Annotated in this window: 95 protein-coding genes, 1 other RNA gene and 3 pseudogenes; 48 read left to right on the top strand and 51 right to left on the bottom strand. The window is 35.8% G+C overall.

Annotation, left to right across the window (positions count from 1 at the left end; genetic code table 11):
* Positions 1-403: 403 nt before the first annotated feature.
* Positions 404-2,257: an ABC transporter ATP-binding protein gene (locus tag K322_RS0109380; protein WP_026626663.1), complete on the top strand. Its 1,854-nt coding sequence runs from the start codon at positions 404-406 to the stop codon at positions 2,255-2,257.
* A gap of 41 nt (positions 2,258-2,298) precedes the next feature.
* Here the strand turns inward: K322_RS0109380 and K322_RS0109375 are convergent, their stop codons facing one another.
* Entirely contained in the window at positions 2,299-3,162 is an 864-nt protein-coding gene (locus tag K322_RS0109375; protein ID WP_026626662.1) for a hypothetical protein, read from the bottom strand.
* Positions 3,163-3,334: 172 nt separating this feature from the next.
* Here K322_RS0109375 and trhO point away from each other — a divergent pair, with 172 nt between their 5' ends.
* The 4 genes from trhO to xseA all read left to right on the top strand — a co-directional run bounded on the left by trhO (position 3,335) and on the right by xseA (position 8,595).
* Entirely contained in the window at positions 3,335-4,366 is a 1,032-nt protein-coding gene (gene trhO / locus K322_RS0109370) for an oxygen-dependent tRNA uridine(34) hydroxylase TrhO (protein WP_026626661.1), read from the top strand.
* A gap of 107 nt (positions 4,367-4,473) precedes the next feature.
* Positions 4,474-5,871: an MltF family protein gene (locus tag K322_RS0109365; protein WP_026626660.1), complete on the top strand. Its 1,398-nt coding sequence runs from the start codon at positions 4,474-4,476 to the stop codon at positions 5,869-5,871.
* A 112-nt stretch (positions 5,872-5,983) separates the two neighbouring features.
* A complete protein-coding gene (locus tag K322_RS0109360) occupies positions 5,984-7,357 on the top strand; it encodes a S8 family peptidase (RefSeq protein ID WP_026626659.1) in 1,374 nt (457 codons plus the stop codon).
* A 2-nt stretch (positions 7,358-7,359) separates the two neighbouring features.
* Positions 7,360-8,595, top strand: a complete 1,236-nt coding sequence (gene xseA, locus K322_RS0109355) for an exodeoxyribonuclease VII large subunit (protein ID WP_026626658.1) — start codon at positions 7,360-7,362, stop codon at positions 8,593-8,595.
* 87 nt (positions 8,596-8,682) lie between these two features.
* Here xseA and K322_RS0109350 read toward each other — a convergent pair whose 3' ends face one another.
* Positions 8,683-10,128 carry a lipopolysaccharide biosynthesis protein gene (locus K322_RS0109350; RefSeq protein WP_035331791.1) on the bottom strand — a complete coding sequence of 482 codons (1,446 nt, stop codon included), beginning with the start codon at positions 10,126-10,128 and terminating at the stop codon, positions 8,683-8,685.
* A gap of 733 nt (positions 10,129-10,861) precedes the next feature.
* Between K322_RS0109350 and K322_RS0109345 the strand changes: the two genes are divergently transcribed.
* Together K322_RS0109345 and K322_RS0109340 are read left to right on the top strand one after the other, a co-directional pair.
* Positions 10,862-11,743 carry an alpha-1,2-fucosyltransferase gene (locus K322_RS0109345; protein ID WP_026626656.1) on the top strand — a complete coding sequence of 294 codons (882 nt, stop codon included), beginning with the start codon at positions 10,862-10,864 and terminating at the stop codon, positions 11,741-11,743.
* 105 nt (positions 11,744-11,848) lie between these two features.
* The gene (locus K322_RS0109340) at positions 11,849-12,859 is read left to right on the top strand and encodes a glycosyltransferase family 2 protein (RefSeq protein WP_026626655.1); all 1,011 of its coding nucleotides are present in this window, start codon (positions 11,849-11,851) and stop codon (positions 12,857-12,859) included.
* Between the two features lie 16 nt (positions 12,860-12,875).
* Here K322_RS0109340 and K322_RS0109335 read toward each other — a convergent pair whose 3' ends face one another.
* The 8 genes from K322_RS0109335 to rnpB all read right to left on the bottom strand — a co-directional run bounded on the left by K322_RS0109335 (position 12,876) and on the right by rnpB (position 19,542).
* Positions 12,876-13,832, bottom strand: a complete 957-nt coding sequence (locus K322_RS0109335) for a glycosyltransferase family 2 protein (protein WP_026626654.1) — start codon at positions 13,830-13,832, stop codon at positions 12,876-12,878.
* Between the two features lie 98 nt (positions 13,833-13,930).
* Positions 13,931-14,536, bottom strand: coding sequence for an SIS domain-containing protein (locus K322_RS0109330; RefSeq protein WP_026626653.1), 606 nt, complete (start codon positions 14,534-14,536; stop codon positions 13,931-13,933).
* Between the two features lie 100 nt (positions 14,537-14,636).
* Positions 14,637-15,143, bottom strand: a complete 507-nt coding sequence (gene purE / locus K322_RS0109325) for a 5-(carboxyamino)imidazole ribonucleotide mutase (RefSeq protein ID WP_026626652.1) — start codon at positions 15,141-15,143, stop codon at positions 14,637-14,639.
* A gap of 278 nt (positions 15,144-15,421) precedes the next feature.
* A complete protein-coding gene (locus K322_RS19040; RefSeq protein WP_051290730.1) occupies positions 15,422-16,066 on the bottom strand; it encodes a hypothetical protein in 645 nt (214 codons plus the stop codon).
* A gap of 95 nt (positions 16,067-16,161) precedes the next feature.
* Positions 16,162-17,619, bottom strand: a complete 1,458-nt coding sequence (gene rpoN / locus K322_RS0109310) for an RNA polymerase factor sigma-54 (RefSeq protein WP_026626651.1) — start codon at positions 17,617-17,619, stop codon at positions 16,162-16,164.
* 582 nt (positions 17,620-18,201) lie between these two features.
* Positions 18,202-18,864: a 2-C-methyl-D-erythritol 4-phosphate cytidylyltransferase gene (locus tag K322_RS0109305; RefSeq protein WP_026626650.1), complete on the bottom strand. Its 663-nt coding sequence runs from the start codon at positions 18,862-18,864 to the stop codon at positions 18,202-18,204.
* Positions 18,865-18,952: 88 nt separating this feature from the next.
* The gene (gene xseB, locus K322_RS0109300) at positions 18,953-19,150 is read right to left on the bottom strand and encodes an exodeoxyribonuclease VII small subunit (protein WP_026626649.1); all 198 of its coding nucleotides are present in this window, start codon (positions 19,148-19,150) and stop codon (positions 18,953-18,955) included.
* A gap of 26 nt (positions 19,151-19,176) precedes the next feature.
* Positions 19,177-19,542, bottom strand: an RNA gene (gene rnpB / locus K322_RS20270) — RNase P RNA component class A.
* A gap of 181 nt (positions 19,543-19,723) precedes the next feature.
* On the opposite strand from rnpB, the gene K322_RS19035 reads away from it, so the two are divergent.
* The 5 genes from K322_RS19035 (at position 19,724) to K322_RS0109275 (ending at position 23,771) form a co-directional block, all read left to right on the top strand.
* Positions 19,724-20,062, top strand: a complete 339-nt coding sequence (locus K322_RS19035) for a hypothetical protein (RefSeq protein WP_051290729.1) — start codon at positions 19,724-19,726, stop codon at positions 20,060-20,062.
* A gap of 4 nt (positions 20,063-20,066) precedes the next feature.
* Positions 20,067-21,299, top strand: coding sequence for a nucleoside recognition domain-containing protein (locus tag K322_RS0109290; protein WP_026626648.1), 1,233 nt, complete (start codon positions 20,067-20,069; stop codon positions 21,297-21,299).
* A 345-nt stretch (positions 21,300-21,644) separates the two neighbouring features.
* The gene (gene ybeY, locus K322_RS0109285; protein WP_026626647.1) at positions 21,645-22,067 is read left to right on the top strand and encodes an rRNA maturation RNase YbeY; all 423 of its coding nucleotides are present in this window, start codon (positions 21,645-21,647) and stop codon (positions 22,065-22,067) included.
* A 2-nt stretch (positions 22,068-22,069) separates the two neighbouring features.
* A complete protein-coding gene (locus tag K322_RS0109280) occupies positions 22,070-22,912 on the top strand; it encodes an alpha/beta hydrolase (protein ID WP_026626646.1) in 843 nt (280 codons plus the stop codon).
* A gap of 4 nt (positions 22,913-22,916) precedes the next feature.
* Positions 22,917-23,771 carry an alpha/beta hydrolase gene (locus tag K322_RS0109275; RefSeq protein WP_026626645.1) on the top strand — a complete coding sequence of 285 codons (855 nt, stop codon included), beginning with the start codon at positions 22,917-22,919 and terminating at the stop codon, positions 23,769-23,771.
* Positions 23,772-23,776: 5 nt separating this feature from the next.
* Here K322_RS0109275 and K322_RS0109270 read toward each other — a convergent pair whose 3' ends face one another.
* The gene (locus K322_RS0109270) at positions 23,777-24,313 is read right to left on the bottom strand and encodes a methylated-DNA--[protein]-cysteine S-methyltransferase (protein WP_317614701.1); all 537 of its coding nucleotides are present in this window, start codon (positions 24,311-24,313) and stop codon (positions 23,777-23,779) included.
* 108 nt (positions 24,314-24,421) lie between these two features.
* On the opposite strand from K322_RS0109270, the gene K322_RS0109265 reads away from it, so the two are divergent.
* The 9 genes and pseudogenes from K322_RS0109265 to K322_RS0109225 all read left to right on the top strand — a co-directional run.
* On the top strand, positions 24,422-26,326 hold the full coding sequence (locus K322_RS0109265; protein ID WP_157279404.1) for a TlpA family protein disulfide reductase: 1,905 nt from the start codon (positions 24,422-24,424) through the stop codon (positions 26,324-26,326).
* A 230-nt stretch (positions 26,327-26,556) separates the two neighbouring features.
* Positions 26,557-27,321, top strand: a complete 765-nt coding sequence (locus K322_RS0109260; protein ID WP_026626642.1) for a ParA family protein — start codon at positions 26,557-26,559, stop codon at positions 27,319-27,321.
* 193 nt (positions 27,322-27,514) lie between these two features.
* Positions 27,515-28,423 (top strand): ParB/RepB/Spo0J family partition protein, encoded by a 909-nt coding sequence (locus K322_RS0109255; RefSeq protein ID WP_026626641.1) that lies wholly within the window; start codon positions 27,515-27,517, stop codon positions 28,421-28,423.
* A gap of 31 nt (positions 28,424-28,454) precedes the next feature.
* On the top strand, positions 28,455-29,171 hold the full coding sequence (locus tag K322_RS0109250) for a DUF5683 domain-containing protein (RefSeq protein ID WP_051290727.1): 717 nt from the start codon (positions 28,455-28,457) through the stop codon (positions 29,169-29,171).
* 39 nt (positions 29,172-29,210) lie between these two features.
* Positions 29,211-30,458, top strand: a pseudogene (locus K322_RS21355) (transglycosylase SLT domain-containing protein); the annotation flags it as partial.
* Between the two features lie 913 nt (positions 30,459-31,371).
* Complete coding sequence (locus K322_RS0109240; protein WP_026626639.1) at positions 31,372-33,615, top strand: RelA/SpoT family protein; 2,244 nt, start codon at positions 31,372-31,374, stop codon at positions 33,613-33,615.
* A gap of 35 nt (positions 33,616-33,650) precedes the next feature.
* Positions 33,651-34,673 carry a Holliday junction branch migration DNA helicase RuvB gene (gene ruvB, locus K322_RS0109235; RefSeq protein ID WP_035331801.1) on the top strand — a complete coding sequence of 341 codons (1,023 nt, stop codon included), beginning with the start codon at positions 33,651-33,653 and terminating at the stop codon, positions 34,671-34,673.
* 135 nt (positions 34,674-34,808) lie between these two features.
* The gene (locus tag K322_RS0109230; RefSeq protein WP_026626637.1) at positions 34,809-36,362 is read left to right on the top strand and encodes a glycosyltransferase family 39 protein; all 1,554 of its coding nucleotides are present in this window, start codon (positions 34,809-34,811) and stop codon (positions 36,360-36,362) included.
* A 398-nt stretch (positions 36,363-36,760) separates the two neighbouring features.
* A pseudogene (locus tag K322_RS0109225) lies at positions 36,761-37,783 on the top strand (dipeptide epimerase); the annotation flags it as partial.
* A 23-nt stretch (positions 37,784-37,806) separates the two neighbouring features.
* Here the strand turns inward: K322_RS0109225 and K322_RS0109220 are convergent.
* The gene (locus tag K322_RS0109220; protein ID WP_026626635.1) at positions 37,807-38,868 is read right to left on the bottom strand and encodes a DUF6340 family protein; all 1,062 of its coding nucleotides are present in this window, start codon (positions 38,866-38,868) and stop codon (positions 37,807-37,809) included.
* Positions 38,869-39,521: 653 nt separating this feature from the next.
* Between K322_RS0109220 and K322_RS0109215 the strand changes: the two genes are divergently transcribed.
* Positions 39,522-39,902: a GntR family transcriptional regulator gene (locus K322_RS0109215; protein ID WP_026626634.1), complete on the top strand. Its 381-nt coding sequence runs from the start codon at positions 39,522-39,524 to the stop codon at positions 39,900-39,902.
* Positions 39,903-39,968: 66 nt separating this feature from the next.
* Here the strand turns inward: K322_RS0109215 and recG are convergent, their stop codons facing one another.
* From recG to K322_RS0109200, 3 genes are all read right to left on the bottom strand, one after another.
* Positions 39,969-42,065 carry an ATP-dependent DNA helicase RecG gene (gene recG / locus K322_RS0109210; protein WP_026626633.1) on the bottom strand — a complete coding sequence of 699 codons (2,097 nt, stop codon included), beginning with the start codon at positions 42,063-42,065 and terminating at the stop codon, positions 39,969-39,971.
* Positions 42,066-42,422: 357 nt separating this feature from the next.
* Positions 42,423-43,277, bottom strand: a complete 855-nt coding sequence (locus K322_RS0109205; protein WP_026626632.1) for an alpha/beta hydrolase — start codon at positions 43,275-43,277, stop codon at positions 42,423-42,425.
* A gap of 72 nt (positions 43,278-43,349) precedes the next feature.
* Positions 43,350-44,408: a lysylphosphatidylglycerol synthase transmembrane domain-containing protein gene (locus K322_RS0109200; protein WP_026626631.1), complete on the bottom strand. Its 1,059-nt coding sequence runs from the start codon at positions 44,406-44,408 to the stop codon at positions 43,350-43,352.
* Positions 44,409-44,724: 316 nt separating this feature from the next.
* On the opposite strand from K322_RS0109200, the gene K322_RS0109195 reads away from it, so the two are divergent.
* Positions 44,725-46,044 (top strand): YihY/virulence factor BrkB family protein, encoded by a 1,320-nt coding sequence (locus K322_RS0109195; RefSeq protein ID WP_035331787.1) that lies wholly within the window; start codon positions 44,725-44,727, stop codon positions 46,042-46,044.
* Between the two features lie 30 nt (positions 46,045-46,074).
* Complete coding sequence (locus tag K322_RS0109190; RefSeq protein ID WP_035331785.1) at positions 46,075-46,788, top strand: type 1 glutamine amidotransferase; 714 nt, start codon at positions 46,075-46,077, stop codon at positions 46,786-46,788.
* 55 nt (positions 46,789-46,843) lie between these two features.
* Here the strand turns inward: K322_RS0109190 and K322_RS0109185 are convergent, their stop codons facing one another.
* The 18 genes and pseudogenes from K322_RS0109185 to K322_RS0109095 all read right to left on the bottom strand — a co-directional run bounded on the left by K322_RS0109185 (position 46,844) and on the right by K322_RS0109095 (position 66,921).
* Complete coding sequence (locus tag K322_RS0109185; protein ID WP_026626628.1) at positions 46,844-47,704, bottom strand: NAD(P)-dependent oxidoreductase; 861 nt, start codon at positions 47,702-47,704, stop codon at positions 46,844-46,846.
* Between the two features lie 8 nt (positions 47,705-47,712).
* Positions 47,713-48,735, bottom strand: a complete 1,023-nt coding sequence (locus tag K322_RS0109180) for an NAD-dependent epimerase (protein WP_026626627.1) — start codon at positions 48,733-48,735, stop codon at positions 47,713-47,715.
* A gap of 44 nt (positions 48,736-48,779) precedes the next feature.
* Positions 48,780-49,733, bottom strand: coding sequence for a DUF4886 domain-containing protein (locus K322_RS19025; RefSeq protein WP_051290726.1), 954 nt, complete (start codon positions 49,731-49,733; stop codon positions 48,780-48,782).
* Between the two features lie 660 nt (positions 49,734-50,393).
* Positions 50,394-51,117: pseudogene (locus K322_RS21345) on the bottom strand (acyltransferase family protein).
* Between the two features lie 6 nt (positions 51,118-51,123).
* Positions 51,124-51,951, bottom strand: a complete 828-nt coding sequence (locus K322_RS0109160; RefSeq protein ID WP_026626624.1) for a glycosyltransferase family 2 protein — start codon at positions 51,949-51,951, stop codon at positions 51,124-51,126.
* Between the two features lie 32 nt (positions 51,952-51,983).
* Complete coding sequence (locus K322_RS21290) at positions 51,984-52,589, bottom strand: DapH/DapD/GlmU-related protein (protein WP_026626623.1); 606 nt, start codon at positions 52,587-52,589, stop codon at positions 51,984-51,986.
* A gap of 4 nt (positions 52,590-52,593) precedes the next feature.
* A complete protein-coding gene (locus K322_RS0109150) occupies positions 52,594-53,712 on the bottom strand; it encodes a glycosyltransferase (RefSeq protein WP_026626622.1) in 1,119 nt (372 codons plus the stop codon).
* A gap of 11 nt (positions 53,713-53,723) precedes the next feature.
* Entirely contained in the window at positions 53,724-54,821 is a 1,098-nt protein-coding gene (locus tag K322_RS0109145; protein WP_035331782.1) for a glycosyltransferase, read from the bottom strand.
* A 1-nt stretch (position 54,822) separates the two neighbouring features.
* Positions 54,823-56,043, bottom strand: a complete 1,221-nt coding sequence (gene wzy, locus K322_RS0109140) for an oligosaccharide repeat unit polymerase (RefSeq protein ID WP_026626620.1) — start codon at positions 56,041-56,043, stop codon at positions 54,823-54,825.
* 108 nt (positions 56,044-56,151) lie between these two features.
* Positions 56,152-57,054, bottom strand: coding sequence for a glycosyltransferase family 2 protein (locus K322_RS19020; protein WP_051290725.1), 903 nt, complete (start codon positions 57,052-57,054; stop codon positions 56,152-56,154).
* A gap of 197 nt (positions 57,055-57,251) precedes the next feature.
* Positions 57,252-58,691: a flippase gene (locus K322_RS0109130; protein ID WP_026626619.1), complete on the bottom strand. Its 1,440-nt coding sequence runs from the start codon at positions 58,689-58,691 to the stop codon at positions 57,252-57,254.
* Between the two features lie 5 nt (positions 58,692-58,696).
* On the bottom strand, positions 58,697-59,755 hold the full coding sequence (rfbB, locus tag K322_RS0109125) for a dTDP-glucose 4,6-dehydratase (protein WP_026626618.1): 1,059 nt from the start codon (positions 59,753-59,755) through the stop codon (positions 58,697-58,699).
* Between the two features lie 3 nt (positions 59,756-59,758).
* Positions 59,759-60,622 carry a dTDP-4-dehydrorhamnose reductase gene (gene rfbD, locus K322_RS0109120; RefSeq protein ID WP_026626617.1) on the bottom strand — a complete coding sequence of 288 codons (864 nt, stop codon included), beginning with the start codon at positions 60,620-60,622 and terminating at the stop codon, positions 59,759-59,761.
* Positions 60,623-60,624: 2 nt separating this feature from the next.
* Positions 60,625-61,194 (bottom strand): dTDP-4-dehydrorhamnose 3,5-epimerase, encoded by a 570-nt coding sequence (rfbC, locus tag K322_RS0109115; protein ID WP_026626616.1) that lies wholly within the window; start codon positions 61,192-61,194, stop codon positions 60,625-60,627.
* Positions 61,191-62,081 (bottom strand): glucose-1-phosphate thymidylyltransferase RfbA, encoded by an 891-nt coding sequence (rfbA, locus tag K322_RS0109110; protein WP_026626615.1) that lies wholly within the window; start codon positions 62,079-62,081, stop codon positions 61,191-61,193. The genes rfbC and rfbA overlap by 4 nt, the downstream gene beginning before the upstream one ends.
* Before the next feature lies 1 nt (position 62,082).
* A complete protein-coding gene (locus K322_RS0109105) occupies positions 62,083-63,153 on the bottom strand; it encodes a Wzz/FepE/Etk N-terminal domain-containing protein (protein ID WP_026626614.1) in 1,071 nt (356 codons plus the stop codon).
* A 5-nt stretch (positions 63,154-63,158) separates the two neighbouring features.
* A complete protein-coding gene (locus tag K322_RS0109100; protein WP_026626613.1) occupies positions 63,159-65,567 on the bottom strand; it encodes an SLBB domain-containing protein in 2,409 nt (802 codons plus the stop codon).
* 34 nt (positions 65,568-65,601) lie between these two features.
* On the bottom strand, positions 65,602-66,921 hold the full coding sequence (locus tag K322_RS0109095) for a UDP-glucose dehydrogenase family protein (RefSeq protein ID WP_026626612.1): 1,320 nt from the start codon (positions 66,919-66,921) through the stop codon (positions 65,602-65,604).
* A gap of 194 nt (positions 66,922-67,115) precedes the next feature.
* Between K322_RS0109095 and porZ the strand changes: the two genes are divergently transcribed.
* Together porZ and K322_RS0109085 are read left to right on the top strand one after the other, a co-directional pair.
* Positions 67,116-69,491 carry a type IX secretion system anionic LPS delivery protein PorZ gene (gene porZ / locus K322_RS0109090; RefSeq protein ID WP_026626611.1) on the top strand — a complete coding sequence of 792 codons (2,376 nt, stop codon included), beginning with the start codon at positions 67,116-67,118 and terminating at the stop codon, positions 69,489-69,491.
* Positions 69,492-69,658: 167 nt separating this feature from the next.
* A complete protein-coding gene (locus K322_RS0109085) occupies positions 69,659-70,000 on the top strand; it encodes a hypothetical protein (protein ID WP_026626610.1) in 342 nt (113 codons plus the stop codon).
* 277 nt (positions 70,001-70,277) lie between these two features.
* Here K322_RS0109085 and cysS read toward each other — a convergent pair whose 3' ends face one another.
* Positions 70,278-71,750, bottom strand: coding sequence for a cysteine--tRNA ligase (gene cysS / locus K322_RS0109080; RefSeq protein ID WP_026626609.1), 1,473 nt, complete (start codon positions 71,748-71,750; stop codon positions 70,278-70,280).
* A 145-nt stretch (positions 71,751-71,895) separates the two neighbouring features.
* Positions 71,896-73,440, bottom strand: a complete 1,545-nt coding sequence (locus K322_RS0109075) for a glycosyltransferase family 39 protein (RefSeq protein WP_026626608.1) — start codon at positions 73,438-73,440, stop codon at positions 71,896-71,898.
* Positions 73,441-73,734: 294 nt separating this feature from the next.
* Between K322_RS0109075 and K322_RS0109070 the strand changes: the two genes are divergently transcribed.
* Complete coding sequence (locus K322_RS0109070; protein WP_026626607.1) at positions 73,735-74,244, top strand: RNA polymerase sigma factor; 510 nt, start codon at positions 73,735-73,737, stop codon at positions 74,242-74,244.
* 2 nt (positions 74,245-74,246) lie between these two features.
* Positions 74,247-74,855, top strand: coding sequence for an LTA synthase family protein (locus K322_RS0109065; RefSeq protein WP_246037523.1), 609 nt, complete (start codon positions 74,247-74,249; stop codon positions 74,853-74,855).
* A 10-nt stretch (positions 74,856-74,865) separates the two neighbouring features.
* On the opposite strand, the gene K322_RS0109060 is transcribed toward K322_RS0109065, so the two are convergent.
* The 3 genes from K322_RS0109060 to tamL form a co-directional block, all read right to left on the bottom strand.
* Positions 74,866-75,249: an SH3 domain-containing protein gene (locus tag K322_RS0109060; RefSeq protein WP_026626605.1), complete on the bottom strand. Its 384-nt coding sequence runs from the start codon at positions 75,247-75,249 to the stop codon at positions 74,866-74,868.
* Positions 75,250-75,339: 90 nt separating this feature from the next.
* Entirely contained in the window at positions 75,340-76,815 is a 1,476-nt protein-coding gene (gene guaB / locus K322_RS0109055; RefSeq protein ID WP_026626604.1) for an IMP dehydrogenase, read from the bottom strand.
* Positions 76,816-77,019: 204 nt separating this feature from the next.
* Entirely contained in the window at positions 77,020-79,308 is a 2,289-nt protein-coding gene (gene tamL / locus K322_RS0109050; RefSeq protein ID WP_026626603.1) for a translocation and assembly module lipoprotein TamL, read from the bottom strand.
* Between the two features lie 339 nt (positions 79,309-79,647).
* Here tamL and K322_RS19015 point away from each other — a divergent pair, with 339 nt between their 5' ends.
* The 5 genes from K322_RS19015 to K322_RS0109025 all read left to right on the top strand — a co-directional run bounded on the left by K322_RS19015 (position 79,648) and on the right by K322_RS0109025 (position 84,922).
* The gene (locus K322_RS19015) at positions 79,648-80,181 is read left to right on the top strand and encodes a terminase small subunit-like protein (protein ID WP_051290724.1); all 534 of its coding nucleotides are present in this window, start codon (positions 79,648-79,650) and stop codon (positions 80,179-80,181) included.
* 151 nt (positions 80,182-80,332) lie between these two features.
* Positions 80,333-81,040 carry a DNA alkylation repair protein gene (locus tag K322_RS0109040; protein ID WP_026626602.1) on the top strand — a complete coding sequence of 236 codons (708 nt, stop codon included), beginning with the start codon at positions 80,333-80,335 and terminating at the stop codon, positions 81,038-81,040.
* A gap of 188 nt (positions 81,041-81,228) precedes the next feature.
* Entirely contained in the window at positions 81,229-82,701 is a 1,473-nt protein-coding gene (locus K322_RS20255; protein ID WP_051290723.1) for a glycosyltransferase family 39 protein, read from the top strand.
* Between the two features lie 23 nt (positions 82,702-82,724).
* Positions 82,725-83,948, top strand: coding sequence for a M16 family metallopeptidase (locus K322_RS0109030; RefSeq protein WP_026626601.1), 1,224 nt, complete (start codon positions 82,725-82,727; stop codon positions 83,946-83,948).
* A 365-nt stretch (positions 83,949-84,313) separates the two neighbouring features.
* A complete protein-coding gene (locus K322_RS0109025; RefSeq protein ID WP_026626600.1) occupies positions 84,314-84,922 on the top strand; it encodes an outer membrane beta-barrel protein in 609 nt (202 codons plus the stop codon).
* A gap of 67 nt (positions 84,923-84,989) precedes the next feature.
* Here K322_RS0109025 and K322_RS0109020 read toward each other — a convergent pair whose 3' ends face one another.
* The 5 genes from K322_RS0109020 to K322_RS0109000 all read right to left on the bottom strand — a co-directional run bounded on the left by K322_RS0109020 (position 84,990) and on the right by K322_RS0109000 (position 90,872).
* On the bottom strand, positions 84,990-85,634 hold the full coding sequence (locus K322_RS0109020) for a WbqC family protein (RefSeq protein ID WP_026626599.1): 645 nt from the start codon (positions 85,632-85,634) through the stop codon (positions 84,990-84,992).
* A 5-nt stretch (positions 85,635-85,639) separates the two neighbouring features.
* On the bottom strand, positions 85,640-86,608 hold the full coding sequence (lepB, locus tag K322_RS0109015) for a signal peptidase I (RefSeq protein ID WP_026626598.1): 969 nt from the start codon (positions 86,606-86,608) through the stop codon (positions 85,640-85,642).
* Between the two features lie 148 nt (positions 86,609-86,756).
* Complete coding sequence (locus K322_RS0109010) at positions 86,757-88,295, bottom strand: S26 family signal peptidase (protein WP_026626597.1); 1,539 nt, start codon at positions 88,293-88,295, stop codon at positions 86,757-86,759.
* Between the two features lie 62 nt (positions 88,296-88,357).
* Complete coding sequence (gene dapB / locus K322_RS0109005) at positions 88,358-89,071, bottom strand: 4-hydroxy-tetrahydrodipicolinate reductase (protein WP_026626596.1); 714 nt, start codon at positions 89,069-89,071, stop codon at positions 88,358-88,360.
* Positions 89,072-90,137: 1,066 nt separating this feature from the next.
* Positions 90,138-90,872, bottom strand: coding sequence for a copper homeostasis protein CutC (locus tag K322_RS0109000; RefSeq protein ID WP_035331780.1), 735 nt, complete (start codon positions 90,870-90,872; stop codon positions 90,138-90,140).
* A gap of 430 nt (positions 90,873-91,302) precedes the next feature.
* Between K322_RS0109000 and mnmG the strand changes: the two genes are divergently transcribed.
* The 7 genes from mnmG to deoC all read left to right on the top strand — a co-directional run bounded on the left by mnmG (position 91,303) and on the right by deoC (position 98,596).
* Positions 91,303-93,177, top strand: coding sequence for a tRNA uridine-5-carboxymethylaminomethyl(34) synthesis enzyme MnmG (gene mnmG / locus K322_RS0108995; protein ID WP_026626594.1), 1,875 nt, complete (start codon positions 91,303-91,305; stop codon positions 93,175-93,177).
* A gap of 95 nt (positions 93,178-93,272) precedes the next feature.
* Positions 93,273-93,812, top strand: coding sequence for an adenine phosphoribosyltransferase (locus tag K322_RS0108990; RefSeq protein ID WP_026626593.1), 540 nt, complete (start codon positions 93,273-93,275; stop codon positions 93,810-93,812).
* 52 nt (positions 93,813-93,864) lie between these two features.
* Positions 93,865-95,685, top strand: a complete 1,821-nt coding sequence (gene uvrC, locus K322_RS0108985) for an excinuclease ABC subunit UvrC (protein ID WP_026626592.1) — start codon at positions 93,865-93,867, stop codon at positions 95,683-95,685.
* A gap of 96 nt (positions 95,686-95,781) precedes the next feature.
* Complete coding sequence (locus tag K322_RS0108980) at positions 95,782-96,363, top strand: HdeD family acid-resistance protein (RefSeq protein ID WP_026626591.1); 582 nt, start codon at positions 95,782-95,784, stop codon at positions 96,361-96,363.
* Positions 96,364-96,926: 563 nt separating this feature from the next.
* The gene (gene dtd, locus K322_RS0108975; protein WP_026626590.1) at positions 96,927-97,379 is read left to right on the top strand and encodes a D-aminoacyl-tRNA deacylase; all 453 of its coding nucleotides are present in this window, start codon (positions 96,927-96,929) and stop codon (positions 97,377-97,379) included.
* A 15-nt stretch (positions 97,380-97,394) separates the two neighbouring features.
* Positions 97,395-97,721: a nucleotide pyrophosphohydrolase gene (locus tag K322_RS0108970; RefSeq protein WP_026626589.1), complete on the top strand. Its 327-nt coding sequence runs from the start codon at positions 97,395-97,397 to the stop codon at positions 97,719-97,721.
* A 5-nt stretch (positions 97,722-97,726) separates the two neighbouring features.
* Positions 97,727-98,596 (top strand): deoxyribose-phosphate aldolase, encoded by an 870-nt coding sequence (gene deoC, locus K322_RS0108965; RefSeq protein WP_026626588.1) that lies wholly within the window; start codon positions 97,727-97,729, stop codon positions 98,594-98,596.
* A gap of 42 nt (positions 98,597-98,638) precedes the next feature.
* On the opposite strand, the gene K322_RS0108960 is transcribed toward deoC, so the two are convergent.
* Together K322_RS0108960 and K322_RS0108955 are read right to left on the bottom strand one after the other, a co-directional pair.
* The gene (locus tag K322_RS0108960) at positions 98,639-99,097 is read right to left on the bottom strand and encodes a hypothetical protein (protein ID WP_026626587.1); all 459 of its coding nucleotides are present in this window, start codon (positions 99,095-99,097) and stop codon (positions 98,639-98,641) included.
* A 72-nt stretch (positions 99,098-99,169) separates the two neighbouring features.
* Entirely contained in the window at positions 99,170-100,141 is a 972-nt protein-coding gene (locus tag K322_RS0108955) for a polyprenyl synthetase family protein (RefSeq protein ID WP_026626586.1), read from the bottom strand.
* Positions 100,142-100,334: 193 nt separating this feature from the next.
* Here K322_RS0108955 and polA point away from each other — a divergent pair, with 193 nt between their 5' ends.
* From polA to K322_RS0108915, 8 genes are all read left to right on the top strand, one after another.
* Complete coding sequence (gene polA / locus K322_RS0108950; protein WP_026626585.1) at positions 100,335-103,103, top strand: DNA polymerase I; 2,769 nt, start codon at positions 100,335-100,337, stop codon at positions 103,101-103,103.
* Between the two features lie 28 nt (positions 103,104-103,131).
* Positions 103,132-104,835 carry a glycosyltransferase family protein gene (locus tag K322_RS0108945; RefSeq protein WP_026626584.1) on the top strand — a complete coding sequence of 568 codons (1,704 nt, stop codon included), beginning with the start codon at positions 103,132-103,134 and terminating at the stop codon, positions 104,833-104,835.
* A gap of 81 nt (positions 104,836-104,916) precedes the next feature.
* On the top strand, positions 104,917-106,500 hold the full coding sequence (locus tag K322_RS0108940) for a hypothetical protein (RefSeq protein ID WP_221407005.1): 1,584 nt from the start codon (positions 104,917-104,919) through the stop codon (positions 106,498-106,500).
* Positions 106,494-106,937: a YqaA family protein gene (locus K322_RS0108935; RefSeq protein WP_026626582.1), complete on the top strand. Its 444-nt coding sequence runs from the start codon at positions 106,494-106,496 to the stop codon at positions 106,935-106,937. The genes K322_RS0108940 and K322_RS0108935 overlap by 7 nt, the downstream gene beginning before the upstream one ends.
* Before the next feature lie 48 nt (positions 106,938-106,985).
* The gene (locus K322_RS0108930; RefSeq protein ID WP_026626581.1) at positions 106,986-107,765 is read left to right on the top strand and encodes a radical SAM protein; all 780 of its coding nucleotides are present in this window, start codon (positions 106,986-106,988) and stop codon (positions 107,763-107,765) included.
* A gap of 44 nt (positions 107,766-107,809) precedes the next feature.
* A complete protein-coding gene (locus K322_RS0108925; protein WP_026626580.1) occupies positions 107,810-108,409 on the top strand; it encodes an LURP-one-related/scramblase family protein in 600 nt (199 codons plus the stop codon).
* A gap of 119 nt (positions 108,410-108,528) precedes the next feature.
* The gene (locus tag K322_RS0108920; RefSeq protein ID WP_026626579.1) at positions 108,529-109,080 is read left to right on the top strand and encodes an NAD(P)H-dependent oxidoreductase; all 552 of its coding nucleotides are present in this window, start codon (positions 108,529-108,531) and stop codon (positions 109,078-109,080) included.
* Positions 109,081-109,096: 16 nt separating this feature from the next.
* The gene (locus K322_RS0108915) at positions 109,097-109,729 is read left to right on the top strand and encodes a SagB/ThcOx family dehydrogenase (protein WP_026626578.1); all 633 of its coding nucleotides are present in this window, start codon (positions 109,097-109,099) and stop codon (positions 109,727-109,729) included.
* 79 nt (positions 109,730-109,808) lie between these two features.
* On the opposite strand, the gene K322_RS0108910 is transcribed toward K322_RS0108915, so the two are convergent.
* The 6 genes from K322_RS0108910 to K322_RS0108885 form a co-directional block, all read right to left on the bottom strand.
* Positions 109,809-110,603: a M48 family metalloprotease gene (locus tag K322_RS0108910; RefSeq protein ID WP_026626577.1), complete on the bottom strand. Its 795-nt coding sequence runs from the start codon at positions 110,601-110,603 to the stop codon at positions 109,809-109,811.
* Positions 110,604-110,646: 43 nt separating this feature from the next.
* On the bottom strand, positions 110,647-111,042 hold the full coding sequence (locus K322_RS0108905) for a GNAT family N-acetyltransferase (RefSeq protein ID WP_260203776.1): 396 nt from the start codon (positions 111,040-111,042) through the stop codon (positions 110,647-110,649).
* A 51-nt stretch (positions 111,043-111,093) separates the two neighbouring features.
* On the bottom strand, positions 111,094-112,197 hold the full coding sequence (ychF, locus tag K322_RS0108900; protein ID WP_026626575.1) for a redox-regulated ATPase YchF: 1,104 nt from the start codon (positions 112,195-112,197) through the stop codon (positions 111,094-111,096).
* A gap of 81 nt (positions 112,198-112,278) precedes the next feature.
* Positions 112,279-112,503, bottom strand: coding sequence for a hypothetical protein (locus K322_RS0108895; RefSeq protein ID WP_026626574.1), 225 nt, complete (start codon positions 112,501-112,503; stop codon positions 112,279-112,281).
* Positions 112,504-112,552: 49 nt separating this feature from the next.
* Positions 112,553-113,530 carry a tyrosine-protein phosphatase gene (locus tag K322_RS0108890; protein ID WP_260203775.1) on the bottom strand — a complete coding sequence of 326 codons (978 nt, stop codon included), beginning with the start codon at positions 113,528-113,530 and terminating at the stop codon, positions 112,553-112,555.
* Between the two features lie 205 nt (positions 113,531-113,735).
* Positions 113,736-114,260 (bottom strand): hypothetical protein, encoded by a 525-nt coding sequence (locus K322_RS0108885; protein WP_026626572.1) that lies wholly within the window; start codon positions 114,258-114,260, stop codon positions 113,736-113,738.
* Positions 114,261-115,343: the final 1,083 nt, after the last annotated feature.

The following is a 115,343-nucleotide window of genomic DNA, read 5'->3' as shown; positions in this document are numbered from 1 at the left end:
TTATCTATACTTAAAAACGATGGAAGAAAAGAAGAAAAAAAGATTCGTTATAGAAATTAACGGAGTGAAAGAATCAACCGAAAATGTAGAGAAACTGTCAGATGCACTGATTTGGTTAAAGTAGAGTCCTACACATGGCAGGGCTTATATCTGTAGTCCATAAATCAACTTTTCGCAAACAAATGTTAAAATAAAAATTTATTACCACCCTTATATCTGATCAAAATACACCGGCTTTCGTTAAACAATATTTATCACTAACTTGCGCTTTCGTTTTTGCGAAGGCATTAGTTTCATATTAAAGAAATGAAAGCATTTAATGATATATTTTCAAGACTTAACAAGTTTATATTGTTATACTTGCCAAAGTAATAAATAGGTCTACGACCAGACAAGTAACCAGATGAAAGAATTTATAAAAGTTTTAAGGCGGTTCGTCCCCCCCTACAATAAGCAGCTGATCCTCAGCTTTGTATTCAATATACTATCAGCTTTGATGAATGTAGTTTCATTCAGTCTTATTATTCCTATTCTGAATATTTTATTCAAACTCGACGACGAAGTGTATCATTATATGCCGTGGATCAACGCAGATGCCGTGACCTTCATGCAGAAAATGGAAAGTATAGGATCGGTTCTAAAAAATAACTTCTACTATTATTCAGCTCATTTTATCGATCAATACGGAGCATCTACTGTCTTATTTTGGCTATCTGTGGCTTTAGTTATACTTACTTTTATCAAAACGGGAGTTTATTACCTGAGTTCATATTACCTGATTCCTATCCGCACTGGTGTTGTGAGGGATATCCGAAACCAGATCAATGATAAAATACTGGCATTACCTCTGTCATTCTTCTCCGAAGAACGCAAAGGAGATATTATAGCCCGTATGACAGGAGATGTAGGAGAGGTCGAAAACTCAATAATGAGTTCTCTCGATATGCTATTCAAAAATCCGATACTTATTCTGGTTTACTTCACCACTATGCTCGTTGTGAGCTGGCAGCTGACCATTTTTGTATTGATTCTCCTTCCTCTGTCGGGATTTGTCATGGGGAGGGTTAGCAAAACACTTAAACGCAGATCGACCGAAGCCCAGAATAAATGGGGCGAATTGATGGCTCAGATCGAAGAAACCCTAAGCGGATTGCGCATCATAAAAGCATTCAATGCCGAGCAGAAAGTTTCAGATCGTTTTTATAACGGAGGGAACGAGCTTCGCAAAATGTCAAACAAAATAGCCCGTCGTCAGCAGCTTGCACATCCTATGAGCGAATTTCTGGGAACCGCTACTATAGCTGTGGTATTGTGGTACGGAGGAACTCTTATTCTTGGTAACGATGCGTCTATTACGGCTTCGAGCTTTATGTTTTATCTGGTTATGTTTTACAGTATAATCAATCCGGCGAAAGAATTCTCGAAATCGGCCTATGCTATCCAGAAAGGGTTGGCATCTATGGAACGAATCGATAAGATACTTGATGCAAAAAGCGATATTAATGACCCCGAAAATCCGGTTAAATTATCCTTTAATTCGAGTATAGAATACAAAAACGTTTGGTTTAAGTACAAAAACAACTGGGTACTCCAAGATATCAATCTGACTATCCCCAAAGGAAAAACGATTGCTCTGGTAGGTCAGTCAGGTTCGGGAAAATCAACAATGGTTGATCTTCTCCCCCGTTTTTATGATGTCAACGAAGGTCAGATAACCATCGACGGAACGGATATCCGTAATGCACGCATTATGGATTTACGAGGACTGATGGGCAATGTAAATCAGGAAGCCATCTTATTCAATGATACATTCTTCAACAACATAGCTTTCGGAGTTGAAAACCCGACTATGGAAGAAGTGGAAGAAGCTGCCAAGGTAGCCAATGCACATGATTTTATCGCAGCAACCGAAAACGGGTATGATACTAATATCGGAGACAGGGGAGGCAAACTGTCGGGAGGGCAACGCCAACGGTTGAGCATAGCCCGTGCCGTACTGAAAAATCCTCAGATACTGATTCTCGATGAAGCGACATCTGCTCTCGATACCGAATCAGAACGATTAGTACAGGAAGCTCTCGAGAACCTGATGCGTAACCGTACTACTATTGTTATTGCTCACCGTTTATCGACAATAAAAAGTGCTGACGAAATTTGCGTGATGCACGAAGGGCGTATTGTAGAAAGAGGTGAACACGACGAATTATACGATCTGAACGGATATTACCGTAAATTGTGTGATATGCAGAATTTCTAAGGTATCAGACCTTTTTATTAATTAATAATTTACAGAGCCTGTTATTTTACAGGTTCGGCGTGCAGGTAATACTTATCAACATAAATGGCATCCTGACGGTACAGCAATACTACATTTGTTTTACCAACTATCCATAAGTATCTGGGAACATCCGAATCGTATTTAACACGGAATTTCTCTTTGCAGACAACTGCAAGTCGCTCGTTATTATCGATATAAGACAATGCCGGTTTTCCATACAATTCAGAAATATAATCGATTATATTTTTCTCCTGACGTTGGTCTGTATATTTGCTCAAAAGTTTATCGTCTTTAGCAATCTTATCCTCAGGATAAAAATAGATATTTGCACACAATGTATCACTTTTAACTGTTCGAGCAACTCCCAAATAAAACTCCGAATCAAATACATTATTTATAATCTGTGTTCCAAATATCTCTTTAAAATCATCCCATTTTATATTGAGAAAGTCGTACTTTTTATTGATATCTACATTAACTATTGTTGTATCAGCCAAAACTACCTTATTATCCTTATATCCAATCAATATCGACTGGTATTTACCTTTATAGTAAAAGCAGTTTCCCCACGACGAAGTCAAATGTGTATTATTAGAATTCTGTTCAAATATTTTCTTCCTCCCGTCCACTTCGGGTACATTCCATACGAGAGAGTCATAAGACTGTACTAGATCATACATAGAAGTTTCTTGCTGAAAGTCAATTGTAAACTGTATGTTTTCGAACATTTTGCCCTCCTGTGTTGAGACCGTAAGTGATAATGGAACAATTGTTTCGGTTTCATTACCGTTATTTTCCTCTTCTTCATTTGTACCTGTAATATTATCTTCCGAACATGAGAAGAATAACATCGGAATAGTAAAGGCTATGATTAGTTTTTTCATAATATCGAGAGTGTTTATGGATTGGAATTAACTGCAAATATAAAAAATTTCAATAACTGATAGACAGGTATATACAATCTTTTTATCCTTTCTTTGTTACGGGAATACGGTTCCCTTTAATTATTTAATTTATCAAAATAATAAAATAGGTCTGAGACCTAAATTGTATAATATGCAACTGTACAATGTAATGAGTGCCGACGAAAGGGCAAAACTGATAGATGAAGCCGGCAAAAAAAGACTTACGCTCTCTTTTTATGCATATGCACATATCGAAGATCCCAAAATTTTCAGAGACGACCTGTTTCTTAACTGGAATAGTCTGGATGTGTTAGGACGGATATACGTTGCCCATGAGGGTATAAACGCACAGCTTTCTCTTCCTGCCGAAAATTTATCTGCATTCAAAAATTATCTCGACACTTACCCATTCATGAGGGATATCAGACTGAATATAGCAGTAGAGCAAGACAATAAGTCTTTTTTGAAACTGACAATCAAAATTCGCGAGAAGATATTAGCTGACGGTCTCAATGATGAAACTTTCGATGTTACAGCCATCGGCACACATCTTAAGGCTAATGAATTTAATAAGTTGATGGAAGATCCCGACACTATCGTTTTGGATATGCGTAATCATTACGAAAGCGAGATAGGACATTTCGAAGGTGCTGTTACTCCTGATGTAACGACATTCAGAGAATCACTGCCCATTATCCACGACATGCTGAAAGACCATAAAGAAGACAAAAACCTATTGATGTACTGCACGGGTGGTATCCGCTGCGAAAAAGCCAGTGCTTATTTCAAGCATCAGGGATTTAAAAATGTATATCAACTCGAAGGAGGAATTATAGAATACACGCGACAGGTAAAAGCCGAAGATCTGCAAAGTAAATTTATCGGAAAAAACTTTGTATTTGACAACCGCTTAGGTGAACGTATTACCGACGATGTCATTGCACACTGCCATCAGTGCGGCAAACCTTGTGATACACATACCAATTGTGCGAACGAAGCATGCCATCTGCTATTTATACAATGCCCCGAATGTGCAAAAAAAATGCACGGATGCTGCAGCAATGAGTGTAAGGATATTGTAATGCTCCCGACCGACATACAAAAGAAACTGAGGAAAGGAAAGCGCAACGATACAATGATATACCAAAAGGGAAAATCGGATAAACTTATCATATCCAAATAGAGAGACCTGGTATTTAATAGAATCTCTACTGTTACAGAATGAAGTAACAGTAGAGATTTTTTTTATATTTGCTATAAAATAGGTCTGCGACCTTAATAAAACGACATATGAGTAAATTACCTATCCTTGCCGTTATCCTGATCATGCTCGGAGCATGCGCAGAGAAAAAAAAACAAGCCTACGATTTTCAGCAGATTAAAGAGAAAGGAGAATTAACGATCATCACGATGAGCAGCTCCACTTCGTACTTTATCTACAAAGACGAAGCAATGGGATATGATTACGATCTGGCCAAAGAGTTTTGCGATCGTCATGGCCTGAAATTAAAGGTAAAAGTAGCGGAAAATTCGACCAAATTGCTCGAAATGCTCGAACAAGGGGAAGGTGACCTTATAGCAGGAGCAGTACCCGTACAGAGCAGTCTTAAAGATTCTATTATTTATTGCGGACTGGAACAGGTATCTCATCAGGTTTTAGTGCAACGTACAGGGGTAAGAGATTCAATGATAACAGATGTAACCCAGCTCATAGGCAAAGAGGTATATGTAAAACACAATACAAAGTACCACCAACGGCTTCAGAACCTTGATATGGAACTGGGCAATGGTATTATAATAAAAGACGTTGAAAAGGACACAATAACCGTAGAAGACCTTATCGGCATGGTTGCCCAACATGAAATAGATTATACGGTAGCCGATGAATACATTGCCAAGTTAAATAAGACTTATTACCGGAATATCGACATATCACTGCCCCTCAGCTTCGAGCAACGTTCATCGTGGGCAGTACGTAAAGATGCTCCGCAATTAGCAGATTCGCTGAATGTATGGTTTGCACAAAACAGCCGTAAACCAATCTATAAAGATATCCTGAAAAAGTATTTCGAATTGAGCAAAATGCCCGATGTCGAGTACGAAATACCAAAAGACCTTCCCAAAGGATTTATTACTCCTTTTGATCCATTGTTTAAAAAATATTCTGCTGTAGCCGGATACGACTGGTTTTTATTGGCGTCGATCGCTTATCAGGAATCTCGTTTCAAGACCAATCTATCGTCATGGGCCGGAGCTATCGGACTCATGGGATTGATGCCGCGAACGGCTGCTTCTTTTGGCGCAACAGGCAATCAGCTAGTAAATCCCGAGATAAACATCAAGGTCGGAGCCGGATTGATTGCCCGTCTGGATGATATCTTCAAACGGGTATCCGATCCGCAACAGCGAATCAAATTTATACTGGCTGCATACAACGGTGGAAACGGACATATTGCAGATGCTCAGGCATTAGCCCGTAAATACGGAGCAAACCCGTATGTATGGGATGGGAATGTAGAGAAATACATCGAACTGAAAAGCAAGCCTGAATATTATACCGACTCAGTGTGCAAGAACGGATATCTGCGTGGATCGGAGGTAGTGAAATATGTAAAACAAGTAGAAAAGAACTGGAGCAAGTTTAAATCAATGCATAAGAATAAAAATAAACACGGAGGTAAGGGGTAATTCCTCTGTAAAAGTATTATTTTTAAGGTCTCAGACCTTTGTTTACTTGTCAATAAGTCCACTCGTTAACTGTATTATACATCATTAAGATACTTACTATTACTTACAATCAATGCTTAGAACAATTATATTCTTTATAGTTTCAATCATTTCATTCTATTCTTCTGCGACAGATGGATATATATTCAGATTACAGTTAAAAGACAAGCCTGAATCGAAAGACCTGATTGCAAATCCTCAAAAATATCTTTCTCAGAAAGCGTTGGATCGCAGAGAACGTCAGAATATAGAAATAGATACAACAGACGTACCGATATCTGCTGCTTATTGCGGTGAAATCGAGAATCTAGGATACAAAATAGTAGCTAAAAGCAAATGGATGAATACAGTGAGCGTATATTGCACAGACAGCCTTCAGGTGGAGATTCTAAAAAATCTGCAGTTTGTTGATAACGCCTTATTCGTATGGAAAAGCGATACTACAGTAAACATGGAAAGCTCTCCTTTGAAACGAATAAAAGAACCTGAACCCAAAGCCGAAAATCAATACGGTTATGGATACGACCAGATAAAGATGCTGAACGGTCAATATCTCCATGAAAAGGGGTATAAAGGCAAAGGGATGGATATTGCCATTATTGATGCCGGTTATCAAAATTTAAAAGATATACTACTGTTGGACAATGTGTTTATAAGAGGTATAAAAGATTTTGTTTACAATGGAATAAATATCCTTAAAAGCAGTACACACGGATTGAATGTCTTATCAATATTGGGATCAAACCGCCCGAACATCTATATAGGAACAGCTCCCGAAGCAAAATACTGGCTGCTGAAGTCGGAAGACGGACGTTCGGAATATCCCATCGAAGAAGATTACTGGATAGCCGCAGCCGAATATGCAGACAGCGTAGGCGTTGATCTCATAAACACATCGCTGGGATATACTAAATTCAATGCTTTAGCTCAAAGTTACAGTCAATCTCAATTGGATGGAAAAACAGCCTTTATCAGCAAAGCGGCAAAAATAGCAACCCGAAAAGGTATATTTGTTGTTATAAGTGCAGGGAATGAAGGTTCTAAAACATGGAGGAGTATTTCAGCTCCGGCTGATGTCGACGATGTGCTTACCGTAGGTTCTGTCCGCAGAGACTCTACCCTATCCTATTTCAGTTCGGTTGGTCCTACGGCAGACGAACGGATTAAGCCGGATGTAGTAGCTTTAGGCGATAAAATCAATATAATAGGTGAAGACGGCAATGTTACTTACAATAGCGGAACGTCTTTCTCTGGTCCTGTCATGTGCGGCATGGCGGCGTGCTTGTGGCAAGCCTATCCCCGATTGACTAATATTCAGTTACTGGATATAATCCGTCGATCATGCGACAGATTTGAAAAGCCGAATAATTCGTATGGTTATGGCATTCCCGATATGGAAAAAGCGATGCTGCTGGCCAAAGAATTACAAACTGATAATTTACAATAAGCATGGAACTGCCTGCACTATCATTATATGAACTGAATAATCTGGTAAGAGGTGTTATTGCCGATACTTTCAGTCAAAGATTCTGGATAAGAGCCGAAATGAGCGATGTCCGGAGTAATCAGAATGGACATTGTTATCTCGAATTCATCGAGAAAGACTCAAATAACAAAACGATAATCGCAAAGGCCAGAGGAAGTATCTGGTCGAATGTATTCCGTATGCTGAAAGCCTATTTCGAATCTGAGACAGGACAGGCTTTTGCATCCGGACTTAAAGTACTGGTGCAGGTAAGTATCGAATTTCATGAGCTATATGGATACAGCCTTAATGTACATGATATAGATCCTTCCTATACTTTGGGTGATCAGGCTAAAAACAGAACTTTGATTATCAAACAACTCGAAGAGGAAGGGGTATTAGACCTCAATAAAGAACTGCCTTTGGCTAAAATAGCCAATCGGATAGCCGTTATATCTTCACCGACAGCCGCCGGATACGAGGATTTTTGTAATCAGCTGACTAACAATAAAGACGGGTTTATATTCTACAATAAGCTGTTTCCGGCAATAATGCAAGGCGATCGTACCGAACAATCTATTATTGCTGCATTAGACAGAATATACGAAAACATCGATAAATTCGATGCTGTCGTAATTATTCGCGGTGGAGGTGCAACCTCTGATCTGAGTAGTTTCGACTCATATCTGCTCGCTGCTAACTGCGCCCAATTCCCTCTGCCTATAATTACAGGTATCGGACACGAACGAGACGACACAGTTCTCGATATCGTAGCGCATACCAGAGCTAAAACACCGACTGCTGTAGCTGAATTTCTGATAAAGCATATTTACGAATCCGCATCCGAATTAATCGATATCCAAGACAGCATTATCTTCGAAACAAATAAAAGATTGATTGAAGAAGCTACAATCTTAAATACATTGGTGACCAAGTATTCGTACATAATCAAAGACCGGACAAAAGATCAGCTAAATAAACTAGATATCATATCAGAGAAGATTAAGAATGCAGCAATAAGAGTTTTACAGGATCAGAAACATATTCTCGAATCGAAAGAGCAATATATAGAACATAATTCTCCTGAGAATATTCTGAAAAAGGGGTATACCCTAACTTTATCCGGTAAAAAGATAATAAAAAGTAAAGCAGGTGTAAAAAAGGGAGATAATATCGTAACCCGTTTTGCAGATGGAGAAGTCAAGTCTTTAGTTAAATAAATAACTGAAAGTACTAATGACCTATTTTAAAGGAATAATCTGCTCTTCCGGTTATGCTTACAAAGTCAACAACAGGTATCTGACACCTTAACGGATTGTTTTCTTTCGACGGGCAATTTGCATCATTTCATCGAGAACTTTAGACCCCAGCAGCTTTAGAATAATCAGATAGGCACAACCTCCTACAATAAGCTGAGTCAATAATAAAATAAGATTATTGGAGATTACCGATCCTAAGAAATAAGTCGGACAGAATGTAATAATTGCAATAAAACCATAGGGAAGAATATCCTTCATAACTTCCCACATGGAGTATTTAATACACCTGCCCGCAATGTAATAAGCTACGAGAAACGACAGAATAGCAATACAGCTCGTACCCAAAACAACTCCGTTTACCCCAAATCTGACAGTATAAATAATGACCAATAGTGTGAGGATATTACGGAATAACTCTACAGAAAGCAGCATTCCCGACTTCCCGACTGACTGTAGCAAGGATGATAATAAATAGAACAAAGGCAACACAGAACTCCCTATAACTAAGAGCCTTAAAATAGGCACAACTCCTATCCATTTTTCTTTGAAAGCAACCAAAACAATCGATTCTGCCGAGATTATAGTGAAAACAGCTATCGGAAAACAAAGAAAGCAGACAACACGTACTATCTTTCGGAAAACTTTTCGTTTAGCATCAATATCATCACCTAGTTTGCTCAATAGAGGGAAAGCTACTGATTGCAAACTGGAAGCAATCATTCCCTGAGGAAGATTACCCAGCTTGGTTGCCTGATTGTAATTACCAAGATCAGACATCGAGAATTTCTTACCGATCACGATAGAAGAAATATTTACTGCCACCTGATTGAATAAAGAATTCAGAAGAAGCTTACTACTGTATCCGGTCATAGATTTCAACCCGTCAAAGCAAAAAGATGCTGAAGGAGTCCATCTGATAGAGATCCATAAAAATACAGATCTAAGTAAAGTCTGTAATACCTGCTGTGCCGCCAAACTCCATACACCATATCCGTAATATGCCATAATCACAGCCACCCCTCCCGATATTAAAGTTGAGGCTAATGATATACGGGTATTCTTACGAAATGCCATCTGGCGAACCAAATGCACATATTGGACGACACTAAACCCGTTGAAAACGAATGAAAGAAATAAAAACCTCGATAAATCCGATAAAATAGGCTGTTTATAAAAATCTGCGATGTAAGGAGCGAAAAAAAACAGTATAATATAACAAACTATACTGATCGAGATATTGAAATAAAAGACGGTTGAATAATCCTTTTCCGAAACTTCCTGTTTACGAATCAATGCAGAAGAAAATCCACTCTCCTGTAGAATATTAGCAACAGCTATAAATATGGCTAAAGCTCCAAGTAATCCCAATTCTCCGGGGCTTAATAAACGGGCAAGAACAATGGCAAACACAAATTGAAAAATCTGCTGCCCGCCTTTTTCCATAAAGCTCCAGAATAGAGCCGAAACCGTTTGTTCTTTAAGGGTCTTTGCCATTATCTCCAAGTAAAGGATTTATCTTATCAAACTCCAAAGGTAGTAAATCGGAAAAACATACGAACGAACATCTTTTCTTATATTTATCTATATAGAAAAAAGAAGACATTTTTCAGGCATATCTTTCCACAGATCAAGCTTTATTTCTCATAACATATTCGAAACAAATAAATAAAAAACCGAATATAATATTTGCAATAAGTATATATAAATTATACTATTAAAAAATCTACAATACAAAATATTAAAAATAAAAATCATAAAAATTAATTATATCTACTATAAAAATGTATCCAGTAATATATATCAATATTATTTTACATATTAATTAAGTTTTAATAGAATTAAATATTGAAAATAAATATCTGATAAAATGAATATTAAATTATATAGTAATCTATAAGAAAATAATATCAATAATAATTTAACATTTTAATAGATATTGAGAAAAGACAAAACAACAGCATATAGATCTAAAAAGAGAAATAATCAAGATAAAAAAGAAAATAAGTAGAGCTTATAAATAAAATAAATTATCCAAAATAAAAATTATAATAAAAAATATAGACATTTAATAGCAATAGATTGAAACTATAATAAAGCATCAATTATAGATATCAATATTAATTAAATTATTTACTATAAACATCTATTTATGATATACAAAACCATACTTACATATAATAAATTTTTCTTACTAACTTTGAGCAAAGAACCAATAGAAAAGCGATAAATGATAAGAGTTATTTTATCGGGAGGACTGGGCAATCAGATGTTTCAATATGCAGCAGGACGGGCATTAAGCCTCAAATTGCAGTCCGAATTGTATGTTGACACCTTTCTGCTCCGAAAAAAGACCAAAACAACTGTAAGAAATTTCGAACTGAAAGTTTTCAATATAGAAGTCATAGAAAATAATCCTCTGAAAAACAAATTGATAACTAAAAGTTTTTTCTTTTTAAACAAATACGGATTAAAAAAACTTATTTTCGGATTATTCGGTATATTCCGCGATAAAAAGGCTCAAAACTTCGATCAGCGTTTCAATAATATAGATAGGAATATTACTCTATTCGGATATTTTCAGAATGAAAACTACTTTAAGGCGATTTCTGCCAATTTAAGGGAGGACTTTCGATTCATTAGCCCTCTCCTCGGTGAAAACGCTGATATTGCAAATAAAATAGGTTCTACAGCTTCTGTATCGATACATATAAGAAGAGGTGATTATCTGAATCCGAATGTAAACCTCTACTTATTAAACATCGAATATTACCGGAGAGCAATATCTTATATTCAGGAAAAGATTACAGATCCTGTTTTTTATATTTTCTCAGATGATATTAATTGGGTAAAAAAAAATCTGGATCTTTCACAATCACCACATATTTTTATCGATTGGAACACCGGAAATCGTAGTTTCCTTGATATGCAGTTGATGAGCCTTTGCCAACATAATATTATTGCAAACAGTTCTTTCAGTTGGTGGGGTGCATGGCTCAACTGTAATCCGGATAAAATAGTCATTGCGCCGGGCACATGGTACAAAAACGAAACAGCAGCAGACTATCCTATTGGTTTTATTCCTGAAAAATGGGTAATTTTAGAAACTTAAGGTCTCAGACCTATCAATTGCTTTGGCAGGTAAAACAGCCAAAGCCTGTTATAAACTAAAAGCATATCATTAAATACTTACTACTACTAATTTAAAATAGAAACAATGCCCAAAATATCCGTTATACTGCCGGTTTACAATGCTTCGCTTTTTTTAAAAAAGGCGATAGACAGTATTATAAACCAAACTTATACGGATTGGGAATTGATCATTGTCAATGACGGATCGACTGATAACAGCGAAGATATAATAGTTAATTACTCCGATAACCGTATTAAATACTCCAGAAACGAAGTAAATTCGGGTCTTATCGCAACCCTCAACAAAGCAATAGCATTATGCTCCGGTAAATATATCGCCCGCATGGATGCGGATGACATTTCATTGGCCTCACGTTTCGAAAGTCAGTTAAGCTTCCTCGAACAAAATACGGAATATGCCATGTGCGGAACATTTGCCCGAATAATAGACCAAGAGGATAAGATAACAGGAAAGATAGTCCATGTAACAGACAATGATTATCTGAAAGTTAATATGCTCTTTTCCGTTCCATTCGTCCATCCGAGCATAATGATTAGAAAAGACATCCTCGAAACCGAACTGTTTGATAAAGAATACCTCCATGCGGAAGATTTTGATCTTTGGACAAGAATAGCCCGAAAACACAAAGTGGCTAACATTCCCGAGTTCTTATTAAAGTATAGATGGCATAACTCGAATGTATCGGTAACAAATTCGAAAAAACAAGAAGAAGTAAAAAATCAAATAATAATAAGAGAACTCAATTTATTAGGATTATCACCGGATGAAAATGAGCTTTTTCTTCACAAAGTCAGCTTTTCTCAGTTTGATGCAAAAAACAAAGAGGAAGAAAAGAAGTCTTTCGATGATTTTAACGGGCTTGAAGAATGGTTCTCAAAAATTATCAAAGCAAATAAGACGAACCAGCTATACAATAATAACGCTTTGATCGAATTTCTCTGGAGCCGGTGGGTTATAGTCTGCATTATGCAAAATAGATTGACTAAAATAGTAAAACCGAAGTTTGTGCCGTATAATATCGTTATCTGGATAAAGACTTTAAAGCTGTTGGCGTTTCTTTCGAAAAAGAAATAATCTCAAAAATTTAAGATCAATGCAATTTGCGAGACACCTTCTTTGCAAGATTATCACCAAGTATAGCATAAAACATACGATGCAAACGGCTTTTCTTGAATGTATTGATATTATATCCCAGTTTCTTCACATCATTAGCAGCCTCCCGATTGTAAAAGTCACTCTTGAAACGGGTCAGATATTGCATGTAAAAATTAACAGCCGCAGATCTTACTCTTTTGCTATCTTCAAGAGCAATCATCTCCTTAACCATGATACGGGTTGCCGTTAATTGCGATTTCACCGCCTTATCCGACACCTGCTTACTCAAACTCTGAGGCGTATTCCGATAAAAGACAGCACCCTGAGGGCAGAAGTAAACAGCACTTGATCTTGCGACTACACGAAAGAAATATTCGCCATCATCATTCAGGGAAAGCTGTTCATTCCATCGTCCGGTTTCAGCGATCAAATCTCGATGAACAAGCCAGATACTCGACTGAACGATATTCCTTTCGCAGCAAATATCAATCAAAAAATCCAACGGCTTATTATAACCATTAGTAGATACCTGTTTATGGGGTATCATCAATGAAGACATCAAATCTCCCTCGAAAAGAATGATTCCCGATGTTATCACAGCCTTTTTATCGTTAATCGACTTAAATAAGTGCACCTGCGACTCTATCTTATTATAAGATAACAGGTCATCGGCATCAAGATATTGTATCAAGTCTCCGGAGGATTGTTCAAAAGCAAAATTACGGGCAGCACTTGCCCCCTTATTTTCCTGTCTGAATACCTTTACTACGTCTGACTGGTAAGCCTGTACAATTTCATACGATTTATCGGTGGAACCGTCATCCACAACAATTACTTCAATATCAGAATATGTCTGTTTTAATACATTATCTATTGTTGCCGAAATATATTCTTCAGCATTATACATTGGTATCAAAACAGACACTTTCATGGTATTATTTTTATCTTTCAAAATATGTCATTAAATAACAGCAAGTATTTAATGACATATTTGAAGTTTATAACAGACTATGGATTATACTTACCAAAATAATAAAAAGGTCTGAAACCTTATTTACTTAACTCTCTTGATTTATCTCCGAGATATCCTCCGTGATGCCTTTTCGCATAATCGGCAGGTGTGAATCCTATTTTACCCATTGTATCCACAACCAACACATCACCTATCACAGTCATCATGGTAGTAGAGGTCGTAGGAGTCAAACCCAAACGGCAGACCTCATCAGGACGTCCGGTTAATAAACATGCATCCGATTCTTTCGCTAAAACACTCTCGGGATTACTTGTTATAACAATAAACTTAATCGACGGATTAAGATTTCTAGCCAAAGTTATCAGTTCGATTATTTCACGGGTTTTTCCCGAATTCGAAATTAAAAGAATGATATCATTTTCCTGCAAAACACCCAAATCACCGTGTTGTGCTTCACTTGGATGCAAAAAAATAGCAGGAGTACCTGTCGAACAAAATGTGGTCGCAATATTTTCAGCTATCTGACCGGCCTTACCCATACCACTAGTTACAAGCTTGCCTTTTTTCCGGTGAACTTGCTCCACAATCAAATCCGTAGCCTTATCATAGTCACTACTGACAGGTATATTAAGAATGGCTTCTGATTCTTTTCTTAAGATTTCTCTAATTTCGTCTACAGTCATAAAATTTCAATGGTCGCCCCAATAATTATAAGTGTAACAAGTATTCAACAACTACCTGTTACACCCTTTTATCTAACTAATTAAAAGAAGGTCTGAGACCTTAATTTGTTTTGAATTTAAATTTAGTAGCAGCTAATTCTTTGTTAGCCTTTACAATTTTCGACTTAAGGTCTTCTTTATAAGAAGCTAATTTGTTCTGCAAGTCAACATTGTCTGTCGATAAAATCTGCAAAGCCAAAATAGCCGCATTCAACGAACCATTTATCCCAACTGTAGCCACTGGAATTCCGGGAGGCATTTGCACTATTGCCAACAATGCATCCATCCCATCCAACGACGAATTGATAGGAACACCAATCACAGGCAATGTAGTCATTGAAGCTATTACTCCCGGAAGATGTGCAGCCATACCGGCAGCAGCAATGATTACTTTTATACCTCTTTCTCTTGCATTTTTTGCAAAGGCTTCTACCTCGTGAGGAGTGCGATGTGCCGAAAGGGCATTGATTTCAAATGGGATTTCCATTTCGTCGAAAAATTTAGCAGCCTTCTCCATCACCGGAAGATCCGAAGTGCTACCCATAATAATTGCAACAAGAGGTTTCATTTTATAATCTTTATTATTAAGGTCTAAGACCTATTTATTACTGTATTTACCAGTACTCTAACACTCAAAAGGTAACAATGGTTCCACAAAAATAGACTTTTTTATTTGTTTCCGTCTCTTCTTTTCCAGTGGAACTGCCTGTTTATTCTTCTCAAATCTCTGACTCATTTAAGTAAATGAAAGTTACAAAATCAAAGATCATTCAACAGATATCAGTTATCAAATTTTCCTATTGTTTTACTTATAGATAAAATAAGCTATAAAGAATCTGCAATCTCCTATTTCAAAAACGACAGCATCAATACAAGTCCACCATATACCGCTCCATACCCGAGCAGACCTCCTAATAGGAATCCGATATAAACCTGAGCAGCAGTACTCGCTTTAAGATACAAGCGGCACACTCCTAAAAGTCCGGCAAGAACAAATAAAATAGCAAATAAATAAAGAGGGCTAGCCGCCTTTACATGAAAACAAACTGACAAGACTGTACCGATAACACCCCCGACACCAAGCATATGTGCACTTATTTTCCAAAAGAAATTAATAATCAAACCTACAAGCGATATAATTGCTGGGGCAGCTATCAATCCCAAAAACCAGAAAAACACATGCGCCTGATAAAAGAAATAAGTAAGGCTGAGATTCGAGACAAAGAAGATCATATAAGGCAAAACACGCTCAGACCTCTCGGTAAGAAAAATATCCCTCACATATTTCATTTTCACAAGAACAATCGTAAACAACGAAGGAATAATGAATGTAAACACCAAAACCGGCAATAAAAACCGGAGTGTCTGCCCTATATACAAATTAAAAAAGTTTGTATATACAAAAAGCAAAGCCAAACTATAGAATGGCATAAGAAAGGGCTGAAATATAAAAGAATATATTTTAGCGAGATTTGATCCTATTCTCCACATATCTTTTAATAAAAACAAGTATTAAGCTAAACTCCGGATCATTTAAGCCCGATGTTATTCTTATACCTGATCAGTTAATAAAAAGGCTGAACGCCTTATAAGTTTTTCCGTAACCTGGCTACGGGTATATTCATTTGCTCCCGATATTTTGCAACCGTTCTTCGGGCGATAATATAACCTTTCTCCTTTAAGATTTCGGCTAGTTTATCGTCGGTTAATGGCTTTTTGGTATCTTCTCCTTCAATACATTCTTTGAGAATAGCTTTAACTTCACGGGATGAGATTTCATCACCGGCTTCAGTCTGCATTGATTCCGAGAAGAAATACTTCAATGGATAAACTCCAAAATTTGTTTGTACATATTTACTATTACTCACCCTCGATACGGTCGAAATATCATATCCGGCAAGTTCGGCTATATCCTTTAATATCATCGGCCTCAGATTAGACTCGTCCCCCGTAAGAAAAAAATCATACTGTAAGTCAACAATAGCCTGCATGGTACGCTGCAATGTTTCCTGCCTTTGCTTTATAGCCTCGATAAACCACTTAGCCGAATCGAGCTTTTGTTTGACAAAAGCGATAGCATTTTTAGTTTCTGAAGTAACTCCTTTTTTATTTTCGGAGTACCCCCTAAGCATTTCAGAATATTCGCGGTTTACCCGCAATTCAGGAATATTCCGGTTGTTAAGGCTCATAAATAATTCTCCATTATAAGCTTCCACTATAAAATCGGGAATTATCGTATTCATCGTTTGAGCCAAAGCATCACCCCAATTGTTTCCGGGCTTCGGATTGAGACTTACAATAACTTGTATAACCTGTTTCAACTCGTCATCATCAACATTCAATGCCCGCTTGATCTTATCGTAGTGACGTTTTGTAAAATCATCAAAATGACGGCTGAGAATACGTATTGCTTTTTCTACAGCGTCGCTTTCATCCAATCGTTTCAATTGCAGTAAAAGACATTCCTGTAAATCCCGAGCTCCGATGCCGGCAGGCTCAAAGCTCTGAACCTCTTCGAGAATCGACTGGAGTTTTTCGTTAGAAACATCTATATTTTGCTGAAAGAGAAGATCATCGGATATTGCATTCAAAGGACGGTCTAAATATCCGTTTTCATCGATACTTCCGATTATATATTCGGCAATTTTGGCGTCATCTCCGGTCAACTCGGTGAGATGAAGCTGTTCAACCAGAGACTCATGCAAAGATTCTGCCGACGAAAAAGGAATATCCTCTCTCCCTACTGAAGATGAATTGTTTGAAGTAAGCCTGTAATCGGGTATATCATCTTCTGTCAGATAATCACCTAAAGCGATATCTTCCTGCGAAATCTCCCCCGAATCATCAAAATCGTCACGCTCGTCATCAGTCTTAAAATCATCCGAATCGTCGTGTCCTTCATCCAGAGCCGGATTATCGACCAGTTCTTGCTTGATCCGCTCCTCAAGTTCTATATTAGGCAACTCGGTTAGCTTTATCACCTGCATTTGCAGAGGTGACAAACGTTGCTGTTGCTTCTGTTGTAATTGTTGCTTAAGAGCCATTCCCCGAAACTGTTTTTATTTAAGGTCACAGACCTGTTTATAAACTTGCCAGCATATCAGTAACAGATATAATATTTACAAGATATTGCAGAATACAGTTTGTTACTTATACACAAAAATAATAAATAGTTTTATATCCTATCCAAGAATACAATGAGTAATATAAAAGAGGACACTTCAAAACAAATATCCCGCACAACCCCAAGCCTGAAAACAGACAAAGAAAACCAAAATAAATTTTACAGAAACACCATTATCTCGGCGAACAAATAACAGACAAATCCTATTTGATTAAAAACCATAACCTGCAAAATATATCAATAGAATTAATCGAAATTATTATATTTAATTCACATCTTAAAACACCATTTAAAAAATTATAATTCAAAAAATTACAAAACAACACTGTTATATAAAAGATGAATTATAGACAAATATTAACTTTATATATAAAATATATCCACTCGAAAGAAGATCAGAAAACAGATAAAAAACCCTTCGTATTAGACAAAAAAAAGAACCTCCGGAAACACATCTGAGGCTCTAATTTTTCTTATTTTTTCATGCCGATAAGTTATAAATTTATTCAGTCAAAATAACCTTTGCCAATTGCAAATCGAAAGGGGTTGTAATCTTTATATTGGTCTTTTCTCCTTCGGTAAGATGTATTTTATAACCTAACGACTCCACAACAGATGCATCATCAGTAAAAAGGTTAGAGAACTCAGCATTATAAGCATTTTTCAACAGATTAACATCAAATACCTGAGGGGTTTGCACTAATTTAAATTTAGATCGGTCTACTATTTTACTATCGATTTCATCGGTCATTTCCCGTAAACTATCAGTTACATCCAATACAGGAATCACGGCTTTATGCTCTTTTGCCAGAGAAAAGCATCTATTCAACAAATCCTTAGACGAAAAAGGACGAACGGCATCATGTACAGCCACCCAACCATCGCCAACAAGCTCCAACGCATTTTTCACAGAATGAAAACGGGTTTCACCTCCGTCAACCACCTCATGATATATCGTAAAACCATAAGCCTTACAAAGATTCGACCAATGGTCTCGGTAATCCTTTGCTAAAGCAACAACAATACGTATCGACTTATCGAAAGAGTAAAAAGCTTCTATCGTATGCATCAGTATAGGTTTACCGCCAATCGCCATAAACTGTTTCGGCTGATCAGCTCCCATTCTTAAACCCTTACCTCCGGCAACTATTATAACATTATTCATAGTTAAAAGAACAGAAAGATATTAATGATATATTTTGATATAGCAAGCTCTGGGAATTATACTTACCAAAGCAGGAAGGTCTGAGACCTTAGTCTATTTCGTCGATTATTTTTTTAATCTGCGCATCTGTTTTATACAGTTTGTCTTTACACAATTTGATTAACTCCGATGCTTTTTTGATTTCATCGGTCAAAACGTCTACATCCAGATCTCCCGACTCGATTTTATCGAGAATATTCTGCAATTCGCTTAAAGCTTCGGTATAGCTTTTCTCCCTTTTAGCCATTATTGTTCTTTTTGTGAAGAAATAAAAAATACAGTCGGGCTATAAGCCGGGTTCTGTACTCTGCATAAAGCAGAGTGCCTGCCATTTATCTACACCTGATGTCACCATCAGGCTCTAGCGACCTACCCCCCGACATCGGGCGGGCAGCCCTACGTGCGTCGGTATACATGGTCTTGCAACTCATAAGTAGTACGGCTCTTCATATTGCTACGAAGACCGGTGAGCTCTTACCTCACCTTTTCACCCTTACCCCGATAGGGGCGGTTATTTTCTGTTACCTTACTCTGCCCTCGCGAACAGCTTCCCGTTAGGAAATATGATGCCCTGTGTTGCCCGGACTTTCCTCTTTTCATTCTCCGAAGAAAATGCTCAGCGACAGACCGCCCGACTGTAATTTAAGGCAAAGGTAATATTTTGAGTCTTTAATCACATGTTTTTGTTTTATTTGTGTTCTCATTATCCATCAAAAAGATGTAATATTGTAAATAGTTTTACTAAATACGGTCACAGACCTATTTAGTACTTTGGCAAGTATAATAAACTGAGCTTATTATAATTTGAAAATATATTATTATGATCAGAAATGCATTGCTACTCATCACGGTCTCTTTTATCCTGTCAGGATGCAGCTCTACTCTAAATATGTGGAGCGCTGACTCGAATATGAAAAAAATAGAGTTAGATATGACTAAAAAAGAGGTAATAAAAGCTTTAGGAAATGACTATCACCGAGTAGGTGCATTCAAAACGGATGACGGTGTATCGGTTGAAATACTCGGCTACGAAAACACAAAGTCTGATTTTTACATTCTTCAATTCGAAAACGGAATATTAAAAGAGTGGCACAAAGAAATGCGGCCTGTATACCCGGTTCCACCTGTTCCTGCTCCTATAAATTCTGAAAGCAAATAAAATCATGGTTCTCAATTATATCTGGATTGCTTTTTTCGTTATAGCTTTTGTAGTATCATTATCACGATTGATTATATTCGGTGACTTCGAGACTTTCAATGCTACCGTAAATTCTACATTTTCTTCAGCACGAACAGGTTTCGAAATATCTATCGGTCTCACAGGTGTACTTACCTTATGGATGGGATTGATGCGCATAGGAGAACAAGGAGGTGTTATTCAAATGTTTTCCAGAGCAATAAATCCCCTTTTCAGCAGGCTTTTTCCTGACATACCCAAAAATCATCCTGCCGGAGGATCTATATTAATGAATTTATCGGCAAATATACTGGGACTTGACAATGCGGCAACTCCTGCCGGACTACAGGCAATGAAAGAACTGCAGGAAATAAATCCCGATAAAACGAAAGCATCCAACCCCATGATCATGTTTCTGGTAATGAATGCTTCGGGACTTACTCTCATACCAGTATCGGTTATGACGATCAGGGCTCAAATGGGAGCAAGCAATCCTGCGGATGTCTTTGTCCCGATTATGATTGCTACTTTTGTATCCACAATGATCGGAGTACTGGCTGTCTGTATCAAGCAAAAGATTAATATTTTCGACAAAGTCATACTCGGCACATTCGGCAGTGTAGCGGTTCTAATCGGGGGCGTTATCTGGGCTTTCAATGAAATGGGTCCCGAAAGAGCACAAAAGGCATCGAGCGTTATAGCCAGCCTCATATTATTCGGAGTCATTATCTTCTTTATATTAAGCGGAGTCCGAAAGAAAATAAATGTATATGATTCTTTTATTGACGGAGCCAAAGACGGATTTGCGACAGCCGTACGCATTATTCCCTATTTAATTGCTATTTTAGTAGCTGTCGGAATGTTTCGTGCATCAGGCACAATGGACTTTCTGGTAGATGGCATAAAGTCTTTTGTTGCCCTTTTCGGGGGAGATACCAGATGGCTGGACGCATTACCCACCGCTTTGATGAAGCCTTTAAGCGGAAGCGGCGCACGTGGAATGATGGCGGAGACAATGGCAACTTTCGGTCCCGAATCTTTTGCAGGAAGGCTTTCTTCTATATTTCAGGCATCTACCGATACTACGTTTTATGTTGTAGCTGTTTATTATGGCTGCGTTAATATAAAAAACAGCAGATATACTGTTCCATATGCTCTTTTAGCCGATCTTATGGGTGTTATTACTGCAATATGGGTTGCATATATCTTTTTTGGATAATGGGTTTTAGACCCTTTTAGGATCACAGACCCATTTGTTTCTTATTTTTTATCTATAGAGAATAAGTGACTGTCCAATATGAAAATAATAACTTGCGCTGTCATGAAGACCTACAAACGGGCAAATATTTATTTGCCCCTACGACCAGTTTTCATCACTTGAGATTTGTAATATGCATTCAGGGACTTAAGTTTACAAACCCCAAAGAACAGCAGAAAGGAAGCATTAATAAAAAGAAACATAAAGGGTGTAACTTTTGTTACCTTTTTGAAAAATGCACGGATACAGAAAATTAAGAAGAAAGTTTATAACAAAAGGGTCTATGATCCTAAAAGAATCAAATATATGGCAATTACTTATCAGGCAGAGGACATAAAAGAACCTCATCTAAAAAAACGGATCACCAATAAATGGATTAAAGAAGTCGCTGCATCTTATCAGAAGAAAACAGGTGACATTTCCTATATATTCTGCTCGGACGATAAGATACTCGAAATCAACAAAGAGTACCTCCAACACGACTATTTTACCGATATAATCACATTCGACTATACCGAAGATAATGTTATCGGAGGAGATATATTTATAAGTCTCGACACCGTAAAAAGTAATTCAGAACAGTTTAAAACCGATTTCAACGATGAATTGAACCGGATCATCATACATGGTATTCTTCATTTATGTGGGATAAACGATAAGGGTCCCGGAGAAAGGGAACATATGACCGAATGTGAAAACAAAGCGTTAAGCTTACTTGCATCTTACTGATTATGAAAAAGAAAAACTATTTCATTCTTCTGTTATTAATTGTATCTGTAGTTACTGCCTGCGGGCAAAACGAAGAACCTATACAACTCAAAGTCTGGGAAAACAATCCTCCGACAAATAACGGATTAACCGATAAAGCCGAACTTTTTATATATAAACCTCATACTCTTTCGAAGCTGCCGACTCCGGCTGTACTTATTTTTCCCGGGGGAGGATATGCCGGCGTAAGTATGCCGTACGAAGGACATGCTTTTGCCAAATGGATAGCATCACAAGGAATAGTCGGCATTGTATTGAAATACCGATTGCCCAATCAACACAAAGAAGTTCCTTTTGATGATGCTTGTCAGGCAATGCAAATAGTCCGTAATCATGCGGAAGAATGGAACATTGATGTTTCTAAGATGGGAGTTGCAGGTTTCTCGGCAGGAGGACATCTGGCAGCTACGCTTTCTACTTATTATGCCAATAATGAGTTATGCCCGAGACCGGCATTCACTATCCTATTTTATCCGGTAATAACGATGGAAACCGTAACCAAAGGAGGTACACGTAATAACCTGATGGGATTAACACCGTCGGAAGAAGATATTGCGAATTATTCACCGGAGAAACAAGTTTCAGAAAATACTCCCCGAACAATCATATTTACCGCAAATGATGATGCTTCTGTTCCGACATTCCATAGTACGAATTATTATCAGGCATTGAACGAAAAAGGAATTTCAGCCAGTTTACATATCTTTCCGGAAGGAGGGCATGGCTGGGGATTACTTCCCGATTATAAGTATAACGAAGAATCTCTCTCGATTCTGAAAACATGGTTAGACCTTTATATAAAATAATATCATGAAGAAAAAATTATTGTTGTTTTTATTCTCTATTATCGCAGTAAGTACGATGAATGCACAAGAAATTGTAAAGTTATGGAATGAAAATCCGCCTACAGATAATGGGATTACAGGTACTGAAGTTGACGAAAACAACCGCATTTCGAATGTCAGTGCACCCGAGATGTTTATTTACAAACCCAATTTGGCGATAGACCGCAACATTGCAGTTGTAATTTGTCCCGGTGGAGGCTACAGCCGTCTGGCTATTGATCACGAGGGTTATGATTTTGCAAAATGGCTTCAATCGTTAGGTATCACAGGAGTTGTTCTTAAATACCGTTTACCCAACCAACATAAAACCGTGCCTTTGGAAGACCTTCAGCAGGCAATCAGATATGCAAAGAAAAATCTGTCGAGAAAAGACTCTTCTGCCCTTAAAGTCGGTGTAGCTGGATTTTCGGCAGGAGGACATCTTGCGTCAACAGGTTCTACACATTTTGACGGACAAGATACCCGCCCCGATTTTTCTATTTTATTTTATCCGGTAATAACAATGGGAGAATATACTCATCAGGGATCAAAAAGCAATTTGTTAGGAGAAAACCCTTCCGCTAATGATGTAATGTTTTATTCGAACGAAACACAGATTACTGAACTAACTCCTCCTACAATACTGTTATTAAGCGACGATGACAACGCAGTTCCATCGATGAACAGCATTATGTACTACGAAGCCCTGAAGCAAAATAATGTTCCTGCAACGATGTACATATTTCCAGAAGGAGGACACGGATGGGGCATGAGACCCAACTTCAAGTACCACACCGAAATGCTCCAATTATTGAAACACTGGCTTCAGGATTTAAAATAAGCACCTCAATCGAATAAGCTTTTTTCAGGAGACTCCAAATCTAACAGATAACGTTTTCGAACTAACCCTCCGGCATACCCCGTGAGGGTTTTATTTGTACCTATAACACGGTGACAAGGGATTATTATAGCAATCTTATTTGCCCCGTTTGCATTCGCAACTGCCCTCACACTCGACTCTATACCCATCAATCGTGCCTCTTGAATATACGATATGGTTTTCCCATAGGGAATAGACAACAACTGAGACCATACTCTTTTCTGAAAGTCTGTTCCTAACATATCCAATTCAACAGAAAAAGTTGTAAGTTTCCCGGCGAAGTATTCGGATAATTCTTCTTTCAAAAGCCGTATATGCCTGTTTTCTCGGTCTGTGAGATTTATTTCTGCCAGAGTCGACAGACCCTGCATCTGCCGTTCCATATTCTTTCGGTCGGTAAATTCGAGTAAACAGATGCCATTCTCGGTGGCATATGCGATCATTTCTCCTATCGGAGTTTCAATTATAATAGAAGACGTGATTATTACTTGTTTTTTGTCCAATTCCAGCATTTTTAAGTATTCAATAAGAAATACATTGATAATCAGAAATATTTTGTTAAGTTAGGAAAATATTTTTCAACAATCAAACCTTCAAAACCTTCTATGATTATGAAAAAAAACTACCTCCTCTTCATTCTTTTATTAGGATTAATCACTATTCGTTGTACGGATCCAAGACCCAAAACGATAGAAAAGCCAACACATGGATTACAGAACACGAAAACTGTTGAGATCAACAAAATTGTATTAACTGATTCGGCAACCATCCTATATATGGATGCATACTTTTATCCAGGAAACTGGATACAGATAGATTCGGCTACATATATACAAGCCGATGGCAAGAAGTATACGATTACCGGATCGGACAGTATTGAATTGAACAAAAAACACTGGATGCCCGACAGTGGCGAGGACCACTTTACTCTCTACTTTCCTCCCCTGCCTAAAGGAACTAAAATAATCGATTTTATCGAATCCGATTGTGATAATTGTTTCAAAATATGGGATATCGACCTTACCGGAAAAAACAAAACCTATAAGCCGCAACTGCCGGATAATATAAATACCAAAATAGATAAAGAATACAAACTCCCCGAACCTGTGTTTAAAGCAGCAAGTTCAAAAATAACGTTTCATCTAACAGGGTTGAAAGAGGGGTACGCAATCGGAGAACCAGAATTAAAAATCAACAACCTCTTCACCAAGGATATGGATGAATACGCCGGTAAAAAAGAATCTGACGGGACATACACTTTTGAGGTCGATTTATATTCCACTTCAACAGGATTCATAACATTTAGCAACAACTATCTCAATGTAGTCCTAAATCCGGGGGAAAATCTTGATATATATTATGATCTAACGGCTTTTTCGAAAAACACTTCCCGTTATCACCCTCAACCCGATCTTACTTTCTGTACATTTAATGGCAGCTTTGCCGAATTAAATACTCAGATATTACAATACAGGGATACCTTACAGTCATACAATATTCTCTTAAACATATATTCTGATTATGCGGATTCCACAATTTTAGCAATGAATAATACGCAATATGTAGATTATGTGTTTAAAAATTACGATGAAAAGCTTGTAAAGCTAGAAAAAGAAGACTTCCCGCAAGCTGTAAAACAAGTTATAAAAAGCAATCTGAAAAATAATGTGATTGACAATATCGTTTCCATGAATAGAGTTTATGAATTGAATTATCGCATAAAGAATAAACTGGATTGGGATAAGCCTGTCGGTCTGAGTCTTCCCAAAGCAACAGAAAAAGAGTTAGCAGAACTTAAAAAGCTCGATTTAAATGATCTTACGCTTATTTACTCCGGTGATTTCAAATATTCTTCTTCAAAACTGATAACATCTATTCCACCATCCATAAACATAGAAACTATTACAGGCAGTAAAACAGGACTGCTGAGAGATTTAAGAGAAGTATTCCCTGTTATATTTAAAGCATCCGAACCGGCAGAATTGAGTTCAAAAGACGAAAGCATTCTCTCCGGAACAGGCAACCCCTATTACAAAGAAGTATATGACTTGATTTTCAAAAAGACAAAACAACTTCAGAAAGAAGTCTTATCAAAAGGAGGATTCAAAATTGAATCAACTCCCGATGTGGAAAAAGATAAGGTTCTGGAAACCATTGTTTCCAAATATAAGGGAAAAGTCGTATTTATAGACATCTGGGCAACATGGTGCGGCCCTTGCATTGGAGCGATGAAAACTATAAAAACGATAAAACCAACAATGACCGAAAAAGGTATAGTATCGCTGTATGTATCCGGAGAAACTTCTCCAAAAAACAAATGGATGAGCATGTTACCCGAAATAGGAGGAATACATTACTATCTGAAAGAAGAACAATGGAATGCATTGTCTGAAAAATACAAATTCAATGGAATACCTACATACATGATATTCGATAAAAAGGGAAAAATGGCATTCAAAGCCACCGGATATCCGGGAAACAACAAAATTCTCGAAGAATTGGAGAAAGTCCTGTAAATTCCAGCACAGAAAAGAGAGATCAAGCATAAAAAGGTCTCTCTTTTTCTTTTAGTGCAATAAGATCAAAGAATACTACATATTTATATATCAAAAAGATACAAACTTTATCAACACAAAGACCGAGTTATCAACAATTCTCATAGAGTTTACCTCGTCATTTTAAGAAGTGCAGCAATTATTCGTTTCTTTGCAATCATAAAATCTTAAAAGAGTAACATAAAACTACTATGGGTAAAATAATTGCTTTAGCAAATCAGAAAGGTGGTGTGGGCAAGACTACTACTACCATCAACTTAGCTGCGTCTTTAGCTACACTCGAGAAAAAAGTATTAGTAGTAGATGCAGACCCTCAGGCAAATGCGTCTTCGGGTTTAGGACTGGATATTAAGCATATAAAAAATACTATTTACGAATGTCTCATCGGTGCAGCAAGCGCCGAGAAAGCCATTGTTCCTACTGAATATGAACGTTTGGATATTATCCCCTCTCACATAAACTTGGTTGGAGCCGAGTTGGAAATGCTGAATATCGAAAACCGCGAAAAACGACTTGCCTCTGTACTTGCCCCGATAAAGCAAAATTACGACTATATCCTGATAGACTGCTCTCCATCATTGGGATTGATCACCGTAAACTCGCTTACAGCGGCAGATTCGGTTATAATACCCGTTCAATGCGAGTATTTTGCACTGGAAGGAATCAGTAAACTGCTGAATACAATCAAAATTATCAAATCCAAGCTTAATCCATCTTTAGAGATCGAAGGATTTTTACTGACGATGTATGACGCCCGTTTACGTTTAGCTAACCAGATCTACGAAGAAGTCAAAAAGCACTTCCAGGAACTTGTATTTACAACAGTGATACAACGCAATGTAAAGCTAAGCGAATCACAAAGTTTTGCCCAGCCGGTTATCGCATATGATGCCGCATCGCGAGGTACTGTAAACTACATGCAGCTGGCAAAAGAACTAATAGAAAAAAATTCGTAACTTTGTAGCTAGGCCGAATTACAAAAGATACAAAACATCTGATTACATCGGTAATATCATTGTGGCGGTATAGATATAATCAAATATCAATTAATACTTATTTTTAAGAAATCAGCATATTTATTGCCCAAAAAGGTAATATAATCAACAGCCGGTATAACTTAAAAATAATTACTTTTAGTTAAATTGAATTATGGCAAAAAAACCTGCTTTAGGGAGAGGATTGGATGCTCTTATAACAATGGATGAAGTGAAAACCTCAGGGTCTTCATCTATTAGTGAAGTTCCATTGTCTCAGATTCAACCTAATCCCGATCAACCTAGACGTGTTTTTGACGAAGAAGCACTTCGAGAACTGGCTGTTTCTATCAAACAGTTAGGCGTGATACAGCCTATTACATTGCGTAAAATAGATGATGATACTTATCAGATCATCGCCGGAGAACGCAGATACAGAGCTTCGATGATTGCACAGGTTGAGTCAATCCCTGCCTATGTAAAAACAGCCGAAGACGAAAATGTCATGGAAATGGCATTGATCGAAAATATTCAACGGGAAGATTTAAACTCAATCGAAATAGCCCTTGCTTATCAAAACCTGATAGAGACTTATAACCTCACTCAGGAAAGACTAAGCGAACGAATCGGAAAAAAACGAACTACAATTGCCAATTACCTGCGACTGCTGAAACTACCAGCAGAGATACAAATGGCGATCAGAGATAAAAGAATAGATATGGCGCATGCCCGTACTCTGGTAACCATCGAAAACCCTGAGGTACAGCTAGAAGTATACGAACATATACTCAATGAAGACCTATCGGTACGCAAAGTAGAAGAGTATGTGAGGGCAATCAACAAAGGTGAAACTTTAGAAGAAATCATTCAGGAAAAAGAAGTTGTCGATCTTGTAAAGAAAGGAAAAATACAAAAAGCAACTCCCGAAGAATTCGATGTTTTAAAGAAACACCTATCAAAATTCTTCGATTCGAGGGTCCAGCTCACTTGTAACGACAAGGGAAAAGGTAAAATTACGATCGCCTTTAATTCAGACGAGGATCTTGAGCGTATTATTACTAAATTTGACCAGTTGAAACGATAAATTCGCATTTTTCCGTGTCATAAGCATAACTATGATAAAAAGAACAATCGTTGGTATATTTGCTTTATGTTTCGTATCATTGTATGCCTCAGGGCAGGACAATGATTCTTTACATATAGCCCCTACTCCCCAGAAGGCGTTAAGTACCAATAAAAATGATACTGTAGCATGGGTGGATTCAAAGCTTTCGTTCGATAAATCGACAGAAAAAGCGATGAATACGAAAGAATTAAAACCATTCAAACCTGATCCGAATAAAGCAGTACTTTATTCGGCTATTTTTCCGGGGCTGGGTCAGATATATAACCGTAAATACTGGAAACTACCGCTCATATACGGAGGTTTCGTCGGATTGTATTACGCAATATCGTGGAATGGCAGGTATTACAATGATTACACAAAGGCATACAAAGCCATCATGAGCGAATATCCCCGAAGCGATGCTAACTTTGCTATTTGGGGATCGTTTATCAGTGGCAATGTCAAAGTAACCGATATCACAGATGCACAGATAACCTCGTATAAAACGAGATTCAGAAATAAACGCGATTCTTACAGAAGATACCGCGACCTAAGTATAATCGGAGCCGTAGCTCTATATGGTCTGTGTATGATTGATGCATACGTAGACGCCCATTTGTTTGATTTTGATATTTCTCCGGATTTATCAATGAGAGTTGAGCCTAAAATGGAACAGGATCCTTTTGCCCGAAGAACAGTTGGCATCCAATGTAGTTTTACTTTTTAAGTCATTTGTCGAAAATGACAGGAAAATCAAAGGTTTATGCTGAGAAAAATTATTGTTATTAGTTTAGTTTGTTCGAGTTCGCTAATTATTACTGCCCAAAACCGCAAAACGGGAGTATCTCTCAGGGATACTATTACCGACAAAGACCTTGTAGTACCGGAAGAAATAGAGCGAAACTTCGATCAGCTTCTTATCGATTGGAGAAAAGAATTTTCTCCTGCATTGACATGCAACTCCAATGTCGACACAGACGTTGTATTCGAAGACTCGATATATATCAACAGGCTCTACAGTCTGCCCACAGTTATGGAACTAGCATACAATCCTATTGTAAAATCATACATCAGCATGTATACCGGAAGGATGCGTAACAGTGTCGAATACTTTGTAGGCAAATCGAGCTATTACTTTCCTATTTTCGAACAAGCACTCGATAAATACGGCTTACCTCTCGAACTGAAGTATCTTCCGATAATAGAATCGGCTCTTAATCCTACAATTGTATCACGAGCGGGAGCAACCGGTCTCTGGCAATTTATGATAGGTACAGGCAAAATGTACGATCTGGAAGTAAACAGCTTGGTAGATGAGCGTCGCGACCCGTTGAAATCGACAGATGCGGCTGCCCGTTATTTAAAAGACCTGTTCAATATATATGGTGATTGGAATCTCGTTATCGCAGCTTATAACTGCGGCCCCGGAAATGTCAACAAGGCAATTAAACGAAGCGGAGGAGCAACCGATTATTGGGCTATATACCCCTATTTACCGAGAGAAACAAGAGGTTATGTTCCGGCTTTTATTGCAGCAACTTATGTTATGAACTACTATTCGGATCATAATATTTGCCCGTTCGAATACAAATACACAAGATCGACGGATACGATCGTTGTAGACAAATACCTGCACCTGCAGCAAGTGGCAGATGTATTAGGTGTTCCGATTGATGAAGTACGCAATCTGAATCCTCAATATAAAAAAGATATCGTTCCGGGAGAATTCAAGCGTTATCTCGTAACACTGCCTTCTGCCAAGGCCGCGGACTTCGAAGTATCGAAAGATTCGGTTTATGCATACAGAACCAATGAATTTCTATCGCACCGAAAGGTTGTAGAACCCAGCGGTTATACAGCATCTGCAGGAAGTGCATCAAGATATAGGGTCAGACGTGGTGATAACATCGCATCCATCGCAAGAAAACACGGAATATCAACCACTCAGATAAAACGTTGGAATGGATTAAGGTCAAACAGATTAAAAGCCGGACAATATCTAGTGGTAAGCAATCCCAGTATAGCACCACGCAAAGAGAAAGAAGAAACTTCGACAGAAGAAGTTACACTTGCACAAAATCAAACACAAACAGAAAATACAGCTACAAATACAGCATCTGCCGAAATAGGAAGTAAAACAAACGAATCGAGCCTCCTTGCTCAATATTTCAACAAGATGCAGGAAAAGGAAGTTTCGGACAATAACGGTTCTTCGGCTACTGAAGATAACAGCAATACGGCAGCAACACCAACCGACAACAAGCAACCAAGGATACACGATCTTCAGAGTCCTCAGACAATATACCATAAAGTACGTATCGGAGAAACATTAACCCAGATAGCATCTAAATACAGCGTAGATAAAGATGATATCACTCAGTGGAATAAACTGAAGAAATCGGTTCCTAAAGTCGGACAAAGACTCGTTATTCATCTACCACAAAAAGCAAAAGAAGAAGATATAGAAGAAAATGTACCTTCAATAAATGCCGAAGCGGTCGAAGAAGTGATGGCAGAAGCAAAAAAATCGGCTGAAAACGAAACAGCCAGTCAGGCGGTAGCATCAATATCTCCGGTGGCAATGAAGAAAATAGACGGAAAAGAATCATCGAAGACATCACAAACTCCCGAACCGAAGAAATCGGCTCCTAAAGTTAAAGTCCCAATGATATATGTAGTCAAAAAAGGCGATACACTAGGGCATATCGCATCACGCTACGGAGGCAAAACGACAGCAAGCAGCATACGAAAGGCCAATAACTTAAAATCAGATAATTTAAGTATCGGACAGAAATTAAAAATACCCAGATAAAGGATTTTGTCCTTATCTTGGCAAATAAAAAAGATCTAATGCAACAATGTCTGATGATAATAAGTTGTTGCTGTTGTATACACAAAAATAATAAATAGGTCTGAGACCTTACTTTATGGACAACAACGATAAGAACAAAGAGGAAGAAATGATGATCGATAAAGAGTTTGACGCTCTTATCGAGGATTATATCAAATCCAATCACAGACGAAAAGTCGAACTGATAACGAAAGCTTTTCATATAGCCCGCGAAGCACATAAAGGCGCACGCCGCAGGTCGGGTGAGCCGTATATTATGCATCCTATAGCGGTAGCCCGTATTGTTTGTAACGAAATAGGGCTAGGGTCAACATCTATATGCGCGGCTCTCCTCCATGATGTTGTAGAAGACACAGACTACACGGTAGATGATATCAAGAAACTTTTTGGCGATAAAATCGCTGAAATTGTCGATGGACTGACGAAAATTTCGAGTGGTATGTTCGGAGATCAGGTTTCTTCGCAAGCCGAGAATTTCCGCAAACTACTGCTAACGATGTCCGATGACATCCGAGTGATTCTGGTTAAAATAGCCGACCGTCTTCACAATATGAGAACCTTGGGTTCGATGGCTCCGGCAAAACGCCATAAAATTGCAGGAGAAACAATGTATATATATGCCCCTCTGGCACACAGGCTGGGGCTTTTTGCCATAAAAACGGAACTCGAAGAACTGAGTTTTAAATACGAAAATCCCGAAGAATACAACGATATTGTAGAAAAGCTCGACAAATCGAGCTACATCCGCCGTGATATATTCGAACACTTTGCCGAGCCTGTAAAGAAAAGACTCGATGAACAAGGCTTCAAATACGAAATAAAGGCGAGAGATAAGTCGGTCTATTCTATTTGGAATAAGATGAAGACAAAGGCCGTTCCGTTCGAAGAAATCTATGATATTTTTGCGGTACGTGTTATCTTCGAATCCGAACCTGGATTAGACGAAAAGAAACGATGCTGGGATATTTATTCGATCATTACGGATATTTATAAGCTCCGCCCCGACAGGATCAGGGATTGGGTAAGCCGTCCGAAATCGAATGGATATCAGGCACTACATCTCACGGTTATGGGTCCTGATGGCGAATGGGTCGAAATACAGATCCGAAGCCGAAGAATGGATGATATCGCCGAAAAGGGATTCGCTGCACATTGGAAATACAAAGAGGGAAAAGTCGAAGAAGATACAGAACTCGACAAATGGCTGAAAACCATAAAAGAGATACTCGAAAATCCAAATCCAAACGCAATTGACTTCCTTGATACAATCAAGCTGAACTTATTTTCGCAAGAGATATTTGTGTTTACTCCCAAAGGAGACCTAAAGACAATGGCTCAAGGAGCAACTGCTCTCGATTTTGCCTATGAACTTCACTCCAATATCGGAGATAAATGTATCGGGGCGAAGGTAAATCACAAGCTTGTACCATTGAGCCATAAGTTAAACAGCGGTGATCAGGTCGAAATTCTGACATCAAAGTCACAAACCCCTCAACCCGAATGGCTGGGATTTGTGACAAGTGGAAAAGCCAGAGCCAAACTCGAAGCATCTCTGAAAAAACAGAAAAAAGAAATAGCGAAACAGGGAGAAATAAAACTGAGAGGTTTTTTAGGAGTGGAAGACATTCCAACTCCTACCATCGACAAAATGCTGGATTATTACAAAGTTGCCAAAAAAGAAGACTTATTCTTTGCTATAGGCAATAGAACGATTGTTTTACCGACAAAACCGGCTCTTTTGTTCAAAGATGCCAAAGATAATACCAACAGTAACTTCCTGATGAGATACGTTCGTCAGGCATTCCGCACTAAAAAGAAAGAAACGGAAACAGCTACTATTTCGGATACAGATGATCTGAATACCATCGACAAGAAGAAGACCTATATACTTCAGGAAGATTCTTTTCAGAAAAATTTCAGGCTCGCATCATGCTGTAATCCTATTCCTGGAGATAAAGTATTCGGTTTTATCGGTGATAACAACGAAATACAGGTACACAATGTAAATTGTCCTGTAGGTCTTAAACTAAAAGCTAGTTTTGGTAATAAGATTTTGAATCTTGAGTGGGGTAATTATGCGCAGTACTCGTTTCTATCGACAATAGTTATCAGAGGGATAGACCGGGTAGGAATGCTGAACGATATAACCAAGGTGATCATCACGGACTCGGTAAATATAAAAAATTTGAATATCGAATCGAATGATGGTATCTTTGAAGGTAAAGTAAGCCTTTTTGTACATAGTGTAGCAGATGTACAAAAACTATGTTCACTGATTCTTAAGATAGAAGGTGTACAATCGGTAAACAGGCTTAGTTAAAGGCAGTAGACCTTTTTATAATCGAATTAATGGATATGAGCGAAAATTTCAATATGCATAACGAAAAACTGAACGGAACGGAGCGTGAATTTGAAAACGCACTCCGCCCTCTTACTTTTTCGAGCTTCAGCGGACAAGACAAGGTGGTAGAAAACCTCAAAGTATTTGTCACTGCTGCACGTATGCGTGGCGAGTCTCTCGACCATACTTTATTGCATGGACCTCCGGGATTGGGAAAAACAACCCTGTCGAATATTATAGCCAATGAATTGGGGGTAGGTTTTAAAATTACCTCAGGCCCTGTACTCGATAAACCCGGTGATTTGGCCGGATTGCTCACATCTCTGGAGCCTAATGATGTTCTTTTTATCGATGAAATACACCGTCTTTCACCGATTGTTGAAGAATACCTGTACAGTGCCATGGAAGATTACCGCATCGATATAATGATAGATAAGGGACCGAGTGCCCGTTCGGTACAGATCGAACTGAATCCCTTTACCCTGATAGGGGCAACTACCCGAAGCGGCTTACTGACAAGCCCGTTGAGAGCCCGTTTCGGTATCAATATGCACTTGGAGTATTATGACATGAATACGCTGACCAATATTATAGTTCGATCCGCAGATATTCTCGATGTTCCCTGCAAAAGCAATGCAGCACATGAAATTGCATTAAGAAGCCGTGGAACTCCCCGTATAGCGAATGCTTTGTTACGGAGAGTACGTGATTTTGCACAGGTTAAAGGATCAGGAAGCATCGACAAAGAAATAGCGACCTATGCACTTGAAGCTCTGAATATCGATAAATACGGACTCGATGAAATCGACAATAAAATATTGCTGATCATTATCGATAAATTCAAAGGAGGCCCTGTAGGTATCTCTACCATTGCCACAGCTTTGGGTGAAGATGGGGGCACAATAGAGGAGGTATATGAACCATTCCTCATAAAAGAAGGATTTATGAAACGAACTCCAAGAGGGCGGGAAGTAACCGAACTTGCATACAAGCACCTCGGACGTCATAAAGAAACCGAACAGGGGTATCTGTTTTAAAAAGGATCAAACCCTCTGTTACGGTCATAGAGAACCGGTTTTACCGAATAAATTTAAGCAAGGTCTCAGACCAATTTATTACTTAGGCAAGTATAACAACCTGAGATTATTGATAAACTAAAAATATATCATTAAATGCTTTCTTTTACTGATATGGGATATTTTACGGACAAATCACGGAATACTATTATACTATTCAGCCTATTGATTATAGGCTCTTTTTATTTATTGTACCACTGCTTTTACACGGCGTTCTGGTACGACGAGGCATATACAATCAATCTGGTCAGGCATTCTTTTTCACAACTATGGTATATCACGGCAAATGATGTTCACCCTCCTCTTTATTATGCTTTGCTCAAAGTATATACATACTTTGCCGGACAGTCGGTTGTCGCTCTCCGTATATTTTCATGCCTGCCGGTTATAGGGTGCCTGATTATAGGATGCACTCTGATCAGAAAGGATTTTGGCGATAAAACCGCAGTTTTATTTCTCTCCATCTTCATCCTACTACCCGTAACCCAATACATAGCCTCCGAAATAAGGATGTATTCACTAGCTATGTTGTTTGTTTTAGGAAGTGCAATATACTCATACCGAAGTTTTAATAACTTTTCGAAATTCAATCTAATAAAACTTACCTTATTTTCTTTAGCTGCAGCATATACCCATTATTACGCTTTGATGGCAGTTTTTTATATTTATGCCATACTATTCACAGTTCTTTTTATATACAAAAGAGATAAATCACTTCAATTTTTAGGAATAGGTATTCTTTTTATAGTCGGCTATTTGCCATGGTTAATCCATATTCCGGCTCAAATGGGTCAGGTGAGCGATGAATACTGGATAAATCAATCGAGGTTAAAAGATCTCGTGATTTACATTTACTACCCTTTCTCTACAGAATTAGACTTAGTAGGGACAGGAACGCCTTTAAAAACATTTGCAATCGAACTGACTTTAACTGCTATCCTTTTGTCGATAGTTTGTTATACAGTTGTAGATAGTTCACAGGGTTCACATAAAGAGAAAATCCCTAAAAGTATCTTCGGAAAACTTATTTTCGCCGTTTTCATCCTGGTTATATCATCTGTGATTGTGTATTCATTTGCCGTGAAGCCAGTCTTTGTAACACGTTACATGAACCCTCTGATGGCTTTATTTATCTTATTTATCGCAATCCATTTATCATTACTTAATTATGATAAGACAATAAATAAAGTCATCGTTTCTTTATTTTTCGTGATCCTGGGTTTTCTATCGGTAAACAGGTTTATGCTTCAAAAAGAAACAAATGACCGGGATCAATGGGTTCAGAATAATATTATCCATTTTGCCGAACAGCGGGTAGATAGTAATACTGTATTCTTATACTCCGACACACGAAGTTTTGCTATAGCTTTCGGAAATTTACTATATCCTGACCATAAGCACTATCAAAGAATACGTCTGACTAAGAAATACTACAAACAATACCTGAAAAACTTTAACTGCATCCCTATTTTTGATTTTAAAGAAGTCGACCCATCTTATAAAAACGCATTAATAATCAAAAATGTAGACAAAGACGATTCTTTTATGAATGTTACCGCCGATTCAATCGAAGTAAGCCAATATTTTGAGATTGTAGACAGAGCCGATTTCAAAGGACATGTGGTGTACCAACTCCGGAGAAAAGAATAGATTCCAAGATTTTTATCTATAGGAGAAAGTTCTTTGATTGGTTTATGGGTATTCTTTATTTATACGGTTGGATTATTGACGGTAGGAGCAAATAGTTATTTGCCCCAAATAAGATAGAATATCGGGCGAAAGATTTTTGTACCTGCAGTGCCTCAGAAGCCGTCTAACAATTTTTGAGCGTTTGCTCTGGTAAGAAAAAGAATACAAATAAAAAATGTATATTTTTGTGTAACGTTTGTTACCTTTTGAGTGATAGAAAGTATTTAATGATGTGTTTTAGAGCGATAACCAGCTCTTGCTGTTATGCTTGCAAAATCAACAATTAACAATCGCCGAAGGGAAGGCGAGGCAAATAAGTCTGTAACCTTAAGGTAAATGAAAATAGTAAAGAAATGGCAAGGCTGAATCTTAGATGGCAACCGTATGAGTTGCAGTTAAAATATCCGTTTACAATAGCAACTTATTCCAGGACGACAACACCGGTTGTACTTGTAGAACTGGAGTACGATGGAATCACAGGCTATGGGGAAGCCTCTTTACCGCAATATCTGGGAGCAACGCAAAAGACCGTTATTGATTTCCTTGAAAAAATCGATTTTTCGACATTCAACAATCTCGAAAAAATCGAAGAAATATTATCCTATATCGATAATATTGAAGCAGGAAATACCGCTGCAAAAGCCGCTGTAGATATAGCTTTACATGATTTGACCGGAAAGATAAAGAATAAGCCATGGTATAAGATCTGGAATCTCGATCCGTCTAAAACACCTTACTCAACCTATACAATAGGTATGGATACAGATGATGTAGTGCGTAAAAAAGTAGCCGAAGTTGCGGATGATTTCAAAATACTGAAAGTAAAACTCGGTGGGATAAACGACAAACAGATAATATCTGCCATACGAAGTGTTACAGACCTTCCGCTTGCTATTGATGCCAACCAAGGGTGGAAAGACCGTATGCAGGCATTAGATTCGATCTGTTGGCTTAAAGAACAGGGAGCAGTAATGATTGAACAGCCAATGATAAAAAATGATCTGGAAAGCAGCGCATGGCTCACCTCACACAGCCCTTTGCCAATATATGCCGATGAATCAATTCAGCGTTTTGCCGATATGGAACGGATAAAAGGGGCATTCTCTGGTATTAATATCAAATTAATGAAGTGTACAGGTTTGCATGAAGCCTGGAAAATGATCACTGCTGCTCCGCAAATGGGTTTTGATGTAATGCTTGGGTGCATGACCGAAACATCTTGTGCTATTTCGGCGGCATCTCAATTATCTCCTGCTGTAAAATTTGCCGATTTAGACGGAGCATTGCTCATTACAAACGATTGTTTCTCGGGTACTAAAATAATAAACGGGAAGATTGTATTAAACGATCTTCCCGGTATAGGGGTAAAAAAAATATTCTGAATATAAAGCAAATAGGGCAGGTCTTACTCGCCGGATGATCGTCCGGTTATATCAAGGAGTTTGAAGTCTGCGTAACGAGTCAGAAGATCCTTTTTATACTGTTCTGCTCTCAGGTAATTCTGTTCGTCAACTCCCGTAAGAACCGCTTGTTTAAATAGGTCGGAAGAAATAGATACCCAACTGATAGCACCCATAAGGTTGTCGGTCAATTCATTTGCCAAAGCAATATTAAACGCAAGCCGAGCTTTTCTTTTGAATTTCGATTCCTGATTGTAATCAGCTTCCCATATCTTCAGAGCCTCTGCCCATTGATCTTTCTGAGCCAATAATATAGCACTATTATTCTCATTAAAAAATAAACGCGGAGTTTCTACCCAATACGGAACAAGTGCATCAGCTATCTTTTCACCGGCATAACGGGCTGCTTCTTTAAGCGCATCTTCTCTTGAAGGAAGAGGATTATCCGAAACAAGATGATCATTGTAATACAAAGCCGTCCAATAAATACTATCGGTAAGAGTGAGCGAATTGGATATAAGCCGTCCTTCCTTCGAATAAATCGAAAAAGAAGCTGACATCTTCAGGTCGAGATTATCTGCTTTAACCCCTAGTCCGTCATTATCCTGCAAGGCATTTGATATAACGAAAAATCTGTCGAGAGATATAATTGCATCGGAATTAGATATTTGACAAATTTCTTTAACAGCAAGGGAATCTATAGGTTTAATATCCTCATAAGACAAATCGTCTCTCAGAGGTTTGTCATAAATAGATACTTCTTTAAAGTAATTCAAATCTGCCAGACGATCATACAATGCTCCGGAAAGGATAATGCCCAGACTATCGGACGGAACAGATAATTCTTCGTAGATCGGATTTCCTTTCTTATCATATTTTTGTATTGTGCTCCCCTGAAATGCTGGCTGTACAACTAAATTATTGACAACGATAACATTTCCTATTGCCCCGGGCAAAGCGATCTGCGGAGGCTTCTGAACATTTATAACCAGTGATTGGGGTGCTGTACATGCTGCAAATGATACCACAGCAAGCAAAATTACAGATGGAAAGAATAACTTTCTCATATATGATAACTGTTTAATATTTTGATGAAATAGTCCTTTATAAGTATAATAAGGTTTTAGCAGCCTTACTTCCTAAACCAATTAAGATCTGCTCCCCTAGAGTTCTAAATTCTAGCTTAATATCATTAAAAACTATCATTTATTTAGTGTTAGATATAATCTCAATTGAATTAGTACAAATATAACAAATACAAGTAATAGAAAGATTAAATATTCCGGTAATATTTTCTAATTATAAAGTACTCAATCCTCTTATTAAAATAGAAAGAACAATCACTTTTGTGAAAATTTATCTATACATAAAATGAATCTAACGATTTAGACCGTTGTACTTTGATAAAAGGATTAAAATTAAAACTTGATAATATGATTTTTTAGAATAATTCTGATTGGTCTAAAAATATATTATTGCCTTTTTTTATCTACCTGCCAATTTTCAAATTGAGCCTATTGATCGAAATATATCGTTAATAAATACAAATGAATCATACGTTAAAACAGGAATATAGAATTCCGTGTATTTTTAAGCAATTGAAAAAAAGCCTTTTATCTTAAATTAAAAAAGGTTAAAAAGTTAAAAAATAACATTTATGGCCTATTTATATAGAAAACTAGTGCTATATTTGTAATACAACACTCAAAATATCAAAGCTATGGAGTTCCATAAAAACAAACCCATTTACCTCCAGATTGTAGATGTTATATCTCAGAAGATAGTAACAAAAGAATGGAGAGAGGAAACAAAAATCCCAACAGTTAAAGAACTGGCAAAAGAATTAGAAGTAAATCATAACACCTTGATGCGATCACTCGAATTGCTTCAGAGTGAAGATGTATTAATGTCCAAAAGAGGCGTTGGTCTTTTCTTAACTAAAGATTCTTATAAGAATGCTTTGGATTTGATGAGAAGATCATTCTATGACAGCCAGGTTCCCGAGTTTTTTACTACGATGAATTCACTTAAAATTACTTTAGGCGAATTGATTGATCTTTACAAGACAAACAAAAGAGTAAGTGAAACGAGTCTTATCTAAGACTGTTAGGTGAAAAGAATTAAATCGAATATTCCGTCTAATAAAACGGGGTATTCGATTTTTTTTTCAACTAATAAGCCCCCAGTTATAACGGTTTCCTCCCAATTTACGGAGTTGTTGCTTCAATACCTGATTTTCGTGGCGTTCAAGTGCAGGATCTTCATCAATAACCTTTTGTGCTATTTCACGGGCATAATACATTATCTGCGAATCCTTCACAAGGTCTGCTATTTTAAGATTAAATGCTACCCCGCTTTGCTGTGTTCCCTCCAAATCTCCCGGTCCTCGGAGCTTAAGATCAGCTTCAGCAATTTCGAAACCATCGTTGCTTTCAACCATTATATCGATTCGCTTTCTCGAGTCTGCCGATAATTCATACGGAGTAATAAGAATACAATAAGACTGATCGGCTCCACGTCCTACTCTTCCTCTCAACTGATGTAATTGCGAGAGTCCGAACCGCTGTGCACTCTCAATTACCATCACGGAAGCATTCGGCACATTTACGCCAACTTCGATAACGGTTGTGGCAACCATAATCTGAGCCTCATTACGCACAAAACGTCCCATTTCTTCTTCTTTTTCCGCAGGTTTCATTTTACCGTGTACCTTGCAAACGATATAATCGGGAAATACTTCTTTAATATGTTCAAACCCCTCTTCAAGGTTCTTTAAATCTATTTTTTCGCTTTCCTCAATCAGGGGATATACAAAATAAATCTGTCGGCCTTCATCCAACTGCCTTTTGATCGAGTTATACAAGGCTCCTCTTTTTTTATCAAACTGATGAATTGTCTGTATAGGCTTACGCCCCGGTGGGAGTTCATCTATAACCGACACATCCAGATCACCATACACAGTCATAGCCAGAGTACGCGGAATCGGTGTAGCCGTCATAACCAGAATATGCGGAGGATTAGTATTCTTCGACCAGAGCTTAGCTCGCTGAGCAACTCCAAAACGGTGTTGTTCGTCAATGACTACTAATCCCAGATTACTAAACTGAACGGTATCCTCAATCAGAGCATGTGTACCTATCAATATTTTGATATCTCCGGTCAGAAGGCTTGAATGGATTTCTTCCCTTGCTTTTTTACGTGTCGATCCGGTTAATAGCTCAACACGTATATTCAGCCCGAATAAGAACTCTTTCAGGGTATAATAGTGCTGAGTAGCCAGAATCTCTGTCGGAGCCATCATACAGGCTTGAAATCCGTTATCGAGGGCAATAAGCATAATCATTAATGCGACTAATGTTTTCCCGCTACCGACATCTCCTTGCAAAAGCCGATTCATCTGCTGCCCGGTTGCCATATCCTGCCTTATTTCACGGATAATTCTTTTCTGCGCTCCTGTCAGTGGAAATGGCAGGTTTTTCTCGTAAAACGAATTAAAATTTTCTCCTACCTGAGAATACACAAATCCCTTCAATTTAGCTTTTCGGGCAGAAGTATATCTCAATATATTCAGCTGAATATAGAAAAGTTCTTCAAATTTGAGTCTATATTGAGCATCACGCAATATTTGAGGATTGGAGGGAATATGCACATTCCACATCGCCTCCTTTATAGACATCAGTTTAGCTTCCTGTAAGATATAGGGAGGTAGTGTCTCGGGCAGATTCTCTATCGCTGAACTTAGAGCAGATGATATTATTTTCTGAATAGCTTTCGAATTCAGAAAATGTTTTTTCATTTTCTCCGTAGTATTGTAATAACCGAAAAGACCTCCAATTTCGGTCTTTTCTTCTATATAAGGATCTATATCAGGATGAGCGATATTAAATTTACTGCCGAAAACCGTAGGTTTCCCGAATACTATATATGGTGAGTTTGTCCTATATTTATCGGTAACGAATTTTTGCCCCTGAAACCAAACCAGATCTACAAATCCTGTTCCATCGGTAAAATGCCCTACCAACCGTTTGTGACGACCTTCTCCAAATGTTTCGAATGCCGTAATACGTCCTTTCAACTGAATATAGGGCATATTGCCATCTATCTCATGAACGTAAAAAATACGGCTTTTGTCGATGTATTTATATGGATAGTAATGTAGAAGATCGTCAAGAGTGAAGATCTCCAACTCTTTGTTGAGTATCTCAGCCTTTTTAGGACCTACCCCCGGCAGGTATTTTATGTCTGTATTTGAAATATCCGGCATTACGTTTAAACAGTTTAATCTTCGTATCTGTTTGTTTCTTTTTATCTTCTCCTTTTCAGACCTTTAACCTCCAAAAGGTAACAAACGTTACACAAAAATATACATTTTTTATTTGTATTCTTTTTCTTACCAAAGCAAACGCTCAAAAATTGTTAGACGGCTTCTGAGGCACTGCAGGTACAAAAAATCTTTCGCCCGATATTCGATCTTATTTCGGGCAAATAACTATTTGCTCCTACGGTCATAATACAACCGTATAAATAAAGAATACCCATAAACCAATCAAAGAACTTTCTACTATAGATAAAATACGTTCAATATGCCTATAGTTATTCCAACCTCACAAGATGGATGACTTTAATTGGGTCTTGAAGCAGCGAAAAATTCGACAAAAAAAGCCAATTGCCAATCGAAGGTCTTATTCCAATATACACTATTATGCTCTCCCGGCGAGCTGATGTAAGTATGGTTAATTTTCTTATCAGCTAAATCTTTATGTAAAGTTTCGTTTACTTTAAAGAAAAAATCGCCTTGTCCGCAATCTATTATCAGGTTCGGGCTTATTTTACGGAGTTTTTCTACTTGTGTTGCTATTGTATGACTATCCCAGACTGCCTTATTTTCGGTATAAGTTCCCAACGAGTTCAACATATTCCAGTTTCGGGGAAAAGGACGAATATCCACACCTCCACTCATAGAACCTGCTGCGCCAAAAGTCTCAGGATGAGTAACAGCCATCCACAAGGCTCCATGGCCTCCCATACTGAATCCTGTTACAGCCCGACCGCTTTTATCGGATATCGTTCTGTAATGCGAATCTATGTAATCAATCAATTCTTTAGAAACATACGTTTCGTATTGTATTTTCGGATCAGTCGGGCTATCCCAATACCAGCTGACTTTTCCATCCGGACAAACGAATATAACTTGGTTTATTGAGGCAAGTTCAGGAAGATTGGGCTTTATGTTCAGAAAAGAATTCTGATTACCTCCATGCCCATGCAATAGATAAACAACCGGATATTTCTTCGAAGTCCGACTGTTATAATCTGCGGGCAGAATTACGATATTTTTGACATTAATATCCATTTTACCGCTGTATATACTTACTTCATTTATTTGAGTAACCTGTGCACAGCTAAAACCCGATAAGACAGATGTAAAAATAAACAGAACAATAAGGGTTCTGCATCCCGATTTTATTTTTTCCATAAAAATTTAAGGTCTCAGACCTGTTTATTGATTTGGCAAGTAACAGCCAAAGCCTGTTATATTTAAAATATACTATTGAACTTTATCTACCTTCGAGAAGGCCTTACTTGCCCATCGAGGAACAAGTATCGTTCCGATAAAAAGATAATTATAGTAACTAAGTAATCTCCATAAAAGAATGATCACAGGCACCAATCCTGCAATAGGAATCAATGCACTCAGATACTGCTTGAATATGATCTCACTCAATCCGCTTGCACCGGGAGTAAAGCTCAATATCATTAACACCCACATCACAAACTGCCGACCAAAGATCAACAATTGATCTTGTACAGGAAAAAATGCCATAAAAAGAGCATTTACGACAAAAAAGCGAGAACACCACGAGAGTACTGTCGACATTACTAAAGGGAACCAAAAACGAATACCTTTCCCTCTTATTTCAGTTGAACTAAGGATAAGATCATTCCCGGCCTTTTCGGCTGCAATACTCCATCGTCTCAAAAACGGCAACCTGAAAAGCTTTACCAAAAGCCATTTTATAGCCTGAGGTTTAAAGAATAATCCTGTAATAAGGCACACACAAAGAAGAAATTTTACAATATAGGCAGCAATAAAAAGAGAAATAACACCGATTTGTATGGCGGATACTTCCGGAAAAAGCTCTTTTACCGGTACAAAAAATAAAAGAAGAGGAAACGTAACTACAAAAAACATTTCATCGAGCAGCATTGTGATAAACACCATAGCTGTACTGCGTCCTACCGGAATATTTTCTTTCGATAGAAATAAAATAGCCATACTTGACCCTCCTACCGACGAAGGGGTAACTGCGGTACCGAACTCAGCCAGCAGAGTAACCTTCAATGATTGTTTCCAAGACAACACCTTTTCGGTCAGATATCGGTAGCGTATCGTAAAACCAAGGTCTCGTCCTACCATCAGTAATAAAGCTATAAAGAACCAGAATATTGTATTTCCGGTAATGAATATCTGTTTAAGTTGTTCCAGTTTTTCGGAGTTTTCTGTTCCTGATAAATCTTTGAGAAACATAAAAACGATTACTCCTATGCCAAGGAATGTAGGCAGGAGAATTTTCCAAAGACTTATTTTACCAGATTTATTTTGCATTTAAATTTATAATTAGATCAGCTTATGTAATTTGCAAAAATAGTCAAATATATGAATATTCTCTTTAGGAAACGGCTAAGGACTCAGAACGTATTTCTCAGTCATTTCTCACAACTCAACAAAGTGAAAATAAAAAATCAGATAAAAGTAAATCATATGATAAGAGAACATTTTATCTTTGTTTGGGTTCATATTCAATAGACCTTCAGTAATTGTTTAAAATTAGCTCGTTTATAGTTTTAGAGATCTTTTTTCCTGAAAATAAACGAAAAAGAAATGAATAGTTATTGTGATACATATTTTGATGATTTAAACTATGATTGATAAAATAAAAAAATTAGTCACCCAGATTCTGCATTTCCTTCGTATCGGGATATGGAAAGTGGATACCAAACAAAGCGGAAAACCCAGAGCATTTATATATACTGCGATAAAATCGGGGATTCTCGCATACCGAAATATGGATTGGGGGCAGGTAAATACCAAAGCTGCCGCACTTACATACAATACGCTCCTATCTATGGTTCCTCTGTTAGCAGTATTGTTTGCCATTGCCCGTGGATTCGGATTCCAGAATATCGTTCAAAGCGAGCTATTCGGATATTTCGAAGGACAGAGAGAGGTTTTGGAAAAAGCAATGACCTTTATCGATAAATCGTTGGAATATGCTCAAAGCGGGGTATTTTTAGGGATAGGACTCGTTCTTCTTCTCTATACTGCATTGAATCTTATCGGTGGAATAGAGTCTAATTTTAATTCTATCTGGCGTATCAAAAACGACAGGTCGTATTACCGGCAGTTTACAGATTATACAGCACTACTGCTTATTGCTCCTGTATTTCTTGTTTGCAACGGGGGATTATCGATTTTGTTGAATTCATCGGCAGAAACTAAATTAATAGGATTGGTAATCAACCCATTTATAGAAGTATTGCCTTATGTAATAACTGTCTTATTGTTTACGTTCTTGTATTTATACATACCGAACACTAAAGTAAAATTCTCCAGTGCCCTTTTTGCGGGAATAATAGCCGGACTGGCATTCCAGATATTCCAGCAATTATATATCAACGGACAGATATGGATATCAAAATACAATACAATATATGGTAGTTTTGCAGCGTTGCCATTGTTGCTCCTTTGGCTGCAATTGTCGTGGCTGATCGTTCTGATCGGGGTAGAACTGAGTTTCGGCTATCAGAATGTAAAGAAATTCAGCTACGAAAAAGACACTAAGAATATAAGCCGCCGCTACAAGGACTTTGTTATCCTGCTTATTATTACACTGATCGTAAAGCAATTCGAAAAAGGAGATAAACCATATACAGCAAGCCAGATTTCCGAACGCTTCAAAATACCCACACGGGTTACGAGCGATGCCCTGTTTTTATTGCTTGAGCTTAATCTTATCAGGGAAACACCATCCGATGACGATATTGTTCCGGCTTATATTCCGGCTCTGGATATAAACAAAATATCGGTTGCTTACCTGTTCAATAAGGTCGATTCGTATGGTACTGAAGATTTTTTCAATATCGATATAAATGGAGAATTCTTCGATGAATGGAATGTAATTCAGGATATAAGAAGAACGATTTTTGAAAAAGAAAAAGATACTCTGGTAAAAAACTTATAACAACGGCAAGCATTTAATAATATCAGAAAAATGAATAAACAAAAGTTGCGTATACACTGTATCCAACATGTCGATTTCGAAGGAATCGGATATATTGAATCATGGGCAAAAAATAACAATCATGAGTTGACATATTCTTTGTTGTACAAACAAGAAGAGTTTCCTGAACAAATTGATTTCGATTGGCTGATTGTCATGGGCGGCCCGATGAATATATATGAAGATGATAAATACCCGTGGTTGACCGGAGAAAAACAATTCATAAAAGAATCGATCAATTCGGATAAAACGGTACTTGGGTTCTGTTTGGGCTCTCAATTAATTGCGGATGTACTTGGAGCTAAAGTCAAAAGGAACAAGGATATAGAGATCGGTTGGTTTCCGGTAAACTTAACCGATTTTGGTAAATCCCATAAAATATTCCAAGATCTGAATTTTGATAATCCCGTATTTCACTGGCATGGGGATACATTCGATATACCCGCTAAATGCGAGCATATTGCATACAGCAAGGCTTGTACTCATCAGGCTTTTATCTATAAAGGTAAGGTGATCGGTTTTCAGTTTCATCTGGAAGTAACCCCCTACTCTCTTGCAAATATGGTAGAGAACGGAAAGGACGAATTAATAAGGTCGGAATACGTCCAATCTCAATCAGAGATTACAGGAAACAGCCAATATATAAACCCTTGCAATGAAATTCTTACAGAGATATTGAACCGTCTGTCGAAACAATCGGTTTAAACGCAAAAAGAGCCGTTTTCAGCGACTCTTTCTATATAATCAAGGCTTTGTCTGGTTATTTAAAATATTCGCTTTTTACAGCCTTTATTACAGCCATAAGATCTTTATCCGCTAAGTCGGCTTTCATAGCTTCACCAAAGATACGAGCCATAGCTGTCGACACCTCGGTATTCAATCCTTCTTTTTGAGCTAGACGGATATCTTTGTCCATATGCTTCAACGGGAATGCCGCCGGATAATTATCCTGAATGATAGCAGGAGTCTTCATCTTGGACATACCACTACCACAAGCACTTTCGTTTACAATGAACATCATTGTTTCACGATCTATGCCGTTTTTTTCGGCTAAAAGGACAGTTTCGGCCAATCCTTCGATTACAACAGACATATAATAGTTGATCGCCAGTTTTGCCTTAGCTCCTAATCCGGCTTCTCCAAGATATAAGGAAAACTTACCCAGTTTTTCGAAAAACATAGTTGAAGCTTCATAATCGATCTCACGTCCGGCAACCAGAATGATCAACGTTCCATCGGTCGCAGGCTTTACACTTCCCGATACGGGAGCGTCAAGATAATGACCTCCTTTTGATTCGATCTCTTGAGATAAACGTATAGTCAACTCCGGTGAAATAGTACTCATATTGATGAATAACTTCTTCGATATATCCGATTTCATCAGATCTTCATACACAGACGTGACAGCTGAATCATCCGATAGCATAGTGAATACTACATTCGAATTAGGAACTACTTCCTCGATTTTAGTAAAAGACTTAGCTCCTGCTTCGGTAAGAGGTTTTATTTTCTCTGCTGAACGGTTGTAGACCGCTACATCGAATCCGCCTTTTAGGAGATTCATAGCCATCGGGGTTCCCATGTGTCCCAATCCTATCCATGTAATCCTTGGTGTTGACATGATCATGTTTATTTAGTTATACCATAAAACGAGATATACCAGTCGACAAAAGATTTAACTCCTTCCTTAATTGGTGTATCAGGCTTAAAATTGACATCATTCTCGAGGTTGGACGTATCAGCATATGTCTGATAAACATCGCCCGGCTGCATAGCCATAAACACTTTCTGAGCCTCTTTGTTTAAGGCTTGTTCTATTTCGCTTATAAAGTCCATCAATTTTATCGGCTTCGAATTGCCTATATTATAGATTTTATAAGGAATCTCAGTCTGGGGTATATGTGTCAGAGTCTTTATTACTCCATCGACAATATCATCGATATAAGTAAAGTCACGCAGCATATTTCCATTATTGAATATCTTGATCGGTTCATTATTCACAATTGCCTTAGTGAATAAGAACGGAGCCATATCAGGTCTCCCCCACGGACCGTATACCGTAAAAAAACGTAGGCCTGTTGCTGGAATTTTATACAAATTACTATAGGCATGAGCCATCAGTTCATTCGATTTCTTCGAAGCTGCATATAAACTTACAGGCGAATCTACTTTATCTTCTTCCGAAAATGGGACTTTATCATTCATCCCATACACACTGCTCGAACTCGCATACACAAGATGCTGAACAGGATTGTGCCTGCAGGCCTCTAATATATTTATAAACCCTACTATATTGGATTCAATATATGCATACGGATTCTCTATTGAATAACGTACGCCTGCCTGAGCCGCAAGGTTACAAACAATATCAAATTTCTCTTCGGCAAACAGCCTATCAATTCCAGCCTTATCTTCTAACTTTAGTTGAATGAAAAACGAATTTTTTGAATGAGAACTGACAATCTTTTTCCCATAAACGATATCTGATTTGTCAAATCCAAGGTCAGCCAGACGCCCATACTTCAAACTCAGCTCATAATAGTCATTGATATTATCGAGACCTACAATCTGAACATCAGGATTCAATTCTAACAGCTTTTTTGTTAGAGAATATCCGATGAATCCGGCTGTGCCTGTGAGGAGAAGTTTCATGAGAACATATAATAATGGGTTGGGATACTATAAATCCTCTAAAACTACTCTGAAATCGAAAAAGGTTTAGATAATGCCTTCTGTGCCGCATCCTGACAAGTCCTGTAATTATTCGAAGAAAGAGGTATATTTCCATCCATACTATAATAAGGAATCTTAGAGGCATCAAGATTCAAACACGGAACGATAAGCTCTTCAATCCATAAATAAGAAAGAGTATAACGACCAACAGCTAAATTACTATGGTAACCATCACGTGTCAAGTCCAAGGATGAAGGATCAATCTTTGATGTTCTAAGATTTTGTATAGCTGTACCTGAGGGTATTACTAATTTAATGCCAGTATCTTTCATCAGTGTTTTTGTTGCATTCACAATGCTATTATACATCTGCTCCTGATTATTGTTATACTTTTTAAATCCAGGATGTGTTGAGTTTTTCCCATACGCCCAAGTCATATGCCATCCGAAAATAACATTCTTATTTAAAGCAAATTTATGCAACTCGTTTAGAAGAAGATTTAAATATGGCTGAAATGTTTCGTATCTCCCAGCATCATCTGAAGCCTGTTGGAGAATTATTATATCCCAATCTGTATACTGCAAAGCTTTTTTAAGAGTATAAGTAGGAGTGATTGTCCAACTATCCGATTCTGATTTATTCAAGAAAAATGCATATGGATTTGAATCACTCGCAAAGTTTTGGTAATGTTGAGAGAGTGAACATCCCTTATAATTAACAAAACCTAAGACAACATTTCCAACTCCCATTTTCTTCAGTATTTTAGGAATATTCGACATTGCATCTTCCGTAAAACTATTCCCTATAGCAAAAATTTTTAACGTATCAGTATTGTGAGGCAATACTGTGTTTATGGAAAAATTAAGAGAAGGTGTTTCCAATTCCGATTCTCCATCATTATTCTGACAAGAAACTAAATCAAAGAACAATAATAAAAGTAAAAATAAAATTACACGAAATTTAATTGTTGTTTTCATTTATTCTACAAAGTTAGTGTGCAAAATTCTCATTATAAAACTGGGGCATATTATTAATATATTAAGTAAATTAAAAGTAAAAAAATATGAGCATATAACAAATCAAAATGAAATATTTTTATGCTACAAATCTAAGCCGATTCTTAATTTAGAGCAAGAAATTTTTCTTATTTAAGAGACAACGATATGCGTTTATTGACAACCTGCCGTTTTTATCAAAAAACACACCGACTTATTAAAGTAGCTTATAACAGAGTTTGTATATAAACATTATTCTCTCTTGGTCATAAATACTATTTTAAGATCGATTCCCTGTAATAATTCCTAAGAAATTAGGAATTATTTTACTTAAAACGATATATAAAGATAAGGCAATAAACACTATTATAAAAACAGGAACAAAATAAATAATAAGAAAAGAAAAATCACTCTGCTTATTAAATATTAACAAAAAAACTTTGCGAACAAGAGTAAGCCATGGTTCATGAATTACAAATACAAAAAAACTCGCACTAGCAAGGAACTTCGATAAGTGTAATTTTTTTGTTTCTAACCCAAATGCAACTATATTAAAAATAAAGGTTATACCTACCAAAATTCCTATATTATGAATGTGGATATTAAACTGATAATCTTTTGTCAATAAATCGACAAATGCGATTATAGGGTAAGTAATAAGAGAAAAATAAAAAATTTATTCGAAACTTCGATCAAGTTATACCTATATATACTCAAATAAGCACCAAGAGTAAAGAAAAAAAGACTTGCAGAACTAAAACCTACAATTTGTTTAATATCTAAAAACCAATAAATACCAACAATAACTATTCCTGCGATTTTCGTATATTTAACAAGCAAATATATTAACGGAGAAAAAATACAAACAATAAAAAGAACCCTTATAAACCAAAAAGGATAAACAAAAGGAGTATTTCCATCAACAGGAGCCCAAAAAGCTCGAACAAAATTCTGAATTCCAAAATGACTAACTTTTAGATTCTTACCTGAAAACAAATCTGATATATAAGGAGTATTTTCTGCAATAAAGAATAAAATCAATGCAAAAAGATTCCAAAAGATATAAGGAATTAGTAAAGTTCGGATTCTCTTTTTTGTTTTACTAATGTATGAATCTTTATTAAAAAACCGAACATTTATAAAAATATAAGAAACCTGATATAAGAAAAAATAAAGGAACAGCCAATCGAGCAAAGACCATTGATAATAAATAGCTCACATTATTAAAAACACTTTGATTACTCATTACTTCAATGGAATTACTTTGAATTGTTACAGTCCCATACGAATGAATGAATATTACTAATATAATTAATGGAAAGCGAAGATAATTTATCGTTTGTGATTGTAGATTTTCGTTATTCATAATACTCTATTTACTATTAATTAATTTAAGAGACGACAATATACGTTTATTAGCAATCTTTCGTTTTTTATCAAAAATCCAACCCCATTTATTAAAATAGGTTATAGCAGACTTAATATGTATAAACATCATTTTTTTACTTTTATAAGATTCTTTCTTATGGTCATGAATAATAGAAACGCGTGGATAAAAAATTGTTTTATATTTATCATGTATTCGTTTATAAAAATCAAAATCTTCACAGTACATAAAAAAACGATCATCAAATAAACCTACATCTCCTAAAATAGAAACTCTTAGAAACATAAAGCAACCGGACAAACAAGGAACATTCATTATTTGATTATAACCCGAATCTCTTAGTTCGTAATAATAGTTCCTTTTATTAATATATTTCTCAAATGGAATAAACCGACGCCCAAATAAATCAAGAGGTGTTGCTTGCAATTTACATAAATATTGAATTTCACCATCAGGATATGTTACCTTAGGCATAATTGATCCAACATCAGGGTTAACATCCATATATTCTTTCAATTCATCTAAAGAGTCTTTTTCGAAGTAAATATCGGGATTTAAAATAATATGATAGTCAGACTTTATCTTTATACTCTTCCTCAAAGCTATATTGTGAGCTCCTCCATAACCAATATTTTTCCCATTAAAAAAGTACTGAACTTTATCAGAAAAACCAATCAGTATATTTTTGAGATTATCTGTTGGCGAATTATCTATAATAAATACAATATCAATAATCGAAGATACGGCACAATTTAAGACTCTCGTTAATTCGTCTTTATCTGTATTATATAATACAATAGAAGCTGTTACCATTAAAGAATGTTTTATGAAAATTCGGGTTTTTATTACTTAATTACACGCTCCCAGCATTTTGTTTCAAAATTATATTTCTTCACAACTTTTGCGGGATTACCTACAGCAATAGAATAAGGTGGAATTGACTTTGTAACGTTCGATAAAGCCCCAATAACACAACCATCTCCTATTGTTACTCCTGGTAAAATACAAACAGATTCTCCGATCCAAACATTATTTCCAATTATGATAGGTTTAGCCGATAATTTCCTTTCTCTATACGGTATATCTAAATCATAAGGTACTCCTTCATCAAAATTCCCGTGACTAACATCTGAAATTAACGTTTTAGGCCCAATCCCGACATTATCACCTATAACAACCCTATTTAAAGCTGCAATATGAATAAAATCGCCTAAACGAACATCGTCGCCGATTTCAATTTTAATACCATTATGTGCCTCTTCATTAATAACTTCTATTCGGCAAAGCCTTCCTGCGGAAAAACCCTTACCTATAGAGATTTGTTTTCCATTTCGAATATCAAAAGGAAATCTTATAACTTTAGCTTGAGGATAAAATAATTTTGTCCTTATCAAGCAGCAAGCCATATAAATTTTATTAGAGAAGCTGTATTGTTTAATGTTACCTTGCATAAAATTACTTTAATAAAATATCAAATATCTTTTTCCATGACGAGACTACCGGCTCTTCAACACCCATTACTGGAACAGATTGTAAGAAAGTATAATCTCCATCTTTTACTCTTTTCATTTTCAATGCTAATTCAGAAGCATTATCGACATCAAAAAATGTAACTAAATCACATCCGCTGGCTGTTTCATGTGCATATGGTAAGTCTGCAATAATCATCGGTTTTTTATACTTAGAAAATTCAGATATGGGTAATCCCCACGTTTCTAATTTTGATGGGAATATAAGACAATCAGACTCTTCATAGTATGTATCAATATCCTTATGAGGAACCAAACCAATAAATTTTAATTCTTTTAAGCCAGAATATTTATTTACAATATTTCTAGAATATTTATTTTCAGAACCGTCTATAGTTTGAATCACTTGAAAATTATTGACACCTTCACTATTTAATATTTTAACGGCCTCACATACAATCTCAAAATTCTTGAAAATTCGGGGTAACGCAGGAAAAAAGAATGTATAAATCTGATTTGGTCTTTTACTCTCTATATCTGTAACGTTTTTTTCTGAAGGTCTTGGAGGATAAGCAACCACAATTTTTTTCTTCGAAAATGAATACATTGCTGAAAAAGCATTTCTTAACCAAGATTGCTGCACAATCAAGTAATTATTACTCTTCAAATTTATTCGATAAATATATTTAAAGAAGATTGCAAATAAGATATAACGAGCCCCCTCCGATAAATCCTTAAGTCTCCATTTATAAAATGGAGATGGATTATGCATATACAAAGCCTGTCTCTCTGTTTTAACTCGAGGCGTAGCGACTTGTAAAGATAGCCATAAGAAAGAGTTTAAATTTTGAGAGATTTTATTGAATCCACAATATTCATAATATAATCTTAACAACCAGTTATCAGCCTTTGGTATAGATATATATTTTACATTATCAATATCAAAAAGCTTTTCATCATGAACTATTGCTATAATTTCATATTGACTCCCCCACTCACTTGAAGATAAAAAAGAAAGTATGTCTTTGAAAATCGTCAAAGGACCTCCTGAATCAATGCTAACACCTGATACGACAATTGATTTCTTACTTATATTATTAAGCATACTCTTCTTTTTTATATTTTGTTTTCTTCTGTAAGCAATTTTTTGAACAGAGGTAATGTTGAAGCATAAGAATAGCTTTGCTCATAGACCCGTCTCGCCTCTGGATTATACTTCTGATCTCTTAGTTTAAGCATGTTTATTTTATTAACAAAGTCTTCAACAGAAGAACAAACAAATCCAATATCGGAAGTGACATTATATCCTTCAAAAGCCTCCTTTGTCCCAATGATGGTCTTTCCGTACATCAAAGCTTCTGCTGTCTTAACCTTCATGCCACTTCCTGAAAATATAGGCATAATCATAAAATCAGCTTTTTCATAAAAGTCAACAAGAGACTCAACACTATCATATATCTCTATATTCTTAGTTCTATCTATCGCCAACTTATTCATTCCAGACCCAACAATAATCAGATTAATATCAACAAGAGGTAGGACATTATCTACAAACCACGTAATACCCTGAACATTTGGATAAAAGTAACTTCCAATAAATAACGCTGTTTTTGTTTCATCAGAAATAGAAGGAGGTTCTATCCTATTGCGATTATCATAGATATCTGGCAAACTTATAGGAATACACAAATCAACCTTTCTCATGTATCTATTCTCTATAGCACAGGTATCTCTATCATTTAATGCAACAATTTTATCAGAATATTTACAAGCTGCAATCTCATTAACCTTAGATAGATATAAATATATTTTTTTCTTCAAACCGCCATAAGGAGCATCACAAATAAGATCGTATTCCAAATTATGAAAAAAAGTTATTACAGATAATTTTGGATACTTATGTTTTAATCTTTTAGCTAATCTACCAGCCATAGAAGAATCTAAAAAAACAATAGAAATATTTTCATTTCTTATCAGATAGTCAATCTCTTTTAAAACAGAAAAAGAAATATCATACATATAGCGATTCAAAAAAGTCTCAAATTTATACCTCCACTTTTTGAGTTTGTTCAACTCTCCAGTATCAACTCTAAACAAATTTTCAGGGCCACAAAGGCTTAATAGCATTTCATAATTTCTTTGAGAACACTTTCCCCCTCCAACCATAGGGCCATAACCCTTAGTTACAAATAAGATTTTTGGTATTGATGACATATTATTTATTGGTTTTGGGTACAATATTTTGTGCTAAAACGATAATTAAATATAAAAAAACAAAACCTATGAGAACCATAGAATACTCAGCAATAACCCCACTCATTGTAGGAAACAAGAGTGTCACAAAAGCTAATTCATTTGAGTATTGAAATTTTAAATATCTAGCAAATCTAAAAACAATTATTATAACAAATAATTGGATAAATGCATTTATCACTAGTAATAATGGTGACTTAAACAGAGATATCAACCAATTACCTTGCGTTCCAGCCATAAATGTGACCTTACCATCATTGTCCTCATCAACAAAGTTTACCATTATTTTTTCAGGATATAATGTTGGTTGAAAAATGGGCCCAAATATTCCAGAAAGGAAACGTTTTAGATAATAAGAATACTCTAGATTTTGACTTGACAAATAAAAATACGCAGGATATTGAATAATTACAGCCGAATTAGAGAAAGAAGATAAACGTCCAGCTAATTTACCAGTCAAAAGAGATTCAGTATCCAACTTCTCATTATTTTCTATTGACTCTCCTTTTCTCTGCCCATCCCGAATATTATATAGAAAAGCAATGGAAGTAGGAACTAAATAGAGTAAAACGATAACAATCACAAGATATTTTTTAACAAATGAGTAAATAAAATCAAAGTAACGAATAAAAAGAAAAATTGGAAGAGATACAAAATAAAATAAACTACTTCTTAACAATGATATTAATAGAACTAATAGGCATACAATTACAATATTTTTCCAGCTTGATGACGTAAAAATAAAAAAACCAACCATAACCATAATGCTGATTCTATTAGTTATTTGAATTATCAAAGTGATAACAAATGGAGCCTGATAAACATCCGACATCATTTTTCCAGCTCCCCACACCAATGTGATCAATATATTCCAAATACAAACAATATAAAAAATATTATTTACAATATTAGAAGGTAGAAATGCTATTGTTTTCTTAGGCTCTCTTTTTTTATAATATTTATATATCTTATATAATAACAAATAAGGAATAATTGTAAAAAATAGATTAAAAAGCAGAATGGGAATACCTAATCCAACATCAACATTATTATAATCTCCATTATAATATGAATATCTCAAAGCATAATAAAAACAACAAATACTCAACAAACAAAATATAAGGGTTATTATTTTTATTGATTGTTTTTGCGATTTTTTTCGTTCTATTTTTTGTCCTTCCATTAAACTCTTTTTTAACTAAATACGCATCATTAATATTTAAAAATTTAGAAGGAATATCACATCTAAATAAATTAAATGTTAATACTTACTATTATGAACAATTTTATTTCAAACATTAACAAATTCTTTGTAGAGACTAAGTTTACGGGTCCAATATTCTTTCCATTTTTTTTTATAATAGGAATGAACTAAGATACGCTGTTTTATCACAAGTAAATGCAATAGTTTTACTAAATATGCTCTATTATTACCCATTGTCAACTTATTATATATAAACTGACTTTGAAGACGCATCCGCTCACGCTTTTCTTTAAAATCACCAAAACTCTTCCCTTCTAAATGCTGAATAAAAGCTCCTGGTACACTTACAATTTTATATCCAGATTTTTTGATTCTAAACGTTAATTCGGTTTCTTCATAATACATAAAAAAATTAGAATTATAATATCCAACTTCATCTAAAACAGATTTACGCACCATCATATCTGCACCTGTAACATAACCTACATCTAATGGCTTATTACTATGATTAAATTCTATATTCTTCCCATAACAAATTTTATCGAGTAAGCCCATCGATAAATTATTCAACTCAGAACATATGCCAGGAAGCCTACGTTGAAATGAATGGGTCGGTTTCAGATCTTCATCAAATAAATTCCCTCCGCAAACCCCAACCAATTGGTTATTGTCCAAGAAGTTTGATAAAATTTCAATCGCATTATTCATTATAATAGTATCTGGGTTCAAAAAAAAAATATTCCTACCCTTCGAGACCTTTATTCCTTCATTATTCGCCAAACCAAAACCTAAATTTTGATTATTCTCTATAAGGATAACTTCTGGAAACTTTTTCTTTATAACCTCAATAGAATCATCAGAAGAGTGGTTATCTACAACAATAATTTCATAGCCTATACTTCCTATTTTATTCAAAAGAGAATTAATTGCATCAATCAATAATTTTATTGTATTATAATTGACTATTATTACAGAAACATCTATTTTCATCTGATTATTAAAAAATTTATATATCTAAAAAACACAAAATATATTTGATCACATCTTGATTTCTTATTTTTTGAACATTTTACTAACAAAATGATATTTTAAAATCTTTAAAAGCTCAAAAAAACAATAGTTTTCCTCTAAAATATATGTGTTCAATTATCAGAAATCAGACAAAACGACTTCTTCAAATATATTAGTCATCGGATTTTATTGAGGAAGAACTTATATAAATTGACACACAATTCATTTTTTAAAATAAATACCTGAGATACTAAAAAGTATAATAACCCTAATATAATACTAACTAAACAGATATATACAGGATTTTGAAAAAAATATTGAGAAAACCAACATAAAAACAAATATGGAACAGATAACGATGCATTTATAAGGATCTTTTTATAGGGAAAACTTAACTTTAGGATCCCTCTTGAGAAATAAACAGCACAAAATAATACTGTAAGTTCTGATACCAATATTACGATTGCAGAACCAACACTAGCAAAATTTTTCACAAGAACAATATTTAATATAAGGCCTACAACAGCACCAATTATGGCATTATATAAAACGTAATTATCATGTTTAAAAGGCATCAAAATTTGGATTACGTATATCTGAGCTATACCCACAACCAATACTAATGGCATTATTATTCTCATTGGAACAATAGCATGTTCATATCCTAATCCTGCAATTAAAAAAATTATCTGAGGGGTTAAAACAAGTGTAATTGCTATAATAGGAAAACAAAAAAGGAATAAAACATTAAATGATTTATCTAAAATAGATATTATATGATTCATTTTTTTTTCTTCAATTAAAACACTTACTCTTGGCATAATAACACCTGTAAATGCTGTAAACACAGCAAGAATTATTGTATATAATTTAATAGCTGTTGTATAATAACCAACCTCAGCCTCTGTTGAAACAAAACCTAGATAAACAACATTAAACGTGGTATACATTGATGTTAACAGAGCATAAACTCCAGCTTTCAGAACTGGAGCTAAATATTTTTTAAGTTTAAGATCCAGAAAGGAAATACGAATAAAATTTCTACTATAAATAATATTAAATATTCCATTTACTAAAACCATACAAACAGTCAGTAGATAGTACATTTCGTAATCATCGGGCTTCTTGACTAAAAGAAATATTAGTAAAATGTATATAACTTTTATAAGTATACTTCGAACAGTTATATACCGAAAGTTTTCAATTCCTTTATAAAACCATTCTATTAAGAATAAGGTAAATAAAATTTTTGCACCTCCTATATATAGCAGATTATTGTAATTCTTTAAATCGGAATCAAAGAAGATCACTAAAAAGAAAATAATTAACGAAACAATAGTAAACAAAATATTCAAGACAAACAAACTTGAAAATGTTTTACTTAAAGTTTCTTCACCTCCTAGAGCCTTAGATTTGGCTATTTCTCTCACACCAATGACAGCTAATCCCATTGTGGCAAACAAAACAAAATAACTAACAATACTATCAACAAAATTACATTTACCTATATTAGAGACACCTAATATTCTTGAAACATACGGAAATGTAATTAATGGAAATATATAGTTTGCAATAGTTAAAATTGAACTATAGAAGAAATTTTTTTTTAGACTCATCTATCTTATTTATACATCTTCTTATAATACTCCTGATAATCTCCCGATGTTACATTATCCATCCATTCCTGATTATCGAGATACCATTGTACTGTTTTTTCTATCCCTTCTTCAAATTGTAGAGATGGCTCCCATCCTAATTGATTTTTCAACTTATTAGAATCAATAGCATAACGTAAGTCGTGCCCTGCTCGGTCTGTCACGTATGTAATTAAAGAATCAGATGTTCCTTCTGCATGTCCGAGCAAACGGTCTACAGTTTTGATAATAACTTTTATAAGATCTATATTTTTCCACTCATTGAAACCTCCGATGTTATAAGTATCGGCAATATCTCCCTTATGGAAAATTACATCAATGGCACGAGCATGATCTACTACATACAGCCAATCTCGGACATTCTCGCCTTTACCATATACAGGTAACGGCTTTTTATGTCTTATATTGTTTATAAATAGAGGTATTAGTTTTTCGGGAAATTGGTATGGTCCATAATTATTACTGCAGTTAGTAACAATTATAGGTAAACCATAAGTATCATGGAAAGCACGAACAAAGTGATCGCTGCTAGCCTTACTTGCCGAATATGGACTATGTGGGTCATACTTTGTATCTTCGGTAAAGAAGGTCCCGTCAAACTCCAAAGTTCCGTATACTTCATCTGTTGAAATATGATAAAATCGATTATTGGTATAAGGTGCAGTCCATAATTCTTTTGCTGCTTGCAATAACGATAATGTACCCATAACATTAGTTTGAGCAAATGTAAATGGATCCTTGATACTTCTATCAACATGGCTTTCGGCCGCCAAATGTATCACATTGTCTATTTCATATTTTTTGAAAATATCCAATATCTGATTAAAGTCGCAAATATCAGCTTTAACAAAAGTGTAATTAGGCTTATCTTCAATATCCGTCAGGTTAGCTAAATTTCCGGCATAAGTAAGTTTGTCCAGATTTATTATATGATAATCCGGATATTTATTTACAAATAAACGTACCACATGAGAGCCTATAAAACCAGCTCCTCCTGTTATTAATATATTACGGGTAAAATTCATCTTTCAGTTGTTTTTAAGTTTATTGATACATTTGGTTAATGACACCTTCCAATAAGGCACTTCGAATTGAAAATCTCTCTTGACTTTCGTCTTATCCAATACGGAAAAAGCAGGTCGTGTTACCTTACTCGGAAATTCATCCGAATGACAAGGCTGTATGTCACAATCCGTTCCAGCTATAAATGATATTTCCTTCGCAAAATCATACCACGAACATACCCCTTCGTTACTGAAATGGTATATTCCCTGATGTTGTTCGTATTGTCTCTTTTCTATAAGAGAAAAGATCAGTTTCCCCAAATCTCCGGCATAAGTCGGAGAACCGACCTGATCGAAAACAACCTTAAGAGAATCTTTCTCCGTTGTTAGCCGAATCATGGTTTTAACAAAATTATTTCCGAATTCGGAGTAAAGCCAAGCTGTTCTGAAAATAAGATATTTGCACCCTACCCTCCGAATAGCATCTTCTCCTGCTAATTTTGTTTTTCCATAAACTCCCAAAGGAGATGTTGCCTGTTCTTCGGTACAAGGTAGATTTCCTTTTCCTGAAAAAACATAATCGGTAGATACATGTATTAATGTACAGTCATACTCTTTTGCAACAATAGCCAAATTTTCTACAGCTTTATTGTTTATCAAATCACACAATTCGACATCATCCTCAGCTTTATCTACATTAGTATATGCTGCACAATTTACAATAACATCAATATTATTTTGCTTTACGAAGGCACGTATATCTAACAGGCTTGTGATATCCAGCTCTGCTACATCTGTGAAGAAATAAGAATCTTTATTACTCTCTTTGGATAACAATCTCATTTCATTACCCAATTGGCCGTTAGCACCTGTTATAAGTATGTTCATAATCAATAGAGCTTTTCGTTATAATCAAACAACCATTCGGCATCTGATAATACCGGATGATTTTTATCTTTTTCCGAAAGGATTATTTTATCATCTGCTATTTTCCAATCGATATTCAATGCAGGGTCGTTCCATGCAATAGCTCCTTCATTTTGTGGTGCATAAAAACTATCACACTTATACTGAAAGATAACTTCTTCACTTAGCACTACAAAACCGTGAGCAAAGCCCCTTGGTACAAAAAACTGACGTTTATTGTCTTCTGTAAGTTCTACGGCAACATGCTGACCGAATGTAGGAGATCCTTTACGAATATCAACAGCAACATCCAACACCGAACCTTTTACAACTCTCACCAACTTAGATTGCGCATACGGTGGTTTTTGAAAGTGTAATCCTCTCAGAACTCCATATGAGGATTTTGATTCATTGTCTTGTACAAATTCCGTCTTACAAACTTCTGCATCAAAGAATTTTTTTGAGAAGGATTCCATGAAATATCCCCTATCATCTTTAAAAACTCTTGGTTCAAGAATTACAACTCCTTCTATGTCAGTTTTTATTATGTTCATTTTTTCTTTTTTGATTCGTTTACAGTCTTTATCAAATATTGCCCATACTGATTCTTAATCATCGGTTGAGCTAACTCTTCCATCTTCTCGGCAGTAATCCATCCTTGATCGAAAGCAATGCTCTCTAAACAGGCTATTTTCAAACCTTGGCGTTTTTCCAAAACCTCCACAAAAACACTTGCCTCACTTAACGAATCGTGTGTTCCGGTATCCAACCAGGCAAAACCTCTGCCCAATAACTGAACTTTTAGCTCTTGATCATTCAAAAATTCTTGATTAACAGTCGTTATTTCGAGCTCACCTCTTGCCGATGGTTTTATATTTTTAGCCACATCCACAACTTTATTAGGGTAAAAATATAAACCTACCACCGCATAATTTGATTTAGGATCTTCCGGTTTTTCCTCTATACTCAAAACATTCCCTTGCTTATCAAACTCGGCAACACCATAGCGTTCTGGATCACTCACCCAATATCCAAAAACAGTAGCTTTATTTTCATTCTCTGCTGTTTTAACAGCATTTTTCAACATTTCTGTGAGACCATGTCCATAGAAGATATTATCCCCTAATACAAGACATACAGAATCATCTCCGATAAATTTTTCTCCGATAATAAACGCCTGAGCTAGGCCATCGGGAGACGGTTGTTCTGCATATTCAAATTTCACCCCATAATCACTGCCATCACCTAATAATCTTTTAAATCCGGGAAGATCGGTTGGTGTTGATATAATCAATATCTCGCGGATACCAGCCAGCATTAAAACAGACACCGGATAATAAATCATGGGCTTATCATAAACAGGCAAAAGCTGCTTACTGACTCCTTTAGTTATTGGATACAGACGTGTACCGGATCCTCCGGCTAAAACTATCCCTTTCATATTATGATTTTAAATTATTCAAAAAGTCTTTTCCTAAAATATAGCCACAACTACCAACTGCAAATACTAAAATAAAACCTATCACAATTAATTTCTTATTGGGTTTAGTTGGAATCAATGGTATTATTGCCGGTTGAATAACAGTATAAACAGGTGTTTGATCTTGTACTTTGACTTTGGCAACCTGCAGTTGTTGAGCAACCTGATTATATACATTATATGCAAGAGTTACTTCATTTTGTAATTTATCCTGATTTACTCGATAACTTGCCAAAATCACATTTTGATTTCGATCTAAGTAATCTGCATATTTTTGTTGAGCTTTATTATAATCACTTTTAGATTCATTATAAAGCTTTTCGGCAAAAACAAGATCTGCTCTAGCTTTCTCTGTCCTGTATTTTATTATATAAGACTGTAGATATGAAGTTAAAGTATCCGCAACAGTTGCTGAGATCACTGCACTCTGCATTGTAGAAGCCAATGTTATAATTCCAGTTTTCTTATCAATAGATATAGTTGCCCTTTCTTTAAGACTTTCAATTACATCAACTTCGTCACTTGTCAATATCAACTTATTTTCCATGGAAGGCTTTTCTTCCTTTTTTGAAGAAAAGAGCCCAGTTACTAATTTAGGCACTCCTAATATATAAGTCCACCATGCTGATTTTTGCTCATCTTTTATGTATGAAAAAAGAGTTGTATCTATCTTTTTTTTAGGATCAGAGACATGTATTTGAGATAGCCCTAAGATAAAAGGAGTTGATTCCATTATATTAGGGTAAACATCACTGGATAAGTCTCCAGAAGTACTGGTTCCCCCCAGATTTATACCAGCCATTGCAGCTAAAGCCCCAGCATTTCCCAAAGATCCACCTTCTTTTGATTCCGGAGCTAATATTACCGTTGTAGAATATTCTTTCGGAATACTAAAAGCAATAATAATACCTATAAGCAAACCGACACCTGAAACTTTTAGAATAAACTTTCGTTTATTCCAAAGTTTCTTTCCAAGCTCAATCAGGTCTATTTCTTTTTCTTCTGAAATATTTTTATTTACGTCTGTTCCCATCACCTTTATTTCATTGTATTGATTAATACTCCGATCAAACTAGCCATAGACGTAACACTTGATCCTAAACTCAGAATTTCAGCCATAGACATACGTCGAGCTTGCTCTTTACTTGGTATTATAATTTCACTTCCCGGCTGTATTGCATTTCGGTCAGATCCTTTAATTTTACTAACCGTTCCGTTCATGTATATAACGAATGATCTGCTTTTCTTTGCATTGTCTGTATATCCTCCTGCCTGATTTATATAATAAGATAATTTTTCACCTTTCTTATATACAACTGTATTGGGATACATAACTGCTCCATTTATTTTTACTGTATTGTCATATTCGGGTACGATTAATCTGTCTCCGGTACGCAGAACCAAATCATAGTCAGATCCCGGATTAGCTAAAGCTTTATCCAATTCTATCCCAACATTATAGGTAGGAGCCAAGTCAAGGGTCTTTACTGATATAGAGTCCTTTCCTCCTTGATTAGCTACTTTTAAAGCAGCCTGAGACCTGAACTGTTCTTCATCGGAACGTTGACGGACAAGTCTAGCTCCTCGGGCAAAAGCATCCGGAGTCAGATTTCCTGCTCTCTTCACAAGATCAGAGATTCTTTCTGTTTTTTTATTCAACGCATAAGTTCCCGGGAACAACAACTCTCCAGCTATAGCCACATTCTGCTGTTCATGATATCCTGGACTTCTTCTAACATAAACTTGGTCATAAGGTTTCAGGACAAAGCCTTGTTCTCCGTCAATAACTAACCCATCTTTAATCCCAAAAGAATAATTATCTGATAAAGATCTATTAACAGTCATACTATTAGGGTCAATAATACGACGGGCAACATCAACCCTTACAATAGAAGCCGACTCTAGCAAACCGCCGGCCTGAACAATAAGATCTTCTAGAGTAGTATTATCAGCATATTGGTAATTTCCCGGACGGGCAACTTCTCCATGAACAACAAAATCTCCAAATTCTTTAAGATCGCTTAAAGCAGGGATATATAAGATGTCATTCTTGCGGAGTACTATATCCTGTCCATTTTCATATAAGAGCTTTCTAAGATCAACAGAAATAATCTCTGTTGTCAAATCTTCTTTTTCACGAGTCAGTACAGCTCTGTTTAAGAAAGCATCTCCTCTGATACCATCTGCAGCTGTAATAAGATCTTTAATCGTATTTATTTTTTTACCAATCTCGTAATAACCTGATCTGTATACAGCTCCTTTGATTTCAACCCTATTATCAAACAGGTCTAATCCGGTAGCGATTGTCACAACATCTTTATCTTTCAAAATAAAAGAGGCAAATTCGTTTTCATCTACCGTAAATATTTTCTTTTCTGTTCCTGTTCCTCGTACTATTCTTAGCTTTTTAGTATAGGCATCTCCGGTAAAGCCTCCTGCATAGCTAATTAATGTGGCTAACGACTCTTTCCCTGTCATTTCATAATACATCGGACGTTTCACCTCTCCGGATATATCCACCAAAGAAACATAAGGAGGAACCACGATAACATCATTATCCATTAAACGAATATCATCATTGAGTTTTCCATCCAACAGATACTTATAAATATCAAGTTCTTTTATCAGCTTATTGTTTCTATATAATTTAACAGAACGCAATGAGCCTATATTATTAATTCCCCCGGCCCTGTATAATGCATGAAAAACAGAAGAAAGCGAAGAAAGCGAATAAGTTCCCGGAACAGCAACTTCACCCCAAACATTTATCTGGATAGTACGGATTTGTCCAAGAGTCAATTTTATTTGCGAAGCACCGCCATCAGCACCCACTCCGGCATAAATGGAAGAGAATTTTCTCTGCACAAAATCATTTGCTTCTTTGATAGTCATTCCATTAAGAAATACCGGCCCTAAACGATCAACTGTAATACTTCCTTCGGATGATATCGTTTGTTGAAGTGTAGTCTGAGAAACACCCCATATATTAATTATAACCTCATCTCCGGGTCCCAGACGATAATCTAACGGAGTCGGAATATTCACATTCGGACTAAATGAGAGATTCTTGTTATTAAAAATATTACGTCCAAAAACTTTTTCCTGATCAGAAACTTCTCCAACTGAAGTAGCCTCTGTGCTTATTTCATCTAAAGCCCCGACTGCCATATCTTCCTGTGGATTTTCACGCCTCTGCTGACTTAAAGACTGACTGCTTTTACTACTGATATCTGTAGAAGTCTGTTCTTTTTCGTATTGTTGCTTAATTCTTTCCAATTGGCTTTTGGTAACCCCTTTTTGGAGCAGACTTGTTGCAATAACCTGCTGCGAAGTTCCTTTAGCATACTCCTGCTTCACATAGTCTGCCACTTGCTGATCGGACATTTGAGCCAATACAGAACCAGCATAACTTAATAAAAGAAAAAAAGAGAAAATAATTTTCTTCATCTGATTTTATAACTTACTTATATTGTATAAATTATTATTTCGCCCCAATACAATAGTATTCAAATTTTAATTTTTTCAGGTCTTCCCCATTATAAATATTACGTCCATCTATAATCAACCGGGTATTCATCAGTTTCTTTATAGCTGGCCATGAAGGAAGCCTGAATTCATTCCATTCCGTAACAAGAAATATTGCATCCGAGTTTACTGTTGCATCATACATATCTTTTGCATAAGTAACAGTATCACCTATTTTTCGTCTCGTTTCGTTCATCGCAACAGGGTCATAGACCTTCACTTTCACTCCTTCCCTAATCAGTTTTTCAATCAAGACTAAAGACGGAGCTTCCCTCATATCATCGGTTTTTGGCTTAAAAGCTAATCCCCATATTGTAACGGTTTTACCTTCTATATCGCCTTTATAGAAATTGTTGAATTTTTCAAACAATACTCCCTTTTGATATTCATTGACTTCTTCTACGGCTTTTAGGACTTTCATATTGTACCCTTTAGCACTTGCCGTCTTAATCAATGCTTTCACATCCTTCGGAAAACAACTGCCCCCATATCCACAACCGGGATATAAAAAGTTTTTTCCAATCCGGTTATCAGCTCCAATCCCTGCACGCACCATATTCACATCTGCACCTACAATATCACAAAGATTAGCAATATCATTCATAAAGCTGATACGGGTTGCCAACATTGCATTAGCTGCATATTTGATCATTTCGGCTGAAGGTATATCTGTATAAATTATACGATAATTATTCAAAGTGAATGGCTTATACAACCGATCCATCACTTCTTTCGCCTGATCCGATTCTACTCCCACAACAACTCTGTCGGGACTCATAAAATCATCAATAGCAGCACCTTCCTTTAAAAACTCGGGATTTGAAGCGACATCAAATTTCAAATCGGACAGACCTCTTTTATCCAATTCTTCCTGAATTGCTTTTTTCACAAGTTGAGCAGTACCAACAGGCACAGTACTCTTTGTTACAACTAAAACATACTTAGAAAGATTCTTCCCTATTGTACGAGCTACTTCCAATACATATTTTAAATCGGCTCTACCATCCTCATCCGGAGGCGTACCAACCGCACTGAATACAACATCAACATGATTCAAGATAGCTCCGAGATCAGTAGAAAACTGCAAACGACCGGCCTTATAATTTCTTATAACCATATCTTCCAAACCGGGCTCATATATCGGAACAATTCCTTGCTTGAGATTCTTTATCTTTTCAGAATCCACATCAATACAATGAACATCAATCCCCATTTCAGAAAAACATGTACCCGTTACCAAACCAACATATCCGGTTCCGACTATTGCTATTTTCATACAGATATTAAACTTATCTTTATATTAAAAATACACAAAAATAAGACATAAATAGATGCATAACAAAGTTCTTCCGAGATAATCAACAGATCTATCTTCCTAGAAAATAATAATTATTTAATAAATAAAGTATTATTATATCTTTGCTCTGTATTCTATTTATGCTACCATCAAACCCCTTAATACAGAAGGTCATGATTAATAAACGAATTAATATAGTTTTTATTATCTGTTCATTATTTTTTACAACGAATTCGTTATTTGCAGTTCCTTACTGGAGCAACCACATATCGTATTCGGCAAATATTAATCAAATAATAAAAAACGGAAATATAATATTTGCACTTACCGATGGAAAATTATTCAGCTATAATACAGATGATAACAGCTTCGAGTCCTACATCAGAAACACCGGAGGCAATGCCGATATTCAGCAAATAGCATATAGCAGCAACAATAAATGTATGCTGCTAGTTCGTTCGGATGCAAATATAGAAATATTATACGAGGACAAATCGTTCATAGATATAGATGGCCTTAAGATTTACCCCCTAAGTATTGATAAAACCATTAATAATATTTTCATCGATGGCGATGACGCATACCTTTCGGCAAACTTTGGATTTACAATTATTAATCTGAAAAACAAGGAAATAAAAGAATCGGGAGTATTTAATTTTCCTTTTTATTCAATCGCATCTTTCGGTAATAAATTATACGCTTCAACCAGCCGAGGCATATATCGTATTGATAAATCTAAGAATCTTATTGATTTTAACAATTGGGAGCTCTTTAAAATAAACACTCTTTACAACGGGACAGATTATCCGTTCGAAGATAGCAGCATAAAGCAGTTGACCACTTTCAATGATAAACTTATTTTCCTTGTTCCGGATACAGCTGTGTATTATATGGAAAACGAATCTTCCGTTCGATTACTGGTTGCAAATAATGAATTGAACCGAATAGAAGTTACCAATAATAACCACCTGCTGGTTTGTTCGAAAAACAGCTGCCGAGACTATAGCAGCTTAAACAATATGACAAAAGTGGATATCAGCAACCTCAAACACATCATATCGAACGGAAATAATACCATGGAGTATTGGATGTCATCAGAGGGTAATAATCTGAGCCTGATTAAACGGAACAACTCCGAAGGGTACGATTTTATAGAAGATAAAAGATGGCTGAAACCCGAAGGCCCTTCCAGCAACTATCCATTCTCCTTAACTATAGGAAACAACCAATTGATCGTAACCGGAGGAGGATACACAAATATAAATACACAAAGAGACAACCGGGGAGCCAGCCTGTCGATATTAAAGAACAACAGATGGACGAATACATATTCGAGTGAAATAAGTGAACAGAGCGGTATTAATTCCCTTGATTTGGTATCAGCGATAAGCGACCCTGCCGATCCTAATCATATATTCGCAGGAAGCTGGGGTGAGGGATTATATGAATTCGAAGGAAATGCTTTCAAAAACAGATACGATAAAGAAAACAGCCCTATTGAAGAGATTGTGGTAAAGACCGAAAACGGCGGTTATTGGACAACAACCCGTGTCGGAGAAATGGTTTTCGATAAAAATTCGAACCTCTGGGTATTAAACTCTTTGGTTGAAAATGTAATTAAAGTGTACAAAAAGAATGGAGAATGGGCTGAGTTATACTATCCCGAAATATCAAAAACACAGATTGAAACCAATGCGAAAACTATTCTGATAGACAAGTATTCTAATAAATGGATATCGAGTATAGGAGGAGGAAGCCCGTATATTTTTATATTCAATGACAACGGAACACTAATTCCGAACGATAAGAAAAAGATGATAAGCACCTTCACCGACCAAAACGGAAACAGCCTGAGTATAAACGCAGTATTTGACCTCAAGGAAGACCGTCAGGGTAATATGTGGGTGGCTACAGATATAGGACCCTTTACAATAAAAGGAGTCAGCAGTATATTGTCCTCAAACACGATACCTCCTCTGAATAAGATTTATGTAGAACGAGAAGGCAACAGCAATGCACTTGCTCCTTTACTCGAAAATATCGAAACAAAAGTCATTGCCATTGATGGAGCTAATCGTAAATGGATCGGAACAGAAACCAACGGATTATATTTAATCGATTCGGACAATAGTTCTTTGGAACATTTCACCATGAGCAACAGTCCCCTACCCTCCGATAATATACTTTCGCTGGCAATCGATAATCAAACAGGAGTTGTGTATATCGGTTCGGCACGCGGGCTAGTTTCATACAAAGGCGGGGCAACACAAGGAGCGGACAACTTCTCTAATGTATATGCCTATCCCAATCCTGTAAAACCTGATTATACAGGACCTATTTCGATCACCGGTCTGAAAGAAAATTCATCGGTAAAAATCACCGATATCAAAGGAAACCTCATTAATCGGGGTAAATCACTCGGCGGACAGTATAACTGGGATGGATTAAACGCTAAAGGAAAACGGGTCGACACAGGGGTTTACATTGTTTTTGGATCATCAGAGGATGGATCCGAAGGAGTAGTTACAAAAATAATGGTTGTAAATTAAGCAGTCTTTCGGATATATAGAGTTTGTTTCAATTTTACGGCTCTACTTTCGACTGCTGATTTACAATGTACTATTGTTGTTATGCCTAAATAAGCAAAAAACAGAACTAAAACATTAAAATAAGAGATAAAACCGTGTTTTTGAAAACAACACTAAAATAAACAGATATGGAAATTAAAAACATCGAAGGATTATCGGTACAAGATATCCAGAAAGAACTCGACAGAGGAGCTAAATTTGTTATATTCAATTACTGCGTATCCATTCTAGTGATCACCTTCAAAAGAGGAAGCAGCATATATTTTATCAAATCGGGAGAAAACCCCTTCTCATATCATTGGAAACATACAATTTTATCTCTTGTTGCAGGCTGGTGGGGCATTCCCTGGGGACCTATATATACAATACAGTCTTTATGGAAAAATCTCAGAGGAGGTACTGATGTTACATACGAAGTAATCTCTGCCCTCAATCCGGCTCCCGATCTCGAAAATCAGAAAATAGGCTGATGTTTTGTCATTAACAAAACTCAGTTCATTTTTTTCGTTTAAGGTCTCAGACCTTCTTATTGTCTATAACAACAATAGACAGTTATAACTTTAAAATAAGACATTAAATTCTACTTATAAGGAGTGTCAAAAGTTTCTTTCTCTCAAATGTCATTGCAGACTTGATTCGCAATCTCCTGATAATTATGCTTACTTTTTCAGGAGATCCCGTGTCAAGCACGGGATGACAGGTTTTTGACACAGCCCCTTCTGTATTTATAAGAGTTTTATTCCTACTTTATTTCAGCTTCCACTCCGAGCCGTCTTTTCCGTCTTTTATATCGAATCCGATCTTTGTCAGTTCGTCCCTTATCTTATCAGAAGTAGACCAGTCTTTCTTCGCTTTTGCTTCCGACCTGATTTCAAGCAGAAGATCCATCGCTTTAGAAAAAGATTCCTGTCCGCTGCTATTACTTGCCGACTCGTTTTTAATGCCTAATATTCCGAAAAGGAAGGTATCAAATATATCCTTAATTTCCTCAACATCTTCTTTTGTCAACGATACAGTACCTCCGATAGCAGAGTTGATAAGAGTAGCTGTTTCGAATAAATTCGAAATAACCATTGCCGAGTTCAGATCATCATTCAAGGCATCATAGCACTTCTGCCTGATAGATGGTACATCTGCTGAAGATATTTCTGCAACCTGTATCTTATTAATTCTGCCATAAGCATCCAATAGTCTGGTCAACCCTTTTTCGGACGCCTGCAATGCCTCATTACTAAAATCTACCGTACTTCTGTAATGAGCCTGAAGGATAAAGAAACGGATAGTCATCGGAGAATAGGCTTGTTCGAGCATTTTGTGTGAGCCTGTGAAAAACTCATCCAAAGTGATGAAGTTCCCGAGCGATTTACCCATCTTTTGTCCTCCGATGGTGATCATATTATTGTGCATCCAGTACTTTACAACCTGATGCTTTTCAACAGCTGTATTTTGTGCTATTTCACACTCGTGATGGGGAAACATCAGGTCGAGTCCGCCTCCGTGAATATCAAACTCATTACCCAGATATTTCATACTCATAGTAGAACACTCCAGATGCCATCCGGGGAAACCGTCACTCCAAGGTGAAGGCCATCTCATAATATGCTCTGGAGATGCTTTTTTCCAGAGAGCAAAGTCTACCTTACTCCGTTTCTCTTCCTGACCGTCCAGTTCTCGAGTAGTATTCAGCATTTCTTCGATATTACGGTGCGAAAGGATTCCATAATTATAATACTTGTTATATTTTTCGACATCGAAGTATATAGAACCATTACTTTCGTAAGCATATCCATTTTTCAGGATTTCTTTAATAGTTTCAATTTGCTCGATAATATGACCAGACGCATGAGGCTCAATGGAGGGCGGAAGTACGTTCAACGCATCCATTGCTTTATGATATCGGTTGCTGTAATATTGAACTACCTCCATCGGTTCCAGTTGGTCAAGGCGTGCTTTCTTTGCAATTTTATCTTCTCCTTCGTCGGCATCGTTTTCAAGGTGTCCAACATCAGTGATATTCCTTACATAGCGTACTTTATATCCGATATGTGTAAGGTAACGAAACAGTAAATCGAAAGTGATCGCAGGACGTGCATGTCCCAAATGTCCGTCTCCATAAACGGTAGGTCCACAGACATACATCCCCACTGAAGGTGCGTGTATGGGTTCGAAAACTTCTTTTTCGCGCGAAAGGGTGTTGTAAATTACTAATTTCTGTTCCATCGGAATATCTGAATTTTTAAGGTCAAAGACCTTTTTATTGACTTATCAAGCATAACGAAACACAAAAATATAAATAAATGTTTATTGATTAACAATAAGTATGTATAGTTATGGGAATCGGCCGTTGAAAAAAAGTCTATTTATATCAGTCAGATATATTTTCCCTATCTCTGTGTATAGTACGGAACTTATATATGCTCCTTTCGTATTGTATCAGCGAATCGGTGATAATATAATGCTGCTTTATCTTTGACCTGAAGTATAAGTCTTGTTTCGGACCTACAGTATCAGTTGGTAAATATCTGTTTCGGATATAAAAAAAATCAAAATCTTCGGGCAAACGGTTTACTTCTATTAAATGGAATGGGCGGAGAGAACCTCTGTTTTTTCTCGGGCTGTAAACAAAAAATAAATTTGAAGGATAATTAACAGAAAACATACCAAGCGTTCCGGCTGCATTTAAAGTCGATATAAAGGCTCTTTTTGTTTGAGTTTCATTGGATATGAACTTCCTCATTTCACGATCTTCCTTTAATATCTCCTCGTTGTACCTATCTTCTGCAAAAAAACGGGTGATCCCCAATACTGTCAATAACCCGAAGAAAATAAAAATGAGATATCTTTCTTTTTCTCTTTTTAAGATCTGCGCACTTCCTATTGAAACAGCAATCAGCATGGGCCCCAAAACCGTGGTAGTATATCGGGGAATTATAACAGGCGATTTGATATACGAATACAGCAAAGCAAAAGAAATGGTAAGAACAAAAACCAAAGCAAAACACATAGCTGTAAGTATAGTTTCGCGAAATTCTTTTTGTTTGTATAACCTTACGACCTCAATCAAAATCAATCCTATGAAGATAAGCATGATGCTGAGTACTACTGCCATCTGGGGTAAGGTGAATATTAGATACGGATGTGCCGGTTCTTTCGGCGAAAAGGTATAATATGTAAATAACAGGATATCTTTGGGCGTGATACTTGTTATCCAAAAGTGCATATCCACAGCCCTGATCTGGGTAATGAGGGCAGGCAGCCAAAAACTAAAACTAATAAGGAACAACAGAAAAAACGGAATTAAACGCGTCCACGAGTGTCTCTGATTCGATAAAAACAAAGCAATAAATAAAAGAAAAAAGATTACCATCGAACCGACAAATCCATAGTATTGAATATATGATGCGCATAAAGTTGTAAAAACTAAAATAGCATATACGCTCATTTTCGGCTTTATAAATATACTGTAAGCGGAAAGAGATGCTGCTGTAATAAAGAACATCACCCAAGAGTACATACGTATATCAACAACCAAAAATTGAATAACAGGAAGAATACTCATCAATAGAATAAAGCATAGGCAAACCCCATCACCCCAAAAACGACGAATCGGAAACAGCCCCAACAGAAATATTCCTACGACAGCCAACCATGAAAATACACGTGCTGCCAATTGAGTTTCACCAAAGATAAAAGTAAAACTCTTCAACATAAAATAGTACAAAGGGGGATGTACATCCAGAGACGTTATCCGCCAGATATCTACAAATGAGTATCGGATAAGAGCCATAGTATAGCTTTCATCAAAGCTATATACTGTACGGGTTGTCACTATTACAAAATACACAAATAATGACGCAACGGTTATCAATACCAAAATTGGGAATGTTTGTCGTGACTGTTTATCAATCATGCAGTGTGTTGTTTTATAATCTTATAAGATGTAAAAATAGTATTTTTATGAGAAAGGAAGAGAATGCTTTTGAAGTATCAGATAGAGAATCCTTTTTGTTTTTCCATTTTCTAAGGTCTGCTAAATTTATAACTGAATTTCCCTGTCGATGTGATTTTAATATAAGATGTGTTACTAAACTAATAGAAACGATATTATTAAGGTCTCAATAAAAATTACGACAATAAATATTTAACAAACTTAATGTAAATCAGCAGCTAGATTTTCTATCTATACAAAAAATGAAAATGATAAATGACAAACACAGATTTAAATGATGAATTTATGGATATTCTGGAAAAGAATATGCCTATTCTGCTAAAGATTTCGAAAGCATATACCAATCTGAGGCAAGACAGAGAAGATTTGATTGCCGAAATCATCCTCCAAATGTGGAAGTCATATAATAGTTTTAGAAAAGATTCAAAAGTTTCAACCTGGGTTTATCGCGTGGCTTTAAATACTTCTATGAACTATAAACGAAAACAGAAAACCAACCCATTGGCTTCTTTATTAAATGAAACAGGTGATAAGGATATTTTTTCGTGGCTGATAATAGAACAAGAAGATTCGTCTGAAATTGATTTACTATATCGGAGTATAGACGATCTGAACACGATTGACAAAGCAATTATACTGCTTTACCTCGATAAAAACTCACATGAAGAAATATCCGAAATAACAGGAATATCAAAGACAAATGTCGGAACTAGAATAGGACGAATCAAAGACAAATTAAAAAAAATAATAACCTCAAATAATTGAAAATGGAAATGGACTTAACTGCATTAGAAAATATATGGAAAGAGCACGACCGGAAATTAGCACATAATACCCGTCTGAATAAAGAAATATTGAAAAGACTATTAATAAAATCACCTCATAAACGCATCAACTGGATGAAATTCTGGAGTGTATACAGATTGTTCGATCCTTTGATACTTCTGCTTATCGTAGCTTTTGCTAATTTTCGATTCACTGACGGAAACAGATTTTATGTGGGACTATCTTTGTTTACAATAAGTTATGTAGTATTCTATATAACAAATGTGAAATATTATTTATTGATCCGTGAAATCAATTTTTCAGATAAAATATTGATTCTGAAAAAGAAAATCGCAGAACTCGAAAAATTGAAATTAAGAATAACTCAAATACGCTACATTTTCATGCCTTTTGCTATCATTTCGGCATTTCTTCTCCTTTTCAAGAAAATAGAAATGAATACCGACTCCTTAATATTTTTGGGATTAATAATTCTTGTGTATTTATGTTCCTTATATTATGCCTTTAAGTATTCGGTATCAGAGCGATTCAAAAAATTGAACAAAGAGATTGATGATGTTGAGAATTTAGAAAAAGAAAACTTTCTGTAGATATCCGGCTCTATGGTAACATCGCGAAAGTCTTTACATTTCTCAAAGGAACCCAGCCTTCTTTATCAGAGTTTTCTTTCCGGCACCACAACCATCCGTTTAATATTTTTGAACCGATCACTATATCGCCTTCACTTACCGACAGTTCGTAAGCAGAGTAATCTTCCGAAGCAGTCGCTATTTGTGTTTTGTCCGATAAAGGGTCTTGTATTTTTAGTATTTGAGTCGGAACCCAACCATGCATTCCATTTTCGGCTATGCACCAGACCCAATTAATCCATTCGGGATCAGAATCTTTCACAGACAGGTCAATGGTCACTCTATCGCTTTTCTTTAAGGCTATCGGGTTTTCATAACTTTCGTCCCATCTTTCCAGTACAATGTATTTTGTCATATGTTTTAATCCCTTTTTGTTCCTTTAGAAAAAAGTAGGGTTGTCCTATTTTCTCTAGGACAACCCTGTTATGTATATATAAAATCAGTCTTATTCTCCTCTACTGTAGTTTGGAGCTTCACTCGTGATGGCTACATCATGAGGATGGCTTTCTGCAACTCCGGCATTAGTTATACGGGTAAACTTGGCATCATGTAATGTATTGATATCTTTAGCACCACAATATCCCATTCCAGCACGTAATCCGCCTAACATCTGGTATACCACCTCGTACAATGAACCTTTGAAAGGAACACGGGCAGCAATACCTTCGGGTACAAGTTTTTTGATATCGGCTTCCATATCCTGAAAATAACGGTCTTTCGAGCCTTTTTCCATAGCTTCGAGAGAACCCATTCCCCTGTATGATTTAAATTTACGTCCGTTGAAAATGATAGTTTCTCCGGGAGATTCTTCAACTCCCGCAAGTAATGATCCCATCATCACCGAATATCCTCCGGCAGCCAAAGCTTTCACTATATCTCCAGAATAACGTAAACCTCCGTCAGCGATCAAAGGTACACCAGTGCCTTCGAGGGCTTTCGCTACATCATATATGGCCGATAACTGAGGCATACCCACTCCGGCAACAACGCGTGTAGTACAGATCGAACCAGGTCCGATTCCGACTTTTACGGCATCAGCTCCGGCATCGGCAAGATATTTGGCAGCTTCGCCGGTAGCAATATTACCTACCACAACATCAACTTTCGGGAAAGCCTCTTTTACTTGTTTAAGTACTTCCACTACTCCTTTTGAGTGTCCGTGTGCAGTATCGATAACGATTGCATCGACTTCAGCTTCCACCAGAGCTTTTACTCTTTCGAGCGTGTCGTGGGTAACTCCTACTCCGGCAGCAACTCTAAGGCGTCCCGATTCGTCTTTGCATGCGTATGGTTTGTCTTTGGCTTTAGTAATATCTTTATAAGTGATCAGACCTATCAGCTTGTTGTTAACATCAACAACCGGTAGTTTTTCGATCTTATAATGTTGCAGAATATCGGCTGCAGCTTCCAAATCGGTGGTTTGTTTTGTAGTAATCAGGTTTTCACTGGTCATTACATCAGCAATAAGCTTACCCATATCACGCTGAAAACGCAAATCCCTGTTGGTTACAATACCTACGAGTTTGTTTTCTTCATCTACAACAGGTATCCCTCCGATTTTGTATTCGGCCATAAGGGCAAGGGCATTGCCTACTGTTTTGCTTTTGTGAATACTGACAGGATTGGATATCATTCCGTTTTCGGCACGTTTTACATAACGTACTTGCTGTGCCTGTTCCTGTATAGACATGTTTTTGTGTATAACACCTATACCTCCTTCACGAGCTATAGCAATAGCTAATTTAGCTTCGGTAACAGTATCCATTGCCGCTGAGACAAAAGGGATATTCAGTTTTATATTTCGTGAAAATTTGGTCGAAAGATCGACATTACGGGGAAGAACTTCGGAATAGGCGGGAATTAATAATACGTCGTCAAACGTAAGCCCATCCTGGACGATTTTATCTGCAATAAATGACATAAGACTATAACCTTAAATTTTTATTGCATGCAAATATACTTCTTTTTCAGCATCCGAATGTAATTCTTTGTATTAAAAATGTGTGAAGATTTACATTTTTTATTTTTATTCAGGTAAATCTACGATAAATTGAAAACGAATAGATAAAACCAAGTCTGCCTCATTGAAGAGGCAGACTTGGTTTATATTCTAAGTCTAAAACTTTTAGAAAGGATAACCGATAGCAAAATGCCATGCCATGCGGTTGAATCGGGGTTTATTTATCACCCATCTTCTTTTTTCGGGCTCTTCGGGGTCGTATGCCCTTACGCCTAAATCGAAACGGAGAAGAAGAAACCCTAAATCAAAACGAAGTCCGGCTCCGTATGCCAAAGCTATCTCTTTATAGAACCTCGAAAATTTGAATTCTCCACCCGGCTGGCCTTCATAATCATTGATAGTCCATACATTTCCTGCATCAAGAAATCCGGCTAGTTCGATATAATCCGAAACTTTGCTCCGGTATTCAATCCCGAGGTCGAGTTTTATATCTCCGACCTGATTAGCAAAGTCGTTTCTCATTGTACTGTCCGGAACATACGATCCGGGTCCAAGATCACGAGTACTCCATCCTCTGACACTGTTGGCTCCACCCGAAAAGTACCTCACTTCGAAAGGCAATACAGTAGAGTTTCCAAAAGGTTTGGCTACACCCAATCCAATACGGAATGCCACCGAATTATTCTTATTGAGTGTATGAGTCTGCGAATAGCTTATATCTCCTTTTATGTATTCGGCATAAGCTGTACCCATTATTTTTTTCTGACCCGTACTATCCCTTTGTGCATCGTAAAAACTGGTAACAAGCCTTGGAAGCAGTCCACTTATATCGATATTAGCTCTTACGGTCACTTTGTTTCTTGGCTCCTTACGGCTGAATCCGGTGTTTAGATTAGTAAAAGTAATGCCATACTTCAGGCTCGAGATAAGCTGATCTTTGTAACTTTCGGCAAGAATGGGATTGTTTTTGTTTTCGATATAGTTTTTTCTGAATTCTTCATCAACCGATGGCATCCTTACATAGTTGATGTCCCACAAACTAAGAGCATGGCTGAATCTGTTTTTATTAGTCATCCAGCGATAAGTCAGAGCCGCATTAAAAAACTGACGGGTATACTCTTTTCGGTGCTGGTTATTTACTCCTACTGAAATCTGGGTACTGGCAGAAGGCATTTCACGCCAACTGTGCTTGAGCCACGGAAATAAAAACTGAGGAAATGACAGCGATGCATCGACACCATACTCATAATAGTTCTGAGTGGATGTATTGCTCGTACTGCTCGAATTGGATACAAACTCATATGCACCCCTTAGTTTGACCTTCAGAATCTCTGCTCCATTGAATAAATTCTGATGCTGGTAGGTTATACTCGGAGCAATACCCAAATCGCCCGCAGAATTGGTTCCCTGCAATTCGGTCTGAAAGAAATGGGTATTTCCGGGAGCTATCGAAACAAGAGCATCCAGGAGCTGAATACTATCATTCGGGTTATTACTCACCGGAGTATAAGTTACATCCGTTTTCTTTACCACTCCTATACCATTAAAAGCACCTGTCGTACGAGTGTATCCCATATCAGAATAAAACCGTCCGGGACGAACAAATGTATTGCGGTATAATGTAGATTTTCGAAGGAAATTATTTTTACCGTGTATAATAGTCAAGTCTTTATACTGAACAGTATCCGGATTGCTAAACAAGTAGTTATTACCTCTTGTAGTGGGATCGTATCCACTGAGGACAGTCACGTTTCTTATTTTGAACCGTTTGAACGTTGTACTGTCTTTGGACGGATTGAGCGATAAGAACAAATCCACCTGATGCGAATTCAATGTAGAATCGGCTTTAAAGAAAAGATATTCTTTTGAAAACTGGTAATATCCTATATTTCTGAGATAAGAGGTCAAGTGCTCTCGTGAAGCTTCTATATCATCCTGATTGAATGCGATACCCGGCTGAATGCTTGTATATTTTTTTGCGGGAGCAAGGCTTTTTGCGATGGTTCCGTTGTCTATTGTGTATTCATAGTTTCTAATGGTATAGATCCCATTATTTTTAATATCATAAGTTACATTCATTTTTTTACCCTTGGGTTCAAGGATTGTATCTACTTCTACACGAAGATACCCTTCGTTGCTCAACTGCTGGGCTATCTGGCCTGCCGATATTTTGGTTTGCTGCGCGCTATATATAACAGGAGCCTGACCCAGCTTTTGTATTTGTTTATTGAGCCATTTTGTAGTATCGCGTCCTGCAATATTATATATCCCGAGCCGTATTGTTGAAGCCGGTAACTGCCGGACAAAATCTTCGAGATAGGTTACATCTATCTTTTTTGTATCTGATTTAACCTCGAAATCATTTAACATATATTTCCCATCCGGAACATGTTTGGTCGAGTTACATCCCCAAAGAGTAATTAGCACTAATATGCCCAGGCTTACTTTTTTCATACATAATAATTTTAGGTCGTAGACCTTTTTCAGAATTCTAAATAAAATTTGGTTGAGACGTCAAGGTATCAGACCTATTTATTATCCCCTTAAAAGAAAGAAACGTGATATGCCCCGTTTTTGTTTACAAAAATAGTAATAAGATGGAGTAAATAAGCAACAGAAAATATTAATGACCTAAGGATATGAGAATAAATAAGAGGAAAAGCCCCTATTGACATGTTACCTGCAGGGACATTTTTTTTACCCGAGTACACAATCTACTACGGGTCGAATGGAGATTAACCCCTACAAGGAACATATTCAGTTTTTATCTATACTTAAAAAACACATTCAGTTATGGCTAAGTACACAGAAAAACTAGGAAAACAGATAGCAGAAGCTATAGAACAAGACGAATATACATTAGGAGAAATATGCTCTATACATAACATCAGCCGCAAAACATTTTATCAGTGGATGATCAAATATCCCGACTTTGAAGAAATAATCAATAATGCCCGGTTGGAAAGAGACGAACGATTAGCACAAAAAGCACGTCAAATACTTAAACAAAGGGTAGAACAAGGACATACAGTTACAACAACCCGTTATAAATACGCAGTGGATGAATACGGTGAATTATATCTGTCAGGAAAGACCGTAACCGTGAAAGAATATTCTCCGGATGAAAAGACTCTCAAAATTGCAATATCCAAAGAAAACGACATCAACAATAAAGAGAAAAAAATTCTTTCGGAACTGAAGGAAAAAGAACGTATTTTACAGCAAGAACTCGAAGACCAATTGTGGGAAGAAGAAAGAGAAAGAAAGTATCAAAATTGGATGCGGGAATCAGCGGAAAAAAAAGCAGCTGAACAGCAGAGCAGTTAAAATGAAATTTGGTAATTGATAATTGTTGACTGATTTTGTTGTTACCTTTGTTACCTTTTGAAGATATATGGTCAGAGACCTTCCTAGATATTACCTTTACAAGGAATAGCTCTGTAACTTGTATCTTATTTTTCCAAAAAACAACATCAGAATGAAAATACAGACTATTCAATCTCAATTGGAATCATTATCGAACCCTGAGAAGAAAGCATATTTTCCTACATTTTTCAAAACAGGAAAGGGGCAATACGGAGAAAGAGACCTTTTTATCGGCATAATTGTACCCGATATACGAAAAGTTGCAAAAGCAAACAAAGACATTACACCGGAAGAAATAGAGCTCTTATTGAACAACTCTTTTCATGAATGCCGCATGTGCGCACTGATGATACTTGTGGAACAATTCAAGAAACGAAAAAAAGAAAATGAACGGAAATCAATTTTCGATTTTTATTTGTCCCACACTTCCCGTATTAATAATTGGGATCTTGTAGACCTCAGTGCAAAAGATATTGTCGGCGAATATCTGGCAGACAAGCAAGACCGCACGGTTCTATACGAGCTTGCCGAAAGTAGTCTCCTGTGGGATCAGCGAATTGCGGTTATAGCAACTTTTGCTTTTATCAAAAGACATGATTTCACCGACATTATAAAACTTTCTGAAAAATTACTCTATCACAAACACGATCTGATGCATAAAGCAATCGGGTGGATGCTTCGCGAAACCGGCAAGAAAAACAAATCGGTTCTTATTGGTTTTCTGGACAAACACCATCAATCCATGCCCAGAACAATGTTAAGATATTCGATAGAAAAACTTTCTGCCGAAGAAAAGAGTTATTATATGAGAAAGATTTGAGACCGCAGACCTATTTAAGGTCTCAGACTTTTCTATTGTCCATCCAAGTATAACAGCAACAGTCTGTTATTGCTTTGAAATGCGACATTAAATACTTACTGTTACTTATTACTTTGGCAAGGATAATAATCTGAGCCTGTTACAACTTGAAAACAGATCATGAAATACTTTTATTTACTTAATTCAGTATGATAAAGCATAAGTATAACAACCTTTACTTCTATATCATAGGTGCGATACTGATATGTATAGAGGCTTTTATAATTTTATACAACTCGGCTTCGTATCATTCTGTCTGGTATGATGAAGCCTATACTATCGCCCTTATAAAATATCCGATAGAAGACATCTGGAAGATCACATCAACCGATGTCCATCCTCCGCTGTATTACTATATGCTAAAGATTTTCTGCGGTATATTCGGCGAATATTATCCCACCATGAGAATTTTTTCGGGATTAGGTATAGTTGCCTGTTTATTCCTTGCGTTATTCCCTGTCAGGCGGTTATTAGGTAATAAAACAGCACTGACCTTTATGGTTTTACTTATTGTAATACCTATCAGCCAATATTTAAGTACTGAGATAAGGATGTATTCGTGGGCAATGTTCTTTGTGCTGGGGTGTGCTGTCTTCGCTTACAAAGTATATCTGAGAAAAGTCTTTATAAACTATATTTTAATGATGCTTTTCGCTATCGGTGCTATTTATACCCATTATTATGCGCTGGTATCGGTAGGTGTTATATATATCTTATTGAGTATCGCCCTGCTGCAAAAAGGCAGAAACATCGTTCGGCTGGTCTTATTCGGATTGATCATTCTTCTGATCTACAGTCCATGGATACCCATATTTATCAGGCAAATACAAAATGTACGTTACAGCTTTTGGGTCGAAACCCCTACCCCTAAAGATTATCTGCTGTTCCTGTATTATTTCTTTTCACCGAAAGAACCGTCACATCCATATACAATATTCAATCTGCCTGTTATGGCAGCCGCATTATCCATTATGCTCATTTTTATCGGCATAGGTATCCTGTATATCATTAAATTACCAAAAGATAAACGACTGGCTGCAGCACATGCTTTTGTATTGGTATATATCGTTACTATTTTAGTAACTTTGTGCATTACATATGTGGTAAAACCCATCAGTGTTCCTCGATACACTAGCTGCATGCTTGGACCTCTGCTGCTGGGAACAGCCATATATTGTACCGAATTGTGGAAACATAACAAGAAGGCTCTGGTATCGGCATCTTTTTGTTTACTGACTATATTGTGTGTCGGACGTTTCTTTTCGGAATCGAAATATAATAAGGAACAATTTGCCGAACTTTCGAAGATAAACGGATTCCTTCATTCCGGCAGAAAAATAAGAGAACCCAAGGCTGTGATATCAGGCATCAATTCATATCCCGAACTGGCGTTATTATCCGTATTATTGCCTAACAGAGATTATTATATTTATTCTCCGGGGGACGCAACAAGTTACAAGCCTTTCGAAATAACAGTTATCGATTCTATCCCTCACGGTATTGATTCTTTCTTTTTAATACAGTCTGAAAACGATTCGAGTAAAATAAATAATAATTATGCAATAAGCGATGAATTACTCTTAAAAGAGAAATCGATCAGGCTTTTAAACAGAATAAAATAAGATTACAGCAAATAATACTTTTAATGAATATATATCAATCCCATACACTAAAGAACGGTTTAAGAATAGTACATCTTCCTCTTGCAAGTCATGTCTCATACTGTGGTTTTATCGTTAATACGGGAACAAGAGACGAACAAGCCGAAGAATTCGGTATGGCTCACTTTGTCGAACATATGCTCTTCAAAGGAACAGAGAAACGTCGTTCTCACCATATTATCAATCGAATGGAAGCGGTTGGCGGTGAAATAAATGCATATACAAACAAAGAAGAAACAGTTATCTATTCGATTTTTCTCGAAGAGTATTTCGAACGGGCATTCGAATTGCTGACCGATCTAACATTCCACTCTACATTTCCCAAACAGGAAATAGAAAAAGAGATAGATGTCATACTGGACGAAATAAATTCGTACGAAGACAGCCCTTCGGAGCTTATCTACGATGAATTCGAAAATCTGATATATAAAGGTTCGCAGTTAGGGCATAACATTTTAGGAGAGCCCGATCTTCTGTCTAAATTCGATTGCAAGATGGCCAGACAGTTTACCGGAAAACATTATCATCCGGATAATATGGTATTCTTCTCAACCGGAAAAACAGACTTTCGGAAAATAGTGAAATTATCGGAAAAATATTTATCGGATATTCCTGTTTCTTCGGAAAAAACGGAAAGGCTAACCCCACAATCAACCGTAAAGGGCGAAATATCTTTGCAAAAAGATACTACACAATCTCATGTTCTTATCGGAGGACAATGTTATGATATGCATAACCCTAAAAAAACAACCCTGCATCTGCTAAATAATATTCTTGGAGGACCGGGAATGAACAGCCGTTTAAATATCTCGCTTCGGGAAAAAAGAGGATATGTATATAATGTGGAATCAAGCACTACATTGTATACCGATACCGGCTTGTTTGCGATATACTTCGGCTGTGATAAACGGAATACCGAAAAGTGTATAAAACTCATACAAAAGGAACTGAATCTATTAAAGAACACAAGCCTGACGAGTATTCAACTTTCTGCGGCAAAAAAACAGTTGACAGGACAAATTGCCGTATCGAGTGACAATCACGAAAATCTGGCTTTGTCTTTAGGAAAAAGTTATCTGAATCATAATCATTTCAACAGTATAGAAGAAACCATACAAAAAATAGATAAGATAACCTCTTCAGATATATTGGATGCTGCGAATGAGATTTTCGCCGAGCAAAATTTATCTACACTTTCTTATCTATAAAGTACTGTTAAGGTATCAAACCAGTTTATAGCTTTAGAAGCATAATTGGAGCAAATAATGACCGTTTATGAATACTTTCTGTTACTTAAATAGTTTCACAATTGTTAAAAAATTAGATTTCGTTCAAAAATATCACATGGTAATCCGACAAGATAGAATTAAACAATATACACATGTAAATCAACGCAAAAGAAGATATAATAAGCCCGTTTACATTTCATTTTGATTTTAATATTAAGAAAAAAATTTCAACAAAACATTGTATTTATAAAAATATAGGATACATTTGTGCCCGATTCTAAAAATACATTAACTAAAAAATTGTTAATTTACAATTAGATTTTATTTGAACTAAATTAGTGTTTATGAAAAAATTATTTCTTTCACTAGCTGTTGCATTAGGGGTATTTACAAGCGCAGCTGCTCAGGAAGCCGGTCAAATGTGGGCTGGAGGTACAGTAGGTCTTTGGTCAAGCAAAGTAAAAGGCGGAGACAGCCAACTAAGCTTTAAAGTTATGCCAGAATTAGGTTACAACGTAACAGAGAATGTAGCTGTAGGTATCGTTATCGGTGCTGCTCATACTCACGGCGGAACAGACCTAAAATTTGATGGAGCAAATGACGCAACAGGCGCTGCATCTAAAAACTTATACAAAGTTAGTCCATTTCTACGTTACACTATTGTGAAAGGTGATATCGGAAGCATCTTCGTTGATGGAGGTGTTGGTTATGAATGGGGTAAAGTTTGTGGTGTTGAAAGCAAAATCAACAACCTTGAAATTGGCTTACGTCCTGGACTAGCTCTTAATGTTTCAAGCAAAGTAGCTTTAGTTAGCAAATTCGGTTTCTTAGGATACCAAAATACTAAAGAGACAGAAGGCAAAGGTGAAGCTAAACAAGAAGTTAAAACTAACAGCTTCGGATTTGATTTCGATATGAGAAACATCGAATTCGGTGCAGTAGTTAAATTCTAAGATCTTTGACATTTTGTTGTTAGGATTCTAACGATTTGGATAAATAAAGAATCCCCTGTGAACTTTCTCAGGGGATTCTTTTTAAGCCTTTCTCTAATATAAGCAAACTTTCATTTCCCATATTGAAGAGCAAATCTACAATGCTCAGATTTTCGGTAAATCCATATCTCTCTTCAAAAACCTGATAATAAGGAATAGAAACGAAATCGGGATCAAAGGTCTTAAAATCTTTCTTAGGGGAAAGATCCTGCCTGAGATCAATATCTTCAGAAGTGATATCAGTAATATAGTCTTCGGTATAAGAGATATTAGCCGTATCGAAAGAAAGTAAACTACAAATCATCTCTCGTAATTCCTCATTGAAATCAAACAGATATTTGTACTTCCTTTCATAAAAAGGTCGGAAATCATCTTCATAGTACTCGAAGAATGGTGTTGAGTTATATGCCGAAATAAGGGCATTCCAATGCAAATGCCGCCAGTTTCCATGATCGGCAATACAAACGTCCCGAATAGGGCACTTTTTACCTCCTGCGCTCTCTATAGGAATAGATAAAGGCATAACGCCATTAGCCGATAAGATGGAGCATCTATTTCGATACGATTGCTTGATATAATTCTCGTGCTGCTCTATTAATATATCTTCTCCTGAAAAGAGTTTCGAATAATACTCAAAAGGGGCCAGATATGCTGTAGATAATATAATACTCATTTTTGTTACTTAATAAAAGCCATTCCTAAGGAGGTCAATCCCCTACCCTTGTTGTCAGGACTGTACCAGATAATAGAGGCTTTACCAACTATGTATTTTTCTGAAATGAAACCAAGCGTACGTGAATCGATACTATTTTCGGTATTGTCCGACAAAAACCAGTAATAATCGTATCTGAACTTATATGACAACAGTTTCTCTTCGGGGGACATTACATCTATACCCGATTCATCTTTAATAATTCCGGCAAATAGCTTTTTATTATCGTCTGTAAGCTTTATCAACATACCCTTGGAAGGCACCAAAAGCTTGTATGAATAGATGTCATCAGTCTTCAACTTGAGCTGTAAAGAATCGGTCAATTTCTGATTTATAAGAAAAGCTTCATACCTGCTCTGGCTGGAATATACAAACAGGGAATCAGACTGCAGATTACGTGCTGAAATATGCAGCGATTTCATTATACCGGCAACAGTATCTTTAGATGTCAGCGGAAAGCAGTACGGAAGCAGCAAATCTGGGGAAGCAACATACCTTTTACCGTTTATAAACATATCCCCGGCTTGTACGGATATTGTATCTCCGGGAACAGCAATACAACGGCTTATACATAGTGTACGCTTGTCTATCGGCTTATCGGTTTCCCCGGGATTATTAAATATAACAACATCATTACGGGAAATTGCGGATGAAAATAATCTGTGATAACCTAATTGCAAAGCTTCTGAATAAGATTTCATCCCGAAAAAAGAATCAAATGTAAAAGGAATGGACAATAATGTCGAAGGAATCCTTATGCCATAAGCCATTTTATTGACAAGCACCTTTTCGCCCCGTAATAAAGCTGTCTCCATTTGAGACGACGATACAGTATATGACTGCATAAAAAAGACTCTCACTACAAACACAACAAGTAGGGCAAGAATAAACACCTTGCCCCACCATTTCCATATTTTTGCTTTTTTCAAAGCCATATTATTTTAGTTACGAATTAAGGTCACAGACCTATTTACTGCTTTTGTAAGTATAACAATTTGTAAGTATAACAATCTGAATCTGTAATAACTTGAAAATGTATCACTAAATATTTTCATATATTTACAAGTGAAAAAGTCTGCTGCCCTATTTCTTTTTGGCACTTGTAAAAATACGATTCCAACGGATTTTTCCATTCAACCAACCTTTGTCTTTATCCAAAGACAACCAGACAAACAAAGGCTGCCCTACAATATGATCTTCAGGAACAAAACCCCACGAACGTGAGTCTGCCGAATTATGGCGGTTATCTCCCATCATAAAGTAATAATCCATCTTGAATGTATAAGAGTCTGCTTGTTTTCCATTGATATAAACCTTGCCGTCACGATATGCAAATTCGTTTCCTTCGTAGTTCTTGATTACCCTTTCATAAGCAGCCACCTTATAATCAACATCTTTATCGAAAGTAATAGTCGCTCCCTTCTTCGGAATCCAAAGAGGACCGTAAGCATCACGGGTCCATCCGGTGCTATAGGCTATCGGATAATAAAACGGAAAATCAATTTGTTTATCTTCGGTAATATTTCGTTTTTCAACTCTTTCCTGTTGTTTAAAGACCTTTAAAACAAATGGTTTTGCCTTCAAATCGGCAACCATCTTTTTAGTCAGTGGCAAAGTATATACAATTCCGAAATTTTTACCCTTGGCGATAAAACCCAATTGAGTAAGATGCAAACTATCGGCTTTATATTTAAAATCATCAGCCATGCTTCTGGCAAGTAAAGGGTTTGCATTTTGCATTTCCTGCATCGGATCAAAATAATAGGGAACTTGTTCTCCGGCCTGATTTAAAGTCGCATAATCATCTTTACTGATTCCTAAATCACTGAAAACAGTTTCGGAAATAGGAGTCCCATCGGTCTGTACATAATAATTCAACTGCATATTTTCGGGATCAGCAACCTTTTTCCCATTTATATAAACTTCATCGTCTTTGACCTGAATAGTCTCACCGGGAAGTCCCATACAGCGTTTCACGTAGTTTTCGCGACGATCAACCGGACGATAAACAATCTCTCCGTACTGAGCTTTATCGTTGCGCACACCATAACTGCCTCGAGGATTCATCTTTGAAAGAGAATAAAAATCAACAGCTTGCTGATTCAAAGCCACTGTATCTCCTGCGGGAAAGTTAAAGACTACAATATTACCCCTTTCTATCGAACCAAAACCCGCAAAACGCTGATACTTAATCTGCGGCTTATCGAGATACGATTTACAATCTAAAATAGGCAATGTATGCTGCGCCAAAGGGAAAGACAACGGAGTCATAGGCGAACGGGTTCCATAGCTCATTTTACTTACAAATAGGAAATCTCCCACTAACAGCGATTTTTCGAGAGAAGACGATGGAATCTGGTAATTCTGAAAGAAAAAAGTATTGATCACATATACTGCAACTAAGGCAAAACCGATTGCATCCGCCCATTCCATTACTTTACGAAACGCCAGATTACCCGAACTCTTCCAAAAGCCCCAGGGAATATATTTCAATATATAACTATCGAAGAAAAGGGGAATGATGACCAAAACACCTAGATATCCTGTCCAGATAACAAAAGCAATGGTAAGAATAGTCATAACTATAAACTTGACCCACTTAGCTCGTGGTGCTGATTTCATTCTTTCTCCGAAACTTTTCCCTTTTTGGGAATTATTCTGATTAGTTGAATTTTCCATTTATCTTAAAATTTAAGCATATCCTGCATTCCTAAAAAACCCTTCTTTCCACAAGTAAATTCAGCAGCTAAAACAGCTCCCAAAGCAAAACCTTTCCGATTTTTCGCATCGTGTTTAATACTTATTACATCTGCCTCGGATTCATAAAAAATCTCGTGGATACCGGGAACTTCACCTTCTCTTATACAATGGATCGAAATATCTTCGGGTTTTGTTTCTGCTTCCAAGTGCCAATCGGTCTTTCTATCTATATTTTCAATAATACCTTCTGCCAAAGTAATAGCTGTACCGCTGGGAGCATCAAGTTTATGAACGTGATGAATTTCTTCCATTTTAACGGAATAATCAGGAAACTGATTCATGATTTTTGCCAGGTATTTATTTACGGCAAAAAAAATATTTACCCCTAAGCTATAGTTAGATGCATAAAAAAACGTCTGTCCGTTTTCACATGCCTTTTTCACTTCCGGCAAATTTTCGAGCCAACCAGTAGTACCTGCAACCACAGGAACATTAGATTCGAAACATTTTCTAAAATTGTTCAATGCACTCGATGGTGTTGTAAATTCTATGGCAACATCGGCACTTTTAAAATCTTCCGAAGCAAATCCATCTAAATTATTCTCATCAATAATTGCAACAATAGAATGTCCACGGCTTAAAGCGATCTGCTCAATTTGTTTACCCATCTTTCCGTAGCCGATAAGCGCTATTTTCATATCCTAAAAATTAAAGGTGGTCGCAAGACCTATTTATATTTTATATTTATCAGAAGCTTATTAAGATGTACAATACATCCAATATACTACAAATGTAAGAAAAAGTAAGTATTTAAGTAACAGAAAGTATTTAATGATATATTTTTAGTTTATAATATGCTTTGGTTGTTTTATTTACTAAAGCAACGTTTAGAGCAGTGAGAGCAGAATCTGGTTTACTTGAACTTTGCCAAATAGCAATAAACGACTAATGAAATTCAATAAACAAGATTAAGAACTTAAAGCCCAAAAAGAACTATCGAATTTTATTTATGTATAGATAAAATTTTCAAATTCAAAATTACTGCCATATATAACCTTTTCTGTTACCGGCTTTTTACAAAACAATAGTCGGCATTTCACTTATAACATCACATAAAACAGCGTTAAAAATTGATAAAGAGCATTTTAAAACAACAACTATTCATTACAAATATGCACAGAAAAGCCATACATAAATTTAAGACCCTAAAATGAAAATGATTAAATAATCCCTTTTTATCGGATAAATCAGGGATAAGGACACAAGACACTGATAAACAAACAAATAAAGAAAACCAAATCAGAAAAATTCAAAAAAATAAATAATAAAGAAAATAAATAAACTAGAAATTTAAAAAAGATAATAATAATTGGAAGCATAATAAATATAAAGTTTTCTATTTAGAAAATAAATAACTAATTCTATTCATTATAAAAAAATCAATAGCATACTATATAAATAAGTTTATACATAAAAATTAACTTTTCAGAAATAGCAAATAACATATTATATATCTAAAATAGAATAGTATATAATCACTAGAAATATATATAATAAGAATATCTGTAAAAATTTAACTTCAAAATATAGAAATTGAAATTAATAATTGAATCAAAAGTAGAAATTAATTAAAAATTAAAAAGGAAAAAAATATCTATAAATAGAAATAATAGAATAAATAATAAAGAAAAAGTAATTAAAAAAAGAAAATAGAAAAAGATATCTAACATTAAAAATTAGAGAATAAAGAAGAACAAACAGGCTCTAAAAATAAGATGAAATTTTCACAACCTCTTTCAGAATATTTTCATCAGAAAAGTATTGAATATAATCCTGATCGGAAAAAAGGCTCTGAACCTTATACTTCATATTACTCTCTACAGGAGAAGAAAAAGTTCCATGAATTTCTTTTATACCCGTCTTTCTTATCAATTTTTCGATATTATTAGACGTAATTCCTGCCCCCGCCATAATCTTTATGCGCTCATCCGACAGCAAAACCAGCTGTTTTATATTTTCCATTCCCTGATAAGCAGTAGAACATCCACCCGATGTAAGTATTCTATCACAACCTAAGCCGATAACATCCTCCAAAGCTTTTTGCAGATTACAGCAACAGTCAAAAGCCCGATGAAAAGTAACCGATAGATCATATTCACGAGCAAGAGATATAAGTTCTGCACATCTGTCAATATCAACTTCCCCATCAGCTGTAAGAATTCCAATCACAACACCATGACATCCGGACTTACCGCAGAACTCAATATCCCTTTTTATCAGACAAAAATCTGTATCATCATACAAGAAATCACCACCACGAGGACGTATCAAAACATGAACAGGAATATGCAAAACGGACAGACTCTCCTCTATCAACGAATAATAGGGTGTAATACCACCTACAGAAAGACCAGTACACAGTTCTATTCTGGAAACTCCGGCAGATTCGGCAATTTTAGCCGAACGAATAGAATCAACACAAACTTCAATATTTATCATAATATTCAATTTTGAAAAGGCATAAGCGATAAAAAGAATACAGCCTGAAATTAAGTAACGGAAAGTATTTAATGAAATATTTCTAGTTTATAACAGACTGTTGGGTAATATATACTTACTAAAGTCATAAATAGGTTTGAGAACTTAATTTAATATTATATTTTCAAATTATAACAAAGTTCAACTTTTATGCTCGACAAGGCAATAAACAGGTTTGTGATCTTAAAGATAAAAGAGAAGTAAAAAACACCTATTTTTTCTAAATAAATAAGCCTAAACAAACAGTAAAAATACCCGATAAAAACACTAAAAAACGCATATTAAAGCAGTATAACAAGAGAGTTAAATATTATCACAGCAAGAAATACCCACATTTAAGTGTTCGAAAAATACTAACTTTGTAGTATAATTATAGCTATTATTATAAAAAATGAACTTTAAATACGACGTAATAGTTGTTGGTGCCGGACATGCAGGATGTGAGGCAGCTGCAGCCGCAGCCAACATGGGTTCTAAAACCCTTCTTATTACAATGGATATGAATAAGATTGCACAAATGAGCTGCAATCCGGCTGTAGGAGGTATAGCCAAAGGGCAAATTGTCCGTGAGATAGATGCTTTAGGTGGTCAAATGGGGATTGTAACCGATACAACCGCTATACAATTCCGTATGCTTAATCGGTCGAAAGGGCCTGCAATGTGGAGCCCGAGAGCTCAGAGCGACAGAGTACAATTCATTGCGAAATGGAGAGAAATAGTAGAAAACACTCAAAATCTTTTCATCTGGCAAGACGCAGTAACTTCTCTCATAATAGAAAATAAGACAGTAAAAGGAGTAAAAACCCGCATGGGGGTAACTTTTACTGCACAATCGGTAGTTCTTACAAACGGAACTTTTCTGAATGGATTGATGCACATAGGAGCCACTCAGATCACAGGAGGACGTGTTGCAGAACCTGCATCATCGGGTATTACCGAGCAATTACGCGAAATGGGTTTTACTACAGACCGTATGAAAACAGGAACTCCTGCCAGAATTGACGGAAGAAGCGTCGATTTTTCATTAATGGAAGAACAAAAGGGAGAAGATGATTTCCATAAGTTCTCCTATCTGGATTTCAAACCGAGAACACTAAAACAGCTTAGCTGCTGGATATGCAACACCAATGAGGATGTACATCAGGAACTAAGAAAAGGCTTACCCGAATCTCCCCTTTACAACGGACAAATACAAAGTATCGGACCTAGATACTGCCCAAGTATAGAAACCAAAATAGTCACTTTTGCAGAAAAAACATCTCATCAGTTGTTTTTAGAACCCGAAGGTGAAAATACTCAGGAGTATTATTTGAATGGATTTTCGTCTTCCCTGCCCCTTCAGGTGCAGATAGAAGCATTACAAAAAATACCGGCATTCCGCAATATACATATATACAGACCTGGGTATGCTATTGAATACGATTTCTTCGATCCCACGCAGTTGAAACATTCGTTGGAAACAAAGAAAATAAACAATCTTTTCTTCGCTGGACAAATCAATGGAACCACAGGTTATGAAGAAGCAGGAGGACAAGGGCTAATCGCGGGAATAAATGCACATATAAAAGCTCACGGAGACGGAGAATTTACACTCAGACGAGACGAAGCATATATTGGTGTATTGATCGACGACCTTGTAACAAAAGGAGTAGACGAACCATACCGCATGTTTACTTCACGTGCGGAATACAGAATACTCCTACGTCAAGATGATGCAGATGTACGCTTAACAGAATCGGGATATAATATAGGTCTTGCAAAAAGAGAACGTGTAGATCTACTAAATCAGAAAAAAGAAGAAGTAAACCGCATTATTGATTTCACATCAAACTATTCGCTAAAACCCGAATATATCAACCCTACTCTCGAAAAACTTGGAACAAGCCCATTGAAACAAGGGGTAAAATTAAAGGATCTGATTACACGTCCTCAGATAAACATCAACAATATATTAGACTCTATTTCTGCCCTACGTACAGAAATAGACAAGATACCAAACAGGAAAGAAGAAATAATCGAAGCATGTGAAATCAAAATCAAATACGATGGCTATATCAAACGTGAACAGTTGATCGCAGAAAAAATAAGCCGTCTTGAGAACATCACAATAAAAGACAAATTCGATTACGAAACAATTCTTTCTTTATCGACAGAGGCTCGCCAAAAGCTCGCCAAAATAAATCCGGAAACTATCGGACACGCAAGTAGAATTCCCGGTGTTTCACCGAATGATATTTCGATCCTGCTCGTCCTTCTTGGAAGATAAACCCCATCCGTTTCACGTGGAACACAAAATACGTTTCACGTGGAACATACAAAATTAAAAAATACAAAATATTCAAATAAAGCAATTTACAGAAAATGTCAAAAGAAAAAATTGAACGTTTAAAACAATCTGTTCGAAACATTCCAGACTTTCCTATCGAAGGAATACAGTTCAAAGATGTAACTACACTATTCCAATCTCCAGAAAATCTGAAAGACCTTTCAGAGGTTTTAACTTCATCGTATAAAGACAAAGGAATAACAAAAGTTGTAGGGATAGAATCTAGAGGTTTTATCATGGGCCCTATTCTTGCTCTAAACCTAGATGCCGGATTTATACCAATCAGAAAACCAGGAAAACTTCCTGCCGAAACAATAGAAGAAAGCTACGAGAAAGAATACGGTTTTGATACCATACAAATACATAAAGATTCTTTAGAACCCGATGATGTAGTACTAATACACGATGACCTACTTGCTACAGGCGGAACAATGCTTGCTGCATATAAACTGATAAAAAGGATGGGTGTAAAGAAAATCTATATCAATTTCATAATAGAACTTGAATTGCTGAAAGGGCGTAATATGTTTCCAAAAGATGTAGAAGTGGAAACTTTACTGAAATACGATATTTAAAGGCTGGATCTTTTACAGAGATTTCAATCTGAACATATAAGTAGTTTTTGCCATGAATAACGAGTATCTCAAAAATATTATTCAAAATATACCTGAAAAACCCGGATGTTATCAATATTATGATAACAAAGGGACTATCATATATGTAGGCAAAGCTAAAAATCTAAAGAAAAGAGTATCGCAGTATTTTACAAAAACACATCATGATAGTCCGAAAACAAGAATACTCGTTAGTAAAATATGCGATATAAAATACATCGTTGTAGATACGGAAGAAGACACTCTGCTGCTCGAAAATAATCTTATCAAAGAATATCAGCCCAGATACAATGTATTACTGAAGGATGATAAAACATATGCTTCTATCGTAATCCGCAACGAATTTTTCCCCCGTGTGTATCAGACAAGAAATATCATAAAAGACGGATCTCAATACTTCGGCCCTTATCCGAGTGTATTAAGCATAAAAGCACTGCTCGAGATCATGCACAAGCTCTACCCTATCCGTACCTGTACATTAAATCTTAATCCTGAAAAGATAAAAGAAGGCAAATACAAAGTTTGCCTCGAATATCATATCAAACGATGTAAAGGACCTTGCGAAGGATTACAGCCTTTGGAAGAATATAACCAGAATATAGAAAGCATACGTCAAATACTGAAAGGTGATATTAATATTGTCAGCAAGAAACTATATGACGATATGCAAAAATGTGCCGAAGAATTTAAATTTGAAGAAGCACAGAGAATCAAAGAAAAATATATCCTGATTGAAAACTTCAAACAAAAATCGACTGTCGTATCAAGTATCATGTACAACATCGATATTTTCGGATATGACGAAGACGAAAACTCGGCATATATAAACTACCTGAGCGTACATAATGGAGCTGTAATAAGAGCATATACTTTCGAATACAAAAAGAAACTCGACGAACCGAAAGAAGAGCTGCTGGGTCTGGGTATTATGGAAATCAAAAACAGGTTTATTAATCTATCCAAAGAAATAGTTGTACCCTTTATACCCGATCTTACTTTGCAGGGAACAGAATTTACCATTCCACAGCGGGGAGACAAAATGAAACTGCTCAAACTATCTATCCAGAATGTAAGACAGTATAAAATAGATAAACTGAAAAGAGCAGAAAGCCTAAATCCTGAACAACGTACTATGCGGATCGTCAAAACCATCCAGAACGATCTACATCTAAAAGAACTTCCTGTACATATCGAATGCTTCGATAACTCGAATATTCAGGGAACAAATCCGGTATCAGCTTGTGTAGTCTTCAAAATGGGAAAACCATCAAAGAAAGATTACCGCCACTTTATTGTGAAAACAGTAGTAGGACCCGATGACTTCTCCACCATGAAGGAGGTTGTATACAGACGATACCACAGGCTCTTGGAAGAAGGAGAAACCCTGCCCCAGCTCATCATAATAGATGGAGGTAAAGGTCAGCTTAATGCCGCTTGCGAATCGCTCAGAAGTCTCGGTATTTACGGAAAAGTAGCTATAGTAGGCATAGCCAAAAGACTGGAAGAAATATATTATCCTGAAGACTCTATCCCACTCTACCTCGACAAAAATTCAGAATCTCTGAGGGTTATTCAACATCTGCGTGACGAAGCTCACCGGTTTGGAATCACCTTCCATAGAAACCGGAGGAGTAAAAGTCAGGTTGTATCAGAATTAGACAGCATAAAAGGTATCGGCGAAGAAACCAAAAAGGCTCTTTTGAAACATTTCAAAAGCATAAAAAGGCTGAAAGAATCAGAAATATCTGAAATAGAGAGCATTGTAGGATCACATAAAGCGAAACTACTCTCCCAATACTTCCAAAAGGCTCAAAATGAGGCTAAAAAGGAATAATACTATAAACCAAAGGCAAAATAGGACTGAAACGCTAAACTAAAAGTGTCCCTCGATTGTTTTAATTATTAGAATAAACTCAAATTAAACACAGTCATGGATAAACATTTACTCTCATCGTTCCGTAGTAACGTAAAAAATTGGTGGGTATCTCTTATTGTAGGTATCATCGCAGTAGTATTGGGTTTGGTATGTCCCTTCACACCAATAGCAACATTTGCAACCCTAAGTCTTTTCTTTGTAATCTCATTTTTTGTCGGAGGAATCTCCGAGATAGCATTTGCCATCTCTAACAGAGCAGTTCTCAAAAACTGGGGATGGATATTAGCAATGGGAATCATCGATTTCATTTTTGCTATTGTTTTACTATCTAATCCACTCTTAGCTCCGCTTATTTTATCTTATTTAATTGCTTTTTGGCTATTGTTACAATCCATATGGAGCGTTGGTATGTCACTCGATTTACAGTCGATCAAAGGAAGCGGCTGGGGTTGGCTGCTGGCTTTGTCAATTCTGGGAGTACTGGCCTCTCTCCTACTCTTATTCAGACCGGAAGTAGCAGCTTTATTTACAGTCTATATTTTGTCTCTCGGATTTTTCTGTTACGGTATTTTCAGAATATACTTGGCTGTCAGATTAAAATCTTTAGATAAATATTTACCTAAAGACGAAGATTAAGATCTCATAGCTAACTAAAAAATAAAAAACGGATAGTCTTTGAATTAAGGCTATCCGTTTTTGGTATCCTGAGTATAAACAGATAATGGCTTACTCAATAATCATTTTGCTTCGGGTAAATGAGATTCACCCGAAAAATTCCGTATACAATACGTCCCTCCTATTTTCACTACCCTTTTATATTTCTAATAATTTATCTATACAGAAAAGGTCATAAAACATCCTTGAGTAAAAAGAGCTCTTTAAATATCTGGAGAAAACAGGAAAAAGATATCATTAGAAAACATGTAATTAAGTTGTCACTTTTGTTACCTTTTTTATAAAATAACTCAGATCGCAACAGAATCCTCTTCAGGGCACATAGGTGTAATAGTAAGATCAGATATCCATCCGAAGAATGGACATAAAGGATGTTACTTTTGTTACCTTTTCAAATTTAAAACACTGAAAAACAATACAATATTTTTTTGATCACTATAACATGTTAACTGGTCGCTGTTCATTGATTTAGTAACCTTTTTTGACTAACTTTGCTTACAATTTGTTATGAATACGAATATAAAATGCGAGTATTAATCCAACGGGTAAAAAAAGCCTCAGTCACCATCAACGAAAAAGTAAAATCGAAGATAAACAGCGGTTTACTTATCTTATTAGGAATAGAAGACAGCGACAATTCAGAGGATATCAGCTGGCTTACAAACAAGATAATAAACCTGCGTATATTTGATGATGAAAACGGGATAATGAATTGTTCATCCAAAGAAGTAGAAACAGAAATACTTGTTGTATCACAATTCACATTATTTGCATCTACCAAAAAAGGCAACAGACCATCGTACATAAGAGCCTCGAAACCCGATACGGCAATTCCTCTTTACGAACAGTTCTGCAAAGAGTTGGAAGTCCTGCACGGAAAGCCTGTGCAAACAGGCGAATTTGGAGCCGATATGAGCGTTTATTTGATAAATAACGGACCAGTTACTATTTGGATCGATTCAAAACAAAGAGAATAGCTTAAAATACGAAATATGACTATATCAGAAGCACAGAATAAAGTAGACGAATGGATAAAAACATATGGAGTAAGATATTTTAACGAACTTACCAATATGACCATCCTCACGGAAGAAGTAGGCGAACTGGCACGCATAATGGCCCGTACCTATGGCGACCAATCCTTCAAAAAATCCGATCTGGATAAAAATCTGGCGGACGAAATGGCTGATGTATTATGGGTACTGATATGCCTGGCTAACCAGACGGGTGTAGACCTCACAGAAGCCTTCAACAAAAATATGGAGAAGAAAACATCGAGAGACAAAAATAGACATAAGAATAACGATAAACTAAAATAATATTTATGGCAGAAATAAACAAGTATCAGGACACTCTGAAACAATACAAAACAGACCTGAAAGACGCAGATATAACAGCTAAAGTACAAGAGATAATCAGCAAAAAAATGGCTGGAAACAATACTCTTGATGTATACAAAAAACTATATACATGTATTGACCTTACTACACTGAACACTACAGACACAAAAGAAGATGTATGGAAATTCACCGAAAAAGTGAATGATTTTGAAGGTTCACGCCCCGACATCAAAAATGTAGCTGCTATTTGTGTTTATCCCAATTTTGCGGAAGTAGTTAAAGAAGCTCTTACTGCAGAAGACGTTAAAATAGCTTGTGTATCTGGGGGATTCCCTACTTCGCAAACCTTTTCAGAAGTGAAAATAGCTGAAACAGCTTTGGCTGTAGCGAACGGCGCAGACGAAATTGATATCGTACTTAATCTGGGATTATTTCTAGAAGAAAACTATGAAGAAACTTGCGAAGAAATAGACGAATTGAAACATGCCTGCCGTAATGCACACCTGAAAGTAATTCTCGAAACAGGAGCTCTCAAAAGTGCATCGCTTATCATGAAAGCATCTGTTTTAGCTCTATATTCAGGAGCAGATTTTCTGAAAACATCTACCGGCAAAGTTTACGAAGGTGCAACTCTCGAAGCAGCCTATGTAATGTGTAACGCTATCAAGGAATATCACAATAAAACCGGTCGAAAAGTAGGTTTTAAAGCCTCAGGAGGCATCGCAACCACCGAAGATGCAGTCAAATACTATACAATAGTAAAAGAGGTTTTAGGAGACGAATGGTGCAACAATGAATTGTTCCGTATCGGAGCAAGCCGTTTAGCTCAAAATCTTTTGGATAGCATTAAGTAATCAATAATAAAATGACGCCGTTTGGAAATAATCTGAACGGCGTTATAATTCAAGTTCGTTATCTTTTAAGAACTTAGACCGTTTCCTACTTAGGATAATCAACAAGATAATCAGAATGCCGGCAGAAAGACACAACCTACCGCCCCACCTATCCCACGCGGGAATCACAGTAAGCGAATCTATATCGGGAATATTATTTTCTTTCAATATAGAATCTATACCCTCAGATGTAAGTAATTCGTAATCAGAATCATTTATATAACCAACGATCTCACCGTCGTCTTCTATAAATATAGGTATAATAAAGAAATCGTATGTAGTGTACTTCAACCCGATATCATAATGACGTCCGTCAGTAGATAAATAGATACCATTCTGAGGTAAATCGTGTAGCTTTATAAGCTTTTCATGAGAACCAAAAGAGATCTCAGCAGCCTGCAATCGACCACCAAAAACAACAAAAATAACCAACAAAACAAAGATTGCCGGATACGTTCTCATAGTTCAAACACAATTAAGGAGAAACATTTAACGACCTGATAAACATATATATATCAAAAAACTATACAAATCTTAATAAACTCTTTCAACTACATAATCAACAGTATGCAGTAAAGAATCTTTGATATCACCAGCTTCAAGTGTATCTATTATATCAATAGCTATCTTTTTATGAAAATCAATCTTATTATAAGCATAGTCAATACCACCGCTATCTTTAGCAAAATTGATTAGGGTATCGACTTCCTGGTCTGAGAATAATGCTTTCTCAATAATGCTTTTCATACTGTCAGAAACAACAGAATCAGCGTTTTTCAAGGCAAATAAGAGAGGTAAAGTAACCTTTCCTTCTCTGATATCATTACCTGTAGGCTTTCCTACATTATCCGAAAAATAGTCAAATATGTCATCTCTCAACTGAAAACAGATACCCAATGCTTCACCTAGTTTCTCAAATTTATCAACATCTTCCCGGGGTGCATCTACCGACAAAGCCCCGATCTTCATACAAACAGCCAATAAAGAAGCAGTCTTCTTCTTGATGACCTCGAAATATTCATCTTCATCAAGAATAATCTCTTTAGCCAAGGACAATTGATTCAGTTCACCTTCAGCTAAACTTCTTCCCAGTCCGGAGATAGAAGATATAATCTCCATATTGCCGGTCAGGATACTTTTAATCAGAGCAGTGGAAAGGAAATAGTCACCCGATAAAACAGCCATCTTATTATCATAAATAGCATTTACCGAAGGTTTCCCTCTTCTCAATAAAGACTCATCAACTACATCATCATGGATCAACGAAGCAGTATGCAGCAATTCAACAGTAACAGCGGAATGATAAGTGGTTTCATTCACCTTACCACAAGCTCTAGCCGCCAACAGCAACAGAATCGGACGGATATGCTTACCGTCAGATTTCATTATATAATCTATAATAGCTTGAATACGAGTATTATTAGAATGTATCGACTCTTTAAAATAGCTATTAAACTTTTCTAGTTCTGAAGCTATAGGTTTAGCTATCAAAAGCTTTTTATCCATATAAACAAATAGTTGAAATGCAAATTTATAAATAATTCAGCTTTTAGAGCCATTTATTTGTAACTTTACACAGAAATAAGTACAAGTAGAAATTGAATGGCATATTCCAAAGTTACAACTACTTGTTCTATTTACACTTACCAAAGTACCAAAAAGGTTGAAGACCTTAGAACTATTTAACTAATATTTTTGTATGAAACTGTTTCTTATAGACGCTTACGCACTTATATACCGGTCATATTACGCATTTATTAAAAACCCCAGAGTAAACTCGAAAGGCTTAAACACATCTGCTATTTTTGGATTTATAAACACACTTGAGGAAGTCCTCAAGAAAGAAAATCCATCCCATATTGCAGTTGCTTTTGATCCTGCAGGACCAACTTTCAGACATGAAGCTTATGAGAAATATAAAGCTCAACGTCAGGAAACACCTGAAGACATCAGGATTGCAGTTCCTATCATCAAGGAAATTATAAGTGCTTATAATATCAAAATATTAGAAATAGCGGGTTTTGAAGCTGATGATGTTATAGGAACAGTCGCTAAACAAGCCGAAAAAGAAGATATGGATGTCTATATGATGACTCCTGATAAAGATTACGGACAGCTCACCAGTGAACGTATATTTATGTACAAACCAAAATTCGCCGGTAACGGATTCGATATACTCGATTCGAAAGCGATAATGGAAAAATATAACTTGAGCTCTCCCCTACTCATGATCGACTTACTCGGACTTATGGGTGATGCTTCGGATAACATTCCGGGATGTCCGGGAGTCGGAGCAAAAACTGCCGAAAAGTTAATATCAGATTATGGCATCATAGAAAATATACTCGAAAACACTTCGAAAATAAAAGGAACACTAAAAGACAAATTAGAAACGAATAAAGAACAGATACTTTTCTCTAAATTTTTAGCAACCATAAAAATTGATGTTCCCTTCGACTTCAAAAAAGAAGAATTTGAGAGAAAACCAATCGATGAAGAAAAAATTGAAAATCTTTTCGAAGAATTAGAATTTCGGACTCTCATCAATCGCGTGCTAAAAAGAGAAACTAAAGCCGCACCCAAAAAAGACGAAGCTCAAGGCAATCTCTTTGCAGAATTTACGGATAATCAGCCGGAAGAAAAAAAATATTCAAATCTCAACGAGTTAAATGACATGGTATATAGTTACCATCTTATTGATAGTGAGATTGAAATGATCAATTTAAGAGATAAACTTTTATCTCACGATTCTTGTTCTTTTGACACAGAAACTACCGGAGTGAACCCAATAGAGAGCGAAATCGTAGGAATGTCTTTTGCTCTTAAAGAAGGTGAAGCATATTACGTTGCAATCTCTCCAAAATTCGAAGAAGCAAAAAAACAGATCGAAATTTTCAAGGATTTCCTCGAAAATGAAAATATTACAAAAATCGGTCAGAATATAAAATATGACATTATCGTTCTGAAAAAATATGGCATCAATGTAAAAGGGAAACTTTTTGATACCATGATAGCCCATTATCTGCTCAACCCCGAACTGAGACACAACATGGACTACATGGCCGAAACTCATCTCAATTATAAAACCATACATATAGACGAGCTTATAGGCCCACGAGGAAAAAATCAGCTGAACATGCGTAACCTCGAACCAATAGCAATAAGAGACTATGCATGTGAAGATGCCGATGTTACTCTCAAACTCAAAAATATTCTTGAAAAAGAAATTGAGAAAAATGATTTAAAGAAGTTATTCTATGAAATAGAATTACCTCTCATTTACGTCCTTGCCGATATGGAGTATACAGGAGTACTGCTTGATACTAAAGCTCTTAAAGAATCATCGGATACTCTTACAAAAAATATGAGCGATATTGAACAAGAAATTTTTGCACTTGCTGATTTCGAATTCAATATCAATTCTACTAAACAAGTAGGAGAAGTACTATTCGACAGATTAAAGATAGTAGATAAACCTAAAAAAACGAAAACCGGACAATATACGACAAGCGAAGAAACACTCGAAAGCCTTAAAGATGTTCACCCTATAGTAAGTAAGATATTAGAATACCGTAGTCTTAAAAAACTGCTTAGTACCTATATAGATGCCCTTCCTCTGTTAATAGATAAGCATGACAAAAAAGTACATACATCATATAATCAAACAGTTACAGCAACAGGAAGGCTAAGTTCAAGTAATCCTAATTTACAAAATATCCCTATAAGAGATGCTCAGGGAAAAGAAATACGGAAAGCATTTATTCCCGACAACGGTTGTACATTCTATTCCGCAGACTATTCACAAATAGAATTAAGGATCATGGCACACTTAAGCCAAGATCCCCACATGATAGAAGCCTTCAACAGTGGTGAAGATATTCACGCAGCTACTGCTGCTAAAATATATAAAACACCTATAGGCGAAGTAACAGGCGATATGCGACGCAAAGCTAAAACTGCTAACTTCGGCATCATATACGGAATTTCGGTATTCGGGCTTGCAGAACGCTTATCAATACCCCGATCAGAATCTAAAATACTGATAGACGGATACTTTGAATCATATCCAAAGGTAAAAGAATACATGGATAATATCATTGTTCAAGCCCGTGAAACAGGATATGTAGAAACTATTTTAGGCCGAAAAAGATTTCTTCCGGATATCAATTCCCGTAATACTACAGTACGCGGATATGCCGAACGAAATGCAATAAATGCACCTATACAAGGGAGTGCCGCAGATATCATTAAAATAGCAATGAATAATATATTCGAACGTTTCGAAAAGGATGGCTTGCAATCAAAAATGATTTTGCAAGTACATGATGAACTGAATTTTAACGTAGTTAATGATGAATTGTCGCACGTGGAACAAATAGTTATTGAAGAAATGGAAAAAGCTTATAAACTATCCATTCCGCTAAAAGCAGATTCCGGTACAGGAAAAAATTGGCTGGAGGCTCATTAAAATATAAAATACTGTATATTAATTATTTATGAATATTCAAACGTATCTAGGGAAAATTGCACGTAAAGAAAAAAATCATTTTTGGATATTTGTATCAGTACTGACTGTCTTATCTGCATTCTTATGCTATAGATATAGTGTAGAAGGATGTATAACACCAGGACATGATGCTATATTTCAATATAATAGGTTCTACACAATTTATGAATCCATCATAAATAATAATTTTCCTAATTATATAGATTTTGCCAATCCAAACCAATATGGTTATGCCACTAATTTATTCTACCCCGATCTTATCTTTAGCATATTTGCTTTTACAGGTAGATTCATTGGAGTATTTTATGCTTACCAACTTATGCTGTTTAGCATGACCTTTCTATGCGGTATATTTACTTTTATATCTGCAAAAAAACTGACTGATAGCAAAATAGCGGGATACATAACAGCTATCTTATATACTTTTTGTTTTTACAGAATTGTATCAATGTTCGAACGAAGCTCAATAGCCGAAGCTCTTACTTTTACTTTTGTACCACTGCTAGTATGGGGTTTGTATGAAATAATAAAAGGTGATTATAAAAAATGGTACATATTCACTATCTCATGTAGTTTATTCGCTCTTACTCATATGCTCTCTACTGTACTGGCTGCATCCATTGTTATTTTAATACTTATTATCTATATAAAATCATTTATTAAAGAGCCGAAACGGATAGTATATCTGGCAGTTATCGGAATATCAACAGTCTTATTATCAGCCTATTTTTTATTTCCTCTATTGGAACAATTACAGAATGATACATTCAATATAAATATACTTGAAAATGAAGATTTCATTCGTTTATCTCTACAGGATATAGTTTCAGGAATGTTTTTATTATCGACTATGAGTATTAATACTTATAAATTTTTACCTTCAATAGGTGCCACTCTTACTTTTGCTGTATTCCTGAGATTTTTTATAAAAACGAATTCTGAAAAAATAAAGAATATAGACGCTATTGTTATAATTTCTACAATACTACTGTTCATTTGTTCTGATATATTGCCAAATGAGTTATACCCAAACTATTTCTTTGCAAAAATTCAATTCTTATGGCGTTATTTTGAATTCATCAGCTTTGGACTAGCATTAGGCGGCGGTTATTATATTTCGTTAATGATACAACGAGAGAAAAAGACTATTGCCCTATTTATAACCTATCTTTTTATGATAGTGATGATGATATCTATAAATTCCACAAAATTCATACAATATACAAACTTACAGATATATACACCTTTTGGACGAAATAAGCCTGTTGGAACACAAGACAATAATTATTGCTTAGGACTAGGAGATAAACTGGAATATTTACCAGTTCCGGTTACTCTCTCATCCATAGAAAAAAGAGGTAATGTTCTGAAAAAAAGAAAAGAAAAAACGATTATAACAAATATTCAAAGAAAAAGAGAAACAACAATATTCGACATAAAACTATCAGAAAAAGACAATATAGAACTCCCTCTCACCTATTATAAGGGATATACAGCTACGATAAATAATGCAAACATCGAAGTGACAAAAAGTAAAAACGGCTTTGTGGAAATACCTGTTAATCAATCGGGCAAAGTGACTGTAAAATTTACAGGTACATTCCTGCAAAAATACAGTATATACATAACTCTGGTAAGTAGTATATTGTTGTCTATATATGTAATAATTCAGAATAGGAAAACTTATAAATAACCTATGAATATCAAAACATACATAGAAAAAAATCATTTTTGGTTATTTATATCAGTACTTGTGCTGATTACTATGTTCGTTATGTACCGATTTTCTGTATTCGATTTGGTAAGTGTCGGGCATGACGCATCATTCCATTATAATAGATTTATATCACTATCAAAAGCTATTACAAATGGAAATTTTCCGGTATATATTGATTATGAAGCTATAGGTAATTATGGATATGCTACAAATTTATTTTATCCGAATTTTACATTGATACCTTTTGCCTTTATAAGTAAATATACAGGCTATATAATAGCGTATCAGATCATGTGCTTCACATATACAATACTTACCGGTTTATTTACTTACTTATGTATAAATAAGATATTTAAAGATAAGCTCACAGCATATTTATCAGCAATAATATATACTTTTTGCCTCTATAGGCTTCAAGGATATTTCGAACGATCGGCAATAGCTGAAGCTGTTACATTTACTTTTTTGCCTTTAATATTTTATGGTTTATATGAAATATTAAGAGGAAATTATAAAAAATGGTACATCCTATCGATAGGATATTCATTATTCGTGCTAACACACATATTATCTACTATACTTATCAGTATACTAATATTTATATATATAATACTATCATTCAAATATTTAAAAAAAGAACCTTTCAGAATATATTATATAATTATTTCAATTTCTATAAGTATATTATTATCGTCATATTTTATATTACCATTCTTAGAACAAACAATATCGAACTCTTTCAATTTCGAAATATTCACGAATTATCCCTTTTCGAGAGTCAACACTGATGATATTTTCAAAGTATTTTTCAGTTTAGGAAAAGAAAAGTCATTTCTGCCTGCAATAGGTTTAACAATAACACTACCCTTCTTATGCAGGTTTTTTATAAGAAAATCCGACAAAATAACAAAGTACATAGACTATTTAGCAATAGCAGGACTTGTTTTGACTTTATATACATTCGATTTTTTACCTCAATTTTTATATAACAACTATATATTCAGCCGCATTCAATTTTTATTCAGAATATACGAATTTTCAAGTTTTATATTGGCAATAGCCGGTAGTTACTATTTATCTAAGGTAATCAGATTAAATACCAGAAACATTCTAATCATACCCATCTTCTTAATATTAATATTAACATCTATATTTTTAAGTAGTTGGAACATATTTAATTATGCAAAATATGGAATAGTGAACCTGCCTGAAAGATCATTGAGTAACAATTATTTTTTAGGATATGCTGATAACTTAGAATATCTTCCTATTACACTTACCACCACATCTATAGAAAAAAGAGGGGAAATTATAAAAAAAGAAAATACCGATACTTCTATAAATAAGATAAAAAGAAATAGAGGGAAAATAGAGTTTAATGTAAATCCTATAAGTAAAGATGTACTGGAACTGCCTCTTACATACTATAAAGGATATACTGCCACGATAAATAATGCGAATATAGAAGTAACGAAAAGTAAAAACGGTTTTGTAGAAATACCTGTCAATCAATCGGGCAAAGTTACTGTAGAATTTACAGGTACATTCCTGCAAAAATACAGTATATATATAACTTTAATAAGCATTATATTGTTATCCATATATATAATAATTCAAAATAGGAAACTACAAATATGTTAGAAGGATTTACAGAATATGGATATATAGGCCTGTTCTTAGCCAGTTTTCTTGCTGCAACCATATTGCCATTGGGTTCAGAAGTTGTATTTACTGCGCTTATAGCTGCAGGATTAGATCCTTGGACATGCGTTATAGTGGCATCTGTAGGAAATTGGGCAGGAGGTATGACTAATTATTACTTAGGTAAACTAGGTAAAACAGAATGGATAGAAAAATACCTCAAAGTAAAAAAAGACAAAATAGATAAAATCCAAAATTGGCTTGAAGGCAAAGGAGCCGGAATGGCATTTTTTAGTTTTTTGCCCGTAGTAGGAGATCTAATAGCAGTGGCATTGGGTTATATGAGAGCAAACATTTATATAGTAAATGCTACTATGTTTGCAGGTAAATTTGCCAGATATGTAGCTATCATGTATGGTATAAACTGGATTATATAACGAAATAAGTTTATAACTTTACAAAAAATAAAATATAAGGCTTATATCATGTCAACTATATTATTCGACCAAATTGTATTTGGTCCCATACACAGCCGGAGATTAGGCAGTTCATTGGGTTTGAACCTACTGCCTTTTGATGGGAAAGTATGTTCATTCGATTGTATATATTGCGAATGCGGTTACAATAAAGATGGAAGAACCAAAACTCCCCTGCCCTCTCGTGAACAGGTAAAAGCTGCTCTTGATCATAAACTACATCAGTTAAAAGCAGAAAACATAGCCATAGATGTTATTACATTTGCGGGAAATGGAGAACCAACCCTCCACCCTCATTTTGCAGAAATTATAGACGATACCATTGCATTAAGAAACAAGCTGTATCCGGAAGCCAAAATAAGTGTTTTGAGTAATGCTATGCATATGGGTAAAGAAAAGGTTTTCGATGCCTTGAAAAAGGTTGATAATAATATATTAAAACTCGATTCGGCTTTTATAGAAACAGTACGGTTGATAGATCAGCCTGCAGCTCCCAGTTATAGCATCGAAAAGCAAATTGAGCTATTCAAAAAATTTGATGGAAACTTTATCCTTCAAACAATGTTTCTGAAAGGAACACACAACGGAAAACATATTGATAATACTACCAACGTAGAAATAGATGCATGGGTAGATATTATTAAGCAAACACAACCAAAGGAAGTTATGATTTATACAATAGACAGAGAAACTCCTGAAAAAAAATTAGAAAAAATACCTGTAGAAAAATTACGTGAAATAGGTATAAAAGTACAGGAATTAGGTATAAAAATTAATATTGCCGGGTAAATTTTATACATTTGCTAAATTATTGAACAACTATAATCATATTTATGAGTAATAATATTCCAAAATTTTTTGAAACTAATGAATATTTCATTGATCAAAAAGTAAATTTTTTCAAATTCGAAGCCGAATATAAAGTATTCAATCAAGAAGGTACACAGATAGGTTTTATCAGACAAAGAATATCCACAGGCCATAAAATGTTGCGCCTTATTCTGAATAAAGCAATGCTTCCATTTTTACTTGAGATAGTAGATATGGAAGGCAATACAATTGCTGTGATTAAAAGAGGATGGACATTCTTTATGTCTGAAATAGTAGTATTAGACGGACATCATCAAACATTAGGGCTGATCAAACAAAAATGGTCGTTCTTAAAGCCTACATTCCATATTATGGATGCAAACCGCAATCAAATAGCACAGATAAAAGGTGACTGGAAAGGTTGGAATTTTGTTATATCCGCCCCTGATCAATCAGCGATAGGTTCTATCAGTAAAAAATGGGCCGGAGCAATGAAAGAAGTATTTACTACAGCCGATAAATATAATGTATCTATCAACGAAGAGTATCAGGAAAATAATGATAAAATAGTGGTAGTTTCGACAGCAATCACAATAGATATGGTACTAAAAGAATCTCGCTAAAATTCTTAATTTTCCATAAAATAACAGAAGGCCGTAAAGATAATTACAGCCTTTTTTTGTTACTACGAAACATTATAAATAACTTTATATAGAACTCATAAAATATAAATAAAATATATATGGTAACAATAGTATTCAGCCATCCTTGGCATGGTAGTTTCAATAAAGCAATATTAGATACAATCACTACAAAACTAACTAAGGATAATAAAGCATATGAAGTAATAGACCTTCAGAAAGATAATTTCAATGCTAACCTTACAGAAGCCGAATTAGCTGTTTTCAATAAAGGAGAGGCTCTTGATCCTTTAGTACATAAATATCAGGATATTCTGAAAAAAACAGACGAGATAATATTCATATTTCCTATATGGTGGGGTACAGCTCCTGCCATATTAAAAGGGTTTTTCGATAAAGTATTACTGGTTAATTTCGCCTATAATTACGAAAACGGATGGACTCCTCTATTGAGTATAAGCAAAGGAACCGTAATTTCTACATCGCAAGGTGCAACAGAACTATTCAAAAATTCTATTGAAAATGTATTTATTCCAAATATGCTCAACTCGGTAGGTATCAATAATGTTACCTGGTTAAATAACGACAATACCTCATTAGGGACAGACGAACATAGGAAAGCATTTTTAAATACAGTAGAAAAAGCTGTCTGATTATAATTATTTGAATATGAAATACATTTACAGCTCTTTAGCTGCACTAAGTATATGCTTTGCATTACAGGCACAGGATATAAAACTGAATGTTCCTGCCAAAACTGGAGGTACTTCTATAATGGAAACATTCGCCTTGAGACAATCAAATATGGCATATATCGAAAAAGAACTTAATTTAAGCGATTTATCGAACCTTTTATGGGCTGCCAATGGTATTAATAGGGAAAACGGTAAAAAGACCGCTCCTTCGGCTCAAAACAGCCAGGATATAGATATCTACGTATCATTACCAAAAGCTGTTTATAAATACGATGCTGCAAACAATAATTTAGAACTTGTAGCAGAAGGTGATTACCGCAGTCTTGCAGGAGGGAGAAAAGAAGGTGCTGAACCAGCGTGCATATTATATCTGGTAGCAGATGCATCAAAATACAAAACATCTGCTTATAATACAATGGAACACAGAACAAATATGGGAAAAGTAGATGCAGGCATTGTTTCTCAGAATATTTCTCTGTATTGCGCAGGAATGGGACTGGGTACAAAACCACGCGCTCAGATGAACCGTGAGGAACTTACAAAAGCATTGAAACTTAACGAAAATCAATCGCTGATAATAAATCATCCTATCGGATATTTGAAATAAATAATAAAAAGGTATGAAACCTTAAGATAAGAAACGAGGACAATTGTCCTCGTTTCTTATTTCAAAAAATTATGTGACTTTACTTTTTCTTATTCAAAGTCTCTATACGTTTTTTAAGATCGGGGTGACTCGAAAATAACTTATTGAATTTGCTATTTTCAGGTGAACCGGCTTCTTCCTGTAACTTAAGAAGTTGTCCTAATGATAAAGCCATATTTGAAGAATCTTTACCCATTTTCTTCAATAATTCGAAACCATAGGCATCAGCCTGATTTTCTTGTTTTTGAGAAAACTGTGCATTTCCTAATGATTCCGCAAGGTCACCTAACTGAGAATCAGTCAATGCACTTACAGTATTACCTCCTACAGCACCTGCAGCATCTTTAAGAGCAGATGATCTTAATGCAGTTACAAAAGCATCTTTAGAATCCTTATTTACAACATGGCCTATTTCGTGGCCGATAACAGCCAATACTTCATCATCACTCATTAAATCCATCAATGGAGTGAAAATACGTATACTTCCATTAGGACGTGCAAAAGCATTTACATCAGTTACATGATATGCTTTAATATCCAGATTATATTCTTTTATAAGATCTGCAGGAACATTTGCTACAATCTTTTCAAGACGGACAGCATAAGCTTTAGTATTCTCATACTTATCATCAGTTTTACATAAATGATTATGCTCATCTTCCCATTTAGTACATTCATCAGCATAACCTTTCAGTTCAGCATCAGTCAGAGTGAAAGATTTCACACCTTTAGATACAGCACTGGCAGCCTTATCAATTTTGATTTTACCAAATTGCGCATGAGCACCTAAACTGCAAGCAATAACAAGCCCCATGGCTAAAATTGTTTTCTTCATAAGTCAAGTGTTGTTTAAATATATAAATAATTAAGAGTCTATTTTATAACTTTAGTTCCATGAAAATAATAGGATAAGGTTTACCTTCAGAGTCAAACTCGGAATACCCTATTTGCGTGAATCCATATTTTTTATAAAATCCAAATGCTTGTTTATTATCCTCATTTACATCTACTTTACTAATATTCAATGTATCAATGGCGAAACGAAGCAAAGTTTTCCCTATCCCTAATTTCCTGTATTTATTATCAATAAAAAGCATTTCTATTTTATCAGAAGATACACCTAAAAAGCCTTTTATAAGATCATTTTCATCTTTATAAATATATAAATCCACATAATTGAAATATAGCGTCAACTGTGATTTATAAAACAGAAAATCTTCTTTACTAAGAAAGTCATGTGTTGCAGATACCGCACTGTCCCATATATCAATCAAAGCATTATAATCAGACTCAAATGCTTTTAATACTATACTAAATAATTAGACTTATACATTAAATCTAAAGTGCATAATATCTCCGTCTTCAGCTACATATTCTTTACCTTCAACATTCATTTTTCCGGCTTCTTTACAAGCAGCCTCAGAACCCAATGTTATAAAGTCGTTATATTTAATAACTTCTGCACGGATAAATCCTTTTTCGAAATCGGTATGAATAACACCTGCGCATTGAGGAGCCTTAAAGCCTTTAGTAAAAGTCCATGCACGTACTTCCTGCACTCCACAGGTAAAATATGTAAGAAGTCCCAAAAGATCGTAAGCAGCCTTGATAAGTCGCGCTACACCCGATTCTTCCAAACCTATTTCTGAAAGGAACATCTGACGCTCTTCATACGATTCAAATTCAGCTATCTCAGATTCAATTTTAGCAGCAACTATAAGTATATCAGCATCTTCATCTTTAACAGCTTCTTTTACCTGATCTACATATTTGTTGCCTGTAGTGGCACTGGCTTCATCGACATTACATACATAAAGAACCGGTTTGTAAGTAAGCAGATACAGTTCTTTAGCTATTTTCTGATCCTCTTTACTTTCAAAAGTCACAGTACGAGCCGATTTACCTTGTTCAAGAGCTTCTTTGAACTGTAAAAGAATATCGTATGCTCTCTTAGCATCTTTGTCTCCACCTGTTTTAGCCTGCTTTTCTACTTTCTGAATACGGGAAGTAACAGTTTCAAGATCTTTCAGTTGAAGTTCAATATCTATAATTTCTTTGTCACGTACCGGATTTATACTGCCATCAACATGGGTAATATTATCGTCATCGAAACAACGAAGAACATGCAAAATAGCATCGGTTTCACGTATGTTTGCCAAAAATTTATTTCCAAGTCCTTCGCCTTTACTGGCTCCTTTTACAAGACCTGCTATATCAACTATCTCTACGGTAGTAGGTACAATACGGTTAGGCTTAACTAGTTCCGCCAGTTTATTCAAACGTTCATCGGGAACAGTTATTACCCCTACATTAGGTTCGATTGTACAAAAAGGGAAATTCGCCGATTGAGCTTTTGCATTCGACAAACAATTGAAAAGAGTTGACTTTCCTACATTAGGAAGTCCTACTATACCGCACTGAAGAGCCATTATTTAATTCTATTTTTTTTTATATTAGAGCAGCAAAGATACTTATTTTTCTTCATACTCTCTCCTACTCTTTCATATCGCTTATTTTACCTGATTTTTTCGTCTTACATCACCCGATGATAAAGGAACCGAACGTGTAATAATAACTTTTGTACTTACATAATATGTACTGTCGAAATCAAATCGGTCTAATTTATATTTACTCACGCCAAGCTGTTCGACAGTATTATCTTCGAATAATGCTACAAGAGACGAATATGTTTTTACTCGTAAAGGTTTCTGATATATAAGTGTATATATTTTCATTTAATACAAAAATGATATAATATATTTGTAATAATTAGATATCATAAAATCAATATAAATATATATCACGCATTTTCGATATATCCACCATTAATACATTGGCAAGATAATTTTCGACGCTTCCATGGTCTTTTTTAATCTGATCGAACCCTGCCTTCAGAAATTCGGGTTTAACTTCAAATAAAGGCTTTAATTGAGGTTTTTCTGCTATATATTTAGCATATTTATCAGCCAGATATTTATTAGACTCCATATAATTAGCAAAAATGATGTCCTCTCCTACCCCTAATGCAGACAATATCAGAGCAGCTCCCATCCCTGTACGATCTTTACCCGCCGAGCAATGAAACATAAGCGGAACATTGTCATTATTCTGCAGCAAATCAAACATCGTTTTGTATTGTTTGATGGATTCAACATCAGTAACGAGTAATCTGTTTATGTCCTTCATAGCACTATCAGCCTGTTGTACAGTTAACTTATCCAAGCTCGCAGCTGCCAGCAAATTACCGGGAGATATAGATAAAGCATAATCTTCTTTCACTGATGCAGGTACTTTATCGGGCCCTCTTTCTATTTCTTCCTTAGAACGAAAATCAACAATAGATACCAAAGGTATATTGCTTAGATAAATAAGGTCGGCATCAGTGAGATTATGTAAATCATCAGACCTGAATATTTTACCCCATTTAACATATTTACCGTTTTCCGTTTTAATACCTCCTAAATCCCTGAAATTATATCCTCCGGACATAGGCAGATGTTCTTCAGCCAGAATAGCTTTTCCTTTTTTCGTCACTACCTGAAAATAAGTACGCGAAGTATCCTTTACATGTAAAGGAAATGTACCACTACCCTCTCCTTCTAATAAAGGTTTAGAAAAATCAATCTCATCAACCGACTTACCCGAATAAAGAATCCATTGACCATCTATACTTATTCTAAAAAAGGCCTCTTTAGAATCTTTATTTCTGTTTATACTCACAGAACTTCTTATATCTTCACCCGAATATTCAGCTTTTACCATAGTGTTGTTTGAGTTGTTACAGGATACAAATATAAAAGAACATAACGTAAGTGATAAAAAAAATTTCTTCATTGTATATCTAATAATTAAGTAAATACTTTTATTCATTAATATATTTTTAGTTTATAACAGGCTTTGGGAAGACGTTTCTCACGACTTTGCAAGCATAAGTTATCACTTTTAAAGGTGCTGTTAAATACTTCTATTACTTAATAGAAGCAAATATTTTATTTATATATTTTTCGAGTTTATCTTCTTTCATCTTATCATATTTCTCAATATTTTCATTTTTCGTGAAAAAACTGCGGTTTTTATTATAATAATCTACAGCTGTTCTAATGCCTGCACTACAAGCTTTTATCCTATCTTTTGAGTAATTATTATCTATCGAATACTTTACCCATCCCATTGTGAAAGGTATAAGGAGTTCAGGAGCAGTATCCACAAAATTTACTATATCGGTATGAATATCTACAGTAACAGTAGGACTGCCTGTTACCCATTTTATAAAGAACTCATTTGCTGACTTTCTTTTATCTGCATCAAAAGCCATAGATCTCCATAAATACCAATCAATAGTCTGCATCAACTGAGATTCGTATTTTGTATAATCTTCAGGTGCAACTAAAGTATACTGCTCAGGTACGTTGAATTTAGGATTAGAAGAATTCTGAGCATTCATATTAAATAAACCAACAAATAGGATATATACAAAAAGCAATTTTTTCATAGTACGATCTAATTAAAAAGAGTTATTCACAATTGATATTATGTATTATTTATTTATTTAAAATCAAAAAAACTATATGGTAGTAATAATAGGCTGTTAATAGTGTTTATTTTTTTTCTTCTTATTTCTTGTTTTTTGAGTTATTAAAATCCTAACTATGCCTTACTATACGTTTATCAACAAAAATATTATTTATTTTTTATTTGATTATATGTTATTTACAAACTTTATTGTACTGTTGTTAATAAAGTAAGCGGTTGAAAAGTATTTTTTATATTCATTGTTAATTATTGTTGATAACTCGATGATATTTTAAATAAAGATTTTTGCTAAATAATTTTGTCTTTAGAGATAGATATTCTATACAAGTATAACTTTGATATATGCAATTTTATTTTTTATAAAACTATCAACAGTTATTAACAGTTTATTGACATATCTTAAAAATAAGACTTCATATAGCTGTAAGTTCATTATTAACTTTAAAAGGTAACAAAGGTTACACCGAAATTATCCTTTTTTATTGTTACTTATTTATCCCTGTATACTCTTGATAATTTAAAATTATATATATATATATATCAATTATTGATGCCAATCAGTAGTTAGATTGATAAAATGTTCTTTAATATTATGCTATTTACTATGCGCAATCATAGATTGCTTGTGTTCCTTTTGGCTAAAGCCCCTAAAGGAACCAAAAGGTCTTTGGCGCTGCGAGGCTCTGCCTATCTGACAACGTTCACGGGCGAAACTAAATAAAACTCGCTCTATGAGCTCAAACAGCATTTAGTTTTAATGCCCGTTTCACTGGTCAGATTACGGCTTCACCCCTGTATGCGCCCCGGCTAACGCACACCTTTGCTTGCGTCAGCCTACAAAAGGGTCTGTGACCCCGTCAGGCTCTCGACCTCGGCGGAAGCCCGGGGTACCCGCTGCACGAAGAAAGGGTTAAAAGACAAATGGATATCAGCGATAATCATGTTTATTTGTCTTAGCTTTCGATAGCTGAGCGGGTCGGGTTGGAGACGCAGTCTTGATCTTTTGTTTCGTTTTGCATCAAGGCAAAATGAAAAACAAAGC

This window comes from Indolivaga capnocytophagoides DSM 22835, assembly GCF_000426485.1.
In the GTDB taxonomy this organism is placed as follows: Bacteria; Bacteroidota; Bacteroidia; order Bacteroidales; family Dysgonomonadaceae; genus Dysgonomonas_A; species Dysgonomonas_A capnocytophagoides.
Note: the sequence above shows the minus strand (reverse complement) of the source record. Positions and strands in the feature narration are given on the sequence as shown.

Excerpts from the sequence above, each read along its gene's own strand:
- K322_RS0109380 (WP_026626663.1), top strand. The coding sequence starts at position 404 with ATGAAAGAATTTATAAAAGTTTTAAGGCGGTTCGTCCCCCCCTACAAT.
- K322_RS0109375 (WP_026626662.1), bottom strand. The coding sequence starts at position 3,162 with ATGAAAAAACTAATCATAGCCTTTACTATTCCGATGTTATTCTTCTCA.
- trhO (WP_026626661.1), top strand. The coding sequence starts at position 3,335 with ATGCAACTGTACAATGTAATGAGTGCCGACGAAAGGGCAAAACTGATA.
- K322_RS0109365 (WP_026626660.1), top strand. The coding sequence starts at position 4,474 with ATGAGTAAATTACCTATCCTTGCCGTTATCCTGATCATGCTCGGAGCA.
- K322_RS0109360 (WP_026626659.1), top strand. The coding sequence starts at position 5,984 with ATGCTTAGAACAATTATATTCTTTATAGTTTCAATCATTTCATTCTAT.
- xseA (WP_026626658.1), top strand. The coding sequence starts at position 7,360 with ATGGAACTGCCTGCACTATCATTATATGAACTGAATAATCTGGTAAGA.
- K322_RS0109350 (WP_035331791.1), bottom strand. The coding sequence starts at position 10,128 with ATGGCAAAGACCCTTAAAGAACAAACGGTTTCGGCTCTATTCTGGAGC.
- K322_RS0109345 (WP_026626656.1), top strand. The coding sequence starts at position 10,862 with ATGATAAGAGTTATTTTATCGGGAGGACTGGGCAATCAGATGTTTCAA.
- K322_RS0109340 (WP_026626655.1), top strand. The coding sequence starts at position 11,849 with ATGCCCAAAATATCCGTTATACTGCCGGTTTACAATGCTTCGCTTTTT.
- K322_RS0109330 (WP_026626653.1), bottom strand. The coding sequence starts at position 14,536 with ATGACTGTAGACGAAATTAGAGAAATCTTAAGAAAAGAATCAGAAGCC.
- purE (WP_026626652.1), bottom strand. The coding sequence starts at position 15,143 with ATGAAACCTCTTGTTGCAATTATTATGGGTAGCACTTCGGATCTTCCG.
- K322_RS19040 (WP_051290730.1), bottom strand. The coding sequence starts at position 16,066 with ATGTGGAGAATAGGATCAAATCTCGCTAAAATATATTCTTTTATATTT.
- rpoN (WP_026626651.1), bottom strand. The coding sequence starts at position 17,619 with ATGGCTCTTAAGCAACAATTACAACAGAAGCAACAGCAACGTTTGTCA.
- K322_RS0109305 (WP_026626650.1), bottom strand. The coding sequence starts at position 18,864 with ATGAATAATGTTATAATAGTTGCCGGAGGTAAGGGTTTAAGAATGGGA.
- xseB (WP_026626649.1), bottom strand. The coding sequence starts at position 19,150 with ATGGCTAAAAGGGAGAAAAGCTATACCGAAGCTTTAAGCGAATTGCAG.
- K322_RS19035 (WP_051290729.1), top strand. The coding sequence starts at position 19,724 with ATGATCAGAAATGCATTGCTACTCATCACGGTCTCTTTTATCCTGTCA.
- K322_RS0109290 (WP_026626648.1), top strand. The coding sequence starts at position 20,067 with ATGGTTCTCAATTATATCTGGATTGCTTTTTTCGTTATAGCTTTTGTA.
- ybeY (WP_026626647.1), top strand. The coding sequence starts at position 21,645 with ATGGCAATTACTTATCAGGCAGAGGACATAAAAGAACCTCATCTAAAA.
- K322_RS0109280 (WP_026626646.1), top strand. The coding sequence starts at position 22,070 with ATGAAAAAGAAAAACTATTTCATTCTTCTGTTATTAATTGTATCTGTA.
- K322_RS0109275 (WP_026626645.1), top strand. The coding sequence starts at position 22,917 with ATGAAGAAAAAATTATTGTTGTTTTTATTCTCTATTATCGCAGTAAGT.
- K322_RS0109265 (WP_157279404.1), top strand. The coding sequence starts at position 24,422 with ATGAAAAAAAACTACCTCCTCTTCATTCTTTTATTAGGATTAATCACT.
- K322_RS0109260 (WP_026626642.1), top strand. The coding sequence starts at position 26,557 with ATGGGTAAAATAATTGCTTTAGCAAATCAGAAAGGTGGTGTGGGCAAG.
- K322_RS0109255 (WP_026626641.1), top strand. The coding sequence starts at position 27,515 with ATGGCAAAAAAACCTGCTTTAGGGAGAGGATTGGATGCTCTTATAACA.
- K322_RS0109250 (WP_051290727.1), top strand. The coding sequence starts at position 28,455 with ATGATAAAAAGAACAATCGTTGGTATATTTGCTTTATGTTTCGTATCA.
- K322_RS0109240 (WP_026626639.1), top strand. The coding sequence starts at position 31,372 with ATGGACAACAACGATAAGAACAAAGAGGAAGAAATGATGATCGATAAA.
- ruvB (WP_035331801.1), top strand. The coding sequence starts at position 33,651 with ATGAGCGAAAATTTCAATATGCATAACGAAAAACTGAACGGAACGGAG.
- K322_RS0109230 (WP_026626637.1), top strand. The coding sequence starts at position 34,809 with ATGCTTTCTTTTACTGATATGGGATATTTTACGGACAAATCACGGAAT.
- K322_RS0109220 (WP_026626635.1), bottom strand. The coding sequence starts at position 38,868 with ATGAGAAAGTTATTCTTTCCATCTGTAATTTTGCTTGCTGTGGTATCA.
- K322_RS0109215 (WP_026626634.1), top strand. The coding sequence starts at position 39,522 with ATGGAGTTCCATAAAAACAAACCCATTTACCTCCAGATTGTAGATGTT.
- recG (WP_026626633.1), bottom strand. The coding sequence starts at position 42,065 with ATGCCGGATATTTCAAATACAGACATAAAATACCTGCCGGGGGTAGGT.
- K322_RS0109205 (WP_026626632.1), bottom strand. The coding sequence starts at position 43,277 with ATGGAAAAAATAAAATCGGGATGCAGAACCCTTATTGTTCTGTTTATT.
- K322_RS0109200 (WP_026626631.1), bottom strand. The coding sequence starts at position 44,408 with ATGCAAAATAAATCTGGTAAAATAAGTCTTTGGAAAATTCTCCTGCCT.
- K322_RS0109195 (WP_035331787.1), top strand. The coding sequence starts at position 44,725 with ATGATTGATAAAATAAAAAAATTAGTCACCCAGATTCTGCATTTCCTT.
- K322_RS0109190 (WP_035331785.1), top strand. The coding sequence starts at position 46,075 with ATGAATAAACAAAAGTTGCGTATACACTGTATCCAACATGTCGATTTC.
- K322_RS0109185 (WP_026626628.1), bottom strand. The coding sequence starts at position 47,704 with ATGTCAACACCAAGGATTACATGGATAGGATTGGGACACATGGGAACC.
- K322_RS0109180 (WP_026626627.1), bottom strand. The coding sequence starts at position 48,735 with ATGAAACTTCTCCTCACAGGCACAGCCGGATTCATCGGATATTCTCTA.
- K322_RS19025 (WP_051290726.1), bottom strand. The coding sequence starts at position 49,733 with ATGAAAACAACAATTAAATTTCGTGTAATTTTATTTTTACTTTTATTA.
- K322_RS0109160 (WP_026626624.1), bottom strand. The coding sequence starts at position 51,951 with ATGGTAACAGCTTCTATTGTATTATATAATACAGATAAAGACGAATTA.
- K322_RS21290 (WP_026626623.1), bottom strand. The coding sequence starts at position 52,589 with ATGCAAGGTAACATTAAACAATACAGCTTCTCTAATAAAATTTATATG.
- K322_RS0109150 (WP_026626622.1), bottom strand. The coding sequence starts at position 53,712 with ATGCTTAATAATATAAGTAAGAAATCAATTGTCGTATCAGGTGTTAGC.
- K322_RS0109145 (WP_035331782.1), bottom strand. The coding sequence starts at position 54,821 with ATGTCATCAATACCAAAAATCTTATTTGTAACTAAGGGTTATGGCCCT.
- wzy (WP_026626620.1), bottom strand. The coding sequence starts at position 56,043 with ATGGAAGGACAAAAAATAGAACGAAAAAAATCGCAAAAACAATCAATA.
- K322_RS19020 (WP_051290725.1), bottom strand. The coding sequence starts at position 57,054 with ATGAAAATAGATGTTTCTGTAATAATAGTCAATTATAATACAATAAAA.
- K322_RS0109130 (WP_026626619.1), bottom strand. The coding sequence starts at position 58,691 with ATGAGTCTAAAAAAAAATTTCTTCTATAGTTCAATTTTAACTATTGCA.
- rfbB (WP_026626618.1), bottom strand. The coding sequence starts at position 59,755 with ATGAATTTTACCCGTAATATATTAATAACAGGAGGAGCTGGTTTTATA.
- rfbD (WP_026626617.1), bottom strand. The coding sequence starts at position 60,622 with ATGAACATACTTATAACAGGTGCTAACGGCCAATTGGGTAATGAAATG.
- rfbC (WP_026626616.1), bottom strand. The coding sequence starts at position 61,194 with ATGAACATAATAAAAACTGACATAGAAGGAGTTGTAATTCTTGAACCA.
- rfbA (WP_026626615.1), bottom strand. The coding sequence starts at position 62,081 with ATGAAAGGGATAGTTTTAGCCGGAGGATCCGGTACACGTCTGTATCCA.
- K322_RS0109105 (WP_026626614.1), bottom strand. The coding sequence starts at position 63,153 with ATGGGAACAGACGTAAATAAAAATATTTCAGAAGAAAAAGAAATAGAC.
- K322_RS0109100 (WP_026626613.1), bottom strand. The coding sequence starts at position 65,567 with ATGAAGAAAATTATTTTCTCTTTTTTTCTTTTATTAAGTTATGCTGGT.
- K322_RS0109095 (WP_026626612.1), bottom strand. The coding sequence starts at position 66,921 with ATGAAAATAGCAATAGTCGGAACCGGATATGTTGGTTTGGTAACGGGT.
- porZ (WP_026626611.1), top strand. The coding sequence starts at position 67,116 with ATGATTAATAAACGAATTAATATAGTTTTTATTATCTGTTCATTATTT.
- K322_RS0109085 (WP_026626610.1), top strand. The coding sequence starts at position 69,659 with ATGGAAATTAAAAACATCGAAGGATTATCGGTACAAGATATCCAGAAA.
- cysS (WP_026626609.1), bottom strand. The coding sequence starts at position 71,750 with ATGGAACAGAAATTAGTAATTTACAACACCCTTTCGCGCGAAAAAGAA.
- K322_RS0109075 (WP_026626608.1), bottom strand. The coding sequence starts at position 73,440 with ATGATTGATAAACAGTCACGACAAACATTCCCAATTTTGGTATTGATA.
- K322_RS0109070 (WP_026626607.1), top strand. The coding sequence starts at position 73,735 with ATGACAAACACAGATTTAAATGATGAATTTATGGATATTCTGGAAAAG.
- K322_RS0109065 (WP_246037523.1), top strand. The coding sequence starts at position 74,247 with ATGGAAATGGACTTAACTGCATTAGAAAATATATGGAAAGAGCACGAC.
- K322_RS0109060 (WP_026626605.1), bottom strand. The coding sequence starts at position 75,249 with ATGACAAAATACATTGTACTGGAAAGATGGGACGAAAGTTATGAAAAC.
- guaB (WP_026626604.1), bottom strand. The coding sequence starts at position 76,815 with ATGTCATTTATTGCAGATAAAATCGTCCAGGATGGGCTTACGTTTGAC.
- tamL (WP_026626603.1), bottom strand. The coding sequence starts at position 79,308 with ATGAAAAAAGTAAGCCTGGGCATATTAGTGCTAATTACTCTTTGGGGA.
- K322_RS19015 (WP_051290724.1), top strand. The coding sequence starts at position 79,648 with ATGGCTAAGTACACAGAAAAACTAGGAAAACAGATAGCAGAAGCTATA.
- K322_RS0109040 (WP_026626602.1), top strand. The coding sequence starts at position 80,333 with ATGAAAATACAGACTATTCAATCTCAATTGGAATCATTATCGAACCCT.
- K322_RS20255 (WP_051290723.1), top strand. The coding sequence starts at position 81,229 with ATGATAAAGCATAAGTATAACAACCTTTACTTCTATATCATAGGTGCG.
- K322_RS0109030 (WP_026626601.1), top strand. The coding sequence starts at position 82,725 with ATGAATATATATCAATCCCATACACTAAAGAACGGTTTAAGAATAGTA.
- K322_RS0109025 (WP_026626600.1), top strand. The coding sequence starts at position 84,314 with ATGAAAAAATTATTTCTTTCACTAGCTGTTGCATTAGGGGTATTTACA.
- K322_RS0109020 (WP_026626599.1), bottom strand. The coding sequence starts at position 85,634 with ATGAGTATTATATTATCTACAGCATATCTGGCCCCTTTTGAGTATTAT.
- lepB (WP_026626598.1), bottom strand. The coding sequence starts at position 86,608 with ATGGCTTTGAAAAAAGCAAAAATATGGAAATGGTGGGGCAAGGTGTTT.
- K322_RS0109010 (WP_026626597.1), bottom strand. The coding sequence starts at position 88,295 with ATGAAATCAGCACCACGAGCTAAGTGGGTCAAGTTTATAGTTATGACT.
- dapB (WP_026626596.1), bottom strand. The coding sequence starts at position 89,071 with ATGAAAATAGCGCTTATCGGCTACGGAAAGATGGGTAAACAAATTGAG.
- K322_RS0109000 (WP_035331780.1), bottom strand. The coding sequence starts at position 90,872 with ATGATAAATATTGAAGTTTGTGTTGATTCTATTCGTTCGGCTAAAATT.
- mnmG (WP_026626594.1), top strand. The coding sequence starts at position 91,303 with ATGAACTTTAAATACGACGTAATAGTTGTTGGTGCCGGACATGCAGGA.
- K322_RS0108990 (WP_026626593.1), top strand. The coding sequence starts at position 93,273 with ATGTCAAAAGAAAAAATTGAACGTTTAAAACAATCTGTTCGAAACATT.
- uvrC (WP_026626592.1), top strand. The coding sequence starts at position 93,865 with ATGAATAACGAGTATCTCAAAAATATTATTCAAAATATACCTGAAAAA.
- K322_RS0108980 (WP_026626591.1), top strand. The coding sequence starts at position 95,782 with ATGGATAAACATTTACTCTCATCGTTCCGTAGTAACGTAAAAAATTGG.
- dtd (WP_026626590.1), top strand. The coding sequence starts at position 96,927 with ATGCGAGTATTAATCCAACGGGTAAAAAAAGCCTCAGTCACCATCAAC.
- K322_RS0108970 (WP_026626589.1), top strand. The coding sequence starts at position 97,395 with ATGACTATATCAGAAGCACAGAATAAAGTAGACGAATGGATAAAAACA.
- deoC (WP_026626588.1), top strand. The coding sequence starts at position 97,727 with ATGGCAGAAATAAACAAGTATCAGGACACTCTGAAACAATACAAAACA.
- K322_RS0108960 (WP_026626587.1), bottom strand. The coding sequence starts at position 99,097 with ATGAGAACGTATCCGGCAATCTTTGTTTTGTTGGTTATTTTTGTTGTT.
- K322_RS0108955 (WP_026626586.1), bottom strand. The coding sequence starts at position 100,141 with ATGGATAAAAAGCTTTTGATAGCTAAACCTATAGCTTCAGAACTAGAA.
- polA (WP_026626585.1), top strand. The coding sequence starts at position 100,335 with ATGAAACTGTTTCTTATAGACGCTTACGCACTTATATACCGGTCATAT.
- K322_RS0108945 (WP_026626584.1), top strand. The coding sequence starts at position 103,132 with ATGAATATTCAAACGTATCTAGGGAAAATTGCACGTAAAGAAAAAAAT.
- K322_RS0108940 (WP_221407005.1), top strand. The coding sequence starts at position 104,917 with ATGTACCGATTTTCTGTATTCGATTTGGTAAGTGTCGGGCATGACGCA.
- K322_RS0108935 (WP_026626582.1), top strand. The coding sequence starts at position 106,494 with ATGTTAGAAGGATTTACAGAATATGGATATATAGGCCTGTTCTTAGCC.
- K322_RS0108930 (WP_026626581.1), top strand. The coding sequence starts at position 106,986 with ATGTCAACTATATTATTCGACCAAATTGTATTTGGTCCCATACACAGC.
- K322_RS0108925 (WP_026626580.1), top strand. The coding sequence starts at position 107,810 with ATGAGTAATAATATTCCAAAATTTTTTGAAACTAATGAATATTTCATT.
- K322_RS0108920 (WP_026626579.1), top strand. The coding sequence starts at position 108,529 with ATGGTAACAATAGTATTCAGCCATCCTTGGCATGGTAGTTTCAATAAA.
- K322_RS0108915 (WP_026626578.1), top strand. The coding sequence starts at position 109,097 with ATGAAATACATTTACAGCTCTTTAGCTGCACTAAGTATATGCTTTGCA.
- K322_RS0108910 (WP_026626577.1), bottom strand. The coding sequence starts at position 110,603 with ATGAAGAAAACAATTTTAGCCATGGGGCTTGTTATTGCTTGCAGTTTA.
- ychF (WP_026626575.1), bottom strand. The coding sequence starts at position 112,197 with ATGGCTCTTCAGTGCGGTATAGTAGGACTTCCTAATGTAGGAAAGTCA.
- K322_RS0108895 (WP_026626574.1), bottom strand. The coding sequence starts at position 112,503 with ATGAAAATATATACACTTATATATCAGAAACCTTTACGAGTAAAAACA.
- K322_RS0108890 (WP_260203775.1), bottom strand. The coding sequence starts at position 113,530 with ATGGTAAAAGCTGAATATTCGGGTGAAGATATAAGAAGTTCTGTGAGT.
- K322_RS0108885 (WP_026626572.1), bottom strand. The coding sequence starts at position 114,260 with ATGAAAAAATTGCTTTTTGTATATATCCTATTTGTTGGTTTATTTAAT.